Raw genomic sequence first — 115,343 nt, 5'->3', positions numbered from 1 at the left:
AAAACACTTCTGTCCGCTATCGTATTGGGAATGACTTTATCGGGAGCCGCTGGTGTATATGCCGGAAGCAAGCTGGAGAAGATCAACGTTTATCTCAATCACGGCATTACCTTTCAAGTAAACGGAAGCGATCAATCTTTAACAGATAGTAATGGCAATAAGCTGGTGCCGATCACCTATCAAAATACGACGTATTTGCCTGTGCGGGCCATTTCCGACATGACTGGAATCAATGTCGGGTACGATGCCGCCAGCCAGCAGATTCGGCTGAAAACGAAGCAGACCGGCGATAGCCAGCCAGCAGGAGAATGGACAACGATCAATTACAATAAAGCACAGATAAAGGCGATCAAAGAGGCTTACGCTGATTTTGAATCCTTTGAAACGGCCTATGCTCCAAAGCAAATGGCCAAAACCGACAGCTATGTTAAAGCTGTAGCTTCGAGCGATGGAGTCAATTTGATTTTTAAGCATATGACTGTTAATGTGTCGCCACGTGATTATTCGAGCGACTATAAATTCAAGGAGGTAAAGCTGTCCAACGGCGTCAGCGCCAAGTGGTATACACCTTCCAAAACGCCGTTGCTTGGTTTCAAACTGGACGACCGGACGGTGACAATCAGTTCCCCTGATGGGACCCTGAGCAGCAGTCAAATCGAACAGGTCGCTGTTAGTGTAGCGAAACTGACTGATAATTAACAAAATCCCCCCTGATGAAGTTGAAATCAGGGGGGATTTTTAACCCGAAACAAGGAACTCGATCAACGGGCACACTTAGATACATAAAAGGTGAGGCAAACAATACGGCTATTCAAAATTTCACATTAGAGACGTTTATCTTTCTGGAAATTTAGACGGAAGTGTTTTGCATCGCTGTATACACCGAATTTATATCCTTTCTCTTTATAAAATGTAATGATTTCAGGAAGTGCTTGTAAGGTTTGAGCTCTTTCATGCATCAGCACCACTTCTACTTGTTCAGTTGTCTGCTTTTTAACATTTTCGATAATCTGATTCGGATTATCCTTCAACTCCCAATCATGTGAATCAACAGTCCAATCCCAAACTTTTATGCCAGCCGCTACGATTTGATCCCTTATATATTGACTTTTTAGTCCTGGTACGGAACCGTAAGGTGCTCTTACTAGCTTAGGATTTGTATTGGTAATCACCTTAATAAGTGATAGTGTCTCTCTCATTTCGGGTACAAACTGTCCGTCATTATACAGCTTCTTATGGTTATGGGTCATACTATGTGCTCCAATATAATGTCCTTCTTTACTTGCACGCTTCACATTCTCCTGAAATTTAGTAGTTTGTAGGTTATTGCCCTGCATAAAAAATGTTGCTTTTACATTGTATTCTTTTAGTACATCTAGAAATTGTCCAGTTAATTGACTAGGTCCATCATCAAATGTGAGATAAACAACTTTCTCTTTTGCCAATCCATCAATTGTAATAGGATTTGATTTTCCTAATATAAAGAACAAGTTAATTGAAGTTATAAGAACAATGCAAAAAGTTAAGGCCACCTTTCTTGCTCTACTTTTTCCAGTACCATGACTTGAAATGCTCATTTTTCTACTCCATCCTTATTATGAAATGATTTTACATGAAAATGGGAATGTCCCATACATGAACAATAAGTAGAGTAATAGATGGAGATGTAGAAGAGATGCAGATAAGATATAAATCATTTCAAGAATATCCGAAGGGACGGAATCAAATCAGTAAAACACTCGATATGGAGAGCGTCTGCATCCAGAATTGGATCTCCTCTGCACCGAATATTGATTTTTCTATTCTATGATATGGGTATCTTGCAAGAAGGAGATATTGCATATGAAAAGGGTACAACGATGGGGAAGCATTATTCTGTCAGCGGCGATTCTATGGACACTTGTAGCCTGCGGCGCGGCCGACGACAAGGGTCAGACTCCGCTCGCTACGACACAGGCGCCTGCGGGCAGCGTTCAGGATTTGTTCTGCAGCAGCTTGTTCGTAGGCGACTCCATTATCGGGGGACTGACGAACGATTGCCTGCTGCCTGAAGCGAACGAAATGGGTTTAACCGATTAATTGGCTCAGACCATCCAGGCTGCGGCTGTGAATAAGGAAACCCATTATTAGACTCTATCGTGCAAATCATGGTAGGGTCTTAATCATTTTCTTCATGGATACTCCACATCGTCGGAACGAATCATTGTTTCCACAACATGATCTTAAACCGTCTTACCTTGAAGATAAAAGTAGTGATTCTCTGTTAAACAAAGGTTTACACGACATTGCATATAAGGTAGTATATAGATGTTAAATCGATCAGAAATTACCATTATAAATGTGTGAATGAAGGAGATTGAAGTCTTGTATTGGAGGTGATCTGAAAATTCAACCCGTTGCCCATCAAGATATGTTGCTTAGTTTCATTACTTCTTTAATAAGACAGCATCCTTGTTGATGAAGAGAAAGCTAAGAAGGAGGCATAATGATGGAAGAGGCTGCACGCAGCGAGAAACATATCGTGAAGAAGGCGATATTCTCAACTGAGATTCGCAAGAAAGTGCAAAAGCTGCAGAAGAGGAACAATTGGTATAACTTTTTCGCAATTAGTTACGACTGGCTCATTATTGCAGGAGGAATCTATTTGGCCAAAGCTTATCCAAGTTGGTGGATGTACTTGATTAGTTTCTGCTTAATTGGCAGTAGGATGAGGGCCTTCGACAACTTAATGCACGAGGCCAGTCATATTTTATTATTTGAGAACCGCAATTTGAATAAGTGGATGGCTTGCTTTTTTGTAGCATTTCCCGTCTTTACTTCCTACACGACTTACTGCAAATCACATTACATGCATCACAAGTACCTGTGGGATCCAGAACATGACCCTGATACGAAGCGCTACGCGTTAATCGGGCTGGATAAGCCCCAGGACAGTATCAAACAATTTCTGTTTCGTCACATCCTCAAGCCCTTAACCTTAACACATGTTCCCAAGTATATTTACGGAACGATTCGTGTAAACATCCTATCCAAGGAAGAACCATGGTCAGAAAAGCTTGCCAAATCAATTTATTGGCTTACAATAATAGCAAGTAGTATTTACTTCGGCTTTTGGAAAGAACTCTTATTATTCTGGTTTGTGCCATTGCTAACGACCTTCCAGATCTTTCGATATTGGGCTGAGATGGCAGAGCATTCCGGTCTGAAAACAGACAATGAACTGTATGCAAGCCGCAACACGTTCGGCAATCCAATTGAACGTTTTTTGATTCACCCACACCACGACAATTTCCACCTTGTTCATCACCTGTTTCCGGCAGTACCGCATTACAACTTGAAGAAAGCACATCTGCTGCTAATGGAGGACGAGGCATATAGAAAGGCACATCACTGCACTGGATTTTTTAAATCATTTGTTCCCGGTTTCTTTAGCGCCATTGAAGACATCTGTGGAAGGCACTTTGGCCGCAATAAAAGAATAGAATAGCATCTCAGTAGAACAATAGGAGGAAGGATCTTTGACTGTTGCATTTTTTCATGGCGTTGCATTAGCTTTCGGACTTATTATTCCACTAGGGGCGCAAAACGTATTCGTTTTTAATCAAGGCGCATTGCAGAAAAGATTGTCACGAGCATTACCCGTAATCCTAACTGCCGCATTATGTGACACCCTGCTTATCTTGCTGGCTGTGTTGGGCGTCTCCCTCGTTGTGTTGCAGCTTGCATGGCTGCAGCTTATTCTCTTTGGTGCTGGGCTAGTGTTTCTAGTCTATATGGGATGGTCCGTCTGGAAGAGTGAGCCTCCTAACACGGAGCAAGACGGGAATGTATTAAGTGCGAAGAAGCAGATATTATTTGCTCTATCTGTCTCGTTGCTAAATCCTCATGCGATCTTAGATACGATAGGCGTCATTGGCACAAGTTCACTTAGTTATACGGGGAATGAAAAGCTTGTATTTACTGCTGCATGTGTCGTTGTATCTTGGTGCTGGTTTTTTGCGCTCGCGATTGCAGGGAAGGTCGTAGGAAAGTTAGATAGCAATGGAAGGTTAATCCGTAATATCAATAAGATTTCAGCCATTATTATTTGGGCAGTCGCGATATACATACTGAAGCAACTGATTGAACAATTGATGGCATGAGGGGTTACATGTAGTTGTCGTATGACAGTACATAGTGACATCATTTCAAACCGCGTAAAAGCGGTTTTTTTCTTTTTGGATCAATAGTCAAATGAATAAGACAACTGGTTATGCGTCTCCCATCGGTGAATCGATTTAAAAAAGTTAGGGAAAGCTATGTTTTGATACGCAGGCAAAAGCAGCGTTTCCCATTACAAAATGAGGAGTGAACGAGATGGCTAAACACAACGACCGTAACCGAAACGATGATTCTAAACAGAACACGGCTGGTATTGGTACTGGAGAGGCTGTAGGAACAGTAAGTGGTGGTGCCGTAGGTGCTGTAGTTGGTTCCGCTTTGGGACCTGTTGGTACCGTTGTAGGAGGTATCGTAGGCGCATCGTTGGGCAACAAGGCAGGCGATAATGTTGATAATAACAACGGAACTGAACAAGGTAAACAGGACTAGCTCCATATTTTAGTGAGGAAAATCAGGGCGCCGAGGAAACTCTGCACCCTGATTTGTCGGATGACCATAACATAGTGACATCTCAAAATCGTGTAAAAGCGGGTTATTTTTCTTTATGTCATAAGCTCCTGTGGGTATATACCTTCAGGAGCTTTTACCTTTTCAGTATGGAAACATTAAATTTCAAGACTTCAACATGGTTTCTACACAATATGGGTTTAAAATGCAGATAGAAAAGCGGATAGGAGGGGAAATGTCCACTGATGATGATTGTAATGCTGGTTAGTATAGGCAGAGTTCATGAACACAGACATTGCAACAGAGCAGTCTTCAAATGACGAGCAATGGACAAAATAAAGATGGAAATTTATTTTTTGAAAGATAAGGAGAAAAATATCAAACAAAGGCGATTTTTGCAAGAGAGTGCGCTCTTATCTTGAAATGAAAAGTTTATAACGTTAACATTTGAATTAGGATTGAAGAAGCGGGTGAGCAATATGTCAAAAATTCGGGTGCTTGTCGTAGATGATGAATGGAATATGCGTAATTTGCTGCGCATTTATCTCTTAAAGGAAGACTTTGAAGTTAAGGAAGCCTCATCTGGTTACGAGGCGTTGTCCATCATGAAGCAGAGTAAATTTGATCTTGTCATTTTGGATGTCATGATGCCAGGAATGGAAGGTTGGCAGGTTTGTAAAGCAATACGTGAGAACGAAACAATACCTATCCTCATGCTCACGGCTCGCTCTGATACAAAGGATAAAGTTCATGGACTCGGGATTGGAGCTGATGATTACGTAACAAAGCCTTTTGAACCCGAAGAGTTAGTGGCGCGTGTTTTTTCCTTGTTAAGGCGTTCTATGATCAACCAATCGCAGAAGATTCAGCATACAATTATGGAATTTCATAATCTAAAAATAAACGCAGAAGCTCGCGAAGTTTATATTCATGAACAAAGGATTGATTTTACGCCCAAAGAGTTTGATTTGTTTCTGTATCTAGCGAAAAATACGCAACGGTCTTTTCCACGAGAAGAGTTAGTTGAACGATTATGGGGTTATGAATACACCGGTGACACTCGTGCTGTTGATACCCATATAAAAAATATCCGAGAAAAACTGCAACACGCAGGTCTTGGCTACAACCCCATTGAAACCGTGTGGGGGGTAGGATACAAATTTACAGCCCAAGGGGTATCGAGATGAGGAAAAATCGAATTGGGGTGAAACTTGGTTTAATCATCATTTCAGTATTCTTTATCGTCATCTCTTTTTTGGGCGTAAGTATCTATCAGATGTTCTCTAACTTTTATCATTCGGAAATGAGAACGGAGGTTGCAGAGATGACCTCTCATTTCATCTCGATGGCAGAAACAACGAAGTCTCCCTCAGAGGAAATGATCATGACCTTCGCAGATTTTTCAAATGTGAGTATGTTTTATATCAATTCTAAAGGCGAAATAACTCTTCATACAGGTGAACACAGTGCTTCAGACCGATCGTTTATCCATCCAGAAGATATTAAGAAGATCTTCTCTGGAAATTCCATTAACTTAGAACACCAAGATCCATTAGGCAATCGTTATGTCGTGATTGGACAACCGATCTATCACGATAATCAAGTATCTTCAGCAATTTATGTAATGGCCTCCACCCTAAGTATGGATAAGTCTCTTGCTGCTGTGCAAAATCTGCTGCTCCTTTCAGGAGTAGGAGCCTTTTTACTTGCCATCGGTATAACTTGGGTAATGGCTCAACTCTTTTCCCGACCGCTCATTCTTATGCAACAAGCGACAAAGAGAATTGCCGTTGGAGAGTTAGAAACACGATTAGAGATTCAACAAAAAGATGAAATTGGTGATCTAGCGGAGGCGATCAATAATTTAGCAAACGACTTACAGCGATATCGAGATACGCGGCAAGAATTTTTCGCCAACATTTCTCACGAACTCCGAACTCCGATCACGCACCTTAAAGGATATGCCAATGTGGTAAAAAACCATTTGTATCAGACAGAAGAAGAGAAGGACCGTTATCTAGACATCATTTATCAAGAAGGTGTTCGCCTCCAGCATCTGGTCGACGATCTGTTTGAACTTTCGAAGATGGAAGAAGGTAAGGTCAATCTTGTCATCGAGTGGGTCGATATAAATGACATGATAAATCAGGTCGTAAATAGAGTAACTTTAAAAGCAAAGGAAAAAGGACTAGCACTGGTTGTTCATCTTACGGATTCAATTCCGCTAATCCGCGGGGATGGAATGCGAATGGAACAGATCATGATCAATCTATTGGAAAATGCGATACGTTATACGGAACAGGGTACGATTCGAATCCATACGAGTTACACGCATGATACGGTTTCTGTTTCCATAAAGGATTCAGGCATTGGTATTCCAGAGGAGGAGCTTCCGTACATTTTTGAACGTTTCTATCGAGCAGAGAAGTCCAGATCACGGCAAACTGGCGGTACAGGGCTCGGACTATCCATTGTGAAGAAATTAGTGGAGCTGCAGGGTGGGAACATTCAGGTTACCAGTAAGAAGGGGATTGGTACTTGTTTTACGGTTCAATTTGCTCTCCCGACGATACAGGAGGGGTCGATATGAAAAAAGTCGACTGGTTGATTGCCGCATTCTTTGTGACGATTGGACTGGTGTGTTTAACCGTGTCGGCTATGTATTATCAAGGAGATACTTTCATAAGTAGAATGGATTATTTCAAACTGAAGACATGCCTAGGGATCGTTGTCTTAGGTTTTCTCATTTATCTCATTTGCCGAATACTTCGATTAAAAAAGCATAAGCGAAATAGAAAGTGACTTCAATGAGGAGTCACTTTTTTTTGGATCTACGCCAATCTACACAATTTCAACATATTTGAAGAGTATGATGAAAGTAATTCATCAGACAATTTACTTTTGGATAAGTGATTAACGCTTGAAAGGAGGTGACAACATGAAAAACAAGTTCATAGCGATAGTTGGTGCAACTGTTCTGACTCTTGGAATCGGATCTGCTGTTTATGCGGCAGATGTGAATCCAGGTACCTTTAAAGACATGCTTCCTTTCATGAAAGAAATGCATCCAAATTTAAATGATTCAGAATTGGAGCAAATGTACAACAATTGTCATCAAAGAGGGGGAAATTCTAACTCTCAGGGAATGATGCAAAATAACTCAATGATGCAAGGAAAAGGCACAGGATCGGTTTAATGTACGATTAATCGCAAAAAACATCTAATTGATAGAAATGTGACCCGTATAATATGAAAATTATACGGGTCATTCGCGTTTTCATAAGTTCATGCGTTCAGTTGGCCGACAATTATTTAAACGGAGTTTCGCCCAATTTGCCTTATGCGTCGCCGTATTATGGAGATTTAATATTAATTAAATGCAAGAAAGACAGATCTGCAAACCGTCCCGCAGTAGTGAAGAAAGTCGCGATCCGGTAACGGTTTTTCTCCATCTTGAAGTTGCACTTGCTGTCGTAATCTATTCTCCTTATTATGGAACATAAGAACTGCACCTTGCAAGGAGTGCTCAGGTCATGTCACAAAAAATTTTGATTGTCGAAGACGATATTCATATCTCGAAAATTATTAAAATGAACCTCAATTTAGTAAACTATGAGACAACCGAGGCTTACGACGGCTTGGAAGCACTGGAGGCGCTGAAGCGGGCGCCGTTCGACCTCATCCTGTTGGATGTGATGATCCCGCATATGGACGGATTCGAATTGATGGAGAACATTCGTCCCTACCGCATTCCGGTCATTTTTCTGACGGCGAAAAATTCGGTATACGACAAGGTTAATGGGTTGAAGCTCGGAGCGGACGATTACATAGTCAAGCCCTTCGAAGCGATTGAACTGCTAGCCCGGATCGAAGCCGTGTTGCGTAGATACGGCAAAGAAGAGCGGCTGATGGCGTTTCAAACGATTCAAGTGGACTTGGACAAAAGGGAAGTCCTCAAACAGGGGATACCCGTCGAGCTAACGCCGAAGGAATACGACTTGCTCGTCGTTCTGCTGAAAAACAAAAATATTGCCCTCTCCAGAGAACAGTTCATCGAAAAAGTATGGGGATACGACTATTATGGGGAGACGAGAACGGTCGATATGCATATCAAATCGCTTCGCAAGAAATTGGATCTCCAGGATCATATCAAGACGATTTACAAAATGGGCTACCGGCTGGAGGACTAGGTGATGAAGTTTTGGCAGAAAATTTATGTCTTCACGATCCTCTTATTTCTAATCATCTTTCATGCAGCTTCCATCACGGTCATTGAGCGGAGCCATAACAAAATGCTCGGACAAGAAATCAACAATGCGATGAGTCAAAATATGAGTATCCATTCGAGCGTTGAAGCGATTGTACCGATTTTGCGCATCTATGACTCAATTGATTACGAGAAAACGGTACTAACGAGAATTGCCAATGAATTTATACATAAAAACAGCGATAAACGGGTGTACCTGGATATCAGGGACGAAACGAACCGGTCGGTGTTCAGCAATATGGATTTTCCGCTGCCTGCCGAGCGCAACGAGCTGGACAAGCTGGAGGATAATGAAATCCGCTATATTTTGCGGGACATTGACGAGCGCACGATTCTCTTCACTTCGAACCTGGCGAATATCAATCATAAACCTTATGTGTTTACTTACATGGTAGATGTAACTCCCGTATATCAAGATCGGGTGGATCAGTATCATTTTTTCTTTAAGGTGGATTTGGCGGCCTGCTTCCTGTTTATGTTGATTATGTTCTTCGTGAGCAGAGGATTGACACGATCCATAGACCGGCTGAATAAGACGGCGCAGGTCATCGCTCAAGGTGGATTTTCGGAAAGGGTTCATATGAAGTCCAAAGACGAAATCGGCGTATTAGCCAATAACTTTAATGAAATGGCTGCAGTCGTGGAGGATAAAATTTCGGATCTTGAACGGCTCAATCAACAAAAGCAAAGGTTCATCGATAATTTTACTCATGAGTTAAAAACGCCGTTAACCTCCATTATCGGCTATGCCAATTTTATGAGGACGACGAAATACAACGAGGAGCTGTTCCTTGACGGCTTAAACGTCATTTATTCGGAAGGAAAACGATTGGAATCGTTATCGCTGAAGCTTATGGACTTGATTATGCTTCAAGAGGATCGCTTCGAAATGGAGGCGCATGAGTTCGGAGCCATTGTTGCAGAAATTCGGCCGGCGCTGGAGATCATGGCCAAGGAGAAGCGGGTTCATATCGACACGGATTGCGAGGAAGGGAGCTTGCTTGTCGATCCTGATATGATTAAGGTGCTGATCTTCAATCTCGTAGACAATGCGATTAAAGCTTCGGCAGAAAACCAGACCGTTGAGCTGCGTACTTTCTGGCGCGGCAGCCATTATATTGTTCAGATCGTCGATCAAGGCATCGGGATTGCCGAAGAGCATCGGGATAAAATCTTCGAGCCGTTCTATATGGCGGATAAAGCAAGAACGAGAAGCAATAACGGGGCGGGCCTTGGCCTCTCGATTTGTCAAAGTGTCGCCAAATTGCATCATGCCGACATTCATATTTCAGACAATGAGGTTCAGGGAACGATCATTGAAGTCGACTTTGCTCCGTTCCAATCGAAAGGCGGGGAACATTCGTGAAAAAATGGATTGTCGCGTTTATGTGCATGGCATTCCTTGTCCTGTTGACCGGTTGTGAAGACTGGTTTAACGCGATCCCCAAGGATAAAGTGATGGTCAAACAAATCATGAAAGAGAACCCGGGCATCGAACCGGAATATGAAGGCGTGCTTTCTCAAGAAACGGCGAAAACCCTCAGTCTACAGGCGATCAATAAATACTACGAAATGAATGTAACAATGAATGAGCTTCGATTCGAATCGGTGTACGTAGACCAGAACAAGCTTAACGATCTGCTGAACAGCCCGCGGCCGCAAGAAGAACCTGTAGTTTACTACGGCGACAAAGTCTTGCCCGATCAAATTTACTATAGAGACAAAGCCTTGCTCGATCAAATCCCGAGAGGTCTATATTATGTAACCCTAACACAATCTGTGAAGCCCAATGAGGTTTATGATGTGGTGTTGAATGCAAAAGACGGCGATATCGTCAAAATTTCGAGATCAGGCGGCAAGCAAAGTCGTGCGCAGGAGATTGCGAGAGATAAGGTCTTCGATATTGCGAATCGGTTCATTCAGGAAGAAGGAAGCTACCCGCTGTCTGAGTTGACGCTGAATCAAGACATGACGCGGTGGGGTATGGATGGTGAAGCGGAAGTATTCTATACGAGCAAAGATAACCAAACATTAACATACAGTGTTACGGTAAGCTTTCATATGTACGGAGTCAGCGGTTTCAGTAAAGAGATTATGGCGCTGCTGAGCTATATCCGAGTAAAATAGCCAGATTCATAGTCTCCATGTCGATTGTCTAAAGCGATCGGCTTTTTTTATTGCTTAATATCGGGGTTCCCCGTAAAGTAACTGAAATTACTCCGAGCCAAAGCTTCACTTTGTGGGGATTGATTTTACAACTTCTATACAAGTCCATCTAACTTCTCATATATCGGCTCATTATACTGATGGAGAACCGCGAGCGCGGTGAATACCATACTGTAATCGAGAGGAAGTGCCCCATGAAAAGAACTTTGATTATCCTGACAACCGTTTTCTCTATGGTTGCCGTTTCGGCCTGCAGCAGTACCGGTAACGGCAGCGGAAACGGCAATAGAACCGGAGGAAGTGGAAGCGTCAGTGATCATACAACCCAAACGACGCAGAAAGGTCATGATGCCGAGTCGTCGGGAACCGAAGGAGCGATGCAGCCCCCATCCACTACGGAGAAAAAAAAGATTGTGTTCTCAACCGGTTTTCCAAACGATTATTTTAAGCTGGCGAAGCAGCATTATGAAGCAAAGCATCCTAACATTACGATTGAGCTGCAATCCGTCGAAAGCGATGATTCCCAGTTGGAACAAAGTATGGAGAAATTCGTTAAGACGACGAATACGGCCTTGCTATCCGGAAAAGGTCCAGATCTTATCAATTTGGATCAATTGCCTTCAGCCGATTACATCACCAAAGGTTTATTAACCGATATGTCCAAAATCATCGACAAGGATCCCGCTTTTAAAAAAGAGGACTATTTCAATAACGTGCTATATGGTATTAAGGCCAACGGTGGAATTTACGGGATGCCGCTATATTTTTTTGTTTATGGTTTAATAGGAAACCAAACATTCATCGAGAAGAGCGGAGTTACGTTCGATGATACGAGGTGGACCTGGGCTGATTTCGCCGAAACCGCCAAACAGTTGACTAAGAATGCGGATAAAGAATATTTTCGGTATGCCTTAGGCGGAATTACGCCCGAGCACATGCTGTCCAAATTTTTCAATGATCAATACGGTTCGTATGTGGACCAAGTCAATGGGGAAGCCAAATTTGATACAAGCAACTTTATTCAGATGATGAAGCAAGTGAAATCCTTGTACGACAATAAAATTGTTAATTCAACTGAATTTTCCCTGATTTTCAACCCGGTTCAAATTAATTCACCGGAAGATTACATACGCGTATTAAGGCAAAGTGAGTTTGGGGGCAAATTCGCTTACAAGTCGAAGCTCTACTTGAGTCCGAATCCGGAAGAGGGGAAACCTGGAGCAACGTTCAGGACGTATATGACGCTCGGCATTAACAACAAGTCGTCTGTTAAACCGGAAGCTTGGGATTTCATCAAGTATATGGTATCCGAAGAAATGCAATCTCAAGCGAAAAGTACCGGTTTCTCCATTAATAAAGCTTCCTATAAGAAGAGATCCATGAAGCTGTTGAAAACGGGGAAGGTGGAATCCGATCAACCGATCGGACCAATGAAAGGCCAAGTATTCGAGATTACTCAAAAGGATATTGACGATTTGGAGAAATTCGTGAACGGGGCTATCTATCCGGTTCATCCTCCTCGGAGCAGTCCTAACAAAATCGATAAGATTGTGCAGGAAGAATCCCTTGCTTATTTCAGCGGGCAGAAAACCCCGGAAGCTGTGGCCGAGCTGATTCAAAATCGGGTAACCACGGTACTCAATGAATAAGCTGCTGCGCAATGATGTGGCCGTAGCTGCGCTCTTCTTGGCGCCAAGCTTGATAGGCTTTGCCATCTTTTATTTGATTCCCTTTATCATGGGGGGACTGTATTCATTTCTGGATAGCCCGGGGATCGGCTCTTTTGTCGGATTGCACAATTATGAGTCGCTGCTGGAGAGCGCTTCCTTCCGCAAAGCGGCAGCTAACACTTTTCTGTTTACCGGTGTATGCGTACCGCTAATCGTTGCTCTATCTCTATTATTTGCCCATCTTCTGAACCAAAAACTGTTTATCCGGAATTGGCTGCAAACCGCGTTTGTAATGCCGCTTGTTGTACCTGTCGCTTCCATTGTGATGGTATGGCAAATCGTATTCGACTGGAACGGAACGTTAAATGAATGGCTGCATAGCTTGCATTGGGGGCGGGTTGATTGGATGAAATCAGATTGGGCTATCGTCGTGCTGGCAGTCGTTTATGTATGGAAAAACATCGGCTATAACATCATTGTGTTTTTGGCCGGCATGCGGAACATTCCAAAGGAATATTACGAGACGGCGGAGATCGAAGGAGCGGGAAAATTCCATCAATGGACTCATATTACTTTAGTCTATTTAACGCCAACGATGTTTTTCGTCGTTCTCATGTCCATTATCAATTCGTTCAAAGTGTTCCGCGAAACGTATCTGATCGCGGGCGATTATCCGCATGATCAAATCTACATGCTCCAGCATTATATGAACAACATGTTTCTATCGCTGGATATCCAAAAGCTGACCGCGGCGGCCGTTGTTATGGTGGGGGGCATCTTGATTTTCGTAAGCTCCATGCTGGCCATCGAACGGCGTTTCCGGAATTTTATGGAGTAGGCGAGGGGGAGTGAAAGTGGCTATATTTCGCAAGCTTGTGCGAACACTGGTACTGTTCCCGATCGCCACGATGATGTTGTTTCCCGTTGCGGTCACATTTGCCAACTCACTGATGACCGAGGAAGAAATTAACCATAACTACCATCTCATCGGCAAGATGGTTCAGATCGCGGCGGGGGAAAACGACTCATTCATTAATATAAAGCTGATTCCCGATTGGGTATCCTTTAATCAATACTCGGAAGTACTGATCTATAAGCCTATGTTCCTGCAAATGTTTTGGAATTCCGTTTTCTTGGTCGTACCGATCATTGTCGGACAGATTTTCGTTGCGTCTTTGGCTGCTTATGCGCTGGCAAAGCTCCGATTCAGGGGGCGAGATAAGCTGTTTTTCGTTTATTTAATGACCATGCTCATGCCCTTCCAAGTCACGCTGGTCCCCAACTACATCATTGCGGATAAGCTCGGAATCATGAACACCGAATCCGCGATTATTTTGCCGGGAATTTTCAGCGCTTTCGGGGTGTTTATGCTGAGGCAGTTCATGCTGCATATCCCGCAAACGTATATCGAAGCGGCGCAAATGGATGGAGCCGGACATGGAAAGATTTTTTGCAAAATCATCGTTCCGTTGATTCAGCCCGGAATTGCTGCATTAATCGTATTGTTGTTTGTTGACAACTGGAACATGGTCGAGCAGCCGCTCATTTTTTTGGAGGACTCCGTCAAGCAACCGCTATCTTTATACTTATCGCGCATTAATGAAGGAGCCCGCGGAGTTGCTTTTGCCGCATCCGTGATTTATATGGCTCCGATGATCTTACTGTTCTTGTATGCGGAGTCCTATTTTATCGAGGGAATCCAGCTATCGGGGATAAAAGGATAGACCTTACATGAGGTGAACGGTATGGAATTACAACGAAGTGAACAGTCAGCAATCGGTCGGAAACGAAACATACGCCTCGTATTTGGCTTGTTTATCGGGCTCTTGGTTGGATTTACACTGTTTAGCAATACGTTAGCAACGATGAGCTTGCCCAAGGTAGTGTTGGCGATGCCGTCCAGGGGACAGCTTGTTCATACTTTTTCGGGCAGCGGGGTGGTGAAATGGAAGGCGGAAACGGCCTTGTCAAACAACTCGGGATGGCGAGTGGAGAAAGTACTCGTTAAGGAAGGGGAGCCTGTGAAGAAGGGACAGACGCTCGTCATATATAACAAAGAAGCGGCCGAGCAGCAAATCTTGGACGAACAGGCCAGTCTGAAAAAGCTGAAGCTTTCGCAGGAAGAACTGAAGCGCAATTTTATCGAGGCTTCGCAAAAAGCGGACGAAGAGGCGATTGCAGCAGCGAAAAATGCGCTTGGCATCAGTGAAGTCGATCTCGAGGTTCAGGAGAGACGAATTCAGAAGCTGCAACATGATTTGAAAGCGAACGGCATGCTGATTGCTCCGTTTGACGGGGTCGTTACAAAGGTCGGCGCGACGGAAGGACTGCCTTCTGGTGGAGCTCCCGATGTCGTTATTTCAAACAAAAGCTTTGGATTTGAGTTTGAATTCCTTGCCCCGGCAACTATGGCCGCTTCTTTAGAGGCGGGCGAGAGCGTCAAAGTACGGGTGGAGGGAAGCCAGGCTCTTCAAGTTGAAGGCCGCATTGAACATATCCAAAATGCCGTTTCCAGCTATCAGACCGGTGCCCCAGATGGAAAAAGAACGAACGCCGAAGTCTCCATGAAGCTTGTACGGATTACGTTTAAAAATCAGGATATAAAAGGCGGCGAGAAGGCTCAGCTCGAGTTGACGAAAGTGACGGACGATGCGCTCCTCGTACCTAATAAAGCGATCCGCGATGACGGCGGCCAAAAGTATGTGTTTGGAATCGAGGAAAAAAATGGTCCGCTCGGCAACGCATTTTACATTCGGAAACTGCCCGTTACCGTTATCGATTCCAATGAATCCGTATCGGCCGTAACCGAAGGATTGTTCGAAGAGGGAAAAATCGTCACCGAGAGCAGCGAGCCGCTTCAGGCAGGCGATAAAATTCGATTATAACAGAACTATGCATCACGAAGTTCAAATTGCTGGTTCGATTCCATGGCTCATCGCTTATAATAAGATACGGAAGTAGTTTACATATCTGTGATTGACATTCAGATTAAGTAACTTTATAATGTGATTAATTGAATAGCGCTTCTGTGTAGAAGGGGAGTAGCTACTACAGTAAAGTCGTCAATTCGGGTGCATGCCCCGGCTTTATTGGCAACGTATTCCGTTGTAAGCAAGACCTTTGCCAGCCTTAGGTGAAGGGTTCTATATGGATGATAACAGACCTTTGCCGATGCTTGGCAGGGGTCTTTTTTCATTCTTAACGATAAATGGAGGGATGTCCGATGAATTGTCCGATTTGCAACAATGTCCGTATGCGTGAAGTTGAAAAAGAGGGCGTAGTGATTGATGTATGCCCGGACTGCAAGGGAGTATGGCTGGATAGAGGCGAGCTGGAGAAGCTCATGTCCGACGTAAGGGAAGAACGTAAAGTGTACAAGGAGTGGTATGATGAAGACGACCGGCGTTCGCAGAAATCAGATTATCCCTATCATAGCCCGAATGCCGGATACCCGCCGCACTATAAGCACAATAAAAAGAAAAGCGTCCTAGACCGGCTTGGAGATATATTCGATTAAAACAGCATCTTGTCTAATGAATCCTTCTGTTATGGAAATGGCATACGCCTGCCTCGTAGCATTAGGATTTTTTTGTTCTGGGAAGAAATTTCCAACATCATGATAAGATGATCCGATTAAGAAGATATACCTGCCTAAACTCCGTCCTTTTTTGGGATTAAGTGTAGATAAAGCCCATAGCCTCTTATATAATGTATCTATCTTTAAAAAATGAAGGGACTGAACTATGCGCAGATGTCAATATTTTTTAACCTAACTATTATCATATAATGGAGGTAAAAGTATTGATTACAGAGTTACACACAGAACGTTTACATTTGAGAAAAATGAAGATATCGGATTCGTCTAGTTTGTTCAAAATTTGGTCTGATCCAGACGTTATTAAATATATGAATATTTGTTGTTTTACGAATGAAAATCAAGCAAAGGAAATGATTAATCTCCTTGATGATCTTTCTCAAGATCGTAAGGCTATTCGTTTCTCCATCATTAAAAAAGAGTCCAATGAAATTATTGGTTCTTGTGGTTATAATGACTTAGATTTTGAAAATGGCAAGGCAGAGATTGGGTACGACATTGCTAAATCATTTTGGGGAAGAGGATACGATACAGAAGCTATCTCTTCTTTGATCGAACATGGATTTTCATCTTTAAAGCTGAATCGAATCGAAGCAAGGGTTGACCCTAGAAACGTGAATTCTATGAAGCTTTTACAAAAGCTCAACTTTACGTTTGAAGGAACACTCAGACAATATGAAAGAGTAGACGGAAAGTTTAACGATCTCAGTATTTATTCAAAATTAATATCAGATTGATTGTATTGAAGATAATAATAGAAGAGGTAAGGTAGGGAATGGATATGCCCCTACCTCTCTTTTATTTAATCAAGTTTTTATTCTTTTTAGCAAGGACCGAGCACAGTCCAAACATCGTTCGGGCCATTTTTCAGATCTGGGTATTCATTTTGCGTCCACCATTTGGCCTGATACTTCACACCGTTATAAGAAACAATATCACCTTGAACATAAGTGGAATAGTTGCAACCACACTTTACCACGGGGACCACTTTTACAGAGAGGGGGGTAAAGATCTTTTGCAGATTCAACATCCCCATAATTTCCGTTGTTTTAAGTTGGTACCACTATGAATTTATCTACAAACGATCAAATTCTAAGGACACGTGAGCATTTAAGAGAAATGCGTTTCTACATAGAGGGAGTAATACTTGACTTTTTAAATAATTTTTTATATGCTATAGCATGTAATTTTTGTGAAAGAAAATGAAACAGTATGAGTTCAATGATGTGACTATGTGAATTGGAATCAGGTGTACTGGAGTAATGGGGTACTATAGGTAAGTCAACAGTCCATATTAATGATTGGAGGGAAACTATGGAATTGTATAATATGACGGGTTTTTTGATTCACCGTACGGATGTTAAAATGACCAACTATTTTACAAAGCAATTAAAGCCCTATGAGATGACGCCAGAGCAATGGAGTATTATCAGTGTTCTAGACGGGGATAGACCAACAACTCAAAAAGAGCTTGCGGAAGCAATCGACCGAGATCAGAGCACGGTTGTTCGAATGATCCACTCGCTCGAGAAGAAGGAGATCGTCAAACGGATTGTAAATGATACAGATAAACGATCCCATAACTTATATCTGAGCGATAAAGGAATACTACTCAAATCAGAACTACTGCCGGTTGTCATCGAAGCACACAAGCACGTGACAAGGTACTTAAGTGAAGATGAAATTCAGGAACTGGAATCTTTACTTGAAAAACTGTATGCAAGTGTTATGGAAGACGGTTAGATCATCTTCGTTCCACGTTACCCGAGACGGTACGCACAAGACCCAACTCTATGGTCTTACGTCTATGAAAGCTTTTAAGAAACGATTTTGGCTAGAGGAAATAAATATTTTTGCATATTATATGCTATAGCATATAATATGCTGCGAGAAATGGGGGATTTTCTTGGTTATTATCATTTTGCAAGTTATTATAGGATTATTTTTTATGTTTACTGGGAGTAAGATTATTTCCGGTAAAATGGCAGATGAGTTCAAGCGTTTCGGCATGCCTCCCATCTTTAATTTTTTGACGGGATTTATTGAGATTGCATCTGCAATCGGATTATTTGCAGGTATTTGGTTTCCAATAGCGGCTGTTATTGCAGGATTTTTACTAGCGGTTACGATGTTTGTCGCAGCCTTTACTCTTCTTGCTATTGCTAAGGATCCTTTTCCAAAAGCAATACCGGCTATCGTACTTTGCTTATTGTCTATCATCGTCAGTATGAATCATTTGATCTAGTCTGAAAGCTAGTGATGATAAAATCCTTCTAACTTTGCTGAAGAAATATGAATAAAGTTAAAGGAAATTTTAAGTGAGGAGTTTTTTAAATGGTTATCGATTGGTCAACAACAGCTGTGTATAACACAATAATGTCAGTTGCAACTGGTATAGGGTTATTATTAATTCTTCGATTTGAATCCCATTTAGCCAAAGGAAAAGTTGGACAACTAGAAGGTTGGGCTATAGGATTTGGAATACCCGGGTTTATATTAACGCTAACAGGAGCTCATATGACCCTTACTTGGCCCTTGTCAAAGATTGGATTCCCATTTGATGATATTATATTTGGTGAGTCGTCTCTAGGTTTTGGGGTTCTGCTTCTGGCTGCAACCGTCTTAATATGGAGAAAATCTAATCTATATGTAAAACAAGGCATTAATATGAACGATACGAAAATAGTATCCAATACATTAAAGGCGGAATTACCGTATTTATTAAAACCAGTATCTTATTTTGCTGCAGCAATGGGGCTAGCACTCATCTCAATCGCATTTGCAGGTATTGGATTTCAATTATTTGCAGCGCCACCAGAAGAACCAATATCAGGAGCTTTTGCTGATTATCCAATGTTGGAAGCTACTTTTATGTCAGGATTATTCGCGATTATAGGGATTGGAGCTGTATTATTTCCTTTTGCCTTAAACAAAGACGCAAATCGAAACTTTGCTAAAGTTATTAAATTCCTTTGGGCACTTGCAGGCATAGCCTTTGTTCTATTTGGAGCCATGAACTACTTTACACATATTGGATTGATTGTGAATACAATGCCCAAATAGTATTGAATGAGATACAATGACTATCGCTCCCAATTCGATAAAATGCGGGTTGCATAAAAGATAAAGAGAGAAATATTAACCTGCTATTAGAGCTGAAGTATAGGGTTATCGAAGATAATAATAGAAGAGGTAAGGAATGGATATGCCCCTACCTCTCTTTTATTTAATCAAGTTATTTATTCTTTTTAGCAAGGATCAAGCACAGTACAAACATCGTTAGGGCCACATTTCAGATCTGGATATTCATTTTGCGTCCACCATTTGGCTTTATACTTCACACCGTTATAAGAAACAATGTCACCTTGAACATAAGTGGAGGAAGCGCTCCATGGAGCAGGGCAGGGGTCAACTTGAACTTGAACGGTCACCGAGTTACTTGCCGCAGATAAATTACTAAAGCCATCCCGAGCCTTAACAGTAAACGTATATGAACCACTTGTTAATCCACTGATCGTGGCGGAGTTGCTAGTTGATCTTGCTTTAACAATAGGATTGTTATTTACATAAATGTCATAGCCGATCAATCCAACATTGTCCGTAGAAGCTGTCAACGTTGAAGAATGTTCACAAAAATGTTTAGGTTTATCTATTGTAAATAGCTATGTAGAGGATAAACTAAAAGGGAGCATGCAATTTGAATCTACAGCGTGTGGAACAATAGTTTCATTCACGTTTAATATGTAATAGAGGACTACAAAGGCGTAGTCTTACTTAAAGCAAAGAGGCTTAAGGTTATAACATTCCTACGGAATCGGTATAACTTTAGGCCTCTTTGTGTTTATTATCTGTATTGAAGATCAGGAAAGTGTATCACAGCTCTATTGGTTGCTATGCTCATTGCAAGTAAAATGGTTCCAAAAAAACTGCACCTAGAAATTAGAGGAGGGTACCCATGAGTATCGATAAAAAGATGATTGAAGAGATGGTTCGTAAAATCATCATGGAAAAATTAGGATCCGATGCTATTGAAGAGAATGTTCATAGAGGTCCTGGAGGGATTACTTCCGTTAAAGTGCCAAATATGAAAGTAACAGAAGAGGATCGTCTCGATACAGGCAACCCTAATGATATCGTCTATTGTAAAGATCTTTTTTCGCTAAAGGAAAGTCCAAGACTTGGCTGCGGTATCATGGAAATGAAAGAGACAACCTTTGACTGGACACTTAACTATGATGAAATTGATTATGTGATTGAGGGACATCTGGATGTTATCATTGATGGTACAAAGGTGTCAGCTGATCCAGGAGAAGTGATCCTGATTCCAAAAGGAAGTAAGATTCAATTTTCTGTGCCAGAATATGCACGATTTATCTATGTAACATATCCGGCTAACTGGGCAGAACAAGCGTAACATTCTAATTTTCTACTGAATGCCCAAGGGTTTCTCAGTGCATTGATTAAGCAACAGCAAAGTTGATTAAATCGTCAGAACTAAATCAAATTTTTATCAAAGTGCCTGTAATTCATACGGGCACTTTTTTTGTTGCATAGAGGGCTACATTCCCAGATTGGCGGTTGTATTATTGGTGTGGTGTGGCTGGCAATTCCGGTGCTTTTGTATCCGGGAGGAGAAAGATACCTACTCCCGCTTGAGCGCCTGTGGAAAGAACATAGGCAGAACACGATAAGCATGACTATTGGCCTTGCCCATAAATTTGTAGCCGATCATCCAGACACGAAGCTGGTTCATATCATCCATGGATCAATAATTGGTGCTGCTTATGAACATGATAGAACAAAGGCCTAATTCACACTCGCCAGTGTATGCAGAAAGATAGTCAAAAATGCGTTCATAAAATAGTTTTCGCGGAGTGGATGATCTGTCTGGAGCAGTGCTTTATAGAGATTACATTGCCTATTGTGAATCTTTGATCACTCTGTGTTTTATGGTTAGGCCTTATAATGAGAAAAAAATAACAGGAGGTCTGGCCCCAATGGCGATGCAGAGACGAGAGGACTATCAGGTGAGGGTGGAAAATATTAAGCACCTTCCGCCAACACAGTTTTCAGGCGTTACAATCATTTTCATGATTCAGGGCGAGGTGGAAATACATATTACCCAGTCTAACTACACCCTGCATGAAGGTGATGTGATGGTCATCAATCATAATGAGAGCCATTCCATTCGAGGAAGTGACAATAATGTACTGATCGTATTGCAGATAGCCGGACATTTTTTTGCCTCTCACTATGAAGGATACTTCCACTCCCGGTTTCATTGTATCTCGCAGGAGATGGATTATGGCCGGGAAAATATGCTGGGCATGCTTCGCCGGCACTTATCGGAAATGATAATCTCCAGCTCTAGGAATGATGACAGCAGTAATCTTGAGATCCAGAGCAATATTTATCGGACGATGCTGTTGCTTACCCGTTTCTTTAGAAGAGAAATCTCTCTGCGGACAGGAAAGCATTTCGATGAGAGAATCACTCGAATTATGAACTATATGGAGCAAAAATATGATGAACCCTTGACGTTGAAGGAGGTAGCGGATAGGGAGTATTTATCGGTATCGTATTTATCTCGTTATTTCAAGAAAATAACAGGTATCGGCTTCCAGCAGTACTTAAACCAGATCCGTTTGAAGCATAGCGTGGAAGCCCTGTTATATACGACAGAGCCGATTTTGCAAATTGCGCTTAATCATGGGTTTCTAAGTACGAAGCATTTCAGTACGGTATTTAAAATGAACTATGGGAAATCACCAAGCCAGTATCGGCTGGAGCATTCCGGTGGAATGCATGAGGATACGAGAAACGCGGCCGATATAACGGAGATCCCCCCGATCCTCTACACTCCGGAACTCATTGGACGGTTATCCCGATACATTGAAGACGCCGATACAAGTCAACTACCTAATGAAGCACAGTTCAAGACGAGAGAAATCCAGATTCGCCCGGATAAGGCGGCGGAGGTTGCGGCAAGCGATCATATTCTAGTGATTGGCGAATTGAAGGAACTGCTTAAGGAAAATGTGCGCCAGCAGGTCCTGCAATCCAAACATGAGCTGCGCATTACACATGTAGGAATACGGAATTTGATATATGGTCGAACCTTTTTGCCTGAGGTGGAGACGGACGAGCCGTTCGCAACCTCATCGCCGTATGTGAATGCGGACATTACTCTGCATTTTTTGCAGCAGGCAGGCCTTGATTTGTTTATTCGGGTGGAATATCAGGAGATTACGAAGGATGAAGAGCGATATTTTAAAAAGCTGGACGCGTTCATTTGCCATGTTCTGAATGTATTTGGCCCGCGGTTTGTGGGCAGCTGGAGTGTCATGTTTTTTAATCCTCAGCTGACACTTGTATCGGCTGCAAAAATGAGACGCGTCTATTTAAGGTTGTACCAAGTTTTGAAGAACCGTTCTCAAAGCTTGAAGGTTGGCTTATTTATGCCCTTCTCAGAGCAGAATTCCGAAATTTCTACTTCACACCGCTGGCAACTGGAGGAGATGAAACATATTGATTTCATATCGTATAACGCCAATCAGAACGAGGTCGTCAACTTTGATAACTACGACGTCAACGAATTCAAAGAAAAGGAGGATTATATTCTTTCGAAGACGCTGGCTTTGAAGAAATATCTGAATCAGCAGCACATCGAGAAGCCGCTTATCCTCATTACATGGAATACGTTAAGCGGGAATACGCGATATACGAACGGGATATTCTTTCGCGGAGCCCAGATCATGAAGATGATCTTTGATCTTAGCAGTGAGGTAGAAGGCATCGGCTTCTGGCTGAGCACAGAGCTGCATGAGGAAGAGCATAAGGGCGGGAACATTGTGTTGGATGGGCTTGAACTGTTTCATTATTACAGTGGAAAAAGGCCTGCCTACTATGCGGTTCAATTTAAAGAGCGTCTCCGCGGTAAAATCGTAGCCCAAGGCAATGACTATATTATGACGCAAAACGAGAAAGGATATCAGCTGGTTCTGTTCAATCGCAAAAACTTCAATCCACGTTACTCCGTGGAAGAGATTTATGTTAAAAGCCTGAGGAAGGAGCTGCATATCCATTTGTCCGGACTCGCACCGGGACCGTACCAAATCCGTAAATTCATATTTGACCGCACACATGGGGCGCTTTATTACAAATGGGGAGAAGTCACTACCAAATACGGACGGGATCTGGAAGTGATGAATTATATTGTTCAGGCGTCTCTGCCTGCCTTGGAATTAGCGGATGATTGGATTGAAGAAGAATGGTCTTTTTATGCTTATCTGGACATTAATGCGATTCATTTCATTGAATTGCACAAAATTTATGAATAACTGAACCGCTGGGGAAGAAAAGTAAAATGGAAATTCCTTTTTTTGTCCTGTGATGCTTAAAGGTCAGCAAAGATGACAAAAAATAAGAATAACAGGTAAATATAACGAACTTAAATTGGACTGGATTTCTTTAATATAAGGATATAAACATTGTTCAATGTTGATGTTACTTAACAGGACAAAATGAAGGAGGTCATTTGGAATGAAGGAACAATTATTTCAAAGACTACGCGAAAAGAAAGAGCGGATCATTGAGATAAGGCGTTACTTGCATGCTCACCCTGAGCTATCTTTTCATGAGGAGAATACAGCTAAATATATTCGCAATTTCTATGCTGATAAGGATTGTGAAGTTCGTAACAACGTTGGTGGAAATGGAGTTGTCGTTACGATCGATAGCGGTAAACCGGGGAAGACGGTTGCTATCCGCGCCGATTTCGATGCGCTTCCAATTACAGAGGAGACCGGACTTCCATTTGCGTCGGAGAGCCCCGGCGTTATGCATGCGTGCGGTCATGATGGGCATACAGCTTACATGCTCATTCTGGGCGAGACCTTAATCGAGATGAAGGATCAGCTCCAGGGCAAGATAGTTATCCTGCATCAGCATGCGGAAGAGACTCCTCCTGGCGGCGCAATGCAAATGATCAAAAATGGCTGCCTAGATGGCGTAGATAATGTATTTGGCATTCATGTGATGTCTACGCTGGAGACGGGAAAAATATTTTATCGCGAAGGAAATATACAGACCGGGCGCGCTTATTTCAAAGTAAAAATTATTGGCAAAGGCGGACATGGCTCCTCGCCTCATATGGCCAATGACGCGATTGTTGCTGGAAGTTATTTCGTTCAAGCGGTGCAGACGATTGTTAGCCGGCGCTTGAATCCGTTTGATGTAGCGTCGATTACCATTGGCTCCTTCGATGGCAAGGGAAGCTTCAATGTCATTAAAGATTCCGTGGAACTGGAAGGTGACGTGCGGGTTATGACCGAAGAAACCCGTGAAGTGGTTGAACGGGAGATTCGTCGGATACTCGATGGACTACAGGCCATGTTCGGAATTACGTATGAACTGGATTACAAGAATGATTACCCTGTACTCTATAACGATCCGGAGTTGACGGAATTCGTAGCTAATTCATTAAAGAACAGCTCGATACCTGGTGTCACTGGAGTGGAACGCTGTGAACCACAGCCTCCTTCCGAGGATTTCGCCTATTATGCTAAAGAACGCCCAAGCGTATTCTTCTACGTTGGGGCGATGCCGGCAGACGGTACGTATTACCCGCATCATCATCCTAAATTCGACATCAATGAAGACTGCTTGCTTATTGCTGCAGAAGCGATGGGCGCTGTGGTTGTAGACTACTTAAGAAGGGATGACAAGTAATATGGAAACCCAATATCGAGGTACAAATAAGCTGATCATCGGGATTGTATTCGGAGTAATCACCTTTTGGCTATTTGCTCAATCCATGGTTAACATCGTACCAGACGTTCAAGCCGATCTAGGAATCTCACTGGATGTCCTTAATATCGCGATCAGTTTGACGGCATTATTCTCCGGGATTTTTATCGTCGTGGCCGGTGGATTAGCGGACAAGCTTGGACGTATGAAGCTAACTTATGTTGGGTTAGTGCTTAGCATCATTGGCTCTTTGTTTCTTATACTTGCCCACGGCTCCGTTCTGTTGATTATCGGACGGATTGTTCAGGGGTTATCGGCCGCGTGCATCATGCCGGCTACGATAGCTCTAGTCAAAACTTATTATGACGGAGCGGATCGTCAGCGGGCGCTAAGTTATTGGTCGATCGGCTCCTGGGGCGGCTCGGGCGTATGTTCTTTTGCCGGGGGCGCGATTGCCACTTATATGGGCTGGCGCTGGATTTTCATTATCTCCATTGTGTTCGCAATACTCGGGATCTTCCTGATCAAGGGAACTCCTGAGAGTAAGGGTGAACAGACCGGAAATTCTAAGTTTGATGCTAGCGGTTTGTTGACTTTTATCGTAGCGATGATCTCATTGAATCTGTTCATTACCCGTGGATCCTCGTTTGGTTGGACTAGCGCTGCCACGATTTTGCTAATTGTTGTATTCTTGCTGTCTGCCTTTGTATTCTTCAAAATTGAGACTCATAAAGCTGGCAGCGGTTTCATTGATTTCTCCTTGTTCATGAATAAAGCCTATTCCGGTGCAACGATTTCCAATTTTCTGTTGAATGCGGTTGCCGGTACACTTGTGGTCGCGAATACGTATATCCAAGTGGGTCGCGGTTTCACGGCATTTGCAACAGGCATGCTCTCGCTCGGTTATCTGGTCAGTGTGCTGGTCATGATTCGAGTTGGTGAGAAGATTCTGCAGAAGATCGGGGCGCGTAGACCGATGCTACTCGGTTCCACTTTGACAGCTATCGGGATTGCCTTGATGGCTTGTACCTTTGTTGAAGGAACGACCTATTCTATCCTCGTGTTTATCGGTTTTATGTTGTTCGGCATCGGCCTGGGAATGTATGCGACGCCTTCGACCGATACAGCGGTAACCGCTGCGCCTTCCGATAAAATCGGGGTGGCTTCGGGTATTTACAAGATGGCAAGTTCGCTAGGCGGTTCCTTCGGTGTGGCGATTTCCGCGGCAGTGTATGGAACAATAGCGGCCTCCGGCAAATTGGAACTTGCGGCGTCTGTTGGCCTTCTCGTGAATGTTGCATTCTGCGTACTGTCGATCCTTTCCATTCTTGTTCTCGTCCCTAGTGACAAGAAGACGGAGAAGCTGAAGCTCTCTAAAGCTTCAAAAGCTTAATCGGATCCAATCTATAAATTAAACTGGATTTGAATAAGCGAATTGGAGGAGTTAAGTATGCGTAATCTATTGTTATCTATGCTCGAAGCTCGGAATGAAGAGATAATTGAGATCGGACATTTGCATGCCCATCCAGAGCTTTCTTGAAGAAGCAACTTCACGATATCCTATATAAACACCTAAAAAAGCCGCCTTAGTTCGGCTTTTTTGTTTTATAGGATCAAGTTTTTGTCCCAAGCTGAGGACAAAAACTTGATCCTATTGCCGAGTTGCTGAATGTCTAATCAAGAGTCTTATGCCGTGGCAAGCGATGCGGCATATACGCCTATCGATCCGCGGCATGTTAACGACTGGGCTAAAGGGCCGGAGAGAGGCGGGACCTCACGCTATTGTAACTGCTTCTTGTTCCCGCTTCACTTTTCGGTTTGGCTGCTTCGGATCGTGCCACAGGTGAAGCCGGCAGGCGACCCCGCTATTTGATCCAACCAAAGAAGTTCCTTCGTTTCATGGAGAGCCTTAAAAAAATTGTTAAAATTTTTATAATAGCCCTTTACATACTATAGGGGGGTAGGGTATATTGATTGTGAAATTAAGGAGGTGAGGCAATGTAGATGATTTCAGAAAGTTTTAATGAAAATTGTTGTAATCACATCAATGCTGCTCATAAGACGGTGCAAGAAAAAGCCGCCATTCCGATAAAGTAAAGAATAACTTAATGATTCGTTCAGAAGATTATAATCCATATATTGAAAGAGGTGGAAGATCATGAATTTAGAAGCTTTAAATGAACAAGTCAAAAGGGATCTTTCGTATCTTGCATTTGGGGGAGAGGACTGGGTATGCCGGGCCCGCCATCCTGAGGGGCATGTCTACGATGCCGTGATTGTAGGAGGGGGCCAGTGTGGATTAGGTGTGGCCTTTGGGCTTTTGCGTGAAAGAATATCTAATATCCTTGTCATCGACGAAAACGTTGAAGGATATGAAGGGCCATGGGTAACTTACGCTCGTATGAAGACATTGCGCACGGATAAACATTTGATATCCATTGATCTTGGAGTTCCTTCTCTGACATTTCGCTCCTGGTGGGAAGCGCAATTTGGACCACAAAGTTGGGGAGACATCGATAAGATTCCACGGAACGATTGGATGAACTATTTACGTTGGTATCGAAAGGTTCTTAACTTACCTGTTGTTAATGAGGTAAAGGTGAAGCTTATTGAGCCTGCAGGGGAAAATGTTTATCGACTGCATATGGAAGGAGCGGGAGCATCTTCTCAACCATTACTGGCCCGCAAGGTTATCTTAGCTACTGGTATTCAAGGCGGAGGGGAATGGCACGTACCCTCTATGATTTCCGAAACCTTACCTCGTCACCTCTATGCACACACCTCAGAAGACATTGATTTTGAGACCCTTAAAGACAAGAAGGTGGCCATTTTAGGCGGTGGGGCCTCAGCTTTTGACAATGCCAATTTTGCATTATCTGAAGGCGTGGGTTCGGCTCATGTGTTTGTTCGCCGCACGGAGATGCCGCGCATTAACCCACTTCGACAAATGAGGGTATCAGGTCTAATTGAACGTTTTCATGTTCTATCTGATGCTGATAAATATTCCGTTATAGCCCATTACTTTAAGCATCAACCTCCTACAAATGACACGTTTGCACGTGCAGCCTCACATCCCGGCTTTACATTACACTTAGGTGCCCCATGGCTTGACGTACAGTATGAAGCCGAGAAGGTAATTGTCACTACTCCACAAGGTAATTTCACTTTTGACTTTCTAATCATTTCCACCGGTCTTGTGACTGATCATTCTTTACGTCCAGAGCTTAAGCTGTTTGAACCTCATATTGCACGTTGGGACGACTATTATCATGCACCTGCTGAGAACGCCAACCATAAGCTTGATGCGTATCCTTACCTTGGCCCTGACTTTACTTTCACATGCCGAGACAAAAAGGATACAAAGCTTCTTCATGGGCTCTTTGTTTTTAACTTTTCAGCTATAGTTAGCTGTGGTATTTCGGCCTCTTCGCTCCCTGGAATGAGATATGGGATACCTAGACTCGTCTCAGCTGTAGCAGACCAACTGTTCGCTGATAATCGGGAGGAGATTCTGAATAACTACTATTCTTATAATGAAGCTGAATTCGTTGGAGAATGGACAAAGACTTAGTTTCCTATTCAACTATTGAAGGGAGGATAGGCAATTGGGGAAGGTCTTTACAAAATCGACGTGTGCCTTACTATTATTAGTCTTTATTTGGGGTGGAAGTTGGCCAATCTATAAAATGGCTGTGCCTTATACGCCCCCGTTATTATTTGCAGGAATGCGTACCGTAATTGGGGGCCTTATCCTTGCAGCTCTCCTATATAAAATGAGGAACAGGATCAACTGGCGTGAAAATTGGTCGAAATATTGTATTTCAGCATTCTTTAATACGATTCTCTTTTTTGGGCTACAGACAATAGGGCTTAGTTATTTACCAGGAGGATTGTTTTCTGTGCTTGTCTATTTTCAACCCGTTCTACTTGGATTGTTTGCTTGGATTTTGCTTGGAGAGTACATGTCGCTGTTTAAAATTATGGGTATGATTATTGGATTTATTGGAATTGTAGTTGTCAGTGTGGACGGATTAACCGTTCATGTATCGAGCATGGGTGTGGTCTTAGGGTTGCTTGTGGCATTTAGCTGGGCACTTGGCGTGGTTTATGTAAAGAAGGTGAGCAGCGAAGTAGATACTTTCTGGATGGTGTCTTTGCAGTTTATCATTGGTGGCGTTATTCTAATAGGTACTGGAACCATTGTTGAAAACTGGTCAGCAATTGAATGGAATGGTAAGTACCTTTTTGGACTCGGATACGGCTCTACTTTCGGCATTCCACTGGCCTATATCATTTACTACAAACTTATTCATGCTGGAGAGGCAAGCAAAGTCGGGACATTTACGTTTCTTGTACCGATCATTGCCGTAATCATCAGTACGGTGTTTGTAGATGAACCGGTTACTTACCGCCTTGTCGTAGGGCTGTTATTAGTAGGTGTAAGTATTTATTTCGTGAATGATCGCGGAAAAAAGGGGAATGCTTCATTATTCAATAGAGCGCAGGAAAAATGTAATACGAAAGATGTCGGATGAAAAGAACGTATATGCTTAAAAGCCGCGTAGCAGCGGCTTTTTTATTTGTTTGTTGAATGATTCAATGATATTCGGTGAACATATGCTTGTGTCACTAAACTGTATAGAAAAAGATTTGATTTTCAGATAATCGTTATCCGGATTACATTTTTATACATTGCACTGTATTAAAAGTTCTACTACCCTTATAAAAGGGATATAACATGTAAAGTCATTTTAAAGTAAGAAAAGAAAGGATAAACAAATGAAAAAAAGAAAAAAGAAAACGACATATATCATTTTGGGGGTAACCCTTTTGGTTGTTATGGTTTGGATAAATAATACGAGTCTTTTTTATTCAAAAGATACAAATTATAAGATTCTGGCTCATAGAGGGTTGGCTCAAACCTTTGATATTTCACAGGTAGAGTATGATACGAATACAGCTGAAATCATTTATCCACCTGAGCACCCTTATTTAGAAAATACAATTCCTTCTATGAAGGCAGCATTTGATCATGGTGCTGACGTCGTGGAATTAGATATTCAGTTAACGAAGGATCATCAATTAGCTGTTTTTCATGATTTTACTTTAGCGTATAGAACAAATGGTAAAGGTGAAGTCAAAGATTATATAATGAACGAATTGAAGAAACTAGATGTCGGCTATAGATATACGGCTGATAATGGAGAGAGCTATCCGTTTCGTGGCAAAGGCATTGGTATGATGCCAAGCTTAGATGAGGTGTTCGCAGCTTTTCCCAATAAAGAGTTTTTAATTCATGACAAAGATGGAGATATGGAAACAACAAAAGTATTGTGGGATTCTTATTTAAGTAAAATGTCTAAAAATCAATTAGATAAAATAACAGTTTATGGTGATGGAGACAGCGAAGGGTTTGATTATTTACGTTCAAAACATGCAGAGTTGAAATTGTTAACGAAAACAATGATGAAAAATGCACTTTTAAAATATGAATTATTAGGTTGGACGGGATATATTCCGAAAGAATTGCATAATATGGAGCTGCATTTGCCTTTAAATTATGCGAAGTTCTTATGGGGTTGGCCAAATAAATTTATTGATAGAATGGAGTCTGTCAACACGCGGGTCGTAATCGTAGAGGGAAATGGTAAATGGTCAGAAGGATTTGACACAAAAGAAAGCCTTGAAAAAATTCCAGAAGGATATCAGGGCTATATATGGACAAATAGAGTTGATAAGGTTACTAAATGATTTCATTCATCAAAAATAGTTGATTCTTCATGATAAGGTATCGTACTTCTTATGTAATTAAAGGGCAGCATTCCTGTTGTGAATAGACAAAAATCCCATCGTAAAGAACCTGATGGGATTTTTATTATGGGTTCGGGAGCGATAGGCTAAGAGATCGCGGCAATATTCATGCGATTGGACGATCCTTGGATCTCCAGAGAACCACAAACCGTCTATATACCAGCTATATATTGATCCGCACAATTGCGAAATGAGAGTTTTCTCCACCAGTTGAATTGACAAATCCATTATCATTGAGCGGGAAAGTATTTTGCTTAACCGTATCTGATACATTTCCGCCGATGACTGTTATGTCAGTGGAGCTTACACCAATGACAATGTCACCATGCGTCTCTTTAGAAATAAAGTCGTTCCACGTTGCACCGCTTCCATTTCTACTCTTTACTACAATATCACCTTCTTGTGGTCTCACCTCATTAATAGCGAAAGCCCAGAAGGGATTACTTGCACTATTCATTTGTCGATTAATCTTGGCAGGCGCAGTATAGCGCCAATGTGCGGCCGGATTTCCGAATTCATTCCGATAATTTGATTCATCATGAACCTTGCCAAAACGATCGCCTCCGCCTGCCTGAGTCACAATCCATGAGATAAAGGCAGCACTCCAAGCACTTCCTGGAATTGTTATATATTCTGGTATTGATACTTCCTTATAAACACCTTGTTGCCAATATTCACGTATCCGTGCTTGCATATCATATTCCTTGATGGTTCCTTTATTCCACGTCAATTCGTATTCCTGCTTTGCAAGATGGATCATTTGCTGCCTTACGTTTTCCCAGCTCAAGCTTATCTGCTCCTAACTACTACTAAAATAAAAAAATTCCAAGTGTCCAAATACACGACTTTCCGTCACCCTTGGATAGTATCCCAATCAACTCGCAAGCTATTCATGATAATGGGTTAAGAGATATCAGACCGTTTTGCTTAAAGAATTCATGACAGGTAAAGAATATCGATTCCTGGTTATGGGCGATGAGGTTGTAGGGATACTGCATCTCGTATTAGCCAATGTCGTGGGGGATCGAATTCACACGATTGAGCAGCTCGTCCATGAAAAGAATAAAGATCCGCTTCGGGGTCGCGGTTATAAGATACCTTTATTATAGGAAGATAGGCGCAACAAGGGTTTGAATATACTTTTATACATATGAACAAAATACAATGTGTTCTACACTATGAAGCATATATCGCGGAAAGTGGTCGATACGGAGGGGGAAGCCTTTGTTAAGACCAAATAGTTCGTTGAAGAGGTTGTATCAAAAAATTCAGCTAGCTTTGCGTGGGTGAAACGACAGATGACCAATTATGAACATGAAAAAGAGCTAGCTGCATTAAGGGCGCTGGCTTATGTAGAAGACAAAATGATAATCGGGATCGGAAGCGGAAGCACGGCAAGCCACTTTATCCAATTTCTCGGAGAGAAAGTGCGAGAAGGGCTTCAAGTAACCGGCGTGCCTACGTCCAAAGAGACGGAGCGCCTCTGTACCTTAGTTGGCATTCCACTGATTACGACTCAGATTCCGGAAAAAATTGATCTTACCGTTGACGGAGCAGATGAATTCGATCCGTATCTGCGATTGATAAAAGGGGGAGGCGGCTACTTGCTTAAGGAAAAACTGGTTGCCTCTTGTTCCGCTAGCACGATTATTATTACAGATTCCAGAAAACAAGCAAGCGTACTCGGCAGCACATACGCGCTACCGATCGAAGTGATTCCGCTAATGTGGAGCCAGATCGCGAAGAAGCTCAGGGACTTGGGAGGGGAAGCGAAATTACGCTCTCTTGGGACACCGCCTGTACCTTATTGGAGCGAAAATGGCAACTATATTATAGACTGCAAGTTCGCATCTATCGATCAACCAGAACGCCTCGCCCATGAGCTATCCCGAATGAACGGCGTGGTCGAACACGGACTGTTCATCGGAATTGCAGATGAGGTTATCATGGGGGAGAATGAGGGGACGAGATGTTTCCGCGTTGGCTCAAAATGACAGAGTTCCAATGTTGTTTTCCGGAGCGGCAAGCGGCTAGTTTATAGTCCAAATTGCTGCAATGGGGCGAGTCTCCGTTGTAGAAAATCGGACATCAATATAACGGCCTTCACCCCACGCAAGAGAACGAGTATTGGATTACAGACTGCTGGTAACATATCCATGGTATTGAAGACCGCAAAAAATTATTATAATCCCCAAACAGGGATTTTTTAATGTCCGTAGAACAAAAGGAGCCAGTGAGGCTCCTTTGTTTGTAATTATCACGTTTTACGAAATGTGGCACATCTTGTCGGATGACAAGAACATAATAACATTACCGATTCAAACGGGAACCATGATGATTCGTAAGAGAGCCATTTATCAAAGGCGGACGAGCGCGCAGCATAGTGACAATGAAATTTTAGATGAATTATTGCTAACGCATTCGGTTACAATACTTTGGGAATTCCGAAGTAATTAGGAGGAATACAAACGCTATATTCGTCTTGTTGATGATGCTGATGAAGTGGTGAATATCATTATTGAAAATGCGCCGTCCGTCGACCATGTCGTGCGTAAACTTGCCAAGTTTGGCATCATGGCTGATTAGATGCAACAAGTATAAGGAGGTAATTTTTTTGAGGCTAGCTTCATACAATGTCGAAAATCTCTTTGAGCGGGCTAAGATTCTAAATCAGACCGAATGGGTAAATGGAATTGATTCGGAAACTATGCTTGTATCTGGCCAGAAAGTTTTAGAAGGGGTCGCGAAACTTAATGCGCTTATAGCTCAGCAGACGTACAGTTCAACCGATAAAATTGAGATTGTGCGCTTGATGGAGGCACTTGGACTTAAGGAAAAAGATGAATCAGATTTTGTCATACTGCGTCGGAATCGCGGAAAATTTGTTACTAGAAAGAATGGTACACTAAAGGTCGTCGCAAACGGTCGCGAAGATTGGATAGGATGGCTTGAATTAAAGACTGAGGCAGTAAATGAGCGCGCAACGCAGAACACCGCAAGGGTGATCCGAAACATTGACCCCCAAATCATGGTGGTGGTAGAGGCTGAGCATAGGCCCTCACTTGTTATGTTTAACGAACAAATACTTTATCCCATTGCAAATTGGCGTTTTGATCACGCACTCTTAATCGATGGGAATGATACTCGCGGTATCGATGTCGGACTTTTTACTCGAGCACCATTTGCAATTGATTTCATGCGAAGCCACGTTGATGATATGGTGGACGGTATGCGAGTGTTTAACCGTGATTGCGCAGAGTACCACATTTCTTTGCCAGGAAGTCGAAACTTGGTCATTTTGGCCAACCACTTCAAGAGCAAAGCAAATGACAATGAAGCACTTAGAAAGAAGCAGGCAAAGCGAGTTCGCGAAATTTATGAGGGTCTGCGTGCTTCGAATATTGATCTAATTGCCGTGATGGGGGATCTTAACGATAGTCCAGATAGCGATTCACTTGCCCCACTTCTACGGGACGGTTCGGATCTCAAAGACGCCAGTGAAATCGAAGGTTTCGATTTTGCGGGCAGGCCCGGCACTTGGGGCGACGGTGAGGCCAAAGACAAAATTGACTATATATTAATGTCGCCTGCGCTGTTCCAGCTCGCCCGTGGCGGGGGCATTTACCGCGCGGGCGTTTGGGGCGGTAAGGACGGAACCCTATTTCCACATCTTCCTGAAATTACGAACGCTGCACAGGCTGCATCGGACCATGCCGCAATCTACGTAGATCTGGACTTGTAGCGTTTCTATTTAGATTTAAGATGCAGGATTAATGGAGGCTTCCGTAAGGAGTAAGGTCAGCTATAGTTGGTGGATCCCAAAAAACAGCAATATGTGCAAAACGTTATTGTAAATTTAACATTTTAAAGTAAGAGCATTTCTTTGTAATGAGAAATGCTCTTTATTTTTGTCAAATCGTGCAACAATATAAATGCAATAAAAATCAATATTTATTTATTGTATAACGATATATTTAATGATAAAGTTACTTTATCATTAAATCAAGTGAGGTGCTTTTTTTGAAAAAAGTAACGACGTTCTTTTTAAAGTTAGCTGTTATTCTTATCGGAATCCCCGTTCTTGCATTTTGTATATTTTTGGCTCCTAAAATCGGAGTTTTTGCTGGAAACTTGTATCCAGAAATTGCTTTTCTAAAATCCCTCGTTTTAATTTTGTTGTATGGAGCGGCAGTGCCTTTTTACTTTGCTCTCTATCAGGCTTTTAACCTTCTGCGCTACATTGACGAGAACACAGCCTTCTCGGATTTATCTGTAAAGGCGTTAAAGAACATAAAGTGTTGTGCAATAACAATAAGTGGTTGGTACGTATTAGGTATGCCACTCTTTCATTTTATAGGGGAGAAAGTTGACCCTCCTATCGGGTTTGTGGGACTCATCATTATTTTTGGTTCGTTGGTTATCGCCGTTTTTGCAACTGTTCTCCAAAGACTTTTACAAGAAGCGATTCATATAAAATCAGAAAATGATATGACGGTCTGAGGTGGAGGATATGGCAATTATTATTAATATTGATGTGATGTTAGCAAAACGAAAAATGAGTGTAACGGAGCTTTCAGAAAGGGTTGGAATTACTATGGCCAATCTTTCCATTCTGAAGAATGGAAAAGCAAAAGCGGTTCGTTTTTCAACATTAGAAGCGATATGTAAGACTTTGGATTGTCAGCCAGGCGATATTTTGGAGTACAAAAGCGAAAAGGACTCTCAATAAGAATATACAACAATTTTTTTTACTAACAGGACACGTTAGTTAAATGGAACAGCGACAGTCTAAGACTTTATTTTCTCATCCTTAGCTGTCGCTGTTTCGATTTCTAAGATCAGTCTAAAACTTATTTTATGGAGTCTGGTGGTATGACAATGCGAAAAGGCGAATGGAATAAAGATACTTAGTATAATACTTTATTTTCTACTGACAGCAACATTCTAATGAAACCTCACTACGGAGCGGGAAAGTAGAGCTACGGGCAGAGTGTGATGTCGGTGATGGTGTTATAGATTGAACGGACTTTCAGCTCGGCACCGGCATGTGTTTTCAGAGAAGGAGAGGGCGTTAACCGAAGCATTAAACTTAATTTAAATCACTGGTCGATATAGAGCGGAGCGGGTTAAAATGACCTACGTGAGATTTGGTGTTCAGGCATTATCATTTCGAGGCGAATTTTGATCATAGAACGATTTTTATACAAATCTTCAAGGAGAACTGGTCTAGTAATTAACGCTGCTGATCGTTCTTTAGAAAGGATAGAAATGAAACCATTTATTTGGCCTACTATCAAAAAGAGCCTTATAAGCAGATGATAGACTGGAGATATCTATGATAGACGCTTCTCAGAAAGTGCAACTAACGCCTTGTCGTTTTCAATCTGGTTTAACCTTGATACAAGGCGATGTCATTTCTGTGACCGCAACAGACTTAAAGACCTTGATGATATACTTGCAAACATTAAAACAATAACATTTTGAGAAAGGATGTTTAGATAGGAGTTATATGGTCGTCCAAGGATAGGTAAGAGTAGCGCAATACAATTTGTACTACGCTATATCCCTTCAAAACTAGGTGCGCCCATTCCTATCTTCCGTTTTTGTCAAGAAAATAAGGACATTACCGTATAGCATTGTTCAATAAGACGTTTTGGGATTAACACAAAGCTTCAACATTTTAAAAGAAATAAAAAAGACGGTCGTTAAATAACGACCGTCTTGACTTGTAAGTATAAGTTTTATAAGTATACATGTAACACAGGCGACTTGCGGGAAGCGGTGAAGTTCGCAGAATCGCCCTTATTTGTAGTTACACCGTAAGGGTTCTGTAATACAGCCAGCTCATGCAATTTCACAAAACCCGCATTTATACGATGCGATTACGATAAGGGGAGAGACATTCGATCCTCACCGTTAATAATGTAGATAAACGAGATACAAAATCTATACGTTTCCTTGAAAGAGTTTGTCTTGATATAAAGCTAGTTGTACACACTGTATACGAGTAAGAATCAAAAAAAAGCAGGGATCCCTCCTTTTTGTAAGTTAGATTGGATTGATGTTCGAGATGGCGACAGGATAGGGAACGTGACATATGTTCTGCGGGGTATGTACCCCTTGGATCTTATGATCATTGGGCGATGTGTACTTTTTATGAACCTAACCAAAAACCTCCCCGGTCATTTACCGAGAAGGTTCCAGTTAAATTTATGTTATTTGGAAGATGCAGGTTTGGTTTTGACGTGCTCTCCAATCTCTACCTTTACATCTTCGATCTTGTTTTTACCATTGAGCAGCTTACTTGGCTTACCCTTTAGGAAATAGTCAAAGAAATCCAATGAATATGCATTAATACTGCTGTGAGTACGATACAGGGCCTGTAATCTGGCAGCATCATTCGGTGCAGATGGATAGGTAATTAACGGAGTGTCTGAAAATGTACTATGGTCTGCATGACGGAATGATACGGAATAACTAGAGCGTACTGCCTGCTTATAGCGAGAAATCACATGTTTCAACATCTCGGTCATCTTCTTTTCATCCAATCCTTGTGCTTGTGCAGCCTGCTTAGGATCAATACTTTCTAAATTTTTCAATCCATCGTAGCCAGCATTCATCAGCATAAATGGACCTGGTATTCCGGTCTCAGGAATCAATTTGCCAAAGAAACCGCCGTCCATATTGATGCCAGCTTTTACACGTTCATCCTGCAGCATCACTTGAGCAGCTGTAGCACCGCCGAATGAATGACCGAGCATTCCAACTCGACTCAGATCAGCCTGCTTCCAAATATGATAGCTTTTTTTCTCTGAAAGTTGTTCTAGGTGATCTAATACAAATTGAATATCTTTCACCCATACTTTGGTGATTAATCGATCTAAGTAAGAGGTACTGTCTCCATTAGCGCCGTTGAAATTGACAACTTTTCCGTTAGGAAATGTGGTTACTAACGAATTATACGTATGCTGAACACTTACAACGATGTAGCCTTGGCTTGCTAGTGGCTCTGCAATAAATCGATATGTATCATTAAGCATCCCCAAGCCGTGTGATAAGATGAGTACCGGATATTTTTGGTTCGATTCAGCAATAGGTGCCTTGATCAAAGAATGCGTAGTAGATGAGAGCAAGGGTAAAAATTGAGCAGCAGGTATTTTAGAGTAGCCTTCATATGCTTTTGCCAATGATGTTGGATCCGTTGCATAAGGTTCGCGCTTATGAGAGGCGCTTGATGCGTTAGTAGGATACCAGACTTGAATCATCAGCTCACGATGATCCGACTTGTTTGCCGTAAATGTTTCCGGACGAGATTTGTCTACCCAATGAAAACGTTCTGTCCCCACTTTATATGGGCCTTTAAGGGCAGGGAATGTTACAGCTGTCTGCTTAGACGAAGTCGTCGGATCCTTAGATTGTTGGGTAGCAACTGCTGATTGTTGCTCTTGCTGGGAAGGGCTGCTTCCAAACGCGTTTATTACGCTATTCCCGATAAACAATAAACACAGCATAATTGCCACCAAAAATTTACGTTTCCCGATAAGCTTTACTTCCATAATGCAACTCTCCATTTCAACAATAGGTTTGTGTGAGCGAATACTTGCTTCCAATGTATTAGACTCTACTACAGCAAATTCCCCTTCATTGGCAGGTAAATGTGCAGGAAGTCGAGGTGGTTCTAATCCTAGCAAGTGTCTTATGAAGTCGTCCCATTTCCTGCGGATAAAATACGTTTCTTCCGGAACCCCATGCCCGACATTAGCCATAATCAGCAGATCAAAATCTATGTCCGCTTTGATCAGTGCATCTGCTAATCGTAACGTCTGGCGACATGGACATTACATACTGGGGGGAGCGTTATACGGGTTTGCGCATTATCGGATCTATACCGACATTGACAGTCAGCTAGTTAGAAATAGAGGGGAGCATGGAGCGGGTCTAGGGCTATCGACCGTGCGTTGGATCGTCGATCAACATCAAGGTTGTTACAAGATTCTAAATGTAGTAATAGAAGAACGAGAGATGTTAAGTGTAGACCATTCATTCCTCAAAACGTGGCAATGATGATTTATAGTGATCCAGACAATCAGAGACTTCAAGAAGAAGCAAAATATGTTGAACGCTATGTGCGTCGACATATGTAGGGCAATTGAAGTAGCAGCAAGAATAAAGGATGGTCTTCAATGTTCTGAAGTCCATTCTTTATTGCATGTAGGGGAAAATGGGAAGCTAATCGGAAAACCATACAAGATCTTGTTTTCCGACAAAACACCGAATCCACAAAAATGATGGTGGATACATACACACACGAGGAAAAGGAGAGTCTATACATATCATTGCATTTCATTGATTTTCATACATATGTACAAAATACGGGTTTTGTGAAACAGTACTATAGTTTTAAAAGCAGTCTCTCCAAATTGGCCTCAATCAGTGTCAAAACACATATTTCTAATATATGTCTTTTTTCCTTGTGTCAAGATTAACGCCGTAGATTAACCTTTAATGCTACGCACATTTCAAAAGTAAAATACCCCCGAGGTATTATTTCTCGGGGGTTCAAGTTGCTGATTTTGATTTGCTCAAGACAATTCCTATTCTTGTTTTTACATTGGCGAAGTCGATGTCAACTCTACGTTTGCATCATCTAGACTAACTACAGTTCCACCGATTGCTTCTTCATAAATACCAACTTGACTTCCTGAAGATGCATATTTCTTGTAAATTAACTTACCATTTGAATTTACACCAACAGCATAATTTGTAAGGTAGGCCGTTGTCTTTGGAGCTACTGTAACCCCTACTCCATAAGAAGTTCCTTTAATCCATTTTCTCGTAGAGTCTACTTGTACAGATGTCGAGGCTTCAATCCCAGCTAAAAAACCTGCTTTTACTTCAGCTTTTGCACTAATAGCTGATGAAACATTCCATGTAGTCTCTGTGGTTGTTTGCTGAGTATATGAAAGTGTAGCAGATGTACTCAGCGCATTATTAACTCTTATCGTGCCGGTGGATTTGTAGTTCCAATCCTTAGAGTTTCTACTAGCGTCATATCTATCAAAAGCATATTTATATCCATCATTCGGTGGAGCCATTGTTGTAACTCTTTGACTCAGGGGGACAACTTCTGTACGATTTCCATCCATATCAATTTCCCATGCCTTTGGTTCTGGCGCTTGATAATGGGATTCTTTTGCCTTAGCTTTTTCCAGCACGTCCTCTGGAATATCACTATCACTAGCTTGTGCAAAAACCATTTGTGATGAAAGCAAAAAAGTTAAACTCAAAACTCCAACAGCCAGTTTTCTGAAATGAAACATAGATTAATCCCTCCTTTTATTACATTGTATACCAAATTATGGGTGATATCAATCCCATAATTTGGTATAGTCAATCTCTTTAATATTTGGATGTTATATTTTGAATATTACGGATTGTTTCCTTTGTAATATCGATGTCTTTTTTAGTTTCAGAAATCTGATAGATAATAAAAACAATATTTTTGTAACTAAATGTAACAATATCACTCATTTCCGAAAGTTTTTCATTAATATTAGATAAACCTGTGAGCATAGACCAATCAATTATATCTTCACCTATATAGTTTTGTGTATAAGCTATTCTTATAGAAATTTGCGTTGATTGATTTTTATTTTCAAAAATTAGGAGTTCTTGCGTTGTTTTTGGTTCTCCAGTATCCAGTTCACCATTTAGAGTTAAATACTGTCTTTTATTATACGTCAAGTCTTTATCTACGATCGTGAGATCACTCGTAAAGGTGCCAGTTTTCAATTCAAAATTACTAATTTTTAAATTACTTTTTAATGCCTCAAACAATGTTTGATACTCAGCGTAAGATAATATTTTTTTAGTATTTTCAATAGTTGTGTCTCCAATTTTAGTTCGGCTCTCTGCTATTTTGCTATCAGAGTTACTACAGCCAACTAAAAAAATACAGACTGTAGATAGAATTATTAGCATTTTATAATTTCTCATCACTAACCCACCTTCAATCTATAATTCGGCTACACTTATCGTTATTACCAACTACTTCTTGTTATATACTAACAGTATTTCCCTATATTTGAAAGTGTTTTTTCTATCCCTAACTATTATTACGAAAAAAAATAAAAACACCTGAGAGACCCTACAAAAGCCCACTTTTGCTCATGTTGTGTTTAAGTAGACATATTTTATCCTAAAAAAATCTTCAGTTCTTCTAACAGATACGACTTTTTTGCAGTAGTCTCCAAGAGGTGTTCATAGTTTTTGAACCTTATCATGCATAGTTATATTTTAAGTAGATATTTCATTTAATTGTTCATTATTATTGTTTAAACTTATTACTACACGCTGATCACAGAATTATTTTTGGATTGTTCCTTGCTAATCATTTTCATTCGATACTTTGTACATATTGATTCTTCTAATTTACATGCTCGTATCAGCGTCGAATCTGTATATTGCATTTCTCGATTTATAGATGTTATCAGATATTACGAGCACCAAATAAGATCGTATCATTGATCGCTTCTGATCCATAATCCTAATTTGATGATGCAATTAACAACCGACTTCAATTACTTACATAATCACTAATGTTATGTGAATTTTTTCTCATTCCCAAGCAGATGCATTCATTATTAATTTCGTCATCTAGTGTCGTTTCTAAATGCCTGCCAACACATGATATAAGGCAATTTCGTCGTTCTCCATCAACGATTCTATACGAACTTCTATTTGCTCATTCTTGACACATGAAAGTTCGTTTATGTTACATGTACCTGCCTCATTTGACGGTTTTTTTCAAATGAAATGGCATTTAGCATCTCGTGAGGCTCCATCCTTAAGTAATTCAAAAAAAAGAACTCGGTAATTTTATACCGAGTACAGTCCCCTTTTTGTATTGAAAAATCGAACCTTAACTAACTTAATTCTAATAGAGCTGCCAACCGTTCCAAATTCGTACATAGACTATGCAACAACTGATCGGCCGCTTCTTTATTGGCTTTCTTGACAGATATATCAAGGACAATCCGCTCATTCAGTATGCCGTAGTACAGACCAAAACCTTCGCTATTTACTGGCGCGAAAGTAAATGATTCCATAATCTCATAAGGTATGCTTGTCGTTGATATAAAGTCTGCAGTCAAAGCTTTCATCCCTTGCGACTGAAAGAAATAGTCGGATTGGCTTGGGGAGGCCTGCGTCAATTGGCTTATTCTCTTTAAGCCGAACAAATGACGCTCAATCCCAGCTCCGCGCTGGCAGGCTTTGATCCGCTCAGTATGCGCCGCTGCCGCGCGCTTAAAGCTGTCTACCAGTTGCTGCCGGCGTGATTGCCAATCCTTATCTACGCCTAGCTTACATTCATGCATATAACTTTCTACAAATTGCTTCTTTTCGTTGCTAATGGAACGGGCACATTCGGTTCTCCCTTGATAGTAATGGCGCATAGCGACCGGTTCATATACGCTTTGCAATTGCCCTGTCGACTCGTATTGGGCTAATGCTAAGGCAATATGGAAGAAGGCATCAGGACTTACTTGGCCACGCTTCATCAGAGACTTACCGAAACGATCAAAACTAACGTGGGCAAAATAATGATTATCGTACTCCGCTTGAGCCTGTTCACTGCATTGCACCAATAACGACTGCACGCGTTCATCTAGCTGCCAGCACAGCGCTGTAACTAACTCACTGCTACACTCTTGATGAGAAATCGATTCTTCTTGCTGGGTACCATCTTGTTGTGTAAACAGTTGATTTACCACATTCAGGACTGGCACACCGTCAATCGATGAATGCTCAAAATTAAAACGGATTGCACCGTTAGCATCGATAAGCATCTGCATCGTCTTCGCAAACCACTGATTTTTCCAACCTAATAACGCACAGTGCAACTGTTCCGCTGTGCTGTCAACTGCATCGTCTGAAAAACCGATCGCAAATATCGCATCATGAATCGTACGCAAATGCTGAGCATTCACAGGATGTTGCTGCAACTGTTCATACACATCCGCCGACAGTTCACGCTTGGCCGCCGCTACACTTTCGACAGAAACAGTCTCCTCGGGAACATTGTGCGTTAAGATATAGCGCAAGTTACCCTCTAATTGCGCCGCTGGAATAACGGCACCTTGCTCATCCGTTACCATTAATTTGTAGAAGTGTGAGTTGCGGATAACAACGACGAAGTTATTTTCCACTGTATCTGCACCTACATAAAACTCATCTTCCCCATGAGCTGGCAAGCGGCAGCTCTTGAAAATATTTCGATAGTAGCTCATATCCACAGCTGCACCTTTAGCCGTCTCCTCCATTGGATAACGACCTGAAATTAGCTGTAAATAGATGCTTACCGCCCGTTCAATCAACAACGCCGCCTTATGAGCTCTGTCTCCCATATGAGCGTGATAATCCGGATGGATCGTTAATGCAATATTCGTCTCGCTTTGTAAGTTGCCTCTTGTCATTAAGTAGCTCTGCAGCCACCACGGAGCGAGCCAACTGTCTTCTCCAGCTTCTGCATGCTGCTCTAACTGTTGCTGCAACAGCGGTCCCTCATCTTGCTGAAAACGCAGCACAATATGCTTAAACTCATTTAATTGTTCTACGGTCAGTAGCGGTTCCGCCCACTCCAGCAAAGTCGTTAGTGTGTCTGGCAACATTGGAACGGGCAATTTTTTTAGAAGAGGTCGTAATTGTGTTGTGTACTTGTTCGTGTTGTTCATAACGATCTCCTCTTATCTCATGTCTCATGTTTAGGTTCGAGCGCTAGCTTAACCATCCAACCGAGCACAGCTAAAAAGGCAACCGTTATCACAAATAACCCAATATTACCCAATAGCGTGCCCTCTGCCAATGTTTGGTCTACTCCATATTCAGGCAACGGTAAAGGAACTTTCGTAGTCTCCATCTTAAGTTAACTCCTTTCCTAACCTCTGTTCAGATTCCTTTTGCAGCTTATGCTGATGATCTACATATCCTTCACGCCTCGCGTCATGGCGCAATTGTCGAATCAACCCGGAAATCGCCAAGAAGAACACAAACATGTACGGAATACCTAAGAAAACTGCAATCGCCCGCACTCCATTCAGTGTCCCTGTAGCTACGTTGGCGAAGGCAACCATCGTGGTTATGACCGACCAGATCAAGGTGCGCACTACTGGCGCGTTTTCTGGTCCATTGCTTGTAATTATACTCAGTGAGATCATCGAACTTGTCGCAGTCGTTGACAGGAACACAAGAATCAACACGATAAACACAATCCCAGTGAGTGTGAACAACGGCAGCTTCTGCAAGACCATAATGAATGATAAATAGACGTCGTCAGGATGATCTTGAATATATTGAATAATTGAGCCATCGCCAACAATCGCATTGAGGAAGCCTGTGCCACCAAATACGCTGAACCATACAATGAGGAACATCACTGGCGCTAATACGCCCCCAACAATAATTTGCCGAATCGTACGTCCTTTAGAGATGCGGGCAATAAATATACCGAGGAACGGTGTCCACGAAATCCACCAAATCAAAGTCGTATTCGGCCAATCGAAGAACCACCCTTTATTTAGAAACGGCAAGGTCTCAAGACTAGTCGGCACGACGCCAAGAAACGTATTTTTGAACGTTTGTGCAATAAAGTTCATTAGAAACGGTGAGTTTCCTAATGCAAATACGTAAACCAATATGGCGACCGCAACAACAACGTTAATATCACCCAAAATTTTCATGCCTTTGCCGATTGGCAATACGGCAGCCAACGTATAGATTGCGAAAATCGCCAATAAAATGAATACTGAATAGCCTAAGCCTTCATTGTTATAGCCAAAAACGGAGGAAACCGCATTTTTAACTTGGAATACACCAAGACCAATCGAGGCTGCCATCGTCAGTGCGGATGCACCGGCTGCCAAAATATTGGTGATGTTAGCTAGTGGCTTGCCCCACTTTTTATCCGAAAACCCTTCCGCAATCGGAGTCCCTGGCAAAAACTTAGCCCCACGTGAATAAGCAAAATAGCCAATCACTAATCCCGATATCGTATAGATCGACCATGCTGGCAAACCCCAAATAAACATCGTATATTTCATCGCGTTTTCAGCAGCGGCCACCGCATCTGCCCCAGATCTAATGCCACCGGCTGATTGCAAATAGTGAACAAGCGGCTCTGCGACACCAAAGTTTACTAGACCTACTCCAATTCCCGCAGTGAACAACATTCCTAGCCATGAAAAAGTGCTAAATTCCGGCTTTTCATCTTTCTTACCTAGCTTGACATTGCCAAACTTGCTAAAGGCAAGCACTAAGCAAATTCCGATAATAATAAGTGGAATCATCATCGTAAACCAGCTAAAGGTTCCGTGATACTGATATACCCATCCCCATAACGTGTTCGTCAGATTTTCGGGATTAACGACCGCCCATACAGAAAAGATGCCTGTGAATACAATTGCCGACCAGAATGTTAATGAACTTTTTCCGCCACTTGTCATGGAGGATAGAGGAGGTCCTTTTTCAGCCATAATGTGAAATCTCCATTCTTATGTTGTATTAAGTTCTTCCAAAACATAATATTTCCGTCTCACAGTCCATAAATTCATCAGTCTCAGTTATTGATAATTATTCAAGGCTGTTAGGGCTGTTTCTTGTAGTGAACGTCGAAATTGCAAACTAAAGCAGTTGAAAAATACACATAATTTAAACTGGAATGGAAACCATATGATCGATGAAGGAGGTTGATTATGGAAAACAAGTGTGGTTTGCATTCTCCGCAACAATCTGACGTTAACCGTCAATTTCAACTTCTGTCCACTAAGATTAAAAGCATGCTGGAATCCATGGATCAAGAAGATATCGACATTTTAAAAAATCTTAAGTTGCTTTCTAACGTATGTTCCGATACGGGGAAATTGGTTTCCGCCTATCACTTGAATCGACTTCTTCTTCCCTATACAAGTCAATGCACGGAAATTTTCAAAGCCATCAAGCTGCTAAGCGAGCAACGTAAAGGTGCCCTTATTATTGTTGAAAGAGAAGATAAAATACAAGATTGGATCACCGTAGGAACTCCTCTATCTGCAAAAATCTCAAGTACGCTGTTAGTCTCCATTTTTCATACAGGGAGTCCATTGCATGACGGCGCTGTGTTAATTCAGAATGATACAATCGTTTCAGCAGCAAATGTGCTTCCGCTGACCCGGAAACAGTACAAAAGTAAGCTTGGTACCCGACACCGCGCAGCAATTGGTTTATCCGAAAATACAGATGCCCTAACCTTCATCGTTTCCGAGGAAACGGGGGCAAAATCATTCACGTTTAACGGCTCACTATATGGATTCGAAATCCCTGACGAGCAAACTTAATCCTCTCTAGGAGTGCAATATTGAATATGAATAAAAACAAAATGAATGATGATTTCTCGCAGCTCCGAATCGAAATCAACGAAAAGCTAACCGAAATCGAAAAAAAGGTAAATCAAAATATAGCCACTCTAAGTCATAATGATATTCGCATCATTGATATTGTCCAAAAATTGTCTAGAAAACTGCTCGAATTGGAAACGACTGCATCAACTTACTTACTTAATCGTTTGTTGTCCAAGTATACGAAATGCAGTACTGAATTATCTCTTGCCATTCACAAACTTAGCCGAAAACGTCAAGGAGCTCTGATTGTAATAGAGGCTGGCGATCCTGTTGCGCCTTTTTTACAAGGAGGAATACCCATTAATGCTGTAATTACGAGTCAATTATTAGAATCCATATTTCAACCTGATAGTTTGCTTCAAGAAGGAGCTGTCCTCATTCAATCTGATTTGCTTGTTTCCGCATCCAACACCTTGCCTTTAACCGAACAAATATTTTGGGATCGAGCAGCTGATATTCGGGAATTATCTGCAATAGGCTTGTCTGAAAAGTGCGATGCATTGATTATATTAATCACGGACGGTGGAACAACCTACTTCTCATTGGAAGGCAATCTCTTTCCTTTTTCAGCATCCTGAAAAACAAAAAAAGCAAGCAAACTAGCTGTTGCCTGCTACTATCCATTTTGCTACGTTTACTGTACGCTTAGCTTGATATTTAACCGCTGCCTGAACGTCCTCTACCATTTTTCCATTTTGGACGGTTACGCTTGTTCCGTAAGGGTTTCCCCCGGCTTTAAAAAGTGAGGCATCGGTATAACCTGGGGAAACCACAATGGCGCCCCAATGATACATCGCGGTATAGATACCTAAAATGGTTTGCTCTTGCCCACCATGAGCATTTTGCGCTGAAGACATCGCGCTAACCACCTTATTTGTGAGCTTACCATGGAACCATAGCTTACCGGTTGCATCTAAAAATTGTTTCATTTGTCCGGGCATAGTGCCGTAACGCGTCGGTACGCTAAAAATAATGGCATCTGCCCATTCAAGATCATCAAGTTTCACTATGGGAACATCCTTTACACGGTCAACATGTTCTTTCCATGCGGGATTTTCTTGTATTGTTTCTTCAGAAGCCAATTCTGGGACTCTTAAAACTCTCACTTCCGCCCCCTGCTCCATTCCGCCTTCTGCAGCCCATTGAGCCAAACGATAATTTGTTCCTGTCATGCTGTAAAAGATAATTGCCAGTTTAACCGGATACATCCCTCTATCTCCTATTCTTCATTCGAAATCTTCTTCATTCGGAATCATTACTTAACTAAAAAAACAAACATAATATAAGTTTCACCTACTTCTTCCTGTTTCATACTCTCCTTACGTACTAGTACGTACGATATGATCGGCTGTTCGTATTGCTAAAGCAACTGTAGAATTCGTCGGATTCGCTGCAGCAAGAATGGGTATTACGCTGTTATCAGCAACATAGAGACCGGGAACTCCATGAATTTCTCCAATACGATTCGTTGCCGAGGTAGCTGGGTCAGTTCCCATTCGACACGTGCAAGATTCATGAACATCGCTTCCTGGCGGTAATAAGGCAGGCTCCCCATCTAAAGTTACTCCCATTGCATTCGCCGATCGAATAATGCCATCACGCATTTGATGGATTACCGTATAATCCTTGTTGCTATATGAAAAATGAACTTGGTTCAAAGGCACACCGTATTCGTCTCGAAGAGTAGGGTCTAAATAAACTCGATTCTCTGGCCTTGACTCGACTAAACCGAAAGCAGCATATACGACACTCACCTGATCGGGGAGCACTTTTTCCTCAAATTGCTGGTATGAAAAAAATTGATTGGGACCTAAGATTTGTATTTGATACGGAGATTCTCTTGTTTCACGCTTTAATATTGCCAGGTTGCCAATATTATCAGGGAACTGCCTGCGGCTTATTTTACCCGTTCCCAATACAAATGAATGGTTGGTTAAATAACGTCCGATTGCCGCTCCTTGTATGCCCGAATTGAGCAAAATGCGCGGCGTTTCCAACGTACTTGCAGATATAACAACGTTTTTTGCTCGAATGGTATGCGTTCTTTTATCTGGGGACATTACATGAACGCCTGATGCTTTTCCATTTTCGAGGAGTACACGGGTCGTATAGGCATTCACTGCAAGATCATAAGGTTTGTTATTTAGGGCATATGCAAGAAAATGAATGGAACTAAACCATGCATTCGAATGAATTTCCCCCATTCGCGGGCCTGTCATATCAATGGCAAGCGGCATATCAGTTGCTTCTAGTACACCTCCTGCAAGAAGCCGATTCATGAGAATCCTTTGCATGGTAGAACCATCGGCATAAGATGTAGTGCAATGCAATACACGCTCGGCAATCCTAAAATATACATCCAATTCAACTGGATGAACAGGCCAGGATTGGAGTTGAAACTCTGCAGGACGAGGACAAGCAGCATTCCAAAACAATGTCCTCCCGCCAAGGGCAAACGTTAATCTGGCACCCGAAAATTCCGGAAGTCGCTCCCCAATAGGAGTAGAATTATCGGGCCATAACTGATCACGCATGCGGTCGACATTCATGGTAGGGATATTCAATGCATGCGAATGAAATAATTTATCCCCTTTTTCAAGAATGCCAATTCTCTTTGCCCCTTGGTTTTTCCATAATTCACATAATCTATATAGCATTGCTCCTCCACCTGCGCCACTCCCGACGATAAGAACGTCATATTCCGAATTGGCCATTTCCTCGAGCGGTTTGGTTGGTATCCAATTATTAGGGTATCTCCACATATGAATCATCCTCTCAATCTTAGGATTCCAATCCATTTTATTACCCGCTTCTTGTCTCATATTCCACATTCATTATAGTATTCTGCTTCCTTACCTCTTAATATCTTGATTTCGAGATAATTTGTGTTATACTAACTTTTATAAAGCAGCTTATTATTAATAATTGACAGGAAGGGAGAGCAGTTATTCAATACAAAGGTCTTCTAAATTGAAAATGAGTTTATGGGAAACAATAAAAATAAATGCAAAAGGAGCAATTATCATGAAGAAACATACAACAGGTATCCATCACATCACGGCATTTGCTAGAAATGCGCAGGAAAACATCGATTTTTATGCAGGGATACTAGGTATTCGTCTTGTAAAAAAGACTGTCAATTTCGATGCGCCTGAGGTATATCATTTTTATTTCGGCAATGAAAACGGAAGTCCCGGGACGATTATGACATTTTTCCCTTGGGAAACCGGACGGAAAGGCCGCATCGGCGGTGGACAAGTAGGAGTGACTACGTTTGTCGTGCCTGCGGGCTCAATGGACTTCTGGGAAACGCGATTACAACATTTCGGTGTGCAAATTACCCGAGAAGAAAGATTCGGTGAACAATTCTTGCAATTCTCGGATCATGACGGGCTGCAGCTCGAAATCGTGGCGCGAGAGGATGGCCCGAATAGCAAATGGTCTTTTGGAGGAATACCGGTAGACAAGGCCATTAAAGGTTTCGGAGGAGCCGTATTGTATAGTACTCATCCGAAGGCAACCTCTGAATTGCTTGAGAACGTAATGGGACTCGAAATGATTGGACAAGAAGGAGACTGGATGCGTTTCAAAGGAAGCGCCGATCTGGGGAATGTGATTGATATTAATATTGCACCAATGGAACGCGGGTCGGGAGGATACGGTACCGTGCACCATATCGCATGGCGCGCCAAAGACTTTGAGGATCATGAGGAATGGAGAGAGCATATCGGACAATCCGGATATCACCCAACTCCGATCGTCGATCGACAATATTTCAATGCGATTTATTTCCGTGAGCAGGGAGAAATCTTATTCGAAATTGCTACTGATCCTCCAGGATTCACCCGGGACGAAGCATTTGAAGAGCTTGGTAAGGAATTGAAGCTTCCTGCACAATATGAACCGCATCGGGCGCAAATCGAGAAGCTTCTGCCGCCTATCCAGGTACGTGAATTGGAGGGTAAATAAATCATGCAGCATATTTTCCAAAAAGGCACGGATCCTTCAAAGCCTACGCTTGTCTTGCTCCACGGAACTGGCGGAACTGAGCATGATTTGCTTCCGATAGCGCAAATCGTATCGCCGGAGTCATCCGTGCTAAGCGTTAGAGGGAACGTACTAGAGCACGGCATGCCGCGCTTTTTCCGCAGATTAAGCGAGGGAGTCTTTGATGAAGAGGATCTTATCTTTAGGACCAATGAGCTGAATGAATTTCTGAATGAAGCGGCAACCAAGTATGAGCTTGATCGCAGCAACTTCATTGCGGTTGGTTACTCCAATGGAGCCAATATTGCCGGAAGCCTCTTATTTCACCACAAAGGTTCTCTAAGAGGAGCAATATTGCATCACCCTATGGTTCCGCGTCGCGGGCTGAAACTGCCCGACCTAGCCGGTTCGCCTGTATTTATCGGTGCAGGAACGAACGATCCGATTTGCGCACCGCAAGAGACTGAAGAACTGCAGTCGCTGTTAACCCAAGCGGGTGCACGTGTTACCGTCCATTGGGAGCAGCATGGCCATCAATTAACACATTCCGAGGTTCATGCAGCCGCATCTTGGTTACAAAGCCATATCAATCAGGGGTGAGCCCATGCTAACCATTTATCCGGAGGAACAAACCGAGCGGGATAATTATAAACTGCTCATCGGCAGTATCCTCCCGAGACCAATCGCGTTCATTACAACATTGTCAGCTGAAGGCGTATTAAATGCCGCACCTTATAGCTATTTCAATATCGTCTCTGCCGATCCGCCCATGGTCTCTGTATCCGTTCAAAGGAAAAAGGGCGTGCGCAAAGATACTTCAAAAAATATCATGGAAACAGGTTCGTTTGTTGTTCATATATCGGATGAGGATTATATCGAGGCAATCAATATGACGGCGGCTAATCTTCCGCCCGATGAAAGCGAAGTGGAGTTAGCTCATATTACTTCTATCCCGAGCGCCAAGATTAAGGTTCCGGGGATTGCTGAAGCCAAAATCCGCATGGAGTGTACGTTAAAGCAATCACTTTCTCTCGGTGGCACTCCTTCGTCTCCAGCATGCGATCTAATTATCGGGGAAATCGTATGCTTTCACATTGCGGATGAATTGTATGAGAGAGGTCGAATCGATGCGCAGCAATTAAAGCCTGTTAGCCGACTAGCTGGCAACAACTATTCCAAGTTAGGTGAAATCTTTTCGATTGATCGACCTGATTAATTCCCTTTTCTCAACATGTAAAACCAAAAGAATCCCTCAGACATATCGCTGCTACGCTGACTGTTCATTTTCATCGGCATAGCGGCGATATATCAGGGGTCGATAAAACTCATACATTAGCAAACGATATTTAAATAAGGTGCGATTCTACATCATTGCTCCATAGATGTCTCAAATAAAGAGCAATTCATTGACGTTATTCATAAAGTTATGGAGCTCTTTTGTAATCCTAATAAGTTGATGCTCCTCACAAAACAGCTTAATCTTAAGTTCATCCTCTTGTATGGAAATAGCGATCTCCGTAGATAATCTCTCCGTCTTATTACGGTACATCTCCTTAATGCCAGTTAGCTCATCCTTCATCTCAGAAGATTGGGAATCATAGTGACCCAAATAGTTAAAGATCGGAATTGTTATTGTTTCGGAGCTGTAGATATCTTTTAAAGCACGCCTCACCTTTTTAAACTTGTTCTTCGGTTCTTCATGGGACAGCAATGCGGTAAAATGAATATTTTTCTCATTTGCAAAACGAATCAGATCTTTTATTTCTTCAAAAGCAATATGTTGATCCCTGGATGAGCTTAAAGGCAGAATATCAATAAACGCACCGATTGTATGGTGATAATTATGTGACCCATATTTTCTTCCTGTATGCATAAGTGCAAACGGTACCCTCTCAAGCTCAAAAGCAACCTCTGCCGTTTTCAAAAACACCTTCAAGGAAAAATCCCACGGCCTATCTTGTACAGACTCGCGAATTTCTTCTGTCAACGGAATGGCGATCGTTGTATTTATCAATGATGCTTCCTTATATTTTTTAAAATATTGACTGAAGCTGTCCTGGAATTCGTTTAGTTTAAACCTCTCCATCAGTTCCTTTTCCGTAACTCCTTGAGGCCCTTTCAACTGTTCTTGTACATAATGCTCATATTGCAGGTTGTGTTGTCCTCTTAGTTCCCCATTGTTCGCATAGGCTTGACGTATACTGGCTTGGATGATTTCGGAGCTCATCGCATCAAAGATTAGATGGTTACATGGCATGTAAACCTTATAGTGACGATCAGACAATTTGATCATGATCATATGATACAGCAATTTGTTATAAAGCTTTGTACGTTCTACCTGTTCTCCATAAAGCTGATGGATGTAAGCCAGAGCATTTTCTTTCAGTGCTTCGCTTGCATGCTCCAAGTTCAAATACGGAATTTCAATGCCTTGAACTACACCATACGCTCGGATCATAGGTTGATCATCGGATGCAATTAGAACACTTCTCAATACACTTTGTTCGTTAATGACACACTCCATGCTCTTTTTCAGCAGTTGCACATTGACCTTATGGTTAAAGTCCACGATTGTCCCGCTATACATTTGATTGGCATCCAGAATGATTTTCTGCATCGCTGATAGTGGATAAACCCTCGTACTCTCGTTATTACTTATAATCGCACGCTCAAATCCTTTGAGTTGGTCAGTTAAAGTTTGCTTCCATTGCGTGAAGTTGAGGGAAGCAAGCTCCTTGCTATCAAGAACTTCTTCCTCGAAATCCATTCCTTTGCTCGCCCAGCTTTTATAGATGTTGCGTATATTTTCATAATAGAAAATATCTTTGATGGATATATCGATATCTGCCTTTTTTAACTCTTTGTATATTTTTGCAATTCGTAGCGAATCTGCACCTACTTCGAATAAATTGTCCTTCACGCCCAGTTGCTGCAATCCTAATACATTTTTGCAAATGTTGATCATGAGACTCTCGATCTCATTTTCGGCTTCCTCATAATGAGCCGCCGTCTTAATGATGCCCTCTAGTTTAGGCAGTCGCTTTCGATCAACTTTACCATTCAAAGTAAACGGTAATGATTCCATTCTCACGAAGTATGCGGGAATCATATAAAAAGGCAATTTCTTGCCCAACGATTCCCGTAACGTATGGACGGCAATCTCCTTCTCCGCTACGTAATAGGCACAAAGATACTTCGCACCGTCCACTTCCTTATCAAAGATCGCAACCTGAGACACCTCTGGAATCTGTAACAGATTCTGTTCGATCTCGCCTATTTCAATTCGATATCCTCTAACTTTGACCTGATGGTCGATTCTTCCCCTATATTCGATGTTCCCATCAGGTAGCCATTTCGCTACATCTCCTGTTCTGTAGAGAATCTCTCCTGGCTGATAAGGATTATTTATAAATTTTACTTTCGTCAGCTCCTCATTGTTCAGGTATCCTCTTGCTACACCCACACCTGCAATGCACAGTTCACCGGCTACACCCGTTGGCACCAGTTTATTATGATTATCCAGTATCCATACTCGATGATTTTTAATAGGCGTTCCGATCGATATTTTCGCATGATTCTCCTGGGACAGCCTGCATGCGGTTGTACATACGGTATCTTCCGTCGGACCATATGCGTTGATAACCTCTACGTTTCCAAGCAGGTGTGCGATTTGTTCAACTTTCAGTTCACTTCCTGCGGTAATCACCCGCTTCAATCCATTCAATGCCTCGACATTTGCCGCTACAAATGGGGGTATGGTTATCGTTGTAATCTCGTGCATTCTCATATATTCGTTGAACAAATCAGCATTGAGCAGTACTTCTCTATCCGGTATACAAAGTGTATTGCCAAGCAATAACGCCATACACAGTTCCCATGAGAACGCATCAAATGCGACACTTGCAAATTGCAGGATATGTTCATCGTTACCAATTCCCAGATCACGTTCAAACCAATGCTTCAAGTTGATGACACCTTTATGCTCCACCATAACCCCTTTAGGCTTTCCAGTCGTTCCCGAGGTATAGATTACGTAGGCCAAATCATTCGCACTGTTGATATTATCGATTTGTTCAACAGAACTCGCATACAGTCTCTCTTTTTCTAAATCAATAACTTCATTGATCTCAAGTGTTCTCATTTGCGTAAGGGTATGGGTGGAAAGCATAATTGCTGCTTTACTATCTTCTAACATATAATTGATTCGATCTTCAGGATAATTCGCGTCAATAGGAAGATAAGCTGCGCCTGCCTTTAAAATGGCAAGTATGCCGATGACCATATCGATGGAGCGATCAATCATGATGGGTACAATGGAATCCACACTTATGCCTTTATCCCTGAGTAGCTTGGCCAACGCATTTGCTCTCTGATTTAGTTCCCCGTAGCTTAGGGTATCCTCACCGCATCGTACTGCGGCTTTCTCCGGGTTTCTCATAACTTGATCTTCAAAGAGACCGTGAATTGTACCCTCTGTTGGAACATCCATATAGGTGTCATTAAAACCATCCAACACCTTGTTTCTCTCGTCAGCTCCAACAATCTCAATCTCATCAATGCTTATATTTGGATTGGCAATGACCTGATTTAAAATATGGGAGAAGTGACCTTTGATTTTGTTGACTTCCTCTTCTTCATAAACCCCATCATTGTAAGTGAATTTGACAAGCAGTTCGTCTCCGGGAATGACTTTGATATTGAAGCTGTAGTTCGTTTCCTCAAATATTCGGGCCGACCGAATGTGGAGATTCACCTGATCCTGGATATCCTTAGGAATCATATCTTGATCGATCGGATAATTTTCAAAGACCATCAGCCCGTTGATGAGACCAGTACCAACCTCAGTAAGGTTTTGAACTTCAGCGATCGAACAGTATTGATAAGGCTCGCAATCATGGAAATCCGTCGTTATTTTCTGCAGCACTTCGCTATATCTTTTCTCTTGAGTTGTATTCACTCGCAATGGAATGGTGTTGATAAACAAGCCAACCATTTCATCAATGCCGTTTATTTGAGTCGTCCTGCCTGATACAATAAATCCGAACACGACATCATCCACATGATTGTATCTTTGAAGCTGAATCGCCCATACACTCTGGAAGATCGTATTAATCGTTACGTTATTTTGTTTCGCTACATTTTCGATTTGTTTGGTAATGTCTTGATCAAGGCTAAGAATGACCTCTTGCGGCTTTCCTTCGGTTACTGCCGCTTTTTTAAACGGAATATCGATTGCAGTGTCATATCCTTTCAAATACGCCGACCAATAGTGCAATGCTGACGTCTTATCCTGCGTACCTATCCACTTGATATATGCCTCGTAAGGCTTTACTTGCTTGGTCTCCACCTTGGAATTTTGCAAGAGACGATGATAGATGTCGAACAGCTCACTGCTTACCAATCCAAATGACCATCCATCCAAAATAATATGGTGATTGCTTAAAATCAAACTATACTCCCGCTCGTTCATCCTCACTACAAAAAGTCTAATGAGGATATCTTTCGATAAATCAAACCCTCTTTTCCGATCCTCCAAAACAAGCTGCTCGATATACGCTTCCTTTTCAATCCCCAGGTCTCTAATATCAAGGTACGTAAATTCAGCTTCTCTGGATTTGTAAACGATCTGCATGTTTTCTTTAAAACTGCTGCTGTCAAAATTCGTGCGAAAGACGTCATGGCGGGCGATGAGTTCCCTAAAGCTCTGGTTAAATAATTCCTTGTTTAGTTCACCGATCACTCTAAGCTCCATATTGACATGATAATATTCGCCTTTATCCGCCATCGAATGGAATAGAAGCCCCTCCTGCATCGGGGTAAGCGGGTAGATTCGTTTCACATTTTCGATTTGCTCGATGTTCTGAGTAATTTCGTCCCAAGATATGTGCTCATCGGTAAGATCCGAAGCGGTTATTTCTACATGATCCTGGGATATGCAATGATCAATGATCCAAGTAAGGCTATCCATATAGCGCTGTAACAATCTTTCAATCGTATCATCGTTAAACTCTTCCCTGATATAGCTCAAGGTCAGACGAAATTGTTTATGGAGCACCATAGCTGACATGTTCAGAGGATACAATCTGCTACTCTCTTTACTCACTGAATCTCCAGGAGAAATATCTGATAATATAAAGCTCGCACTTGATATATTCTCGTCGAACTGCCCCAAATAGTTAAAGCTGATGTCCGGTTTACGCATTGCCTTCCATTCAAATGGGGACAAATATTTCAAAATTCCATAACCTATCCCTTTATGAGGGATTCGTCTCAAGGTATCCTTTGTATCTTTAATTACGTCCGCTACATGATCTTTGGCGCGCAGAACCACCGGATACTGACTGGTGAACCAGCCAACTGTCCTTGTAATGTCCACCTCATCAATAATTTGTTCTCTTCCGTGCGATTCCAGATTAATGAGAATTCGATCGGTTTGGTTGAAGTCTGCTATCGTGTAGGTCAAGGCCGACAGAAGGATATCATTGATTTCCGTTGAATAGGCCTTATTTACTTTGGTTAATAATTTTTCGGTATAGGCCTTATCCAGTTCGATTGTCTTTTGTATGATCTTAGCGTTATCAATATTGGAGGGGTCATAATCCTTGTAAAGTTCTTTCAATTCCCATTCGCTGAGACTGTTCCAGTAATTGCGTTCATTTTGCAATGCATATCCGCTAGCATATTGTTTTTGCTTGGAAGCCCATTCTTGGAAGGAGGTCGTTTTTAAAGGCAGTTTCTGTTCTGGTTCGTTATAAAGCAAGTCAAAATCCTCTATTATGATTCTCCATGACACAGCATCGACTACCATATGATGAATGGCTATAAGCAAGTAGTCGCCCTTGTCCGTTTTAAACAGCCCTATTTTCACAAGTGGGCCCTTCGCTAAGTTCATGCTTGCTTGGAGTTCGGTGCATAAGCTTGTTATATAGTCATCCGCAATAGGTTTACCCCTGAGCTCATAAATATGAAAATCATACAATTTATTGGTTACTTCTCTGTTTATAAATGTATGGTCGACATATACGGCTCTTAACAGATCATGATGCTGCACAATTTGATCAAAAGCTCGTTCGATTCGGTCTACTCTAAAGCCTTCCTGTCGGAACAACATCAGATCCTGATTGAAATGATCCTGATTGAGATGTTCTTGCTCTAAAAACCATTTGTGAATCGGTGTCAGCTCGATCTCGCCTGATACCTCACTCTGATCGACGGCTTTCTTCGTATCCTTGATATGAACGATTAAGTCTTTCATTCTAGGGTTATTCATTAAGTCTTTAATCTCAAACGTATAGCCTCTATTGTTCATTTGAGAGATCGCTTGAATCGCTTTAATAGAATCTCCGCCCAGGGCGAAAAACTCGTCATTACGACCAACATTCTTTACACCTAATACCTTTTCCCACACCTGTGCAATTGATTTTTCCATGTCATTTCGGGGCGCTACATATTCTACTCCTGAATCAACTTCACCATCTGGTTCCGGCAGCGCCTTACGGTCTACTTTCCCGTTAGGGGTTAACGGCAACCGATCCATTTGTACGAAGTGCGATGGAATCATGTAGCTCGGCAGCGATGCAGCTACATGATCACGCAGCGCCGAAACAGATAATGCCGTCTCGCTGACGAAATACGCACACAAGTACGCCTGTCTGTCTTCTCCTGTCCGTGCCACTACGATTGCATCCTGGATCTCCTCATACAGCATCAAACGCTGGGCGATTTCGCTTGGCTCGATGCGGAAGCCTCGAATTTTGACCTGTTCATCGATCCGGCCCAAGTATTCTATATTCCCATCAGGCAGCCATCGGGCCAAGTCTCCCGTCTTATACATCCGTGTACCCGCTTCAAACGGGTTCGGAACAAATTTTGCTTCGGTTAATTCTGCATTGTTCAAATACCCCTGGGCTAGCCCGTCTCCGGCAACGCATAGTTCGCCCGCTACCCCAATAGGCTGTAAATAGTTATGACGATCGACGATGTATGCTTTTGAATTGCTGATCGCTTTTCCAATCGGGATAGATCTGTCGAACTCTTCCTTAATGACATAATAGGTCGAGAAGGTTGTATTTTCTGTTGGGCCATATCCATTAATCAGCTTCAGGCTCTGATGAGCCTTTCTTACTTGATTGACATGCTCCCAAGACAGTGCATCTCCACCCACCACTAAGTTTTTCAGCCCTGCAAAAATCGTCACGTCCTGTTGAACCAATTGGTTCAACAATGGCGAGGTCAGCCACATCGTTGTAATTTGGTTATTCCTTATTTCCTGCCCTAATCGTTCTGCATGTAAGAGGATATGCTCGTCAACTAAGACCAAGCCGCTTCCGTTCAGCAAGGCCCCCCAGATCTCAAATGTAGATGCATCAAAAACCATTGCCCCCGTTTGTAAAATCCGGTCGCCTTCCGCAAACTCAATGTAGTTTGTGTTTTTGACAAGCCGCACAACACTTCTATGCTCAACGATAACCCCTTTTGGTTTTCCTGTGGAGCCAGAGGTATACATGACATAGGCCAAATCAGAGGGGCTGTTCACTTGCTGCGGATTGCTGCAGCTTGCAGCCGACAGCTCTTCAGCGATTTGATCTATAAGCACGATGTCGATATGGCTATCGATATGATGTCGCAACATCTCTCCGTGATTGGATGGAGCCAGAAGAATTCCCGTATTGGAATCTGCAAGCAGGGTATTCATTCGTTTTGCCGGATATTTCCGATCAAGAGGCAAATAAGCGCCGCCCGCCTTCAGGATACCTACAATGCCGATGACCATCTCCACCGAACGTTCTCCTATAATCCCAATCAAGACATTTCTTCCTACGCCCTTTTGTCTTAAACGATGGGCCAGACGATTTGCTCTCTCATTGAGCTCTTGATACGTAACCTGTTCATCCTGGCAGCGTAATGCGATTTGCTGCGGCACCCTGTCTGCTTGCTCTTCAAGCAGCTGAACGATCGTTTTATCCTTCGGATAATGGCTGTGCGTCTGATTGAACACATTGAGAATTTGCTGCTTCTCGCTGTCCTCGATAATTTCGACTTCCTTAACGCGCATCTGTATGTTTTCCAAAATCTGATCAACAACAGCATTAAACGCACCAATGATCTTTGAAATCCCCGCTTCAAACAAGGCGTTCTCATTATAGATGAAATTGAATGTCAACTTGTCGTCTTGAGTCACAACTAGCGTTAGGTTATAATTCGATCCTTCAATAAGCTGATGAGGCAATACAAACACGGAATTCAGTATTTTTAAATCATTGTTTTTCAAAATTTCTTCGTTTAATTGCTTCTCATCAATCGGGTAATTCTCAAATACAAGGAGGCTGCTAATCAAATCGCTTTTCATTTCACTCTGATTTTGAATTTCAGCGAGGCTTACATAATCATGCTTGCCGTTTTGCAGTGTATTGCTGCTTATGCGCTTCACCAAATCTTGATATCGCAAGTTGTCTGTAAAGCGCACACGAAGCGGGATTGTATTAATAAACAGTCCTGGAATCACTTCCACGCCTTCGATTTCCGCATTTCTGCCTGACACGACATAACCATATACAATGTCATCCGAATTGTTGTATTTGCTAAGGAGAATCGCCCATATGCTTTGAACGATTGTATTTACTGTTACTCTACTCTCCTGGGCAAGGCGTACGATGTGTGACGTTTTTTCTTTGTCCCAAACCAGTGCCTTCTCTTTCAGCATAACTTCATTTGTTTTATTCTCTTTTTCAAAAGGCATCTTTGTGACTTCTTTGCATGCTTGCAAGTAATCCTTCCAGTACGCTTTTGACTCAACGATATCTTTGTTTTTCAACCAGTCGATATAAGCAGAATACGGCACTGCCTCGTTCAGATTCGCCTTTAGGCCATGCTTTAATTCATTATAAATTTGAAATAATTCGATGAGAATTAAGCTGTTGCACCAGCCGTCCATCAGAATATGATGCAGATGAAAGATCATGCTGTATCTTTTCTCCTGCATTCGAACAAGCACAATACGCAGCAGCATATCCTTGCTTAAATCAAAGCGTCTTGTTCGATATTGCTTGATTAATTGTTCCAAATAGGCTTCATGATCATCGCCACGATTCGTAATATCCATATACTCAACCGCTGCGCTTCGCTTTTTATAAACCACCTGCATATTTTGCTTGAATGAGGAATAGTCAAACGTCGTTCTTAAAATATCATGCCGGTCGATAACAAGGTTAAAAGCCCGATCGAGCATTTCCAAATCGATTTGCCCTTCAACCTGAAAACAAGACAATTTAATGTACGTATCCTGTTCATCCGACAAAGCATGATAAAGCATACCCTCTTGCATAGGCGCAAGAGGGTAGATGTTCTTAATATTGTGAAGCTCATCCTTGTATACATGCAATTCTGCCATTGTGATGTCTTCTAGCGTAGTATCGGTTACGGTGATTTCTGCTTCCTGTTTGGCTGAACAATGATCGATTAGACGGATCAAGTGATCTTGATACACGCTCAGCAGCTTTTCGACAGTTCCTGGATAAAACTCATCCTGTCTATAGGTAATCGAGATCATTATTTGGTCGGCAATGAGTATGACTTCCATATCCAACGAATGGATGCTTGCAAGATAACTGGAGGAGTGGTCATTGAAACCATGATTTATGATCTCAAATCCATTTTCTCTTGCAGCTTGATCGCTTCTTCCTACATATTTGAAGCTAATTTCAGGCGTTACATCGTGAAAGTCTTCACTGGATAGGTACTTGAAGACCCCATAGAACCTTCCCTGATTGGGAATCTTCCGCAGCATGTCTTTCGTATGCTTGATTGTATCACCGAGATCATCGTAAGCTTTAAGCACAACCGGAAATTGTGAACTGAAGCATCCTACCGTTCTGCTCACATCCATAGCGTGGAACAATCCATCTCTCTCCTGGCTTATTAAGCTAATCAGCGTGTTCGCTTCTCTTGTCCAATCACGGATTGTCAGGGCTAAGGCGGCTAGTAAAATGTCAAGAAAATCCGTGCGATAGGCTTTGTTGAGCCTTTCCAGCAAATCACCGGTAACTTGTACACCAAGCTCTTGAACTTGTTTGTTCAACTCCATGCAAGTTTACCTCTTTCCCTTGGCAATTTTTTGAGGTTCGTCTCATGTAAGCTTTTCCAATATTCAGCCTGACTTTTTACACGGTAAGAGTTTGCAGATTCATGAAGTTTTTCTGACCAATCCTTGAAGGATGTCGTTTTCTTGGCAAAAGCGATGCTTAATCCTTCTTCCGCCTGTATATAGCCATTCGAGAAATCTTCGAGCAGGATACGCCAAGACATCTCATCAATGACAAGACCATGAATGGCAATGAATAACTTATCTCCCGCACTCGTCCTGAACAAGCCTAGTCTAACTAACGGGCCTTTTTCGAGCTCCATGCTGCTTTGAATCTCCTTGCATGTTCCGATAACTTCTTGATCCGATATGCTCTCATATACATGCAAGTCATACAGGTTTTTACCGGTATCTCGAATGACTTGCATGACATTGCCGTTATCATTCTTGTACACCATTCGCAATGCATCATGATGGATGAGCAGTTGATCAAAAACCTTTTTTACAATGTCAGCCTGGAGGCCGGCTTCCCTGTGCAGCATTTTAGTTTGGCACCAATGATGTTGATCTGTATGTTTTTGTTCAAAAAACCATTTCTGAATCGGAGTTAACTTTACTTTCCCTGCTGAGGATTCCTCACTATGCTTGATACGCTGCTGCTCAATCCAGTTTACTAGCTGCTTGATCGTGGGGTTTTTGTATAAATGATCAACTTCGAAAATGTAGCCTTTGGCTCTAGCTCGAGATATTAGTTGGATAGCTTTAATCGAATCCCCACCCTTTTGGAAGAAGTCATCGTTGAAGCCGATTGAATTTGAGCCCAAAGTCACTTTCCAGATCGTTGCTATCTCCTCTTCGATCTCATTGCACGGAGCCTCATTGCTTACAACAGCACCGACTCGTCCTGAGAGCACCGGCAATGCATCACGAGCAGGCCTTCCATCCGATGTATGCTTTCCCGCTTCTTCTTGTCCGAATTTCCCAATATCCTTGAGCGTAAGGCCAGAGTTATCGTTATGATCGTTATGGGTGATGAACTCTAAAATACGGCTATAGTCTTGCCCCCATCTCGCGACCGTCTCTTCTTTAAATAGACATGTTTTATAAGTCATACCCATGTGAAAGACGCCATTTTCCTCAAGAATTTCAATGACAAAATCAAAATCGGAGAATTTCGTTTTATACGCATAAGGTGTAATTTCTACATTATCGATCGCGAGTACTCTTTCATCCGTTTTTTCATAGACAAACCTTACATTAATGAAGCCTTCCCTGCTGTTTTTCGCTTTTTTCATGTAACTTGCCAAAAAGTTGAACGGATAGTACATGTGGGAATAGGCTTCTAAACAATTTTGTTTGACTTCCTTTAAAAACGCTGTGAACGTCTTCTCATCCGACAGATTGTTTTTCAATACGATGGTGTTGGTGAACATACCAATGCTGTCATGAAACGAACCATCTGCTCGGTTGGTCACAGGGGTGCCTATGCATATTTCTTCATTTCCGGTTAATTTTTTCAGTAAAAGAGTAAACGCTGCAGCCAGCAACATAAATAAAGAGCATTGATGGCGGGCAGACACTGATTTCAAATCACGAACCAATTCTGAGCCAAGTTTCATATGGACGGTATTGGCCGCAAAATCCGAATCTGCAGGGGCTGGATAATCGGCTGGGAGCTTCAGGACGCTAATATCTCTGGATAATTTGGTAAGCCAGTATTGTTCACCGTGCTTACACTCGTTCGACGCCAAATACTGCGTTTCCCACTCAACAAAATCTCTATATTGTTTATTCACAGGCAAAAGACGCTCATTCGCATATAAGCGCATAAATTCCTGCACAAAGATGCTCATCGAGATTCCGTCTGCTATCGTATGATGAAAGTTGAAAATCAACGTACCTTCATAAGCTCCTTCATCAATCAAGATGACCTTGAACAAAGGAGCTTCCGCTAGGTCAAACGGTGTAACGAATTGTTCGATGAGATCATCCAGTTCCTCTTGGAAGCCCTTTTTAACAACCTCAATTTTAAAATCCACTTGTTCAAGAATCTCTTGCTTAAACTCCCCGTCTTCAACAAATAGGCGTGTTCGCAAGCTTTCATGACGACTCACGATTTCATTGAGTACGGTCTCGGATTGATGACGATCCAGTGCACCTCTCACCTTTAAGACGGTCACCATATTGTAGGGGTCGTCTTTGCCGATGGAGCTCAGTGTGAATAAACGCTGCTGGATAATTGACATAGGAAGTATGGATTGCTGAAATTCCTTTTGAGAGGATTGAATTTGAATCTCTCGATTTTCGTGTTGGCTCCATGGAGAGTCGCCAAAATATCCGGCTTGGCGCATCTCTTCAATAGTCATTTTTATCGCTTCAAATAGATAATCGATATCCGCATCCGAGTGTTCGGTTGAGAAGAAGCAATTCCGACCTTCCCAGACGTATACACCCTTCTCCAGCAAACCAAAGAAAAAGATTTCGAAATCTCCTCGAAACACAAATCGGAATAAGGAACCAAAATTCACTACTTTTATAGGGACATGTTGATTTTCGAAATAGGTGTTGACTCGATGCACAAAATCATTGGTTTTCTTATTCAGCCTGTCATAAAGCGTATCCTTATTTTCCGTTATATAGGTTAATGTAGCGTGAGCCGCGGCCATGGCCAACGGATGATGCGAAAAGGTTCCAGCCACAAAGGTTCTCTTTTGCTCACAAGGCGGAACTGACGTATCGCCAAAGCTCCACATGCCTCCATCAATACAGTCCATAAACGCTGACTTGCCAGATACAACCCCGATAGGCATTCCGCCGCCAATGACCTTTCCATAGGTTACGATATCAGCTTTGATGCCAAAATACGCTTGGGCTCCTCCTGGATCAATTCGAAAGCCGGTAATAATCTCGTCGAATATAAGCGCTATCCCGTTATCCTCCGTGATTTGCCTTAACTTCTGAAGAAATTCCTTGGGCTGAACATCAGGTCTTCGGCTTTGAACCGTTTCTACTAAGACACCAGCTATCTCATTCGCGTGATTCCTGATATATTCCAAGGAAGCTGCTTGATTGTAATTCAACATGACTAAATCACTAACTACGCTGTCCATAATACCTGGTGCCAATGGGATCGTTGTCAGGCTTCCATCCTCTCCAATCGAGGACAATCCAAGCAAGCCATCATAAGTGCCGTGATAGGAGCCCGCAAAAGTAACGATTTTCTTCTTTCCCGTGCTGGCACGCGCAATTCGTACAGCGACCATATTGGCTTCTGTACCCGAGTTATAGAAAGCTACCCTCTCGACACCTGTTAAATGGCTGATTTGTTCTGCAACCGTCCCGGCCAGCCTGCCCATTGGACCTAGAGGCATTCCTCTGCGGAGCTCCTCCGTCAATGCTTCATTGATAAAGCTCGGGTTATGTCCAAGCAAGTTAACGCCAAAGCCCATCGTTACATCAATAATGCTATTTCCATCAATATCGCGAAGCTTCGATCCCTGTCCGGCGTCAGCCACAATCTGATAAATCATTTCCTTCATGACCGGCCTGAATCCCGCTACATTTCGATTATTTGCATATACTTTTCTGAATCTTTGGATGTTCTCTTTTGATTTTGGAGTGAAGCTTGTATACTTTTTCTCTATATTTCGAATATAGGTAAGCTGCAAATCATTGAAATTTTCACTATCAATTAAATCAAGTTTTTTGTAGGGGACATAGTGGCTTTTGGTGTCCACCGCCACCGGAGCAGACTTTGGGCTGCTCACAGTGACCTCGTTCTGCTTCAAGCTTGGCAGCTTGTTGTCTGCCGGCTGCATCTGTCCGGGATTTGTTGGATTTGTCAGATTCTTTAGAACAGCCAGCTGCTCCGACATAATTTGCATCTGCGTAGTAAAGATACTCTGCAAGGCGTCCACACCATTGAACGAACCTAACGAGTAACTCTGTTCCTTGCCTACAGCCTCCAAGCTATTCATCTGCTCTTCAGCTTGAATCTCACTCACCGGCTCGCCGGACACACGCTCAGCAACCGTTACGCTCTCGTCGTCATCCTCGGCCCAATCGGTATGTTTGCTAATATGCTCGGTTATCTTTTCAACGGTATCCAGGTTGATAAAAAACTCATTTAAAGTAATCGAGAGATTAAACTTATTCGAAATCTGTTTATTGAGCTGAATGAGTACTAAAGAATCAAAGCCAAGCGTAAGCAGGTTGAGATCATCCTCGATTTCTTCGATCTTTAGCCCTGTTAAAATGATGATCATTTCTTTTAATTCTGATTTGATTTTTTCTTTTGGGTTAGGCCGCAAGTTATTCCCGCGACTTAGAGGCTTTTGTGGAATCTGCGGAGTCTGCACATACTGTGAAGTTTGAGGCACTGCTTTTATGTCCTTGGCTGTTCCCGTTACTTGCATGGGGACACTGTCGTTGCGCTTCATTCTCCTTCCCTCGCGCCAAAGCTCCTTCTTTTGAAATGGATAATTGGGGAGCTTAACTTTACTTTTCGCATAAGATTTATAGAATGTGTTCCAATCCAAATCCATTCCATTCCTAAACAGAGCTGAGACAGAGAGAAAGAATTGCGCATAATCCTCTGCTTCTCTTCTCATGGAAGGCAAAAACAAGATATCATCATCATGCAGGCATTGGCTGGCTAATCCACTTAAGGTTGCATCCCCACCGATTTCAATAAAGATATCGACGCCAAGTCGCTTTGCTTCTTGAACTGCACGCTGGAAATCAACCGGTTTTGATAGATGCTCTACCCAATACTTGCTTGTGCCCAGCATCTCTTCATTTTCCAATCTTCCTGTAATGCTGGATATCATCGGTATCTGTAAGCTTGAGAATGTAATATCTCCGATGCCCTTCTCATACATGCCTTCATATTCCTTCATTAACATGGAGTGATAGGGATGAGGAATATTGAGCTTATTATAAAAGACTCTGTGCTTGGCCTGTAACGTTTCAATCACGAGATCTACCTCATCATTTCGGCCCGAGATCGTAACATTGTCAGGAGCATTAATCGCAGCGATTGTTACATGTTTGCATCCGCTCTCCTCCAATGCAGCTCGCACGTATTCCACATTTGTAAGGATGACGACCATCTTGCCTTCGACATCAATCGATTCCATCATTTTTCCACGCTGCGCAATCATTAGAATCACATCATCTAGGCTAAGCAATCCTGCATAGCAGGCTGCTGTATACTCACCTATGCTGTGACCAATGATGACGTCAGGCTTAACACCTAACGTACCCCACAGCTTCGTTAAGGCATACTCAACCGAGAATATGGCCGCCTGTGAATATAGCGGTCTACTGAGCAGGGTCGGGTCTTCCCCATAGATTCCATCAAGTATGGATAGGCCAAGTATGGAGTTAAACTTCTCATTGCACACATTCATCGTTTCTTTAAACGTACTGGACAATGTATAAAACTCTCTTGCAATCGCTTCATAGATGGAGCCCTGTCCTGTAAATAAAAAGGCAATTTTCTTGTCTTTGGCCGTGCTCTTTTGGATAAGAAGCTCATGGTCGATGTCGCCGCTTAGCACCAGTTCCATTCTATCTACTAATTCTTCTTTGCTTTTCCCGACTGCCGCAAATCTGTAGTTTAAAAATGATCGGCTAATATTGGTCGTATACGCAATATCTCCAACAGAGTCTGTATTCTTTATCAGATGCTCCTTCATCATACTCACATATTCTTTTAGCGCCTTTTCACTCTTGGCTGACAAGGTTAACAGGTGTGCCGGCAATTCATCCAACTGCTCATCCTTGCTCTGCGGCAGAGGGGGCTCCTCAAGAATAACATGCGCCAAGGTGCCGCTAAACCCAAAAGAACTAATACCAGCTCTTCTGACTCCTTCAGGCTTATGCCAAGCCATGAGTTCGTCTGCGATCTTAACTTTTCCCCACGAAATGTTCTTATTGGGGTTTTTATAGTAGATGTTCGGCAAGATTTTCTTATGCTCGATTGACATAATAACTTTAATTAACGAGGCCATTCCAGACGCGGCTTCTAAATGCCCTATATTCGGTTTGGCAGATCCGATCAGGAGAGGAGCCTTTTTATTCTTAAAAACCTCCGATAACGACTGGATTTCGATCAAGTCGCCTAGCGGCGTTCCCGCTCCATGCGTTTCAATATAATCGATATCATCGATCGTTAACTTGGCATTTTGCAGCGCCTGTTTCATTACGCCCTGTTGAGACAGCCCGTTAGGAGCCGTAAAGCCGTTGGACTTGCCATCTTGTCCAATCACTACATTTTTGATCAGGGCCACAACTTCATTTCCTGCTTGTTTAGCGTCTTTGCATCTTTTAAGTATGATGACGCCACAGCCCTCGCCTCTTCCAAAACCATCTGCCTTATGATCAAATGCTCTGCATTTTCCATCCTTAGATAAACCGCTGAATTTGGAAAGTCCGATAAATGGCTCTGGTGTAAGCAATAGATTAGAGCCCCCGACAATAGCCATGTCGCACTGATTATTCCGCAAGCTGTCTACGGCCATATTCAAAGCTGAAATGGAAGAAGAGCAAGCGGTATCACAGATGATGGCCGGCCCTTTGAAGTCATAGAAATACGACAATCTACCAGCTGCGGAACTGAGTGAGACTCCGGCCGTAGAGTATGCCGTAATATCGGAAGCATCGCCTGAATACAATTCGGCGTTGGCATATTCGTAGGCGCTTATTCCAATAAACACACCAGTCCTGCTCCCCTTAAGCTCCTCTATATTCAAAGCTGAATTCTCTAGTGCCTCCCAGCTAACCTCCAATAAAAGCCGGTGCTGAGGGTCTATAGAAGCAGCTTCTAGGGCAGATAAGCCGAAATGAATATTATCAAAATCTTTTATGTTATCCCGCAAAAATGAGGCGTTTTTTGTGATCATTTTCCCTTCATCTTCAGGATTGTCGCTGTAATAGGTACGATAGTCAAATCGATCCGGTTTGATTTCTGTAACAGAATCCATCCTGTTAGCCATTACATGCCAATATCCTTCAGGATTCCAAGCATCACCTGGAAAACGACATGAATAGCCGATTACAGCAATTTCTTCGCTGCTCTTCTGATCTTGGATGATCATGGACAGCTCTTCTATTTTAGCTGCAGCTTTTTTGAGAGCTGATTTATATTTATCAATCTCTTGCTCCATACAGTCACTTCCTTTTCCTCTAAAGTGATCTACTGATTACGCGCCAATTTTTTGTTGTTCCGGATTGAATTGAATAAAAGATTTAAATGATTTCAAGAAAAATAAAGGGATGAACAAGACGGTCATTGCCATAAAGCCAGAAAATACAATGGATTTAATCGGGAAAAACTCACCTAGAAGGCCGCCAATAAACATGGCCAACGGTGCAAGTCCCATTGTAAGCGTTCCCTTTATAGAGGACACCTTGCCCCTCATTTCCTGGATAACTGTTAATTGAACGGTCGATTCAATCAAGACATTGACAAGTGCATTGAATATACCGCCGATAAATAACAAGATAGCCATGACGACAAAGTTGTTCATCATGATCGCGGTCGAAAAAACGATCCCCGCTAATAGCCCTGAAACCGTAAGAACCATACTTCTGTTATCGGGCTTAATCCGAATTACGGATGTAAAAACCATCCCCGCGAGCATACCTAGCGTAAAAATAGCCATCGCAATGCCGTATCTTACTTCCCCCAAACTCTCGGAATTTTTAAACATCGGTGCAAGCAATACAATACTTATCGTTGCAAAAAAGTTTAAAAACCCCGCCAAAACAATTAAGTCTCTAAGTCCTTTCATCTTCCAGATGTACGAAAATCCGTCCTTCATATCCTGCCACAAATTATATTGTTGATCCTGACTCGTTGACTTTGGAATTTTCATAAAAAAGGTGAGGACAAATGAAATTATATAAGATATGCCATTGCACAAGAATAGAATTGGCGGTCCTACGAGATGATACAACACCCCGCCAGATGAGGGCCCAATGATTTGAGAAATTGCACGCAACATGCTTACATTGGCACTTGCCTGTACAATCTGAGATGTGGGGACGATATCTGGAATCGTTGAAGTAACTGCGGGATTGAAAAACGCCGCACATCCGCCAAGAATAATCCCCGCAACAAAAGCCATCCAAATTTCAAGAAATCCAAAGATAGCTGCAATCCCTACAAAAAGAATACATACTCCTCGAATGAAATCCATTAATATAATCATTTTCCTTCTATCTGTGCGATCTACAATTACACCGGCAAAAGGAGATATGAGGACTTTAGGCAGCAATGATGTCGCGAGCAACGCCCCCATCAGTCCTGGTGAGCCTGTTTCGTAGAGTATCCAAAAGGTTAAGGCGATTTCATAGATCGAGTCGCCTAAAGTGGAAACCAGTTGACCTTGCCAGAGCAAAAAGAAATTCATCGACCATAACCGCTTTTTAGGTTCGCTTGTATTCTCCATTTTTCCTCCAGTCGAGAGCTAAAACAAAAGAATCGCGCTCAGTTTGAAGATTTGACAACCCACTCTTCCACCGAACACGACTCCCTTGTCCAACACCTATTTAATTAAGCTTTCACGAGGCTGCCTTCGTACTTCGGATACGTATAAAAGCCTTGTCCCGTTTTCCTTCCGTGTGTTCCTGCTTCCACCATTTTACGAAGAAGCGGGCAGCAACGAAATTTTGAATCCTGATAGCTCTCGTATAATATATCGAGGGAATGTACAACGGTATCCAATCCTATCAAATCGGCAGTTTCAAGCGGTCCCATTTTATGTCCAAAGCACTTCTTGAATACATCGTCCACATCCTTCGGCTTTGCAACCTGATCCTGAACAACGAATGCAGCCTCGTTCATCATCAGATGTGAAATCCGGTTGGATACAAAGCCAGGCAGGTCATTGACAATAATAGCTTCTTTATTCAGCGTTGCGAGAAGATGAACGGTAGCATCAATGGTTTCATCCGAAGTATGGTAGCCCTTGATAACCTCGACCACTGGTTTCATAATTACTGGATTCATATAATGGGAGCCGATGACCTTCGTCGGCCTGTTCGTGAGTGAAGCGACTTTGGTAATGGAAATACAAGAAGTGTTGACTGCAAAAATACAATGTTCGGGGCAAATTCGATCAAGCGTTAGATATACGTCTCTTTTTATCTCCCATTTCTCCGGCACATTTTCGATGACATAATCCGCATCCTTTAATAAGTCATAATTAACCGTAAAACAGATTCGATTCAGAATGAGTTCTGGCTTCTCCACCTTGAAATCTTTGTTGTACAAGCCTTGAAAACGAATATTGCTGGCAATTTGCTCTTTTGCTTTTGCAAGAATGTCTTCTGAAATATCAACGAGGATCACGTCGTACCCAGCTGCTGCAAAATGATGTGCAACGCCTGTTCCCATAACGCCTGCACCAATGACTCCAATCATCTTCATGTTCATCCCAGTCCTTTCCCTTTGTTCAATGCATCAAACAAGAGAGAATCATTTTGCTATTATTGGCCTACTGCAGCACTTTTGCTCGTGACGAACGTAGTAATCGCCTGGATGGATCTGAAGTTGTTCAAATTCAAATCACTGTTTTCGATTTCGATGCCAAACTCCTTTTCAATAAACATCACCAGTTGCATGGCAAAAAGAGAATTGACATCTCCAATTGCAAAAATATCATCAGTATCCTGCAATTCTTTCTTTTTGATGAAATTACTCAAAAAAACTCTTGTTCGGTTTTTGATTTCTTCCATTTTGATTACACCTCAACTTCATTGTATTTTTACTTACATGGCATTTTTTAATCGCATAAATTTCTTATACGTTAAAAATTCAGCATCCAGACTGATGATCCTCGATATTTTCATAAGTGAATCATCCAAGCTAATTTCAACAAAACTGTCGATTCCCCATTCGCCTAGCTTCAAAATGGAGGCATTCCAATTCATAGAACTTGCCATATTTTTGATAAGTTCATTCTTTAATTCAGCAGCATCTTGGATGACAGTCTGAGTAAACACGGACAAAATCGGTATTTCACCATCACAAATGGGAATCTCCTCGACAAGATTCACGAACATGTCAATGCCTCTTGCTGCGTAAGGCGAATGGAACGCATAAGGCGAATGGATGGCTGAAGCCTTTATAGCCCCAGATTGTTCAGCGAGTTCCAAAACTCGTTCAACGCTTGCCTTGATTCCTGACACAACCAGACATGTCTCATTATTTTCGCTGGCGATATACACATCATCTTCCGTTGTACCATTGGCAATGAGGTCACGAACCTCCTGGTGCGTCTTTCCCACGATAACCCCCATGCTGCATGGAATAGCAAAGCTTTTGGGATACTCGTATATCGTTCGAAGCATTCGCAACCCATCACCAAACGAAATCGATTTTCCACAGGCCATAGCCGTGATTAGGCCCATACTGTAACCAAGCATCATCGCTGGCCTTATCCCTGAATTCCTATATTGCTGGTACACAACATAATCGCACGTATAAATCACAATCCAATCATAAAACGTCTTGTCATTTCCCGTATGTTCCCTATCATGCGATTGAAAAAGATAGGAATACAAATCAAGCCCAATTTCCGCTTTCACAGTGGAGCAGTATGTCTTGAGGGTATTACGCTGTTCTTCATCAAACCTATCCAAAAAATCCCGATAGTCCGCTCCAACACCCTGAAAAAGAAAGGCATGCTTTTTACTCGTTAACTTGTCCATGTCCATCCTCATTTTTCTGGCAATAACTCGCCTTCAAAAATATCTATGATTTTATCTACATGATCATTGATAAAAAAATGACTTCCTATAAAATAATAAAACTTGGTTTTTTTGTCGCATAAATCATTCCATGTTATCGCTTGTCTGCCATCAATCGTATCTTCTAATCCATGAAACACGGAAATCTCGCATTTTATTTTTTCCGCTTTTTCCTTAAACTCATAGTTTTCCATGATCCTGATGTCATTTTTTAATACCGGCAAATAGAATCTCATTAATTCCTTACTCTGTGACAGCTCCTCATGAATGCCGCCAAGCTCAATTATTTTTACAATAAATTCATCATCAGGCATAGTGGAGCTGACATACATGTTATTCTTCACAATGGGAGACTGTCTTCCTGAGAAAAAAATATGCGCGGGCTTCCGTTGTCCTTCCGCTATCACTTTATAGTAAAGCTCATAGGCCAACAGCGTTCCCATACTATGCCCGTAGACCGCATAGTCTTCAACCTGAATTTTATCCTTTATCCATGAATAAATATCATCGACAGCCTCTGTCATATCCACATAAAAGCCCTCTCCGAGTCTCTCGCCCCTTCCCTTTATCTCAATCGCTTCGATTTCTAAGGAGCGATTAGCGAATTTACTCCAGTTCGAGTACGCACGCTTGGAGCCGCCTGCAAACGGCAAACAAAATAATTTCATTGTGACGTTCTCCTCCGAAGTACGAAGTAACAACAAAATAATCGTTCTTAATTGAGCAAGGAATTGATTTCAGACAAGATATCATCAACGGATAGTTCATCACTGGTTGTATTGTCATTCTCTTCGTTCTCTTCAAAGCTCATGGCTTCAGTTAATAAATAGCCATTTAATTTCCGTAAAGACGGATAGTTGAAGAAAACGGAAATATCGATTTGGATGTGTAAAAGAGCTTTAATTTCGTTTCTTAAGGAGAAGATCATCAAGGAATCTACTCCTTGCTCTGTAAAGGAACTATCTACAGACAATTGACTGACATCATTGAACCCGATAATACCAGCAGCGGATTTATGCAATAAGCCTAGTAAGTATTCGCTCCTTTCCGTTTTACTCAAACCATGCAGCTTCGCAACAACATCTTCCCTAGCAGTTGGCATTTCACGTTGTCCGAGGGTAAAAGTGCTCGTCGTGAAATTCGCTAAAAACGCTGTTACCTCATCAACATCTGTTCGCTGACTAAATAACTCCCAATTTGCATCGACTACGATGATCGAAGAAAGATCGTTTCGAAATACTTTGTCAATCATTTTCTTTCCAAGCTCTTTCGACATCCCGTAGAGACCCTTGTTCGCAATGTTCCTTAAAATACGGTTGTTGCTTGTAGCCATTCCAGCTTCTTCCCAAGGTCCCCAACATATCGACATCGCTGGCATTCCCAGACTTCTTCTATACTCTGCAAACCTATTCATAAAATAATTGGCTGCTGCGTAATTTGCCTGCCCCATATTCCCTACTACCGAAGAAATCGATGACATCATAACGAAGAAATCCAAGTTCTCGTCCTTCAATGCATGATGCAAGTAATAGGTTCCCTGTACCTTCGCCTTGAATACATTTTCAAAGCTGTTCCAGGTTTGATCCTTTATCATTTTATCTTCAATGATTCCTGCTGCATGAATGACACCTTTAATCTTTATGTTGTCCTGCTTCAGTTTTTGAATCAGCGCGCTTATGTCAGTTTCACTACTGATATCAGCCTTTTCAACTCTGATCCGGACACCTTTCTCCTCCCATGCGATAACCGTTTCTAGCAACGAGCCAGCAGCTTGACCTCTACTTACTATTATGATGTTTTTCGCACCTTGCTGGATCAGATACTCCGTATAGACTTGACCAATTTTTCCCGTTCCACCGGTGATCAGATAGGCCGCTTCTTCATCGATTCGAATCGTAACCTCTTCTTGGCCAGCACTGCGCTTGGAATGTCTAATCAACCTAGGAATATACCTTATGCGGGAATTCCTAAGCACAACCTGCTTATCTTCTCCAAGAATGATTTCGTTGATAATTTCATCGATATCGTCCTTCAGCATGTGGAGATCCGTGTCAATAACGCCGTCCCATAACAGCGTATGCTCAAGCCGAATGACTTCGGTAAATCCCCATAATGGAGCTTGATAGAGCGATGTTGCTGCGCCACCAATCGGATGCACATTATTGGTTATCACCTGGATAGCCATTTTATTTGTGTAATTTAGTTCAGTTATGGATTGAACCAGATACAATAAACCACTGCATTCCTTTTCAATTGTGCCGAACAATTGTTCTGCAGTCAGATGATTCAGCTTAGTCTCATCCGTTGTGCTTATATAGATGAACTTGCATTTTTCTTTTTCATACCGACTCGCGACTTGCTCCAAAAGCTTCTTTACATCCTGCTTGCTAGTATACGAGATAAAAAACACGTCATTCTCAGGCTCCACATATTGCTCCCCTTGTATGACGCGAATTGACGATATACCATAGCTGTTCAATTTTTCATGGAAACGGTCAACGATATCCGGGTCATTTCCGAGTAATACAACTTTCTCCTTCTCACTTGCGATTACTTGTTTGTTTGTTCTTGTTTCCTCCATCCACTCCACATCATAGAGCAGACGATCGCCACTATTATTTATTTCTTTGAGTAATGTATCCCGCTCTGTAACCTTGGCCATTAACCTTTCAATTTCAAATACGATTTCTCCCTTTTCATTGTAAACATCAATATCGCCTACTACTCCAGATTGTTGAGAGTCATCCACCTTAATATGGCACCAATAGCTTTCAGCATCCCTGTAGTAATACTTTAATTTGCCTAACGATATCGGAATGGCCGTCTTTAATGCATACTCCTCGCTTTGCGAATCCATTCTCATACTCAACTCGGAAACAAAAAAGATAGATTGGAAGATCGAGTCTATCGTACCTGCGTATACAAGATAATCATTACCGCCTGGAATGTCCTTTTTCGGATCAATACAACAGAGCCCTTTCGCTTCACCTTTCCACACCTTCGAAATTCGAGTAAAGCCATCTCCTAATGTAAAACCAAACTTTTTCATCACATCATACGCATTATATCCCGATGTGACTTCAGGATACTTGTCCTTAAGCTCATCAAGCGATACACGCTTCTCATGTTCTCGCTCTTGCTCCTGGGCCATTTCAATATTGCCTCTGCCATGCTTCATCCAATTCTCATGCTGTGACTGCTTTTCTATACTGACAAGCTCGAATTTCATTTGTTCAAGATGGGTATCTTCGAGCAGGAATTGAACGACCCGCTTCTCGTCTTGTACAGCCGTTAATGGGGCATGAAATTCCACATTGGATATGGTACTGCTCGCAGGCTTTCGAAAATCCTTCGCAATCGAAATAAGCATGGACATATGAGCCGCGGCAGGAGCAATCGCCGTATCAAAAATAATATGCTCCTGCATAAAATAGGGGTTCTCAATCGTATATGTGCTTTGATATAGAGCGCTATTTTTGAGATAAGGCGTACTGATTCTCTGTCCAATAAGCGGATGATAATCCGTACCTGAAATGGCAGGCACACTGTCTTCATGCGAGCACACTGGCTGCATCCAATACGATTCCCGATCAAACCTATACGTAGGCAAAGCAACTCGATTGTAGTTCCGATCAAAGCTTGTCTCGAGCCCTTCCCAATGAATAGCTGCGCCATGGCAATACAATTCTCCCAAGCAATGCATGATTTGCTCCCATGCGTTTTTCTTCATCGCCAGTGAGTTCAATAACATATGTTCCTCACTAAGGATGAGCTTGCCAAGCGAGCATAGAGTGTTCGTTGCTCCAATTTCAAGGAATATCGTGTTGTGTTCATCCTTTAATTGAGATAATGCATGATAAAAGTCAACCTTATCTTTGATATGATTTGTCCAATAATCAGCGCCTAATAATTCTTCTTTTTCCACAACTCTGCCAAGGGTAGCCGATACATAGGTCAGCTTGCTGTGTTTAAATTCCGCCTCATTTTGCGCAACCTCTCTAAATTGCTCCAATATCGGAATCATAAGATGGGAATGGAAAGCATGGGATACATGCAATCTGTTTACTTTTATTTTTCGGTTTTCCGCTTCTTTAGAGACTTCCTCAACAGCATCCTGTTCCCCGGATATTACAATACTTTCTTCCGCATTATGCAGGGCAATTGACAGCTTTTCCTCATAGCCCTTGAGCAAGTCTTCGACCGCAGCTTGATTCGTATAAATAGCGGACATCGCACCTTCCCCCGGAGCTGAATCCATTAATCGGCCCCGAAGCGCAACCAGCTTCACAGCATCCTCAAGACTCATTATTTCCGCTGCAACTGCTGCTGTATATTCCCCAATACTATGGCCCAGAACAATCTCAGGAGTAACTCCCACGCTTCCCCAGAACTTGAGTAATGCATATTCGATAGAAAAGATTAAAGGCTGTGCATAGAGCGTTCTTTCAATATCCTTGCCGGTATATTTATCGCTGTAGATCATCTCTGCTAGCGATTTATTTATATACGGCTCAAATAAATGATCGCATTCGTTGAAAGCTGATTGAAACGTAGGATTATGATCATACAGGTCTTTACCCATGCCTAAGTACTGAGATCCTTGTCCAGTGAACAGGAACACCAGCTTTGTATCCTGGTGCATATCTATCTTTTCATGATGCCGTGTCGATATCCCGGTCTTGTTGTTCCTATTCAAATAAGCTTGCAGCCTGTTCATCACTTCTTCTCCGTTCTTGCCAGACACCGTAAATCGATAAGCAAAATCAGCCTTGGCCGTATTATTGGTATAAGCATAATCCGAGACAGGAATCTGGGGGGTTCTCTTCAAATATTCAAGATTGCTTTTTATATTTTCCGTTAATGCCTTATCACTTTTGGCCGATATTTTCACAATAGAGATTGGATCCAATTCCTTAGTCAGTATCGTATCCTGTTTAGGCGGCTCTTCTAAAATGATGTGGGCATTCGAGCCACCAAAGCCAAATCCGTTGACGCCTACTCTTCTTACTCTGCCCCCGCTTTCCCAAGCCGTATTTTCAGCAATAACGGATACCGGTGACTTCTCCCACGGGATAAAAGGATTAGGTTCATTAAAATTCAAATTCGCAGGTAACATTTTGTTTTTGAACGCTAACAGCACCTTTATAATACTCGCCAAACCTGCCGCGGCTTCCAGATGCCCAATATTCGATTTCACAGAACCAATCCGAAGCGGATTATCCATCGCTCTGTCTTTGCCATAGGTGTTAGCAACAGCCTTTACCTCAATCGGATCACCCAGCTTTGTCCCCGTTCCGTGCATTTCCATATAGTCAATATCGGCATAATTTAATCTGGCGTCTTTTAGCGCTTTTGTGATTACTTTTTCTTGAGCTAGACCATTCGGTGCTGTCAATCCGTTGCTCTTGCCATCTTGATTAATCGCAGTGCCTCTTACGATGCCAAGTATATTATCGTTATTCTTTTTTGCATCACGAAGGCGCTTTAAGATTAACACACCTCCGCCTTCGCCTCGACCATATCCATTCGCTGCAGCATCAAAGCTCTTGCTTTGCCCATCGATGGATATTGCCTCCAGCTTAGAGAAGCACACATGGACTGCTGGTGAGACCATCAAGTTCACGGCACCTACAACTGCGGTATCTACCTCGCCAGATCTAACTGCTTTACTGGCCAAATGGAGGGCTGTAAGAGAGGAAGAACATGCGGTATCCACACAAAAGGAGGGCCCTTCAAACCCAAACGTATAGGATAGTCTGCCACAAGCAGTACTAAACGTTGTCCCGGTCAGCGAGTAGGCATCGATTTTCGTCAAATCTCCCGATTTATAGTGAGCGAACGAATATTCTTCGCCCGCTATGCCAATATACACACCGGTATTGCTGCCATAGTGCTGAGCAATATTAATGCCCCCATTTTCAAAAGCCTCCCACGTCAATTCAAGCAACAATCGCTGCTGCGGATCCAATGACTTGGCCTCTTTGGGAGACATATTAAAAAATTTCGGATCAAATCGATCAATGGGAACGTTCAAAAAGCCGCCTTTCCTCGAATACATCTTCCCCGGCTCTTCCTTGTCAGGACTGTAATAGTGATCAATATCCCATCGTTCCGCAGGCATTACACAGATTCCGTTAATCCCATTTATTAAAACATCCCAATATTCCTCAGGGCTATTGGCTCCCCCCGGAAAGCGACAGCTAATCCCGACAATCGCGACATCTTCCTCGGAAGGATCTTCTTCTTGATCGCCCCCCATGTTCATTTCATTTTCTGTATTTGCCTCTGCTTTGTGTAATGTGTTGTATAAAAAGTCCGCATACAGGTTGATGCTGGAATTCTCAAAAATCGAAGTAACTTCGATTTCAATCCCAAATTGAGTGGAAACTTTCTTCATAAATAGGGGGATATCTACCGATACCAATCCCAAGCTGATAAAGGGTTCATGATAATCGACAACTTCTTCATCCAAAATGTCTTCCACTAACTCAGCCAAATACGCGATAATCTCATGCTTCGTATAGGATTTCACTGAACTCATTTTTCTCATCTCCTTCTTAAAGGATCCTATCTTCGCTTTTAGTGATTACAAATCTCTTGCTTATATAAAAAAAAACAGCCATGAGTTCCAAATGAACTTCAGGCTGTTTATGAACTATTCTACACTCTTCAACGATTCGATCATGTTGATTCGTGATACTTTCCTCCGCAGCAGCAAGCTTGAGAGAATGGTGAGCACAAAAGCAAGAATAACAGCGATTAACATGACGAACAGACTTAACTGATTCGGAATTTGCTGATGTGTACTCGACAATGCCTTTACAACAAAGGAATACGTATAGCTGCTGATCGGCAACGCTACAATAACTGCAAAGGTGGTGAGGATGATATTCTCAAAGAAAATAAGCCGGTTTATTTTATACTTCGGGTAGCCTAATACCTTTAATGTAGCCAGCTCTCGATTCCGCTCATAAATGTTAATGGAGGATATCGTATAGATCGCGCCAAAGGAAAGAACGACGGCGCTTATAATAAACATGATGAAGATAAAGCTATTTTGCTTCAAAATATATTGTGCGGATTTCTTTAAATCAACCTTATCCGCAATTGCATCAACCTGTTGATCTTGTTCAAAGAAATGCCGAACGTTTAAAAGCTCTGTGGCGCTGCTGGCTTCAACGAATAGCGACGTTGGCTTGTAGTCGATGCCAAAGCTCTGTAGAAACGCTGGTGTGCCATAAAACGACGGATTTGAATATTGGGTTGATATTTGTACAACCTTCATATCGACCGTTTTATTATCGAATTCTGGCGCCGTAAATTTGATTTGGATGCTGTCCCCTTCTGAAATCTGATATTTGTCCGCATACGATTTGGGCACCAGCACTCCGTCGTTTTCCAAAGCGACCTGATTGCCTTTTTCGTCGAAGAAATGAATCAGATTGTTTTCTTTCTCTGTAACAACCAATGTGGCTTTTTCGTGATTATCGCCTTTGATAAACTCCACGGGAAAGGTGGTTAAATCATAGCTGCTTTTAATTCCATTTGGTAGTTGTAGTGTCTCTGGGGCGCTTCCTCTTTTATAGTCGACTCTGAGATCATAGGTGTTCACCTCTTCAATCTGGTCGGCTACTTTTTGCAAAGATGTCATCGTGCCAAAAGCAGTGATCAATAATACGGTGCTCACCACAACGCCAACGGAGCTCGCTAATGCCTTCGATTTATTTAAAAATATATTCCTCAAAATAAGCTTGTAGTTGTAGGATAGATTATTCCATATCCCTGGAATTTTCTCGATAAGCAGCTTCTTCATCTTCCTTGGTGGTTTCGGACGCATCGCCTGAGCTGCACGTTCTTGCAGGATGGCTCTGCCGCTCAAGTAACAGGACAGGATTCCGAACGCGCTTGAGAAAAGGATCGGAGGAATCACAGAAGTTAGAGACATAGAGAAGGCAATGTCAGGCAGTGAATATGCTTTTGCATTTGATGCTTTTACTAATGGAATAAAGATACTTGAGGCAGCAATGCAGCCTAGAATGGAGCCTAAAATCCCTACCAGCACTGGGTAACCCATATAATGAAGCATGATGTTTCTGTTTTTTACACCCAATGCCTTCATGATGCCCACTTGATTACGCTGCGAGTCAATGATTCGCGACATGGTGAGGAATAGAATAATAGCTTCAATGATAAAGAGAACGAGCGGAATAACCTTGCTCATCAGGTTATTATTATGAATGGTTTGTTGTAGCTGGGAATAGCTGAACGTACGCTCTTTACTGATTTGGCTTACATAGGAGAGTTCTGTGGATTGTGTCTGAATGGTTTGGCCCAATTGGTCAATATCGTAACCTTCCTTGGCATCAATCATGATTTCATTATAGATAGAGCCACCTGCGACTTGAGGTACAGCCGCTTCAGCGATATACGCGATTCCAGACGTTTTATGATCTTGGATTTCATTCTTTTTGGCGTATTCCACATTTTCGCCCAAGCCGCTAATGGTGAACATCACTTGTTTGTCATTCACCGTGATCTGAATTTGATCGCCGACTTGATACTGATGTTCTTTGGCATAATGGGAATCTAGCAAAATCTCATTCTGTTGGGACGGAATCCGGCCCGCAATGATCGTAGGCGTGTTAATTTCATTGTTCGCAGGAATCGAATGCATCTTAATGGTCGCTTTTAAATCACCAAAAACTTGCGAAGCATCTGCGGTATAGCGTCCTTCTATTTTGTTAACACCTTGAATTCCCTGTAATCGTTCTATATCTTGCTTGGAAATTTGTGTGTAATAGACATTCAAGTCACTTAAATTATGTTCGTTAAAGTAAACCTTTGTATAAGCGCTAAGATTATCACTTAACGTGACAAGTCCCCCATAGAAAAAGGCCCCCACTGCGATGACCAGCACAAACGCGATAAATTGTCCGATCGATTGTTTGATATCCCTTAACAGCTTTACAAATAACCTCATCATCACCACTCGATCCCTTCAACATTCTGTTTGTGCTGATTGATCGTTACGGTTTCGATCACGCCGCTCTTTACCTTAATAATTTTATCTGCCATCGGAGCAATCGCAGAGTTATGTGTGACCAACACAACGCACTTCTTTGTTTCCTTATTCAAATCTTGAAGAAGCTTTAATACGGATTTTCCCGTAACATAATCCAAAGCTCCCGTTGGTTCATCGCATAGCAACAGCAGCGGATTTTTCGCAACGGCTCGCGCGATGGCCACGCGTTGTTGTTCCCCACCAGAGAGTTGGGAAGGGAAGTTTTTAATGCGATCCTTTAATCCTACCTTGCATAACACATCTTTTGCATCCAGATGGTTTTTACATACTTCCGTGGCGAATTCAACATTTTCAAGTGCGTTTAAATTCGGAATCAGGTTATAGAATTGAAATACAAAACCAACTTTCTCAGCACGGTATTCGGTTAATTTTTTTTCGCTCAACTTCGTGATTTCTTGATCACCAACGAACACTTGACCTGTAGTAGCCGTATCCATACCGCCAAGGATATTTAAAATTGTACTTTTCCCGGCACCGCTGGCACCCAGTACAACGACAAACTCTCCTTCTGAAATCGAAAAATCTACACCAGCCAGAGCCTTGATTGGAATTTCCCCAACTTTATATTCTTTCGTTACGCTTTTGAATTCAATCAGCTTTTTCACTTCTTACATCTCCTCGTAACGTATTTTTGAATTTGGGTTTGACTCGATTCCCAATTTCCTCGAGAGATGGAAAAAGTCAAACTACATTTCTTTCTATGGGCAGAAACAGAGTTCTTTTGGGCGGGTAAGTATGTTTGTCAGGGATGGATATTCAATAAGTAAATCGAGAGAGGTATGCCGCAAGGCTCAAGGCTCTCTCAACACGCAATTGGCCTAGAGGCTGGTCTAGTTGGGATTATATTCTATGTTTAAGAGTGTTATTCCATAAAAACGATTTGTTTATAGGGGATTAGACTGTACGCTGTGAAGGTTGAGTTCATCTAGATAGTCTTCATAATGACTTTCCAGATTAGCCTTAAACGTATGGATAAATCGGAGTCCATCTGCACCATCGCAGTAGCGATGGTCGAAAGTTAATGTTATCGGGAGCATTTTCCTTACCACAATCTCGTCATTCTCTATTGTTACGATGCTGGATATTTCTTTGCGTGTGGAAGACAATTTTACAATCGTATCGTCGTCGGAATTGTTTACTTCTGCACACGGATAGGCACCTATGTTAATGCCAAAGTCGTTGAATGAATGCTTCTTCTCTTTCGACGCATCCATTTTCCCATTCGAGTTTCATTCCGTGTGACGCTTTCTCCCCTTCCCTTGATCGATGACGATGATTACATCGTTAACTGTTACGACATCTCCTGGCTCATAAGGCAATTTGTCACTCCTGCTACCGGCGAAGGGAGTACTGTGGTTACCTTATCTGTCTGGACTTCTACAAGCGGTTGATGCTCAACGACTTGCTCTCCTTCTTTGACGATGTAGGCGACAATATACCCTTCAAAAAGTCCCTCGCCAAGCTCCGGGAAATAAAAATCATATTTCATCACAGCTCACCTCTTCAGTGAACGGCTTTTGGGAAAGCACATGATTAAACATGATCGGAGGTAGCTCCATCACCAAAATAAACAAGAGAGCAGGCACTTTCATTCTTATATTTACTAGCCCACGCCGTCCCTGTCGCCTGAGGTATCTGTGTAGCGATCGGTACATAAGGAGGTAGAATATTTCTGTTATCAGGAGGAATACACCCTTCGATTCTCCCCATCCAATACCAAATAATTTTGACCATCTCGTAAATATTATCATTTCGCAAGGTTCCGTCGAGTTCTAAAATTTGAAAGAGACGCTGTTGCTCCATCTAGTCCCCCATATGATTAAATTTATAGAATGAATTCGATTTATTCGGTGAGAATCGCTTCTGATTGCACATTTGATAAAATCCTTGACCATTGTTTTTCATCCAGACCGTGTTGGCAAATAAAAGCGTATGCGAATCTTTCAATGCCAAATCCAACACATCCTGTTGATACCCATTCCTCTTCACCGCGTTTGATATTAAATTGCTCGCCAAAGAAATGATCGTGGAAATTAAACGAAGCTGTTGCAATGGTTCTATCGCTTGCGACCTTTAATCGGAGCTCGTATTTGAGTTCTTGCATTCTTTGATTAAATATTTTCGCTGCTGTATCATGGCTGCAAAAGAAAGGATCACTTGCAATTTCGCAATGTCCCTCCAATCCTAATTTTTGAAAAAGGGAAAATGATGCTTCCATACATTTTTGCCGATTATCCAAAACAAAATCTCTTGATCCCATAAAGACAATTTCACGTATTGAAAAGTCCCATAGTCTTTCTAAGGTACGATGATACTTTGATTCATAACGAAATGACTTTCCGATAGAGGTGATGGCACGATTTTGGGTTTCAGCGTGCTGGGTATTTTGAAATTGATGAAAGGTGTGGTAACACATGGTCGGAGGCAAACAGTAATCAACATTTTGACAGTAGGGAAGCAAATGGGAATCAATCTGTTTGGTAGATTTATAATCCTCGAGAAAATCATGATAGTTATCAATATCATTATGCAGTCTCGTAACAAACATTAAAAAATGCGGGAACGAATTAAAATATCCGCATTTTTCTAAAGCTTTGGTAGAAATCAGTGTTGGATAGCGGTATTCAATCGCTCCGAACTGAGAAATTGTCATCTCCTTAATGATGCGATCTAAGGAGTCCATTAAAGAGATCAACTTTTCTCCAAAGCATACCTGACCCTCACCCATCTCAAAAACCATTTCTTTTTCAAGCAGCATATCAAACACATCATCCTGATAAATGGTGCCGTTTTTAGCCGACTCCCAAATGACTCGCGGTGGTATCACCATTTGAAGCGCAATCTCATTGTCGATCACAGACAAAAGTTTATTTTTCATTTCCAATGGATCTGTTCCTGGCAATAGACTGACTTCGATACCATTAATGGTGCTTTCCTCTTTCAAAAGTGTAAATTGCTGAATATCGGCGGAGATGAAAAAGATCCGTCTTTCGAGTTCTTCGGCATGTTTAATGGATATTGGTTTATCTAGCAGGATACGATGGCGAGTATTCATATCGTTTTCCCCATTCCTTTCTCTATTTTTATGTGCAATCAATTTTGAAAAAAATGAAAGGCATCTTGTGCGATTAATACCTGTTGGATCTGAGTGCTTCCTTCGACAACCTCCATAATCTTGGCATCTCTCATATACCTTTCAACGGGATATTTGTTGCTGCAGCCATTCGCTCCGTGTATTTGAACCGCATCCTTTGCCGATGTAAAGGCATGGACGGAAGAAAAATATTTGGCCAATGAAGTGGCAAAGGTGGCCGTTACTTCATTGTTATCCCATAACTGACCAGCCCGAAAACATAGATGCCTTGCAGCAATTGTGTTCGTTACCATATCGGCAATCATTTGTTGAATCAATTGATGCTCCTTTAAATAGTGATCAAATTGTTTTCTTTCCATCACATAATCTAAGCTCGCATTCAAACATGCCTGCGCTAAGCCAACGGCTCCCCAAGCAGTACTATACCGTCCATGCGTCAATCCATTATTGGCAACTAGGGATAACCCAAAGCCGACGCTGCCAACCAGATTATCGATCGGAACCCGGCAATCTTCGAAAATAAGTTCAGCTAATAAGGAGCCTCTGAACCCTAGCATCCCAGATATCGGACGAATGGTAAGACCAGGTGTGTTTCGTTCTACTAGCAAGGCTACGGCTTGGCCTTCGCATAGGGCAAATACCAAAAAGACATTCGCTCTTTGTCCAAACGTAATCCAATTTTTTTGCCCCGAAATTACATACTCAGCACCTACCTGTTGAGCTTTTGTTTGAAGGTTTTTTATGTCACTTCCGATCTGGGACTCCGTAATCGCAAAAGAAGCCATGAGTTCGCCGGAGCTCATCTTTGGCAGCCAGTACTGCTTCTGTTCAGGAGACCCCCATCGCAGAATAGACGAAGTAACCATACCTTGAACACCAATAATATTTCGTAAATTTGCACAGCCACGGCCAATCTCTTCATTCCACAAGCCATAAGTAATATAGTCCATATCGGCTCCGCCGTATTTAGCTGGTACGGCTGCTCCCCAGTAACCTTTATCAATAATCTTTTGAAGAACGGCATCAGGCATGCATTCCTCATGATCAACCTGTTCAGCTGCGGGTACGATCTCAGTATCAACAAGAGCTTTAAACTCCTCTTGTTTTTCCAGTTGTTGGTTCGTGAGTTCAAGATTTTTGTTAAACAAAATATAACCCCTTTTCTATCCGTACATGTAATCTATATGGAATGGAACCTTTTTCACCCTAGTTTTCATGAACCCTACTCATGCCCTCTCTATCCGGCACAAGTATCTCAATTCCTACATCAATTAATCTTTCTCCACCACATAAACGGATAGCAATTTGTGCTCTTCTCCTCCTTTTATCGATTTTTTTGATCATGCCTTCCAAGCCATATAATGGCCCTGATTGAACATATACCTTGGAGTTCTCTACAATGACGCTCGAGTATTCGATAATATTCTCATTATTTACGAGCTGCAGGATCTTTCTTATTTCTACCTCATCTATTTTGTCGAAAAAATCATCGTAATTGGAGATTTGGTTACTCTCTTCTACTATGTGGGGATTCATTAACTTCGGAGACCTTCGATGTATTTTGTCTAGCAAAAACATTGAATTGCGGAGCATACGATAGTACTTGGGTATTTTTTTTAACTCATAATAAATGGATGGAGTCATCTTCGTATTGATCAACAGGTAACCAGGAAATAACGTTTTAACGACACTGTAAAATTCCCCCTCTCTTCTTTCAGGAACTAATCGTTTTGGAACACATGAATATAAATCCTTTTGGCAAAATTGTAACTTCAAGCATTTCTGAACAATATCTTCGCTACCTGTTTCTACAAAAAGTGCATACCATCCCATACGATTTCTCCTTTTGACGGTAAACTAAACGTATTCTGTTCAGCTATGAAGCTCAATCATTACCCGCTAGATTTTTTAACGTTTTTCAATATTAGTTAGTCATTATTGAAATTTCATTACGAAACAAAAAGAGGATAAGGAATTCGTTAAAATCCCTTGTCCTCTTAAAAAAAATAAAAAAATTTTTACGATATTAGACATAGCTTCGCCACGAATCTATCTTCTTATAATAGACGATAGACGCTTTGAACGAGAGCTATTTTCACCAAGAAAAATTAACGTGCCTAAACAACGATTAATCTTTGCACAGTGATTGAATGAAATAAAGGCTGTTAAGATGTTGTGTAAAGAAAAATGCTAGAAGAGTGTAGCGAGAGGAATAACAATTTCAACCTTACCGTATGCACTTAAAATTGTTTTATGTGATGTTCTGGTGATTATGCGTGGACTAACTTTGACTAACTTCCATTCCGTGCTGCTTTAACCCAAATGATAATGAGGATGAATAATAATTTCGATTTCAAGTCTGTCTTATACCACATTGATCCCCGGTATGTGACATACATGGTTTTTTTTAGACATTATACGCTCTTACTAATCTGTTGTAAATATCTAGATATCGAAAGCTCATTCATACTATTGCTAAAATAGCAAGCTATCTTTTTAACGACACGAAGGTTATTGCGCCATATTTTCCATGTTAAGGGGTGACCCACTTTTATAGTAAATGTGCAAGATTACGATCGTCAAGTTGATTTTTATGTTCATTTTTCACCTGCAGGATATATATTTTCTATTTTCCTATAGAAATGATCGGAATAAAGTGTTTACAAGTTATTGGTAACGTGTTATATTTAACACATCTTCCAGATATTACTTGCCAACATATTAAAGGAGATGAATCGTTTGAAGAAATTGCTCTTGTCCATGTCAGTACTGGTCGCCCTGGCTACAGCAGCGCCTGCCTATGCTTCCACTGCACCTGTCGATGCTGTCAAGCCTGAGGTTCGACAAACACAGCAGTTCGTTAAGTACTATGCACTTCGCCCTAATGAACTGAGCGCACTGGAAGGAATCTATTTGAAGAAAGGCCAACAGCTCACGATCTATGCACAAGGCCAATATTCGTATTATTCGGTATATGACTCGCGCAATCATCTCGGGACATTTTACAACAGCAATGTAGGAAGAATTTTCACTGCAACTGAGGACGGATATCTGTATTTGCAGTTTGCGGCGCCTTCCTCCTATACGATCAATCATATCACGGCTACTTATCACATTAATTGACCTTAGGTTGATATAATACCGACCAAATTTCTTGCAAAAACATGAAATAATCCCTGCTAGAAAAGAAGACAGCGACAGTTACGGGCAAAGATAGTCCGCGGCTGTCGCTGTTTTATTCGTTTGAAGAATGGATCGTTAAAATTTGATGAAGGTAACCGTAAATTTGGTATAGGCATTTTTCTTACTTTCTACCCTAATCAAAGCTTGATGCGCTTCTATAATAGATTTGGCTAAGGCCAAGCCAATCCCTACCGAATCATGCTTTTTGGAGCCTCTTGCTTTGTAGAATCGCTCAAAAATATGCGGCAACTCCTCAGCAGCAATCCCCTCTCCGAAGTCTTGAATCACCAGCTCTGTATAAATCGGTGTATCTTCGATTGCAATCTTGATCTTCCCACCGGGTTCGGAGTGCTCAATCGCATTCTTCAGCAGATTCAATAATGCTTCCTGCGTCCATACTTTATCGTGAACAACGACTACTTCCTCCGGGGTATGCCAATCAATCGATATATGCTGATTGGTAATCATGCTCTGTAAGCGATGTAGAGCGTCTTCAATGGTCTCTACTAAATTGGCCGGTTTTTTCTCAAATGAAATAGCTCTTGCATCGATTTTCGCTACCTTCAACAAATTTTGAATCAAGACATTCATTCTAGAGAGTTGCACATCGTTATTTTGCAGCAGTTGAACTTGCTGCTGACGCGGTAAGCTTTCACTCATCATCATCTCATTGTAGATAGATATGGTGGAAAGCGGCGTTTTTAATTGATGGGATATATCCTGCATCATTTGTACTAGAAATTCTCTCTCTTCACGTAAATCCTGCATGCTTTTGCGAATAATATCTTTCATCGAACGAAAGGAAACGGCCAGTTTCGCGAGATCCCCTTCTTTGTTTTCATTGATGACAACCGAGTAATCCCCATCGATGATTTTTTTGGCTGCCGAGGTAAGCTGTCTGATTTTATGGAAGATCATCTTGTGCTGCATGTAGCTTGCCAGAAGCAGGATACATCCGAAACACACCAATCCCCAATACATAAATTGATTATGGCGAGCAATATGGTTATTTAGAAGTGGGAAAAGCTGCGACTCCAGCCCCTCATATAACCCATACTGCCTTAAAATCTCTCTCCCTTTTTCCTGATACGGAATGGAATCCGTAGAATGGCTTGTTAGGACTTTCATAATTCCGGCTTCATTCTCAGGGTTTTGTTCCATCAATCTTGCGGTAATCTCCCCCCATGATGCAATTGAATCGCTCTTCAATTGATTGTAGAACAGTTGCTGGGTAATCAATTGATAGACGGTAAATAGCGTTAAGAGAACGGCCAGTATCGCGATGTAGCTTTTCAACTCGGTATTTTTCATCATCCTACTCTCTACTCACATCCTTGCTCCAGCGATAGCCCAATCCTCTTTGTGTGACGATGAACTGCGGATTTCTCGGATCATCTTCCACTTTATCTCGCAAACGTCGAATATATACTGATAGCGTATTTTCATCAAAGAAAACCTCATCACCTTCCGTGATATGTAGCAGGAGTTCATCTCTTTTTAGTGCTTTGTGGGCATTCATCATGAATGTGAGCAGAAGCTTATATTCTAAATTCGTTACTGGCAGGCTTTCATCATTTTTGTACACCTTGACTAGGTTCATATCGATTCTGATATTCTCAGACGTTAAGATCGTTGAAGAAGTCCCTAGACGAGCTTGCTTGCGTAATTGCACTTTCACTCTGGACATGAGTTCCTTCACGCGGAAGGGCTTCGTAATATAATCGTCCCCTCCAATATCCAGCCCCATGACCACATTCGCTTCTTCATCAAGGGCAGTTAAGAAAATGACCGATGTGTCACTCTGTTTTTTGAAATGCATGCATAAATCATAGCCATTTCCATCTGGAAGACCGATATCTAGAATAATTAAATCAAAAGTACGATGTTCAAACTGATGCTTCGCTTCTCTAACACTAGAGGCTTTAACCACCTCATACCCCTCATTTTTCAATGAAAATTCGATGGCTAGACCAAGAGCTTCATCATCTTCAACCAGCAATATGTTGCTCAACGTGTGGCCCTCCTTCTCCTCTTTCTATTTCCGAATAAGCCAATAAAATCAGAATAGCCTGACTATTCACATAGCCAGGCCCTCCGTATTATTCTTCCCTGATCACATCAATAATATTATCCTGTTGGATTTTGCGAAGTGGTATCAGAACGGATACATAACTGATGAACAATGCGGCAGCAAACGTAATGATACATGCCATATAAGGGATTGTCCATTCAAGCTTCAAGATACCAGAAGCAGCCACATATATTATATAGGATAGTATACATCCGAAGAAGACCCCTTGTAAGCTTCCAGATACACCGTATATGAGTGCTTCATAGATAATCATCTTTTTCAGATCTTTTTGCGACATGCCTATTGATTTTAATGCAGCCAGTTCTTTGCGTCTAATGATGATGCTGATCGTAATCGTATTGATGATATTCACACTGCCAATCAGCGAAATAACCGCAATAAAACCATATACGAGCACTTTAATAACGAGTTCTGATTCTTTCCTTGTTTTATTCTCGTCTAGGTAATTAACGATTGTAATAGAGTGCTTTGTTCCAACGGTCCGCTGAATGTCCGCAACGGTTGCGCTAGATTGATGCACATCCTTCAATTTGATTCGAAAACTAGTGTCTTGTTCGCTAACTTCAGATACATTTTCAAGCGACTTCAATTGCTCCAAAATGGCTTGACTGTCTACGGAGGAATCACGATGACCTTCTTGCAGATAGATGGCTAGATCCGATTTCGCAGACTCATTGTTCACGTATTTGGATTCAAATGCGATATTCATGATCGATGAGAACGTAATAAACAATACACTGCTTATAATGATCGATAAGATGGTAATGGTATATCGATTTTTATTTCTTTTCACATTCTTCAAGGCCAGGCTCAGTGGAAAAGAAGCCGGTTTTTTCAGCACCGTATTTTTTTGTTTTTTGATCGATTCTTTTCTTATGGATAACCTGCTGCTGATCGCCAGCAAGGGAGATATTCTTCCTGCAAAAAAAGCCGGATAATAACTGGACGCCAATACCGCTGTCAGGGTAATGAGTGAACTGATCAATATAATCAGCCAATCGATGTGAAAGAACGAGACACTTGCACCCGTTTCTAATAACAGGAGGAAAATGAACTGAAGCGCAGCAAGAGCCAAGATGCTGCATACAATTCCAAGCGGGATGGCGATAACAGCCAGCACAGCCGCTTCCCTCATGACGATGTGTCGAATCTGCTTGCGCGTCGCGCCTATGCTTCGGAGCAAGCCGAACTGCTTCATCCGCTCAACGACACTGATTTGAAAGGCGTTATAGATGACGACAGCTGTCGCCACCACAACTATACTGATGACGATGACAAGCACAGCCAAAATCGAGCGATTCGACTGTGGCTTCAACACTCTGATCAATTCTTCATTGATTACCAACTTCTCAGTTCCAGTAAATGATTTGATCTCGTCTAGAACTTCATTAAAGTTCGCCTTTTGGTTGATCTCAATTAAGATCATGCCTTCCCCACTGGCAAAATCACGTTTATAGGTTAATAATCGACCCACTTTACTTTTCTGTGTAAACTCGCGATTGTCTAGCAGCCCAACCAGTTTATAGGTTTCTCCCTCCATTTGAAAAGAGTCGCCGAGCTTAAGATTTTTATGGATATAAGGAAGCGTCCATGAATCGACAGCTGCCTCATGTTCATTGGCAGGCAGTTGTCCATCGAGAAGGCTATAGGGTAAAAACTCCAGCGCACGTTGATCGGCGAAATTCATTTGTACCGCAACGTCCCCGAGTGGGATGGTCTTGCCCTGTGACATCAATCCATACGATGCGATTTGGGGATTGTATCTGATTTTATTCAGAATCGCTTCATCGTAATTGGATATGCCAACATGAAACGAAAACCCATTCAGCTTTTTGATGTTTTCAATTTGGGAGAGCTGTGATCCTTTCATAAACAGACCGATCGTGGATATTAACGCTACAGAGAGTACAATTCCGACCAAGGTTAAGATGGTTCGCTTGATATTCCCTTTTAGATACCGGCTGCTTAGTTGTTTGTAACTGCTGATCAACTTCATTCTCCTCCAATCTATGCCTGATTCGCAGCTAGCCGTTGATCTGAAATGATACTGCCGTCTTCGATCGTAATGACCCGGTCGGAAGCCGAAGCAATCGATAAATCATGCGTAATCAACACAATGGTTTGATTGTATTTCTTCGCTGTCAAACGTAATAAATCCATGACTTCCTTTGTATTTTTCGTATCTAGGTTGCCTGTAGGCTCATCGGCCAGTATCAAATGCGGACGATTGATAAGCGCCCTGCCGATGGAGACCCGTTGCTGTTGGCCGCCAGATAGTTCGGATGGCAGATGAGTCTTCCGTTCCTGCAGCCCTAAGGTTTCAATAATTTCATCGAGATACGTCATATCTACCTGTTCATTATCTAAAATCGTAGGCAAAGCGATATTTTCCTGGACATTCAATACGGGAATTAAGTTAAAGAATTGAAAAATAAATCCGACTTTCCTTCTTCTGAATATCGAAAGCTCATCATCCGAATAATCGTAAATACTATTTTCCCCGATGAATACTTTTCCTGAAGTTGGCCGATCCAATCCTCCTAATATATGCAGCAGTGTACTTTTCCCTGAGCCGGACACACCCACGATGGAAACAAATTCTCCTTGCTGAATCGAAAGCGTAATCCCTTTTAACGCCTCTACCCTGCTATTGCCTTCGCCATAACTTTTCACTACATTTTCCATGCGTACAACTTCCACACTGTCACCTACTCATACGTAAAGTTCGATCTCTTACACTCAATCTTGTACATCTACAAAGTTTACCTTTTCTTCGCTAACCGCATAGACGCTTCTGATTTCATCTATAACCTTGTTCACCTTTTCTTTCTTTTTATAATCAAAGCTTTCTTTTTGGAAATGAATCAATGAAATTGTTGACTCTGCTTCCTTTATGTTGTTATAAGTTTTGTCATCAACAATAACAAGATCCATAGGTCTATACCCGATCCACGCTTGACGTTTCACATACTGTACAGGCACCATCTTACCATTCAAGTCGATTTGGTTATTCTTCATTTCGTCATCACCTAAAGAGAAGAGCAGATTTTGACCATTCGATAATTCTTGGATCGCGGTAACTGGATCTGAAATAATGGACAAACTTTCAGGATCTTGTCTAGCTCGAATAATCCCCTTCTTGATGAACTGCTCAGCGGTGGATCGCTGAATAACCGAATAATTGATATTTCGGATATCAACTTCCTGACCCGTTTCCTTCTTATCCTGCTCTGACAATTTCGTTACTATTTTGGTTGTGACCAACTTCATTTTGTAGTCGATCATTTCTTTGCTTCTATCTTTGTACAGCTCTTTGACTTTCTTCGTCTCTTGATCTGTACCGATAACTAAAATTCCATTAACCGATTGTGAAGGGCCTTCCACAAAACGTTTTACGCCGAGCCCTATACCTGCAAAAATAGCGATAACCAAAACGAGACCTATTATTTTTTTCATCTTTTTGACTGCTCCTTTTATAAAAATCATCTGATGTCTGGATTATAGATGAATTTGCTTTACAAGTTAATGACTCTTATCTAACCATTTTAATCATCTTCCTTACTTTTTAGTAAGAATCGAAATGAAGACTTGCCTGTCCTAAATTAAGGACTGTATTGAGGATGCGATCCAAAATGACGAAATAGATCGATGCTGAAATGAAAACAGCGACAGTCATAGACGAAAAATTAGTCCGTGACTGCCGCTGTTTTATTCGCTTTAAATCCGTTCCAGAAGGAAAAAGGGATTCATAAATAATCACTTTTCCAATTTATAACCTTTATTACTGCGACAACATTACGATAGCTTTTTAGCTTGTTTCCTGGCTTGAGGAAAGGTTAGCGATTTTTTTGCTCACTATGACCATTACTGCCGCCAGTATAAGAAAATATAATGGCATCGTCACTAACGAATCATTATGCAGATAGCTCATTCCGCTTGTAATCAGACTCACGACTACATAATACCCTAATCCAAAGATAGCCCCTGCTGTCCCCAATACATCGCTGTAACGTACTAGCGCCAAGCTTAAGCAGTTCGGGATGGCCATGCCAATCCCAAGCAGCAGGATGAAGATGCAGGCGACAAACACACCCATGGACAACAGCGATGAGCTTAAACCGTTAAGCGTAAACCCGACCAGCGCTCCAGCACCAAGTACAGTGACGAGACAGCCGATCAGAATGATCTGCTCTGGTTTCAAGGTGGACAATAGCTTCTTCGACAGCATGGCTCCTATTATCGAAGACAACGCTACAAAAATACCAAAGAAACCATAGATGCCTGGCGTCATCTCAAAGTATTCAATAAATACGAAAGGCGCTTCTGCATAGTAACTGAACAGAATGCCGTTCGTTGCTCCGATTAGAAAGCCAAATGCCCATACTCTGCCGTCTGTAATGAGGCGCTTGGCGACAGACAATGTATTCACATTCAAAGTTGTCGTGGCACCTCTCGTTTCAGGCAAGGAAGCGAACGTGTACATGAATATCGCCACACCCATGATGACAAGGGTTAGAAAAACAGCCCTGAAGCCTAACGACTGATCAACCCAGCCTCCAATCAGCGGCCCTAAAGCCGGTGTAAAAGCAAGAGCTGCTGAGATTTGAGCAAATACAGCATGACGCTTCGAACCATCGATGCTTTCTCGTAAGATCGTTTGCGTTACAACCGAGCCTGTACTTGCACCGAATGCCTGCATGAATCGACTAACCAATAGCCACTCCACGGAACCTGACAGATAACAGCCTATGCTGCCTATTCCATATACGAAAATGCCCCAAAGCATGGCAGGGCGCCGACCAATTGCATCCGATAACCTTCCCCAGCAAAAAACACCAACCGCAAACCCAAGAAAATAAATGCTGAGCGTGAGCTGAATCATGTTGTTGCTTGCCTGCAATTGACTAGCAATGTCCGGCAAAGAAGGCGTGTATATCGTTTCGCTGATTTGTGGAAATCCCACAAGAATAATAAATAAAAGCAATGATGGAGTTGAGATTTTTTGTGCCAACTTGCATTCCCCCTATAATTTCGAAAATCTCAATTACATCATCGAAATGTCAGGGAATCGGGGGTTTGCATTTGATTAATCTTGCAAATGAGAGTGCCATAATGAGTGATCACCTTACAATGTTATAGGGGGTAAATATATAGAGGATTATATCAGAATCACATAAATATTACCACGCTCTGACAAGCTTGGACTTGAATTCAAATGCAGATGGCACCGGAACCCCAACCTACGGCTTATTTCTAGCAAATGGTTTCTATGACACTTGGGAAGAAGTTGGTAAAGGCAATGGATTTACTTGCTGTCAGGACGCCGACCTATTGAATGATCAATCTTCCTTATTCGCTAGAATCGACTACATTTTATTTAAAAATGGATGGATGCCCGTCAAGGCAGATAATGTTGGAGAGAAGCAGCAAGATCGAACCGATACAGGACTGTGGCCTTCCGATCATGCAGGGGTAACAGCAACATTAAAGCTTGGGTGCAGAAGTTACGGATAAGCAGTGATGAGTCGTCAAATATCCATCGACGACCCGTCCCCATTTCATTTCTTTGTGAATGTGGGGCTTTCCAATATTTACGCAACGTATTTATACCTAAAACCACCTTGGAATGTGAAATACATCACAATATAATAATTGAAAATATATTAAAATTAAAATGAACTTAAAAGAGAGCCAACTTAGAAGTCGGAAGAGCAACTATGAAAGCCATTCAATTGCGTAGAAACCGCAGTACATAGCCTACTCGACATTACGGGTTCGCTTCGTTGCATTCCGTCCTAGGTATTCCCTTAAGGTTCATCTATAAAGAGATAGAAAGCGGAGGAAAACTCATGAGAAAGAATGCAGCAGCAACGTTGATTCTCGTTCTCTCGTTTATGCTCATCATCGCTGGATGCGGCGGTAACGGGAATACGAGCGCGAACCAGAATCAAGACAATGCAACAAAAGCAGAGAAACCAGAATCAGAAGCCGTGTCGGGAGCTTCGAAAGCAAGCTACACCCCTATCGATCAATTACAAGATAAATATGATATCATCATCATCGGTGCAGGTGGGGCTGGGATGACCGCTGCCCTTGAGGCAAAAGACAAAGGCATGAACCCGGTTATTTTCGAAAAAATGCCGGCAGCCGGCGGAAATACGATGAAGTCCTCATCGGGTATGAATGCTTCTCAGACGAAATTCCAAAAAGAGCAAAGCATTGAAGATAGCAACGATCTCTTCTTTGAAGAAACGTTAAAAGGCGGTCATGGAACGAACGACAAAGAAATGCTTCGTTACTTCGTTGACAATTCCGCAAACGCGATTGACTGGCTGGATTCTATCGGCATTCGCTTGAACAATCTCACGATTACTGGCGGTATGAAAGAAAAACGTACACACCGTCCTGAGGACGGCTCTGCTGTTGGACAATATCTCGTTAGCGGTCTTGTTAAAAATGTACAATCTAAAGGAATTCCACTTTTCGTCAATGCAAAAGTAACAGATATTACTGAAAAAGACGGCAAGGTTAACGGCGTTAAAGTTCTCTTTGAAGAGAAGGATGAGAAAAATATTGCAGCGAATGCAGTTGTTGTGACAACTGGCGGTTACGGTGCCAATATGGATATGATCTCCTCTGTTCGCCCTGATTTGAAAGGTCTCGTAACGACAAACCAAGAAGGCAGCACAGGTGACGGCATTACAATGATTGAAAAACTCGGCGGCGTTACTGTCGATATGGATCAAATTCAGGTTCACCCTACTGTGCAGCAAGAGAAATCGTATCTCATCGGGGAAGCTGTCCGCGGTGAAGGCGCAATTCTCGTTTCTAAAGACGGCAAACGATTCACTAACGAATTAGACACTCGTGACAATGTAACTGCAGCCATCAATAAGCTTGCTGACAAAGCCGCTTATCTCGTATTTGATTCCGGCGTAAAGTCGCGTGCAAAAGCGATTCAGCAATACGAAAAAATGGGCTTCGTTATTAAAGGCGAAACGGTTGAGGCTCTGGCAAAAGAAATGGGCGTTCCGGCAGACCAACTAAAATCTACGCTGGATACGTGGAACGGCGCAGTGAAGGATAAAAAAGACGCAGAATTCGGCAGAACAACAGGCATGGACAACGAACTGTCCGCTGGCCCATTCTATGCCATCAAAATCGCTCCAGGTATTCATTACACTATGGGCGGCGTGAAAGTCAATACGAACACTGAGGTAGTAACGAAGGACGGCAAGTCTATCCCAGGTCTGTTCGCAGCTGGCGAAGTGATTGGCGGATTGCACGGTCAAAACCGTATCGGCGGCAACTCCGTTGCAGATATCATCATTTTCGGACGTCAAGCTGGTATCAAGTCGGCTGACTTCGCAAAAGCACAATAAGCGATTTCGTATCACAATGAACGCTTGGGCTCATCAAAGCCCAAGCGTTTTTTCTACTTACCAAGAAAAAAACGCACACTTCCCCCTTACCTAACGCAAGAAAAGTACTATAAAACTATTGCATGATAGCGAGCGTTCGGATAATCCAATTAGAACCCGTCTGTAATAGTCACTCCAAACGAAAAGTATCAGAAGCTCGTTTCTTAAGAGTCGCTGCAATTGATCAAGAGGATACTTCATCCCCCTTATCGACTCTTATTATGCAGATCTTCTAATGATTAAAATAGCCGGCCTGTCTCCAACGACAGCCGGCTATTTTTGCAGCTTGTATATTTTTGATTATAGTCTGAAACGATTTACCATCATCTGCAGCTCTTCCGCCATTTGCTTAAGCTGTTCGATCGAGGCCGATATGGTCTCCACGGAAGCAAGCTGCTCTTCTGAAGCAGCAACGACTGATTGTACCGCAGAGGAAGCATCAGTCGCAACCTTCGCCATTTCATCTACGGAGGCCGTAATCTCCTCTGTACCTGCTGACATTTCTTCGGTAGCTGCAGATGTCTCCTGCACTTGACCTGTTACTTGCTGCACCAACGCCATAATAAGCTCGAACATCTGCCCGGCCTGTGCAACCACCTTCATGCCGGAAGCTACCTCCTGCCGAACATAGCCCATTGCATTTACGGTTTCCTGCGTGCTATTCTGCATGACGGAAATGAGTTCGGCAATCTGCTTGGCAGATTCACTCGATTGTTCAGCCAGCTTGCGAACCTCGCCAGCAACTACAGAGAAGCCTCTGCCGCTCTCCCCGGCTCTTGCCGCTTCAATCGATGCATTCAGTGCAAGCAGGTTCGTCTGCCCTGCAATATTCGTAATGACATCAATAATCTTCTCAATCTGAAGGGAATGATCAAGCAGCTGCTCCACTGCGGATTCAGTTGTATGCACGGATTGATTAATTGACTTCATCTGCTCCATCGCATCAACGATCGTCGCATTCCCCTGCTCGGCTTGTAGCGCTGAATGACTTGCCAATTCCGCTACACTGGCCGTGTTTTCAACGATAGATTGGATGCCGCGTGCAAATTCCTCAAGTGCGATTGCATTTTCCTCCGATGCCGTCTGCTGCAGCTGTGAACCGGTTGCAATTTGTTCCATTGAAGCTGCAATATGCTCTGTCGCTTGCGCCGTTTCATTTGCATTGTCCGATACAAGGCGTGAATTATGAAGCAGCAGCTCTGAACGTTCATGCACAGTGCTCATAATCGACGACAAACCTTCCATCATCTTGTTAAAGTCCTTCATCAGCACCCCAATTTCATCCTTGGATTCATACGTGCCGCGAACGGTTAGATCCCCTTGTTCAGCTTGCTCCATCAGCCTTTGCATTTGACGAAGCGGCTTCACAATCATGTTGACAGTGATGTACCCAACAAACAAGCATAGCAGGAAGGATACGATTCCAATAATCACATTTGTTAAGGTGGAAGCATCTGTAAGCTGCCCCACCTCCTCAGCTTGCTTTGCTGCCAAATCTTCATTCAGTTTCGCAAGCTCAGTAAGTATATGTTGTACTTTGACTCTGACTTCACGCACATTCCCATTATAAAAATCATATGCCTCTTCGTTCTTATTGGCTATGGCTAATTCAATTGAACGTATATTACTTTCACGATAAGGCTTTAACGCCTTATCATATCCATCTACCAGCTTCTTCTCTTGTTCTGTTTGCATAACCTCTTTGTAACGTGTCAACAAAGTATTATTCTCTGCTCGCAATCGATCAATCGTTTGCTTGAGTTCATTATTTCTAGTGTCGTCACTGCTCGCCATCAATTCGAAGATAGCCGCATCAATGGTACGATTGTTCACCATAATCTGCTTCACCCACATGATGGATTTCAGATTATGATCGAACATGTTGTCGTTCTTATCATTGATTTCATTCATTGACTGATACGACATCATGGTGATGAAAGCCAACAGCACACTGCCGACTCCGACCAGTATAAAGATTTTCATTGAAGTATTCAGGTCTCTAAATCTAAACTTCATGGTTTCTCTCCCCTCTATATGTAACTTAATCATTATCGACAAATTCAGACATATTTTTTATAGCTTCATATAGTTTCCAATGCTTTTTTAACGGTTTTTCTGAAAATTTACTGTAAATACATTACTATTATCACTACCAGCGAAGGCTATAAAATCAAAAAAACTCACGCTTGAGACCATGCGGTCGACCGTTTCCTAACGGTCTCGCCCAGTTCATCAAACGTGAGTTTTTCGTTCATTATGAAATAATGCCTTTAACATTTCACAATCTTAAATTAGATTAACACTAGGTAAGGGTTTGCCGTATGGATCTGCGTCCCTATCAATGCATTCCTGACGCATGCTTGAGCTTCATCGACATATTGTGTACGCAGCGCAAGTATCGAATAGTGCCCGTATTCGCACGCATAATGACCGAATGCGTCTCTACACGCTGTCCCGCCAAATAACGCACGCCGTTCAGCAGGTCACTAGTCGTAATTCCTGTCGCTGCAAAAATAATGTCCCCCGTGCCTACGAGATCCTCCATCCGCAGCAGCGCACTAGGATCCGAAATCCCCATTTTCCTGCAGCGATCATACTGCTTCCGGCTTTCCACCATTAGACGGCCCTGCATCTCTCCCCCAAGACAGCGTAATGCAGCTGCGGCTAATACGCCTTCCGGAGCACCGCCTGAGCCTACATAGAGATCCACACCGCTTTCGGGAATCGCCGACACAATTGCACCAGATACATCTCCATGCTCGAGGAGCTTTATCCGAACTCCATGATTTCGCAGCACTTGGATGATATCACTATGGCGATCGCGCTGCAGAATCATGACCGTGAGCTCCTGAACAGACTTGCCGAGCCTTTCAGCAGACTTCTCCAGCGTAAGCTCAATCGGATCGTCCAGACTAACATGTCCGGCGAGTAACGGACCGACTGCAAGCTTCTGCATATACATATCCGGCGCATGCAGCAGGTTTCCTCTTTCCGCAATAGCAATAACAGACATCCCGTTGTTCAATCCATTTGCGACGACTTCCGTACCTTCCAGCGGATCCACTGCTACATCCACATCCGGCCCTACACGATTCCCAACCTGCTCTCCAATATAGAGCATAGGCGCCTCGTCCATTTCACCTTCACCAATTACAACTGTGCCGTTAATCGGTACAGTATCGAACATTTCTCGAATGGCAGAGGTGGCGGCAAGGTCAGCGCCATGTTTGTCACCCCGTCCAATCCAGGAGGCTGACGCCAGTGCACCTGCCTCTGTCACACGCGCGATTTCCAAAGCTAGCTGACGATCCATCTCCACTTCTCTCCCTTTTTAGCTGCGTAAAGTTAATTGCAAATGCATTCAGTGAATCAAATCCATCACAATACCTGCTGTTTCCTCAATAGCTTTATCCGTAACATCGATGACAGGACAACCTAATCGGTCGAACAATGAACGGGCATTTTCCAATTCCTCTACTATGCGATCAAGTGATGCATATCTGGCTAGAACAGGAAGACCCATCGTCTTCAATCGTTCGGAACGAACCTTCAATAGATGCTCAGCGTTCATCGTCAGACCGATTATCTTGCTTGGCGAAATACTGTATAAGTGCTCCGGCGGCTGAATTTCAGGCACGACCGGATAGTTGACAACCTTTTTCCCTTTATGGGCTAAAAATACGCTTAATGGTGTTTTGGAAGTGCGTGATACGCCAAGCAGCACGATATCAGCTTTCAGTATCGCATGCAGATCCTTGCCGTCATCACATTTAACAGCGAACTCCACTGCCTCAACACGTTGAAAATAATCGTCATCCAAGCGATGCAGCAAGCCCGGCATTCGCTTCGGCTGATCCTCAAATGTATCTACAAACGCCTGGATCATCGGCCCCATTACATCTACAGCTCGAACATGCAGGCGAATGGCATGCTCCTTGATCGCCTCCCGCAATTCGGGCTGTACCAGCGTATAAGCAACAAAGCCTCCGGACTCTGCAGCTTCCTCCATCAAAATACGAAGCTCTTCCTCGTTGCGCACATTCATGTAACGCTTAATCTTGATTTGCGGCGCTTCAAATTGTCGTATAGCAGCCCTTACTACTGCTTCTGCCGTCTCTCCGACGGAATCCGAACACACGGTAATTGTATATGACGCGTTCCCCATACGCTTCGTCCCCCTGCTAATCCTGGTCTACTTTGTCGAGCAGCAGCTTAATGATTGTCGTCTTCGTAATTCGCCCTACGACATTGCCATCTTCATCAGAAGAATTCTCTGGATACGATACAACTGGAAGGCTATCTACTTGATGATGAATCATTTTGCGCGCTGCTTCCAATACAGATTCCTCTGGACTGATCGTCACAATATTCGGCTGTCTGGTCATCACCATACTGACAGGCATGGAGGATGCATTCGGATTGCCTAATGTTACCTTAAGCAGATCTTTACGGGAAATGATACCCGCAAGCTTGCCTCCTTCGTCCGTCACCATTAAACTGCCGATATTTTCAAGGAATAAAGTGACCACCGCATCCTGCACCGTCGTCTTCACATCGACTACAATTGGCATGCCTTGAACCTGTCCGACCTTCATGTTGCGCAGGACGTATGAATCCGACTTCTTTTTCTCTGCCTTCTCCCCGAGAAAATAGCCTACCTTGGGCTTTGCTGCAATATAATCGAGCATGACAAGCAAGGATAAATCAGCACGAATCGTAGGGCGACTCACCGTGAGCATCTCCGCAATTTGCTCTCCCGTAATTGGGGCATGCTTTTTGACGATTTTGATAATTTCTAACTGTCTTGTTGTTAGTTCGATAACGCATCCCTCCGTTTCATGCTATAAAGGCCGCCTTGTATCACGATATCTTTCCTTACGCTGTACACGCAGGATTCAGCTCGCATTCTGTTCTGACAAGATTATAGCATTCCGAGCGGAGTGCGCGTAACTCCCGATTGTAGGAGAAGCAGCACTCCAGCCCGTTTTTATCTCGCAGGGTTACGATATCTCGCTGATGACACCAATCACACCGCTGCTTCTTGGGATTGTTCTGCCTGAACTTCGCCTGTGCCAAGCATTTGTGCATGCTGCTGCCGCGCTGCGCCATTCATACGAATATGGGCTTGCGCTGCTGCAATTCGCGCAACAGGCAGTCGATAAGGCGAACAACTGACATAGTCCAGTCCAATCTGCTGGCAGAACATAATGGATTCATAGTCGCCTCCATGCTCGCCGCAAATACTAGTCGTAAGCATCGGGTTTCTAGCTCGGCCTTGCACAACCGCCATCTCAATCAGCTTGCCGACTCCCTCTGTATCCAGCACTTGAAATGGATTGTAAGGAAGCAGCTTATTCTCCACATAGTGAGTCAAGAACTTTCCTTCCGCATCATCGCGGCTGTAGCCAAACGTCATTTGCGTTAAATCATTGGTGCCAAAGGAGAAAAAATCAGCAGATCGAGCAATTTCTCCAGCTGTCAATGCTGCGCGCGGCACCTCGATCATCGTCCCTACTTTGTAAGGGCAATTTCGTCGCTCCTCGCCCAGCACTTGTTGCGCTACCAGATCAACAACGTTCCGGAGGAAATGCAGCTCATTGACGTGACCAACAAGCGGAATCATAATGTGCGGCAGCACCGTAACCCTGTCTCGCAAACAGCGAAGCACAGCCTGGAAGATTGCTTCCACCTGCATTTCATAAATTTCCGGGAACATAATGCCAAGTCTGCATCCGCGCTGCCCAAGCATTGGGTTGGTTTCCTGCAGTTCGCGAACACGGCGGATCATGCGTTCCAGTTCCTGAAGTTCTCCATCCTTATCCGCTTGTTCACTATCTAAGGTATGCAGGGCTTCCTTGCGCTCTGTAAGCTCCTCTATGTTCGGCAGGAACTCATGCAGAGGAGGATCAAGCAGCCGTATAGTAACCGGGAGACCATCCATCTCCCTGAACATATCTTCGAAGTCTGCCCTCTGCATCGGCAGTAATCGATTCAGTGCCAGCTGGCGATCAATCTCCTTCTCCGCCATAATCATTTGTTGGACAATAGGCACTCTAGTCGGAGACATGAACATGTGTTCCGTCCTGCACAAACCGATTCCTTCTGCCCCGAATTCTCTTGCCTTACGGGCATCAGACGGTGAATCTGCGTTTGCAAGAACCTTCATCGAGCGAATCTGATCAGCCCATTCCAACACTTGCAGCATTTCTGGCGTTATATTCGCATCTTGAAGCTCAATCCGTCCCGGAATGACTTGACCGCTGCCGCCATCAATCGTAAGCCAATCTCCCTCGTGGATGATGAATCCATTGGCGATCAACTGCTGTTTTTCCTCGTCAATCTGCAGCGTTTCACAGCCGCATACACAAGGTTTCCCCATACCCCGTGCAACTACCGCAGCATGGCTGGTCATCCCGCCTCGCAGCGTGACAATCCCTTCAGCAGCAATGACACCGTGAATATCTTCCGGAGTCGTCTCCATTCGTACAAGAATAACCTGTTTTCCAGCCCGTTTCCATTCATCGGCCACGTCAGCCTCGAATACAGCTTGCCCACAAGCTGCACCTGGAGAAGCGGGGAGTCCTGTCGCAATCACACTATGGTCAGCAGCCGCATGGAGTGAACGATGGAGCAGATGATTCAAATGCTGAACATCTATTCTCATCACTGCCTCTTCCTTACTAATAAGCCCTTCCTTTACTAGATCAGAAGCTACTTGCAATGCTGCTCTGGCGTTGCGCTTCGCATTGCGAGTTTGAAGCAGATATAACTTACCGTTCTCAACGGTAAATTCAATATCCTGCATATCGCGATATTGCAATTCCAATTGCTTCGCACATAAGGATAATTCCTCATACACATGCGGCATCGTCACTTCCAGCTCCGCGATTGGACAAGGCGTTCTTGTGCCTCCGACGACATCCTCCCCTTGCGCATTCATCAAGTATTCACCGAATAGAATCGGCTCTCCAGTCGAAGGGTTCCGCGTGAACAACACGCCCGTTCCACTCGTCTCGCCCATATTGCCGAATACCATGGACTGCACATTGACTGCAGTCCCCTGATCATCTGGAATCTGATGGACTTTCCGATATACCTTCGCCCTTGGGCTGGACCAGGACAAGAACACGGCCTCAATAGCTTCCTGAAGCTGCTGCTTTACAATTTGCGGGAACGTACGCTCCGCTCGCACTTCAATAAGAAGCTTGAACTTCTGAACAAGTGATTTCAGTGATGCTTCTGTGAGCTGATGGTCCTCTGCACACCCGGCAAGCTGCTTTTCTTGCTGCAATAAACGCTCAAAGTGAACTCCCTCAATGTTATAAACGACGGAGCCATACATTTGAATGAAACGGCGATAACAATCATAAGCGAATCGTCGATTGCCCGTGAGCTTAGCCAATCCTTCTACCGTCTTGTCAGTAAGCCCGAGATTGAGTATCGTATCCATCATCCCTGGCATGGATGTCACGGAACCAGAACGCACGGATACGAGCAGCGGGCAGTCTTCACTGCCAAAACGCCGTTCCTGCGCTCTTTCCACCTCGACCAGAGCACGCATCACTTCATCCATGATTCCTGCAGGCATATGGCATCCGCTGCTGTAATATTGCCTGCACACTTCTGTAGTAATGGTGAAGCCAGGCGGGACAGGAAGCCCCGCCTTTGTCATTTCAGCCAGATTAGCGCCTTTGCCGCCCAGGAGCTCGGCATCCTCTTTCCCGCCATTTCGAAACGAGTTCACTCTTGATATTGTCAAGCCGAAGCGCTCCCTTCTTGCTCGCGGCACGATTCTTTATTACACACCATATATTTTGTCTTCACACCATTTGTAGGCAAGGTATCGATAATATCATCACAATAACGGCAAATGATCGTGCCCAAGTCGTTCTCTTTTACATACTCAGTGATGAGCTCATCGATTTGGTTTCGCATGTTGGTTCTACCTCCTCGGATTGGACGAACATATACTTGACGAAATCCGTTACACGGCACGCGTATGCCCATTCATTGTCATACCATGCCAACAGCTTCACTTGGTGACCTGACGTTTGAATCGATAATCCATCAATAATTGCAGATTTGCGGTTGCCAATATAATCACTGGACACCAAAGGCTCCTCGTTATATTCCAGATAAGGCTCCATGCCTTCCCTAATTGCATTCGTAAATACTCGAACAATATCTTCCTTCGTAACTTCACTGTGCAATCCAGCAGTAAGGTCAACCAAGGATACATTTTGCACAGGAACTCGCAAGGAGATTCCTTGAACCCGCTCCGCGAGATGTGGCAGAATATCCTTTAAGGCTTTGCCAACTCCTGTTGAAGTGGGAATAATCGAGCTGCCGCAAGCGCGGCCTCTTCGCCAATCTGAGTGCGAATTATCCAGATGCTTTTGGTCATTCGTATACGCATGTACGGTCGTCATCCAACCGTAGTCCAGGCCAAATTCTTGATCGAGCACATGAAGGAGAGGCGCTAGACAATTCGTCGTGCAGGAAGCTGTCGAGATCAGCGCATGCTGCTGCGGGTTATATGCATGCTCGTTAACACCCATTACAATGGTACAGTCCAGATCCTTGCCCGGTGCTGTCACCACTACCCGCTTCGCGCCCGCCTCCATATGAAGGGACGCTTCTGAACGACTCTTAAACTTGCCTGTCGCATCGACGACGACATCAATTCCATGCTCTCTCCATGGAAGCAGTTCTGGTCTGCGCTCGCTCACCACCGGAATTCGGTGCCCTTGAATGAAAAGGCATTGTTCTCCTGCCTTCATATCTACATCCCAGCGACCGTGAATCGAATCATACTTCAAGAGATGCACCAATTGATCGGGTGCGCAGGTAGAATTAATAAGGCCGAGTGAAGCACCGTCACCATCCATGAACAGACTGCGAATAACCAATCTTCCGATTCTTCCTGTACCGCTAACACCGAGTCGTTTCTGCATATATCGTTTGAACCTCCTTTGTTCACTTTATATATTACGTCATAATTAATTGGATTTCAATAATTAATACACACTATATGTAATTTTGTTTCGGAAATGAATAAGAAAAACGTGGATTAGCGCAATAATTAGACATATATAATACACACTATATTCAAGAAGCAGCATGTCTTAATCACCTTTATTAGCGATTCCAAAGCAAAATCAGCGGTACCCTTCAGACAACAAAAAAGATGACCTCTCATCCTCAGAAGGTCATCTACGGTATAACTCATCTATTCTTCACTCCCCTGGCCGTTTTGGCTCAGGTTCCTTTGCAGCTCCTTTTACTCGAAATACAAATGATTATGGTTTTTGCAACCCGGATTAAATGAAACATTGCAAACCGGACACTTATAATGAGAATTCAAATACTGCTCAATGGTGAGCTCTGCATAACAGCTTCCACAAAGGATCGCCTTCGCACCCTGCTCTTCCATAGGCCATACGATTGGCTGATGATCGGCCATCTCTGCATGACAATAATAACAGCCGTAATACACATCACAGCATTTGAACTTAATTGCAATCACATCTACCTCGGAATGATAGTGCCGGCATCTTGTCATCGTATCTATCGCACCTGTCACATGAATCATTTCATTACCTCGCTTTATAGTGTTTCTGCTTTCGAATCTCTCTCAAGCGGTCGTCTCGTCTATATTCGTCTTATTCAAGCATACCATATTCCTTCAATTCACCACCCTGTACCTAAGCAAATTACAGTCAGACGGTTTTCTTTCTGTAAAATAGGTAAACACTGTTACCGACCCGATCAAAATTTAAGGAGGATCGATATGAAAAAACTTGCAATTGCATGTATGCTGGCAAGCTGTCTGCTGCTAAGTGCGTGTACAGCCAAGGAGGCACTTGCGGAAGAGAAAACTCCATTTGTGAACGTGAACATTATTAACACAAAAGGAGAATCGATCGGTACTGCACAGCTAACCCAAGTAGGTAACAAGGTTCAAATGGCTGTCGATGTACGGGATCTGTCACCCGGTAAACATGGCATTCACTTTCATGCGGTAGGACGTTGTGATACTCCTGACTTCAAGACGGCAGAGGCACATTTGAATCCAACCCATAAGGAGCATGGCTTCGAAAATCCGAAGGGCTACCACAGCGGCGACTTGCCTAATTTAGAAGTAGGTGCAGATGGCAAGGCCCAAGCTACCTTCACAACCGAGATGGTCACGCTGGAGAAGGACAAGCCTAATTCCCTGGTGAAGCCTGGCGGCACAGCGTTAATTATTCATGCGCAGCCGGACGATTACAAGACTGACCCAGCAGGTAACTCAGGCGATCGCATCGCATGCGGAGTTATTCAATAGTAATGTGATCAACACAATGAGGGGCTTCCATTCGTCATCCTTGATGATGTAATGGTAGCCCCTCATTATGTTCTAGACGAGTCATCTATTTACGTGTAAATAGAGTCATTGCCTCATCCAACGATTTAAGTTGGCCAAGGGCAGAGTAATCCAGCCATGGCTGCTGTGCAATCGCATGAACATTACTGTTTTTGACTGCCTTTAGATTTTTCCAGATGGCGCTATCCTCCAACTCTTTGAATAGCTGCTGAGCAGCCGAATCAGCAGCTACCTCAAGCAGAATATGATCGGGATCGAAATCTGGCAGCACCTCGCTGGAGATAGCTTGCGGCCCTTCTTTTCCTCGTCCTATATTTTCCAAACCCTTCGCAGGTTTAATTCCCAAATCTCGATAAAGCAATGATCCATAATTGCGATCTAACCCGTATACTCTGAGCTCTTTTTTCATGACGCGCAGCACTAACACCGTTTCGTCTCCAAGCGCTTGCTTGATAGATTCTTTTGCTGTAGCGGCTTTTTGTTTATAATCAGCAATAAACGCCTCGGCCTCTTTTTCCTTGCCTAACGCCTTGCCGAGCTGTTGCAACTGCTCTTCCCAGGTCGACTGCTTGAAACTCAGTACCATTGTCGGCGCGATCTTTTCGAGTTCATCCTTGCCCTTTATCAGTTCTTCCTGCGCGATGATAAGGTCTGGTTCCGCGTTCACGAGCGCTTCGAGGTTGGGATCTTGGGAATTCCCTAAATTTTGTGTATGTTGCAAGAGATCGGCTACATGCGGGAGAAACTCTTTTCCTTTTTGTGTGACGGCTCCGATCGGAGTAATTCCCAATGCAAGCAAGTCGCTTGTAAAAGGAATAGATAATACCGCAATCCGTTTGTCTGCTCCCGCAATATCTGGTGGATGCTTTGTATCGGAAGTGACCGTTTGAACCTGTGATGAATTCCCCGATTCGCTCTGTTTATTCGAGGCCACTTGTCCGCTGCATGCTGCAGTAATCATTACGAGTAAAGTACAGATGCAAGTAATTATCTTCATGCGATGACGTGTAATCATGATGCAATATCCCCTTTAAAGTCGTCTAAGGTTTAAATGAAAATGAAATCATTATTATGATAGGTAAAGAACGATAAAACACATGCCCGATGTTGCGCGCACCATACAGCTTTACGTTCTTCCACATCCGATCATAGATTGGCATAGACATCATTGGCGCTTCTTTATCGATAGGTATGACAAATGGATTCACGCTTAGTGTTTATATCCGACATCACGGTCAATGTCGCGTATTTTTCCACTTGGCTGCAGTAATTGCTGCTTCGCCTGATTCATGCGCAGATCGGTCAAATACTCGATTGGACTCTTCTTCCTTTGCGTTTGAATAGCTAAGAGTAATATGAAGGATTCATACCAGCATATCTGCTAGTTTGTCCAAGGAAATCAGCGATAGAGATTGGCTGTTCCAAAATAATTATCGAATCAAACGTCTAATGCGATGATGCTGCTCGACCCGTATTTCCCCGCTTACAGGCAACGTCAACTCCTTCTCCTTACTCTTCTCACATCACTCCACCCCATTGCGTGATAGATGTCGAACTCGGTTTTGTATAGGTGCAGTCCATGTTTAGCATCGCATTCAACTACAGAAACGGATCCAACTGGCAATAGAAAAACAATATTCGGCAGCACCCCGGCAGCAATACATCCGTCGTTCATGTACAATTTTCCCGTTCCCCCTTCACCACTTCCTATCCTCTCGATCCTATCATTCGCTGCTCACGAATTACTCAAATAATAATGATTATCAATATCAACTACTTATTTTCTCATGTTCGTTTTCATTTGTCCACAGATGATGCATAATAACCACTCCATACACGTAAAAAAGCTGCTCCAATTCCACACCTTCGATGTTACGAACAACTCCAATAGCATCAACAATACCTGCATAATTGTACGATGAATGCCATAAATTAAAACTCCCAAATTACATTATTTTGGTATTGTAATAATTATAAACTTACATCGAGCTAGAAGAAATGGAGGGGAAAATTCCTATGGATGTAATGGATGTGGGGTCTTTTTTGCAGCGTGATAATGAGAATCTTCAGGAACTAAGCATAAAGATCGATCAAGCAGGATGGATGGTAACTTCTACAGGTGAGGGATCCTGGAATGATGCGTTGGAAGTTGCCCAAAATGAATGGGTGCGTTATTTATCGGATACGGATCGGTTCGCCCTCATTACGAAGCACCTAGAGAATAAGCAGCTTACGTCATTACAAAAACGACAGCTTACAGAGCTTCGTCACTTGATGATCAATCAACAGTTAGATCCGAAGCTTGCCGAACACTCTACTCGCATGACAAAGGAACTCGTAGACATTTTCAATTCCTACCGTCCTACCCTAAAGAACCAGCATGTATCGAACAATGATATTCGCACGATTCTGGAAACGAGCCTTGATCCGGACGAACGTAAGCAGGCTTGGCTCGCTAGCAAGCAAATTGGCAAGCAGGTCTGCGATCGTTCACTACGGCTTATCCAGCAGCGCAATGAAGAGGCGCGCACACTTGGTTACGACAATTATTATCAGATGCAATATAGCGCGCAGGATCTCGATCTTGATGGCGTATTTGCCTTAATCGATGAGCTGCTTGTCCAGAGTGAAGAACCGTATCGGCTCGTGAAGCAGCAAATTGACGAGGAACTGGCTCAAAAATTTCGTATTACAGTATCGCAGCTTAGGCCGTGGCATTATTCAGATCCATTCTTTCAGAGTACGCCTGCTGTCAGTGAATGGAATATGGCCGATTATTTGCAAAATGACCGGATGGAAGCAATTACTGCAGAGACGTTTCAACGTATGGGACTTGATATCAAAGATGTTATCGCACGCAGTGACCTATATCCGCGTGATAAGAAATATCCATATGGGTATTGCACGGCGATGGGACGTACGGGCGAACCACGGATCATGATGAGCATCAATCCGAGCGAATTTTGGATGAGCGTAATGCTGCACGAGTTCGGTCATGCGGCATATGAGAAAAATATTGACGCAGCGCTGCCTTTCCTGCTGCGGAAGCCTGCCCATACGCTTACTACCGAAGCGATTGCGATGCTCTTTGGCAGAATGACAAAGGAAGAGGAATGGATTACCCGCTTCATCAAGCCGGAACCAACCGCCTTTTCTTCCCATGCTTCTGCCCTGCCCGGTACTCTTCAACGCGAGATGCTGGTCAGTATGAGATGGTATATTACATTTGTGAAGTTCGAGCGGGAGCTGTATGAGCGTCCACATACGAACGTGAATGAACGTTGGTGGCAACTCGTAGCAGAGATCCAGCACTTGCATGCGCCTGAGGATACCCGGCATCCGCACTGGGCTGCCAAGATGCATTTCACGCTTGCTCCTGTAAGCTATCAAAGCTATTTATTGGGTGAGCTGACTGCTTCCCAACTGCAACATTATATGATGGCGAATATTTCGCATGACTTGTTCTCTCTGGAAGCAGGAACTTTTGTAAAGGAGCAATTTTTCCTCCCTGGCGCGACATGGACATGGAATGATCTGTTGAAGCGTGCAACGGGCGAGCCGCTTAATCCAAAGTATTTTGTCCAACAGTTCGTAAGCTCGCACTGCAATCGATAACACTATACCGTACTCGTACATATGAGGAATGCAGGGCAGAATATCATCTCTCGCTGCACATTCCCCTTTCACGTTCTAATGAAAAGTTGTATTCACCGTATTCGCTGGACTTCCTACTTCAACCGGATCAATTCGGCGTAATAGAAACGACGAATCTTGCAAAAAGGCTTGCAAATACGCATGAGCAAACGGTTGTTCTAATTGAGATTTTCCGTTTCTTCCGGATTTGTAGCATGATGACAATAGTTCTCGACAGGTTGGCGGATTAGAAGGCGATATAAAGCTATGGGAACAATGGTGTACCTATGAGCGAGTAGATGTGATGAAGCTCGTAATGCACTATCGTAACACTTGATATAACCGGATAAAAAGAAAACAGCACCCATGTTGCCGCATGAGTGCTGTTCCGCTATTTCACTTTCATGTAATGAGCAGCTTGGCTGCTGCGAATAACGATTAGGTTCGTCATAAGCGGCTGCAGCAGAGTAAATATCAATACACAAAGCACCGAGCTGAACAAATTAATAAAGAGGGGCATGCCTGTGTATAGGAGATGCAATAAACTTGTTGTCAGTGTCAGTGGAGCAATAGCCAGTACAAAATGGATCCCGGAATGATAAATTGACGCAGCTGGATTAGGCTTGAACAGGATGAATGAAATAACAATACCGTGAATGAGAAGCGGAAGCAGGAATAAATAGCTTGCTCCAGGGAAAAGTCCTATTGCAACTATCAGAAGCAGGAAGTAGAACAGCATCCCTGTCAGCATCATTTCTAATCCATTAACAACATGACGTGTGAGTCGAGTGATTAAGAGATGTACAAATAATGCAGCCAGTACGAATGCGAGATTAACTGAAGCAGGTATGGAAGCAAGATTAAGCTGCATACCTGCAATCAAATTCCCAATATACACTCCCCCAACAAAGAGCAGATAAGAAAGAATAACGGACGAAATCACACTTCCTAATATAATAAGGAAACTATTAGCCATTCCTTTCAGCGTGATCGCTCTTTTCTTGAGAAGGACAGCAATAGCTAGCAGCCACCCAACACCAATAAGAACGGACATAGGTACGGTCCAAGCATCGGGATAATGCAGCAGCATCGTGAACCAATTGAAATACACGTGTTCTGGTTCAATCAATTGCTTCAAATCCATGCTTCCGAATCGTTTGGCTGCCGCAAGTGCGTTTTCCCCATGATGCTGCAACGTTGCAAGAGAGACGTTCTCAGGCGCATCTTGTGCTGTATGGTATTTGTCCCAGCCGTCAATATACCCGAAGTTAAGTCCTGGAATGCCAGCTTGAAGTGAAACGGTTAAATCCGTATCATTTGGCATCATCCGATATATTTCGCCTAACATAGAGCTGCTAACCGGCGATACTGCGAATGAAGCAAAGCCGGATATAAGAGCTCCATTATCCTTACTCGTTTGAAACATAAGAGAAGACCCTTTTGAGCCTCGCGCCTCAAAATTGAGAACCAGGCCTATCTCCTCCCGCAGCTTTTCATCTAACCAGAATAGCTCTGCACCAAGCAGCCCTTTCTCTTCACCATCTGACAGAACGAACCAAATATCTCGCTCAAGCGGCGGACTAGATTGTAGGACCCGTGCCGTTTCCAATAGCGTGGCGACCCCAACCGCATCGTCGTTAGCACCTGGTCCAAAAGGCGTTGAATCATAATGTGCCAACAGCATTAATGCTTTGCCTGGCTTGGTTCCTTTATGTATGCCGATAATATTATGCAGCTCTAAAGACTCTGTTGCGCCTTTAACTATACCTGTCCATGGATACGTTTTGACAGAAGGCTGCAGCCCTAACAATTTCATTTGCTCCACCAAATACGCTCTAACCTTAGCGTTCTCAGCCGTACCTGATGGATGTGGCTTCCGGGCAATTGCCTGCACATGCTTAAACGCTCTTGCAGCAGAAAATTGTAGTTTTGGCGCATCCTCTCCCTTAGGAGCAGGCGGCTGCTCGAACCATAAAGTTGAGAGTATAAGCAGCACACACAAGATTACGATACCCATCGACCTAACCCACATACTTATTGAATACTGTTCAGTCAAAGTCTTGTTCAAGATCGACTCACCTCCATAATCCCCAACATAACAAAAGGTATTTTTTACCTTTTCTGATACTAATATCATATCCGACCTTTATGTTAAGAACAAGAAATAAATAGAAATAAATGATCATGTATTGCTTCCTTATTTATGTCGAACTTACCCCATCACATCGTATCCAACAAATTAAAGCAAACATTTTGTTAACGTATTATATATTATGTTAACTTCTACTACCACAATGCACAAAATCGCTATATAATACGATTTGTGCTGTACGCAATTTTATATCGAAGGCCTTACATAGGAGAGTGACTATTGTTGAATTGGTGGGACATGTTTGTCGGATTTATTTTAGGAGTTGTTGAAGGCCTGACAGAATTTGCTCCGGTATCATCTACCGGACATATGATTCTTGTGGATGACTTTATGCTGCATTCCAAGGAAATATTCTCGCCTCAAATGGCGAATATGTTCAAGGTCGTCATTCAGCTTGGCTCCATTCTAGCTGTTGTCGTCGTATTTTGGGATCGTTTTTTCCAGCTTCTCGGCTTGAAGCGTGCACCAGTTGATCCGGAACTGGGCAGAGCCGGTCATTCCAGATTGAAGCTGACTCAAGTATTGGTCGGATTAATCCCTGCAGCCGTGCTTGGATTACTGTTCGAAAAGTATATTGATCAATACTTATTTTCTATTCAGACCGTCTTGATCGGTCTCGTGCTAGGTGCAGTGCTTATGGTTGCAGCGGATTGGTTCCGGCCTGCAAAGCCAACAGCCAAGACTGTCGACCAGGTTACGTACATGCAAGCGCTAGGCATCGGCTTGTTCCAGTGTCTTGGACTATGGCCGGGCTTCTCCCGCTCCGGCTCTACAATCTCCGGCGGCGTACTGCTTGGGATGAGTCACCGTGCAGCTGCTGACTTTACATTCATTATGGCCGTACCTGTCATGGCAGGTGCCAGCGGATTATCCCTTCTGAAGCATTGGAAGGATTTCTCGATGGATGCACTTCCATTCTTTATTGTCGGGTTCATAAGCGCGTTTTTGTTCGCCCTGCTGTCTATTCGCTTCTTCTTGAAGCTCATCAACCGAATTAAGCTGGTCCCGTTTGCGATTTATCGCGTCGTATTGGCCGCAGTGATTTATTTTGTTTTCTTATAAAATGAACAGCACGACAACAATCTTACAGCATAGCAAAACAAGCCTTTGACCTAATGGTCAAAGGCTTGTTTTCGATTACCGTTATCGTGGTCAATGGAATAAAGAAATGACCTCTCATCCCTATCTATCCATTTTCTCAAGTTACCGAGTTATCTTCACCTTGAATCCGTCCAGCTCCGCTTCTGCATCCCGAAATAGCTGCAGCAGCTGCTCACAGTATTCCCCCAGTTGCTTTTTACTAGCCTCATAATGGCTCCAATGAATTGTAAGCGGCAGTGAAGAGGCTTCCGTCAAACAATCCCACAGCGCATCCAAATTCCGTCCATAATAATCGGGAAGCTCCAGCACCTCGCTGAGCACATCATGCACCGCATTTCGAGAGGATATAGCACGCCCATCCAATTCAACAACTCGTCTTGTCATCGTCCTCATTCCTTCCCTTTCATCTGCTGGAATGTTTTATAATGATCCTCGGTCTTGTAAATAAGTCCGTCATTTGAGAAGAGAAGACGGTCTTTCCCACGAAAGCCATCAGAATAGTGGATGTCTGCCTCATACCAAATGCGGCCCTTCTTCTTGGGCAGCTTGCCTTCCCGATTGCGGAAGATATCTCCGCCAATACTCTTGCCTGGAGCTACTTCATTCAGATTTCCTTCCTTTGCATTCCATCCGAGCTTCTCCGCTTCCTTCTTCGTAATGAAATTATCTGGCAGAGAATGATGCTTCCTTATATAATTCGCTACTTCCTCGAAGTCTGTTAGAGGTTTCGATTGAACTGGCTCGTTAGACTCCACTGTTGGCGAAGGACGTTCAATGGCCTTCTTCCCTTTATCAACCTGTGTTGTGTCGCATCCTGTCATTACCATCAAGGTAAGGAACAAGACGAACAGCGATTTCATCCATTTCAACGTAAAATTCCCTCCATATGTGCTAATCACCTGCTATTGTGAATCAGGAATTATTGTAACATGAATAAGCCCATAGATTAAAATCTACTTTTAGATTACCAGCGTAGCCATCAAAACAAACCTTCGCATCTCTAGTTCAGACGAGTCAAAATCAAAACCACCCGTCCAACGGGTGGTTTGCACTTGGGGTATAACCCCCTGTTGCCAAACTGCGCCTAAAGACGCT

At 42.7% G+C, this 115,343-nt stretch carries 90 protein-coding genes (1 of these 90 running past the window's edge); 44 read left to right on the top strand and 46 right to left on the bottom strand.

Annotated features, from left to right (window positions below):
• Nucleotides 1–699, top strand: the 3' portion of a protein-coding gene (locus NO352_RS10510; protein WP_268599888.1) for a stalk domain-containing protein. Its footprint begins 6 nt before the window's first position; the window shows 699 of its 705 coding nt (coding positions 7–705); its start codon lies off the left edge, out of view; it ends in the stop codon at nucleotides 697–699.
• 125 nt (nucleotides 700–824) lie between these two features.
• Here NO352_RS10510 and NO352_RS10505 read toward each other — a convergent pair whose 3' ends face one another.
• The gene (locus NO352_RS10505) at nucleotides 825–1,577 is read right to left on the bottom strand and encodes a polysaccharide deacetylase family protein (protein WP_289355589.1); all 753 of its coding nucleotides are present in this window, start codon (nucleotides 1,575–1,577) and stop codon (nucleotides 825–827) included.
• A 265-nt stretch (nucleotides 1,578–1,842) separates the two neighbouring features.
• Here NO352_RS10505 and NO352_RS10500 point away from each other — a divergent pair, with 265 nt between their 5' ends.
• From NO352_RS10500 to NO352_RS10425, 16 genes are all read left to right on the top strand, one after another.
• On the top strand, nucleotides 1,843–2,079 hold the full coding sequence (locus NO352_RS10500; RefSeq protein ID WP_289355588.1) for a hypothetical protein: 237 nt from the start codon (nucleotides 1,843–1,845) through the stop codon (nucleotides 2,077–2,079).
• A gap of 409 nt (nucleotides 2,080–2,488) precedes the next feature.
• On the top strand, nucleotides 2,489–3,487 hold the full coding sequence (locus NO352_RS10495; protein WP_289355697.1) for a fatty acid desaturase family protein: 999 nt from the start codon (nucleotides 2,489–2,491) through the stop codon (nucleotides 3,485–3,487).
• Nucleotides 3,488–3,518: 31 nt separating this feature from the next.
• Nucleotides 3,519–4,142, top strand: coding sequence for a LysE/ArgO family amino acid transporter (locus NO352_RS10490; protein ID WP_268620656.1), 624 nt, complete (start codon nucleotides 3,519–3,521; stop codon nucleotides 4,140–4,142).
• 214 nt (nucleotides 4,143–4,356) lie between these two features.
• On the top strand, nucleotides 4,357–4,590 hold the full coding sequence (locus tag NO352_RS10485) for a glycine zipper domain-containing protein (RefSeq protein ID WP_005550699.1): 234 nt from the start codon (nucleotides 4,357–4,359) through the stop codon (nucleotides 4,588–4,590).
• A 497-nt stretch (nucleotides 4,591–5,087) separates the two neighbouring features.
• Entirely contained in the window at nucleotides 5,088–5,795 is a 708-nt protein-coding gene (locus tag NO352_RS10480; protein WP_289355587.1) for a response regulator transcription factor, read from the top strand.
• Nucleotides 5,792–7,198, top strand: coding sequence for a sensor histidine kinase (locus tag NO352_RS10475; protein WP_289355586.1), 1,407 nt, complete (start codon nucleotides 5,792–5,794; stop codon nucleotides 7,196–7,198). The genes NO352_RS10480 and NO352_RS10475 overlap by 4 nt, the downstream gene beginning before the upstream one ends.
• A gap of 348 nt (nucleotides 7,199–7,546) precedes the next feature.
• Nucleotides 7,547–7,804: a hypothetical protein gene (locus tag NO352_RS10470; protein WP_289355585.1), complete on the top strand. Its 258-nt coding sequence runs from the start codon at nucleotides 7,547–7,549 to the stop codon at nucleotides 7,802–7,804.
• A gap of 337 nt (nucleotides 7,805–8,141) precedes the next feature.
• Nucleotides 8,142–8,798, top strand: a complete 657-nt coding sequence (locus NO352_RS10465) for a response regulator transcription factor (RefSeq protein ID WP_005550705.1) — start codon at nucleotides 8,142–8,144, stop codon at nucleotides 8,796–8,798.
• A gap of 3 nt (nucleotides 8,799–8,801) precedes the next feature.
• A complete protein-coding gene (locus tag NO352_RS10460; RefSeq protein WP_289355584.1) occupies nucleotides 8,802–10,241 on the top strand; it encodes a sensor histidine kinase in 1,440 nt (479 codons plus the stop codon).
• Nucleotides 10,238–11,002: a hypothetical protein gene (locus NO352_RS10455; RefSeq protein ID WP_289355583.1), complete on the top strand. Its 765-nt coding sequence runs from the start codon at nucleotides 10,238–10,240 to the stop codon at nucleotides 11,000–11,002. Before NO352_RS10460 ends, NO352_RS10455 begins: the two co-directional genes overlap by 4 nt.
• A 233-nt stretch (nucleotides 11,003–11,235) precedes the next feature.
• Entirely contained in the window at nucleotides 11,236–12,690 is a 1,455-nt protein-coding gene (locus NO352_RS10450; RefSeq protein WP_289355582.1) for an ABC transporter substrate-binding protein, read from the top strand.
• Complete coding sequence (locus NO352_RS10445; protein ID WP_289355581.1) at nucleotides 12,683–13,549, top strand: carbohydrate ABC transporter permease; 867 nt, start codon at nucleotides 12,683–12,685, stop codon at nucleotides 13,547–13,549. The genes NO352_RS10450 and NO352_RS10445 overlap by 8 nt, the downstream gene beginning before the upstream one ends.
• Nucleotides 13,550–13,619: 70 nt before the next feature.
• Nucleotides 13,620–14,435, top strand: a complete 816-nt coding sequence (locus NO352_RS10440; protein WP_289355696.1) for a carbohydrate ABC transporter permease — start codon at nucleotides 13,620–13,622, stop codon at nucleotides 14,433–14,435.
• Nucleotides 14,436–14,456: 21 nt separating this feature from the next.
• The gene (locus NO352_RS10435) at nucleotides 14,457–15,596 is read left to right on the top strand and encodes an efflux RND transporter periplasmic adaptor subunit (protein WP_289355580.1); all 1,140 of its coding nucleotides are present in this window, start codon (nucleotides 14,457–14,459) and stop codon (nucleotides 15,594–15,596) included.
• A gap of 338 nt (nucleotides 15,597–15,934) precedes the next feature.
• On the top strand, nucleotides 15,935–16,228 hold the full coding sequence (locus tag NO352_RS10430; RefSeq protein WP_268620648.1) for a TFIIB-type zinc ribbon-containing protein: 294 nt from the start codon (nucleotides 15,935–15,937) through the stop codon (nucleotides 16,226–16,228).
• A 284-nt stretch (nucleotides 16,229–16,512) separates the two neighbouring features.
• Nucleotides 16,513–17,043: a GNAT family N-acetyltransferase gene (locus NO352_RS10425; protein WP_289355579.1), complete on the top strand. Its 531-nt coding sequence runs from the start codon at nucleotides 16,513–16,515 to the stop codon at nucleotides 17,041–17,043.
• Nucleotides 17,044–17,129: 86 nt separating this feature from the next.
• On the opposite strand, the gene NO352_RS10420 is transcribed toward NO352_RS10425, so the two are convergent.
• Nucleotides 17,130–17,336 (bottom strand): carbohydrate-binding protein, encoded by a 207-nt coding sequence (locus NO352_RS10420; RefSeq protein WP_005550720.1) that lies wholly within the window; start codon nucleotides 17,334–17,336, stop codon nucleotides 17,130–17,132.
• 284 nt (nucleotides 17,337–17,620) lie between these two features.
• On the opposite strand from NO352_RS10420, the gene NO352_RS10415 reads away from it, so the two are divergent.
• From NO352_RS10415 to NO352_RS10405, 3 genes are all read left to right on the top strand, one after another.
• Nucleotides 17,621–18,049 (top strand): MarR family winged helix-turn-helix transcriptional regulator, encoded by a 429-nt coding sequence (locus tag NO352_RS10415; protein WP_005550721.1) that lies wholly within the window; start codon nucleotides 17,621–17,623, stop codon nucleotides 18,047–18,049.
• A gap of 163 nt (nucleotides 18,050–18,212) precedes the next feature.
• Nucleotides 18,213–18,551, top strand: a complete 339-nt coding sequence (locus NO352_RS10410; protein ID WP_163979166.1) for a DoxX family protein — start codon at nucleotides 18,213–18,215, stop codon at nucleotides 18,549–18,551.
• Between the two features lie 89 nt (nucleotides 18,552–18,640).
• Nucleotides 18,641–19,369, top strand: a complete 729-nt coding sequence (locus tag NO352_RS10405; protein ID WP_005550723.1) for a DUF981 family protein — start codon at nucleotides 18,641–18,643, stop codon at nucleotides 19,367–19,369.
• 185 nt (nucleotides 19,370–19,554) lie between these two features.
• Here NO352_RS10405 and NO352_RS10400 read toward each other — a convergent pair whose 3' ends face one another.
• Nucleotides 19,555–19,920 carry a carbohydrate-binding protein gene (locus tag NO352_RS10400; RefSeq protein WP_289355578.1) on the bottom strand — a complete coding sequence of 122 codons (366 nt, stop codon included), beginning with the start codon at nucleotides 19,918–19,920 and terminating at the stop codon, nucleotides 19,555–19,557.
• A gap of 341 nt (nucleotides 19,921–20,261) precedes the next feature.
• On the opposite strand from NO352_RS10400, the gene NO352_RS10395 reads away from it, so the two are divergent.
• From NO352_RS10395 to NO352_RS10360, 8 genes are all read left to right on the top strand, one after another.
• A complete protein-coding gene (locus NO352_RS10395; protein ID WP_289355577.1) occupies nucleotides 20,262–20,720 on the top strand; it encodes a cupin domain-containing protein in 459 nt (152 codons plus the stop codon).
• Between the two features lie 583 nt (nucleotides 20,721–21,303).
• Nucleotides 21,304–23,646: a helix-turn-helix transcriptional regulator gene (locus NO352_RS10390; protein ID WP_289355576.1), complete on the top strand. Its 2,343-nt coding sequence runs from the start codon at nucleotides 21,304–21,306 to the stop codon at nucleotides 23,644–23,646.
• 202 nt (nucleotides 23,647–23,848) lie between these two features.
• Nucleotides 23,849–25,036, top strand: a complete 1,188-nt coding sequence (locus NO352_RS10385; RefSeq protein WP_289355575.1) for an amidohydrolase — start codon at nucleotides 23,849–23,851, stop codon at nucleotides 25,034–25,036.
• Nucleotide 25,037: 1 nt separating this feature from the next.
• Nucleotides 25,038–26,447 carry an MFS transporter gene (locus NO352_RS10380; RefSeq protein ID WP_390917827.1) on the top strand — a complete coding sequence of 470 codons (1,410 nt, stop codon included), beginning with the start codon at nucleotides 25,038–25,040 and terminating at the stop codon, nucleotides 26,445–26,447.
• A gap of 276 nt (nucleotides 26,448–26,723) precedes the next feature.
• Nucleotides 26,724–26,927 carry a hypothetical protein gene (locus tag NO352_RS10375; RefSeq protein ID WP_289355574.1) on the top strand — a complete coding sequence of 68 codons (204 nt, stop codon included), beginning with the start codon at nucleotides 26,724–26,726 and terminating at the stop codon, nucleotides 26,925–26,927.
• A 285-nt stretch (nucleotides 26,928–27,212) separates the two neighbouring features.
• The gene (locus NO352_RS10370) at nucleotides 27,213–28,625 is read left to right on the top strand and encodes an NAD(P)-binding domain-containing protein (RefSeq protein ID WP_289355573.1); all 1,413 of its coding nucleotides are present in this window, start codon (nucleotides 27,213–27,215) and stop codon (nucleotides 28,623–28,625) included.
• Nucleotides 28,626–28,659: 34 nt separating this feature from the next.
• Nucleotides 28,660–29,589: a DMT family transporter gene (locus tag NO352_RS10365; protein WP_289355572.1), complete on the top strand. Its 930-nt coding sequence runs from the start codon at nucleotides 28,660–28,662 to the stop codon at nucleotides 29,587–29,589.
• 244 nt (nucleotides 29,590–29,833) lie between these two features.
• Entirely contained in the window at nucleotides 29,834–30,805 is a 972-nt protein-coding gene (locus tag NO352_RS10360) for a glycerophosphodiester phosphodiesterase family protein (RefSeq protein ID WP_289355570.1), read from the top strand.
• A 223-nt stretch (nucleotides 30,806–31,028) separates the two neighbouring features.
• On the opposite strand, the gene NO352_RS10355 is transcribed toward NO352_RS10360, so the two are convergent.
• Nucleotides 31,029–31,652 carry a DUF2272 domain-containing protein gene (locus NO352_RS10355; protein WP_289355569.1) on the bottom strand — a complete coding sequence of 208 codons (624 nt, stop codon included), beginning with the start codon at nucleotides 31,650–31,652 and terminating at the stop codon, nucleotides 31,029–31,031.
• Between the two features lie 136 nt (nucleotides 31,653–31,788).
• Between NO352_RS10355 and NO352_RS10350 the strand changes: the two genes are divergently transcribed.
• From NO352_RS10350 to NO352_RS10330, 5 genes are all read left to right on the top strand, one after another.
• Nucleotides 31,789–31,974, top strand: a complete 186-nt coding sequence (locus tag NO352_RS10350) for a hypothetical protein (RefSeq protein ID WP_289355568.1) — start codon at nucleotides 31,789–31,791, stop codon at nucleotides 31,972–31,974.
• A 189-nt stretch (nucleotides 31,975–32,163) separates the two neighbouring features.
• Complete coding sequence (gene rpiA / locus NO352_RS10345; protein WP_289355567.1) at nucleotides 32,164–32,859, top strand: ribose-5-phosphate isomerase RpiA; 696 nt, start codon at nucleotides 32,164–32,166, stop codon at nucleotides 32,857–32,859.
• 620 nt (nucleotides 32,860–33,479) lie between these two features.
• Nucleotides 33,480–34,607 (top strand): endonuclease/exonuclease/phosphatase family protein, encoded by a 1,128-nt coding sequence (locus NO352_RS10340; protein ID WP_289355566.1) that lies wholly within the window; start codon nucleotides 33,480–33,482, stop codon nucleotides 34,605–34,607.
• 278 nt (nucleotides 34,608–34,885) lie between these two features.
• Nucleotides 34,886–35,365, top strand: coding sequence for a DUF2975 domain-containing protein (locus NO352_RS10335; RefSeq protein WP_289355565.1), 480 nt, complete (start codon nucleotides 34,886–34,888; stop codon nucleotides 35,363–35,365).
• Between the two features lie 10 nt (nucleotides 35,366–35,375).
• On the top strand, nucleotides 35,376–35,594 hold the full coding sequence (locus NO352_RS10330) for a helix-turn-helix domain-containing protein (RefSeq protein ID WP_268620627.1): 219 nt from the start codon (nucleotides 35,376–35,378) through the stop codon (nucleotides 35,592–35,594).
• Between the two features lie 1,486 nt (nucleotides 35,595–37,080).
• Here NO352_RS10330 and NO352_RS10325 read toward each other — a convergent pair.
• The 6 genes from NO352_RS10325 to NO352_RS10300 form a co-directional block, all read right to left on the bottom strand.
• Complete coding sequence (locus NO352_RS10325; RefSeq protein ID WP_289355564.1) at nucleotides 37,081–38,421, bottom strand: alpha/beta hydrolase family protein; 1,341 nt, start codon at nucleotides 38,419–38,421, stop codon at nucleotides 37,081–37,083.
• Nucleotides 38,422–39,471: 1,050 nt separating this feature from the next.
• Nucleotides 39,472–40,185 carry a hypothetical protein gene (locus tag NO352_RS10320; protein WP_289355563.1) on the bottom strand — a complete coding sequence of 238 codons (714 nt, stop codon included), beginning with the start codon at nucleotides 40,183–40,185 and terminating at the stop codon, nucleotides 39,472–39,474.
• Between the two features lie 79 nt (nucleotides 40,186–40,264).
• On the bottom strand, nucleotides 40,265–40,861 hold the full coding sequence (locus NO352_RS10315) for a hypothetical protein (RefSeq protein ID WP_197268200.1): 597 nt from the start codon (nucleotides 40,859–40,861) through the stop codon (nucleotides 40,265–40,267).
• A 929-nt stretch (nucleotides 40,862–41,790) separates the two neighbouring features.
• Nucleotides 41,791–43,599 carry a choline/carnitine O-acyltransferase gene (locus NO352_RS10310; RefSeq protein ID WP_289355562.1) on the bottom strand — a complete coding sequence of 603 codons (1,809 nt, stop codon included), beginning with the start codon at nucleotides 43,597–43,599 and terminating at the stop codon, nucleotides 41,791–41,793.
• A gap of 17 nt (nucleotides 43,600–43,616) precedes the next feature.
• Entirely contained in the window at nucleotides 43,617–43,784 is a 168-nt protein-coding gene (locus NO352_RS10305; protein ID WP_005550097.1) for a hypothetical protein, read from the bottom strand.
• 1 nt (nucleotide 43,785) lies between these two features.
• Nucleotides 43,786–45,396, bottom strand: a complete 1,611-nt coding sequence (locus NO352_RS10300) for a BCCT family transporter (RefSeq protein WP_289355561.1) — start codon at nucleotides 45,394–45,396, stop codon at nucleotides 43,786–43,788.
• 219 nt (nucleotides 45,397–45,615) lie between these two features.
• On the opposite strand from NO352_RS10300, the gene NO352_RS10295 reads away from it, so the two are divergent.
• Both NO352_RS10295 and NO352_RS10290 read left to right on the top strand, forming a co-directional pair.
• Nucleotides 45,616–46,236: a diadenylate cyclase gene (locus NO352_RS10295; protein WP_005550095.1), complete on the top strand. Its 621-nt coding sequence runs from the start codon at nucleotides 45,616–45,618 to the stop codon at nucleotides 46,234–46,236.
• Nucleotides 46,237–46,262: 26 nt separating this feature from the next.
• On the top strand, nucleotides 46,263–46,877 hold the full coding sequence (locus NO352_RS10290; RefSeq protein ID WP_040736526.1) for a diadenylate cyclase: 615 nt from the start codon (nucleotides 46,263–46,265) through the stop codon (nucleotides 46,875–46,877).
• Nucleotides 46,878–46,898: 21 nt separating this feature from the next.
• Here NO352_RS10290 and wrbA read toward each other — a convergent pair whose 3' ends face one another.
• Nucleotides 46,899–47,507: an NAD(P)H:quinone oxidoreductase gene (gene wrbA, locus NO352_RS10285; protein WP_005550092.1), complete on the bottom strand. Its 609-nt coding sequence runs from the start codon at nucleotides 47,505–47,507 to the stop codon at nucleotides 46,899–46,901.
• A gap of 111 nt (nucleotides 47,508–47,618) precedes the next feature.
• Nucleotides 47,619–49,061 carry a GMC oxidoreductase gene (locus NO352_RS10280; RefSeq protein ID WP_005550091.1) on the bottom strand — a complete coding sequence of 481 codons (1,443 nt, stop codon included), beginning with the start codon at nucleotides 49,059–49,061 and terminating at the stop codon, nucleotides 47,619–47,621.
• Nucleotides 49,062–49,323: 262 nt separating this feature from the next.
• Between NO352_RS10280 and NO352_RS10275 the strand changes: the two genes are divergently transcribed.
• From NO352_RS10275 to NO352_RS10265, 3 genes are read left to right on the top strand one after another with little or no spacing between them, the layout of a single operon-like run.
• The gene (locus NO352_RS10275; RefSeq protein WP_289355560.1) at nucleotides 49,324–50,268 is read left to right on the top strand and encodes a ring-cleaving dioxygenase; all 945 of its coding nucleotides are present in this window, start codon (nucleotides 49,324–49,326) and stop codon (nucleotides 50,266–50,268) included.
• 3 nt (nucleotides 50,269–50,271) lie between these two features.
• A complete protein-coding gene (locus NO352_RS10270) occupies nucleotides 50,272–50,886 on the top strand; it encodes an alpha/beta hydrolase (protein ID WP_171416823.1) in 615 nt (204 codons plus the stop codon).
• A gap of 4 nt (nucleotides 50,887–50,890) precedes the next feature.
• Complete coding sequence (locus NO352_RS10265) at nucleotides 50,891–51,502, top strand: flavin reductase family protein (protein ID WP_289355559.1); 612 nt, start codon at nucleotides 50,891–50,893, stop codon at nucleotides 51,500–51,502.
• A 171-nt stretch (nucleotides 51,503–51,673) separates the two neighbouring features.
• On the opposite strand, the gene NO352_RS10260 is transcribed toward NO352_RS10265, so the two are convergent.
• From NO352_RS10260 to loaP, 16 genes are all read right to left on the bottom strand, one after another.
• A complete protein-coding gene (locus tag NO352_RS10260; RefSeq protein WP_289355558.1) occupies nucleotides 51,674–61,369 on the bottom strand; it encodes a non-ribosomal peptide synthetase in 9,696 nt (3,231 codons plus the stop codon).
• Nucleotides 61,360–68,535 (bottom strand): type I polyketide synthase, encoded by a 7,176-nt coding sequence (locus tag NO352_RS10255; RefSeq protein WP_289355557.1) that lies wholly within the window; start codon nucleotides 68,533–68,535, stop codon nucleotides 61,360–61,362. Before NO352_RS10255 ends, NO352_RS10260 begins: the two co-directional genes overlap by 10 nt.
• A 36-nt stretch (nucleotides 68,536–68,571) precedes the next feature.
• Nucleotides 68,572–69,822, bottom strand: coding sequence for an MFS transporter (locus NO352_RS10250; RefSeq protein ID WP_289355556.1), 1,251 nt, complete (start codon nucleotides 69,820–69,822; stop codon nucleotides 68,572–68,574).
• Between the two features lie 104 nt (nucleotides 69,823–69,926).
• A complete protein-coding gene (locus tag NO352_RS10245; protein ID WP_412102528.1) occupies nucleotides 69,927–70,808 on the bottom strand; it encodes a 3-hydroxyacyl-CoA dehydrogenase family protein in 882 nt (293 codons plus the stop codon).
• 53 nt (nucleotides 70,809–70,861) lie between these two features.
• Nucleotides 70,862–71,110 (bottom strand): acyl carrier protein, encoded by a 249-nt coding sequence (locus NO352_RS10240; RefSeq protein ID WP_163977540.1) that lies wholly within the window; start codon nucleotides 71,108–71,110, stop codon nucleotides 70,862–70,864.
• A 33-nt stretch (nucleotides 71,111–71,143) separates the two neighbouring features.
• Complete coding sequence (locus tag NO352_RS10235) at nucleotides 71,144–72,085, bottom strand: ACP S-malonyltransferase (RefSeq protein WP_289355555.1); 942 nt, start codon at nucleotides 72,083–72,085, stop codon at nucleotides 71,144–71,146.
• An 8-nt stretch (nucleotides 72,086–72,093) separates the two neighbouring features.
• Nucleotides 72,094–72,792: a thioesterase II family protein gene (locus tag NO352_RS10230; RefSeq protein WP_289355554.1), complete on the bottom strand. Its 699-nt coding sequence runs from the start codon at nucleotides 72,790–72,792 to the stop codon at nucleotides 72,094–72,096.
• 47 nt (nucleotides 72,793–72,839) lie between these two features.
• Complete coding sequence (locus tag NO352_RS10225) at nucleotides 72,840–78,665, bottom strand: type I polyketide synthase (protein WP_289355553.1); 5,826 nt, start codon at nucleotides 78,663–78,665, stop codon at nucleotides 72,840–72,842.
• A 114-nt stretch (nucleotides 78,666–78,779) separates the two neighbouring features.
• A complete protein-coding gene (locus NO352_RS10220; RefSeq protein ID WP_289355695.1) occupies nucleotides 78,780–81,104 on the bottom strand; it encodes an ABC transporter permease in 2,325 nt (774 codons plus the stop codon).
• A 2-nt stretch (nucleotides 81,105–81,106) separates the two neighbouring features.
• Entirely contained in the window at nucleotides 81,107–81,811 is a 705-nt protein-coding gene (locus NO352_RS10215) for an ABC transporter ATP-binding protein (protein ID WP_268599844.1), read from the bottom strand.
• A 279-nt stretch (nucleotides 81,812–82,090) separates the two neighbouring features.
• Nucleotides 82,091–82,420, bottom strand: coding sequence for a 2-oxo acid dehydrogenase subunit E2 (locus NO352_RS10210; RefSeq protein ID WP_268599845.1), 330 nt, complete (start codon nucleotides 82,418–82,420; stop codon nucleotides 82,091–82,093).
• A 77-nt stretch (nucleotides 82,421–82,497) separates the two neighbouring features.
• Entirely contained in the window at nucleotides 82,498–82,695 is a 198-nt protein-coding gene (locus NO352_RS10205) for a biotin/lipoyl-containing protein (protein ID WP_268620606.1), read from the bottom strand.
• 44 nt (nucleotides 82,696–82,739) lie between these two features.
• Nucleotides 82,740–83,009 carry a thiamine pyrophosphate-dependent enzyme gene (locus tag NO352_RS10200; RefSeq protein WP_268620604.1) on the bottom strand — a complete coding sequence of 90 codons (270 nt, stop codon included), beginning with the start codon at nucleotides 83,007–83,009 and terminating at the stop codon, nucleotides 82,740–82,742.
• Between the two features lie 40 nt (nucleotides 83,010–83,049).
• Complete coding sequence (locus NO352_RS10195; RefSeq protein ID WP_289355552.1) at nucleotides 83,050–84,261, bottom strand: aminoacyl--tRNA ligase-related protein; 1,212 nt, start codon at nucleotides 84,259–84,261, stop codon at nucleotides 83,050–83,052.
• A 38-nt stretch (nucleotides 84,262–84,299) separates the two neighbouring features.
• Nucleotides 84,300–85,448: an acyl-CoA dehydrogenase family protein gene (locus NO352_RS10190; RefSeq protein ID WP_289355551.1), complete on the bottom strand. Its 1,149-nt coding sequence runs from the start codon at nucleotides 85,446–85,448 to the stop codon at nucleotides 84,300–84,302.
• Nucleotides 85,449–85,506: 58 nt separating this feature from the next.
• Complete coding sequence (loaP, locus tag NO352_RS10185) at nucleotides 85,507–86,133, bottom strand: antiterminator LoaP (RefSeq protein ID WP_289355550.1); 627 nt, start codon at nucleotides 86,131–86,133, stop codon at nucleotides 85,507–85,509.
• A gap of 906 nt (nucleotides 86,134–87,039) precedes the next feature.
• On the opposite strand from loaP, the gene NO352_RS10180 reads away from it, so the two are divergent.
• Complete coding sequence (locus NO352_RS10180; RefSeq protein ID WP_005550076.1) at nucleotides 87,040–87,423, top strand: hypothetical protein; 384 nt, start codon at nucleotides 87,040–87,042, stop codon at nucleotides 87,421–87,423.
• 135 nt (nucleotides 87,424–87,558) lie between these two features.
• Here the strand turns inward: NO352_RS10180 and NO352_RS10175 are convergent, their stop codons facing one another.
• The 6 genes from NO352_RS10175 to NO352_RS10150 all read right to left on the bottom strand — a co-directional run bounded on the left by NO352_RS10175 (nucleotide 87,559) and on the right by NO352_RS10150 (nucleotide 94,586).
• On the bottom strand, nucleotides 87,559–88,794 hold the full coding sequence (locus tag NO352_RS10175; protein WP_289355694.1) for a HAMP domain-containing sensor histidine kinase: 1,236 nt from the start codon (nucleotides 88,792–88,794) through the stop codon (nucleotides 87,559–87,561).
• 4 nt (nucleotides 88,795–88,798) lie between these two features.
• Nucleotides 88,799–89,494: a response regulator transcription factor gene (locus NO352_RS10170; protein WP_005550074.1), complete on the bottom strand. Its 696-nt coding sequence runs from the start codon at nucleotides 89,492–89,494 to the stop codon at nucleotides 88,799–88,801.
• 88 nt (nucleotides 89,495–89,582) lie between these two features.
• The gene (locus NO352_RS10165; protein WP_268599850.1) at nucleotides 89,583–91,565 is read right to left on the bottom strand and encodes an ABC transporter permease; all 1,983 of its coding nucleotides are present in this window, start codon (nucleotides 91,563–91,565) and stop codon (nucleotides 89,583–89,585) included.
• A 17-nt stretch (nucleotides 91,566–91,582) separates the two neighbouring features.
• Complete coding sequence (locus NO352_RS10160; RefSeq protein ID WP_289355549.1) at nucleotides 91,583–92,275, bottom strand: ABC transporter ATP-binding protein; 693 nt, start codon at nucleotides 92,273–92,275, stop codon at nucleotides 91,583–91,585.
• 39 nt (nucleotides 92,276–92,314) lie between these two features.
• Nucleotides 92,315–93,031 carry a lipoprotein BA_5634 family protein gene (locus NO352_RS10155; protein ID WP_289355548.1) on the bottom strand — a complete coding sequence of 239 codons (717 nt, stop codon included), beginning with the start codon at nucleotides 93,029–93,031 and terminating at the stop codon, nucleotides 92,315–92,317.
• Nucleotides 93,032–93,383: 352 nt separating this feature from the next.
• Complete coding sequence (locus NO352_RS10150) at nucleotides 93,384–94,586, bottom strand: multidrug effflux MFS transporter (protein ID WP_289355547.1); 1,203 nt, start codon at nucleotides 94,584–94,586, stop codon at nucleotides 93,384–93,386.
• Between the two features lie 194 nt (nucleotides 94,587–94,780).
• On the opposite strand from NO352_RS10150, the gene NO352_RS10145 reads away from it, so the two are divergent.
• Together NO352_RS10145 and NO352_RS10140 are read left to right on the top strand one after the other, a co-directional pair.
• Nucleotides 94,781–95,089 carry an exonuclease/endonuclease/phosphatase family protein gene (locus NO352_RS10145; RefSeq protein WP_353961247.1) on the top strand — a complete coding sequence of 103 codons (309 nt, stop codon included), beginning with the start codon at nucleotides 94,781–94,783 and terminating at the stop codon, nucleotides 95,087–95,089.
• A 335-nt stretch (nucleotides 95,090–95,424) separates the two neighbouring features.
• On the top strand, nucleotides 95,425–96,957 hold the full coding sequence (locus NO352_RS10140) for a flavocytochrome c (protein ID WP_289355546.1): 1,533 nt from the start codon (nucleotides 95,425–95,427) through the stop codon (nucleotides 96,955–96,957).
• Between the two features lie 339 nt (nucleotides 96,958–97,296).
• On the opposite strand, the gene NO352_RS10135 is transcribed toward NO352_RS10140, so the two are convergent.
• The 8 genes from NO352_RS10135 to NO352_RS10100 all read right to left on the bottom strand — a co-directional run bounded on the left by NO352_RS10135 (nucleotide 97,297) and on the right by NO352_RS10100 (nucleotide 106,588).
• On the bottom strand, nucleotides 97,297–99,012 hold the full coding sequence (locus NO352_RS10135) for a methyl-accepting chemotaxis protein (RefSeq protein WP_289355545.1): 1,716 nt from the start codon (nucleotides 99,010–99,012) through the stop codon (nucleotides 97,297–97,299).
• A gap of 322 nt (nucleotides 99,013–99,334) precedes the next feature.
• Complete coding sequence (gene glpX / locus NO352_RS10130; protein WP_005550065.1) at nucleotides 99,335–100,309, bottom strand: class II fructose-bisphosphatase; 975 nt, start codon at nucleotides 100,307–100,309, stop codon at nucleotides 99,335–99,337.
• 48 nt (nucleotides 100,310–100,357) lie between these two features.
• Nucleotides 100,358–101,161 carry a pyruvate, water dikinase regulatory protein gene (locus tag NO352_RS10125; RefSeq protein WP_005550064.1) on the bottom strand — a complete coding sequence of 268 codons (804 nt, stop codon included), beginning with the start codon at nucleotides 101,159–101,161 and terminating at the stop codon, nucleotides 100,358–100,360.
• 16 nt (nucleotides 101,162–101,177) lie between these two features.
• Entirely contained in the window at nucleotides 101,178–101,816 is a 639-nt protein-coding gene (locus NO352_RS10120; protein ID WP_040736521.1) for a CBS domain-containing protein, read from the bottom strand.
• A gap of 206 nt (nucleotides 101,817–102,022) precedes the next feature.
• Entirely contained in the window at nucleotides 102,023–104,755 is a 2,733-nt protein-coding gene (gene ppdK / locus NO352_RS10115; protein WP_289355544.1) for a pyruvate, phosphate dikinase, read from the bottom strand.
• Complete coding sequence (locus NO352_RS10110; RefSeq protein ID WP_005550061.1) at nucleotides 104,752–104,931, bottom strand: GapA-binding peptide SR1P; 180 nt, start codon at nucleotides 104,929–104,931, stop codon at nucleotides 104,752–104,754. Before NO352_RS10110 ends, ppdK begins: the two co-directional genes overlap by 4 nt.
• Nucleotides 104,892–105,950 carry a type I glyceraldehyde-3-phosphate dehydrogenase gene (gene gap / locus NO352_RS10105; RefSeq protein WP_005550060.1) on the bottom strand — a complete coding sequence of 353 codons (1,059 nt, stop codon included), beginning with the start codon at nucleotides 105,948–105,950 and terminating at the stop codon, nucleotides 104,892–104,894. Before gap ends, NO352_RS10110 begins: the two co-directional genes overlap by 40 nt.
• 326 nt (nucleotides 105,951–106,276) lie before the next feature.
• Nucleotides 106,277–106,588: a CHY zinc finger protein gene (locus NO352_RS10100; protein WP_289355543.1), complete on the bottom strand. Its 312-nt coding sequence runs from the start codon at nucleotides 106,586–106,588 to the stop codon at nucleotides 106,277–106,279.
• A gap of 198 nt (nucleotides 106,589–106,786) precedes the next feature.
• On the opposite strand from NO352_RS10100, the gene NO352_RS10095 reads away from it, so the two are divergent.
• Complete coding sequence (locus NO352_RS10095; RefSeq protein ID WP_005550057.1) at nucleotides 106,787–107,323, top strand: superoxide dismutase family protein; 537 nt, start codon at nucleotides 106,787–106,789, stop codon at nucleotides 107,321–107,323.
• 85 nt (nucleotides 107,324–107,408) lie between these two features.
• Here the strand turns inward: NO352_RS10095 and NO352_RS10090 are convergent, their stop codons facing one another.
• On the bottom strand, nucleotides 107,409–108,377 hold the full coding sequence (locus NO352_RS10090) for an ABC transporter substrate-binding protein (RefSeq protein WP_289355542.1): 969 nt from the start codon (nucleotides 108,375–108,377) through the stop codon (nucleotides 107,409–107,411).
• A 1,001-nt stretch (nucleotides 108,378–109,378) separates the two neighbouring features.
• On the opposite strand from NO352_RS10090, the gene NO352_RS10085 reads away from it, so the two are divergent.
• The gene (locus NO352_RS10085; RefSeq protein ID WP_289355541.1) at nucleotides 109,379–110,977 is read left to right on the top strand and encodes a M3 family metallopeptidase; all 1,599 of its coding nucleotides are present in this window, start codon (nucleotides 109,379–109,381) and stop codon (nucleotides 110,975–110,977) included.
• A 409-nt stretch (nucleotides 110,978–111,386) separates the two neighbouring features.
• Here the strand turns inward: NO352_RS10085 and NO352_RS10080 are convergent, their stop codons facing one another.
• Nucleotides 111,387–113,063 (bottom strand): M28 family peptidase, encoded by a 1,677-nt coding sequence (locus NO352_RS10080; protein WP_289355540.1) that lies wholly within the window; start codon nucleotides 113,061–113,063, stop codon nucleotides 111,387–111,389.
• 321 nt (nucleotides 113,064–113,384) lie between these two features.
• Between NO352_RS10080 and NO352_RS10075 the strand changes: the two genes are divergently transcribed.
• Nucleotides 113,385–114,209, top strand: a complete 825-nt coding sequence (locus NO352_RS10075; protein ID WP_157267196.1) for an undecaprenyl-diphosphate phosphatase — start codon at nucleotides 113,385–113,387, stop codon at nucleotides 114,207–114,209.
• Between the two features lie 141 nt (nucleotides 114,210–114,350).
• On the opposite strand, the gene NO352_RS10070 is transcribed toward NO352_RS10075, so the two are convergent.
• Nucleotides 114,351–114,632: a barstar family protein gene (locus NO352_RS10070; RefSeq protein WP_005550047.1), complete on the bottom strand. Its 282-nt coding sequence runs from the start codon at nucleotides 114,630–114,632 to the stop codon at nucleotides 114,351–114,353.
• A 5-nt stretch (nucleotides 114,633–114,637) separates the two neighbouring features.
• The gene (locus NO352_RS10065) at nucleotides 114,638–115,117 is read right to left on the bottom strand and encodes a ribonuclease domain-containing protein (protein WP_289355539.1); all 480 of its coding nucleotides are present in this window, start codon (nucleotides 115,115–115,117) and stop codon (nucleotides 114,638–114,640) included.
• Nucleotides 115,118–115,343: the final 226 nt, after the last annotated feature.

It is taken from the genome of Paenibacillus sp. S-12 (genome assembly GCF_030363895.1).
Classification (GTDB): Bacteria; Bacillota; Bacilli; order Paenibacillales; family Paenibacillaceae; genus Paenibacillus_B; species Paenibacillus_B alvei.
Note: the sequence above shows the minus strand (reverse complement) of the source record. Positions and strands in the feature narration are given on the sequence as shown.

Coding starts and splice junctions, on each gene's coding strand:
- NO352_RS10445 (WP_289355581.1), top strand. CDS start 12,683: ATGAATAAGCTGCTGCGCAATGATGTGGCCGTAGCTGCGCTCTTCTTG.
- NO352_RS10390 (WP_289355576.1), top strand. CDS start 21,304: ATGGCGATGCAGAGACGAGAGGACTATCAGGTGAGGGTGGAAAATATT.
- NO352_RS10485 (WP_005550699.1), top strand. CDS start 4,357: ATGGCTAAACACAACGACCGTAACCGAAACGATGATTCTAAACAGAAC.
- NO352_RS10450 (WP_289355582.1), top strand. CDS start 11,236: ATGAAAAGAACTTTGATTATCCTGACAACCGTTTTCTCTATGGTTGCC.
- NO352_RS10470 (WP_289355585.1), top strand. CDS start 7,547: ATGAAAAACAAGTTCATAGCGATAGTTGGTGCAACTGTTCTGACTCTT.
- NO352_RS10220 (WP_289355695.1), bottom strand. CDS start 81,104: ATGAGGTTATTTGTAAAGCTGTTAAGGGATATCAAACAATCGATCGGA.
- NO352_RS10230 (WP_289355554.1), bottom strand. CDS start 72,792: ATGAAATTATTTTGTTTGCCGTTTGCAGGCGGCTCCAAGCGTGCGTAC.
- NO352_RS10200 (WP_268620604.1), bottom strand. CDS start 83,009: ATGGAGCAACAGCGTCTCTTTCAAATTTTAGAACTCGACGGAACCTTG.
- NO352_RS10320 (WP_289355563.1), bottom strand. CDS start 40,185: ATGTTTCATTTCAGAAAACTGGCTGTTGGAGTTTTGAGTTTAACTTTT.
- NO352_RS10415 (WP_005550721.1), top strand. CDS start 17,621: ATGGAATTGTATAATATGACGGGTTTTTTGATTCACCGTACGGATGTT.
- NO352_RS10265 (WP_289355559.1), top strand. CDS start 50,891: ATGCTAACCATTTATCCGGAGGAACAAACCGAGCGGGATAATTATAAA.
- NO352_RS10330 (WP_268620627.1), top strand. CDS start 35,376: ATGGCAATTATTATTAATATTGATGTGATGTTAGCAAAACGAAAAATG.
- NO352_RS10385 (WP_289355575.1), top strand. CDS start 23,849: ATGAAGGAACAATTATTTCAAAGACTACGCGAAAAGAAAGAGCGGATC.
- NO352_RS10495 (WP_289355697.1), top strand. CDS start 2,489: ATGGAAGAGGCTGCACGCAGCGAGAAACATATCGTGAAGAAGGCGATA.
- NO352_RS10085 (WP_289355541.1), top strand. CDS start 109,379: ATGGATGTAATGGATGTGGGGTCTTTTTTGCAGCGTGATAATGAGAAT.
- wrbA (WP_005550092.1), bottom strand. CDS start 47,507: ATGTATCCGGTTAAACTGGCAATTATCTTTTACAGCATGACAGGAACA.
- NO352_RS10440 (WP_289355696.1), top strand. CDS start 13,620: ATGATGTTGTTTCCCGTTGCGGTCACATTTGCCAACTCACTGATGACC.
- NO352_RS10435 (WP_289355580.1), top strand. CDS start 14,457: ATGGAATTACAACGAAGTGAACAGTCAGCAATCGGTCGGAAACGAAAC.
- NO352_RS10095 (WP_005550057.1), top strand. CDS start 106,787: ATGAAAAAACTTGCAATTGCATGTATGCTGGCAAGCTGTCTGCTGCTA.
- NO352_RS10295 (WP_005550095.1), top strand. CDS start 45,616: ATGGAAAACAAGTGTGGTTTGCATTCTCCGCAACAATCTGACGTTAAC.
- NO352_RS10370 (WP_289355573.1), top strand. CDS start 27,213: ATGAATTTAGAAGCTTTAAATGAACAAGTCAAAAGGGATCTTTCGTAT.
- NO352_RS10240 (WP_163977540.1), bottom strand. CDS start 71,110: ATGGAAGAAATCAAAAACCGAACAAGAGTTTTTTTGAGTAATTTCATC.
- glpX (WP_005550065.1), bottom strand. CDS start 100,309: ATGGATCGTCAGCTAGCTTTGGAAATCGCGCGTGTGACAGAGGCAGGT.
- NO352_RS10305 (WP_005550097.1), bottom strand. CDS start 43,784: ATGGAGACTACGAAAGTTCCTTTACCGTTGCCTGAATATGGAGTAGAC.
- NO352_RS10300 (WP_289355561.1), bottom strand. CDS start 45,396: ATGGCTGAAAAAGGACCTCCTCTATCCTCCATGACAAGTGGCGGAAAA.
- NO352_RS10235 (WP_289355555.1), bottom strand. CDS start 72,085: ATGGACAAGTTAACGAGTAAAAAGCATGCCTTTCTTTTTCAGGGTGTT.
- NO352_RS10380 (WP_390917827.1), top strand. CDS start 25,038: ATGGAAACCCAATATCGAGGTACAAATAAGCTGATCATCGGGATTGTA.
- NO352_RS10255 (WP_289355557.1), bottom strand. CDS start 68,535: ATGGAGCAAGAGATTGATAAATATAAATCAGCTCTCAAAAAAGCTGCA.
- NO352_RS10250 (WP_289355556.1), bottom strand. CDS start 69,822: ATGGAGAATACAAGCGAACCTAAAAAGCGGTTATGGTCGATGAATTTC.
- NO352_RS10100 (WP_289355543.1), bottom strand. CDS start 106,588: ATGATTCATGTGACAGGTGCGATAGATACGATGACAAGATGCCGGCAC.
- NO352_RS10420 (WP_005550720.1), bottom strand. CDS start 17,336: ATGTTGAATCTGCAAAAGATCTTTACCCCCCTCTCTGTAAAAGTGGTC.
- NO352_RS10175 (WP_289355694.1), bottom strand. CDS start 88,794: ATGAAAAATACCGAGTTGAAAAGCTACATCGCGATACTGGCCGTTCTC.
- NO352_RS10260 (WP_289355558.1), bottom strand. CDS start 61,369: ATGGAGTTGAACAAACAAGTTCAAGAGCTTGGTGTACAAGTTACCGGT.
- NO352_RS10505 (WP_289355589.1), bottom strand. CDS start 1,577: ATGAGCATTTCAAGTCATGGTACTGGAAAAAGTAGAGCAAGAAAGGTG.
- rpiA (WP_289355567.1), top strand. CDS start 32,164: ATGACCAATTATGAACATGAAAAAGAGCTAGCTGCATTAAGGGCGCTG.
- NO352_RS10155 (WP_289355548.1), bottom strand. CDS start 93,031: ATGAAAAAAATAATAGGTCTCGTTTTGGTTATCGCTATTTTTGCAGGT.
- NO352_RS10375 (WP_289355574.1), top strand. CDS start 26,724: ATGTCTAATCAAGAGTCTTATGCCGTGGCAAGCGATGCGGCATATACG.
- NO352_RS10205 (WP_268620606.1), bottom strand. CDS start 82,695: ATGAAATATGATTTTTATTTCCCGGAGCTTGGCGAGGGACTTTTTGAA.
- loaP (WP_289355550.1), bottom strand. CDS start 86,133: ATGGGATGGTATGCACTTTTTGTAGAAACAGGTAGCGAAGATATTGTT.
- NO352_RS10245 (WP_412102528.1), bottom strand. CDS start 70,808: ATGAACATGAAGATGATTGGAGTCATTGGTGCAGGCGTTATGGGAACA.
- NO352_RS10395 (WP_289355577.1), top strand. CDS start 20,262: ATGAGTATCGATAAAAAGATGATTGAAGAGATGGTTCGTAAAATCATC.
- NO352_RS10210 (WP_268599845.1), bottom strand. CDS start 82,420: ATGGATGCGTCGAAAGAGAAGAAGCATTCATTCAACGACTTTGGCATT.
- NO352_RS10275 (WP_289355560.1), top strand. CDS start 49,324: ATGAAGAAACATACAACAGGTATCCATCACATCACGGCATTTGCTAGA.
- NO352_RS10475 (WP_289355586.1), top strand. CDS start 5,792: ATGAGGAAAAATCGAATTGGGGTGAAACTTGGTTTAATCATCATTTCA.
- NO352_RS10315 (WP_197268200.1), bottom strand. CDS start 40,861: ATGAGAAATTATAAAATGCTAATAATTCTATCTACAGTCTGTATTTTT.
- NO352_RS10405 (WP_005550723.1), top strand. CDS start 18,641: ATGGTTATCGATTGGTCAACAACAGCTGTGTATAACACAATAATGTCA.
- NO352_RS10465 (WP_005550705.1), top strand. CDS start 8,142: ATGTCACAAAAAATTTTGATTGTCGAAGACGATATTCATATCTCGAAA.
- NO352_RS10090 (WP_289355542.1), bottom strand. CDS start 108,377: ATGATTACACGTCATCGCATGAAGATAATTACTTGCATCTGTACTTTA.
- NO352_RS10270 (WP_171416823.1), top strand. CDS start 50,272: ATGCAGCATATTTTCCAAAAAGGCACGGATCCTTCAAAGCCTACGCTT.
- NO352_RS10125 (WP_005550064.1), bottom strand. CDS start 101,161: ATGGGGAACGCGTCATATACAATTACCGTGTGTTCGGATTCCGTCGGA.
- gap (WP_005550060.1), bottom strand. CDS start 105,950: ATGCAGAAACGACTCGGTGTTAGCGGTACAGGAAGAATCGGAAGATTG.
- NO352_RS10225 (WP_289355553.1), bottom strand. CDS start 78,665: ATGAGTTCAGTGAAATCCTATACGAAGCATGAGATTATCGCGTATTTG.
- NO352_RS10135 (WP_289355545.1), bottom strand. CDS start 99,012: ATGAAGTTTAGATTTAGAGACCTGAATACTTCAATGAAAATCTTTATA.
- NO352_RS10110 (WP_005550061.1), bottom strand. CDS start 104,931: ATGCGAAACCAAATCGATGAGCTCATCACTGAGTATGTAAAAGAGAAC.
- NO352_RS10310 (WP_289355562.1), bottom strand. CDS start 43,599: ATGAACAACACGAACAAGTACACAACACAATTACGACCTCTTCTAAAA.
- NO352_RS10500 (WP_289355588.1), top strand. CDS start 1,843: ATGAAAAGGGTACAACGATGGGGAAGCATTATTCTGTCAGCGGCGATT.
- NO352_RS10430 (WP_268620648.1), top strand. CDS start 15,935: ATGAATTGTCCGATTTGCAACAATGTCCGTATGCGTGAAGTTGAAAAA.
- NO352_RS10070 (WP_005550047.1), bottom strand. CDS start 114,632: ATGACAAGACGAGTTGTTGAATTGGATGGGCGTGCTATATCCTCTCGA.
- NO352_RS10290 (WP_040736526.1), top strand. CDS start 46,263: ATGAATAAAAACAAAATGAATGATGATTTCTCGCAGCTCCGAATCGAA.
- NO352_RS10480 (WP_289355587.1), top strand. CDS start 5,088: ATGTCAAAAATTCGGGTGCTTGTCGTAGATGATGAATGGAATATGCGT.
- NO352_RS10140 (WP_289355546.1), top strand. CDS start 95,425: ATGAGAAAGAATGCAGCAGCAACGTTGATTCTCGTTCTCTCGTTTATG.
- NO352_RS10460 (WP_289355584.1), top strand. CDS start 8,802: ATGAAGTTTTGGCAGAAAATTTATGTCTTCACGATCCTCTTATTTCTA.
- NO352_RS10325 (WP_289355564.1), bottom strand. CDS start 38,421: ATGGAAGTAAAGCTTATCGGGAAACGTAAATTTTTGGTGGCAATTATG.
- NO352_RS10195 (WP_289355552.1), bottom strand. CDS start 84,261: ATGAATACTCGCCATCGTATCCTGCTAGATAAACCAATATCCATTAAA.
- NO352_RS10280 (WP_005550091.1), bottom strand. CDS start 49,061: ATGTGGAGATACCCTAATAATTGGATACCAACCAAACCGCTCGAGGAA.
- NO352_RS10360 (WP_289355570.1), top strand. CDS start 29,834: ATGAAAAAAAGAAAAAAGAAAACGACATATATCATTTTGGGGGTAACC.
- NO352_RS10075 (WP_157267196.1), top strand. CDS start 113,385: ATGTTTGTCGGATTTATTTTAGGAGTTGTTGAAGGCCTGACAGAATTT.